General features: G+C 56.2%; 90 protein-coding genes and 1 tRNA gene. 37 read left to right on the top strand and 54 right to left on the bottom strand.

The genetic code is table 11. The features are described 5' to 3' along the window. Positions 1 to 248 precede the first annotated feature (248 nt). The gene (locus tag BN3659_RS12305; protein ID WP_091537275.1) at positions 249 to 1,442 is read left to right on the top strand and encodes an AGE family epimerase/isomerase; all 1,194 of its coding nucleotides are present in this window, start codon (positions 249 to 251) and stop codon (positions 1,440 to 1,442) included. Positions 1,443 to 1,631: 189 nt separating this feature from the next. On the opposite strand, the gene BN3659_RS12300 is transcribed toward BN3659_RS12305, so the two are convergent. After that, the gene (locus tag BN3659_RS12300; protein WP_091537274.1) at positions 1,632 to 2,720 is read right to left on the bottom strand and encodes an alkaline phosphatase; all 1,089 of its coding nucleotides are present in this window, start codon (positions 2,718 to 2,720) and stop codon (positions 1,632 to 1,634) included. Positions 2,721 to 2,860: 140 nt separating this feature from the next. Between BN3659_RS12300 and ung the strand changes: the two genes are divergently transcribed. Genes ung through BN3659_RS12285 form a run of 3 tightly spaced genes read left to right on the top strand, consistent with a single transcriptional unit; the run spans position 2,861 to position 5,346 of the window. After that, positions 2,861 to 3,523, top strand: a complete 663-nt coding sequence (gene ung / locus BN3659_RS12295) for a uracil-DNA glycosylase (protein ID WP_091537272.1) — start codon at positions 2,861 to 2,863, stop codon at positions 3,521 to 3,523. A 27-nt stretch (positions 3,524 to 3,550) separates the two neighbouring features. Further along, the gene (locus tag BN3659_RS12290; RefSeq protein WP_091537270.1) at positions 3,551 to 4,333 is read left to right on the top strand and encodes a restriction endonuclease; all 783 of its coding nucleotides are present in this window, start codon (positions 3,551 to 3,553) and stop codon (positions 4,331 to 4,333) included. Then, positions 4,330 to 5,346 carry a site-specific DNA-methyltransferase gene (locus BN3659_RS12285; RefSeq protein WP_091537268.1) on the top strand — a complete coding sequence of 339 codons (1,017 nt, stop codon included), beginning with the start codon at positions 4,330 to 4,332 and terminating at the stop codon, positions 5,344 to 5,346. Before BN3659_RS12290 ends, BN3659_RS12285 begins: the two co-directional genes overlap by 4 nt. Before the next feature lie 137 nt (positions 5,347 to 5,483). Here the strand turns inward: BN3659_RS12285 and BN3659_RS12280 are convergent, their stop codons facing one another. Both BN3659_RS12280 and BN3659_RS12275 read right to left on the bottom strand, forming a co-directional pair. Further along, entirely contained in the window at positions 5,484 to 6,344 is an 861-nt protein-coding gene (locus BN3659_RS12280; RefSeq protein WP_091537267.1) for a sigma-70 family RNA polymerase sigma factor, read from the bottom strand. A 115-nt stretch (positions 6,345 to 6,459) separates the two neighbouring features. After that, a complete protein-coding gene (locus tag BN3659_RS12275; protein WP_091537265.1) occupies positions 6,460 to 7,932 on the bottom strand; it encodes a Do family serine endopeptidase in 1,473 nt (490 codons plus the stop codon). A gap of 760 nt (positions 7,933 to 8,692) precedes the next feature. On the opposite strand from BN3659_RS12275, the gene metK reads away from it, so the two are divergent. Both metK and BN3659_RS12260 read left to right on the top strand, forming a co-directional pair. Next, positions 8,693 to 9,988 (top strand): methionine adenosyltransferase, encoded by a 1,296-nt coding sequence (gene metK, locus BN3659_RS12265; RefSeq protein WP_091537262.1) that lies wholly within the window; start codon positions 8,693 to 8,695, stop codon positions 9,986 to 9,988. Between the two features lie 202 nt (positions 9,989 to 10,190). Then, positions 10,191 to 10,538, top strand: coding sequence for a DUF3795 domain-containing protein (locus BN3659_RS12260; RefSeq protein ID WP_091537261.1), 348 nt, complete (start codon positions 10,191 to 10,193; stop codon positions 10,536 to 10,538). 289 nt (positions 10,539 to 10,827) lie between these two features. Here the strand turns inward: BN3659_RS12260 and BN3659_RS12255 are convergent, their stop codons facing one another. The 5 genes from BN3659_RS12255 to BN3659_RS12235 all read right to left on the bottom strand — a co-directional run bounded on the left by BN3659_RS12255 (position 10,828) and on the right by BN3659_RS12235 (position 17,857). Then, the gene (locus BN3659_RS12255) at positions 10,828 to 12,858 is read right to left on the bottom strand and encodes a transketolase family protein (protein ID WP_091537259.1); all 2,031 of its coding nucleotides are present in this window, start codon (positions 12,856 to 12,858) and stop codon (positions 10,828 to 10,830) included. 52 nt (positions 12,859 to 12,910) lie between these two features. Then, positions 12,911 to 14,203, bottom strand: coding sequence for an ATP-dependent Clp protease ATP-binding subunit ClpX (clpX, locus tag BN3659_RS12250; protein ID WP_091537258.1), 1,293 nt, complete (start codon positions 14,201 to 14,203; stop codon positions 12,911 to 12,913). Beyond that, complete coding sequence (gene clpP / locus BN3659_RS12245; protein ID WP_091537256.1) at positions 14,203 to 14,880, bottom strand: ATP-dependent Clp endopeptidase proteolytic subunit ClpP; 678 nt, start codon at positions 14,878 to 14,880, stop codon at positions 14,203 to 14,205. Before clpP ends, clpX begins: the two co-directional genes overlap by 1 nt. A gap of 101 nt (positions 14,881 to 14,981) precedes the next feature. Further along, positions 14,982 to 16,307, bottom strand: a complete 1,326-nt coding sequence (locus BN3659_RS12240; protein ID WP_091537255.1) for a trigger factor — start codon at positions 16,305 to 16,307, stop codon at positions 14,982 to 14,984. Between the two features lie 251 nt (positions 16,308 to 16,558). Beyond that, on the bottom strand, positions 16,559 to 17,857 hold the full coding sequence (locus BN3659_RS12235; RefSeq protein ID WP_091537253.1) for a S28 family serine protease: 1,299 nt from the start codon (positions 17,855 to 17,857) through the stop codon (positions 16,559 to 16,561). Positions 17,858 to 18,675: 818 nt separating this feature from the next. Between BN3659_RS12235 and BN3659_RS12230 the strand changes: the two genes are divergently transcribed. The 5 genes from BN3659_RS12230 to rnr all read left to right on the top strand — a co-directional run bounded on the left by BN3659_RS12230 (position 18,676) and on the right by rnr (position 27,858). Further along, complete coding sequence (locus BN3659_RS12230; protein ID WP_091537252.1) at positions 18,676 to 19,485, top strand: glutaminyl-peptide cyclotransferase; 810 nt, start codon at positions 18,676 to 18,678, stop codon at positions 19,483 to 19,485. A 4-nt stretch (positions 19,486 to 19,489) separates the two neighbouring features. Then, positions 19,490 to 23,113, top strand: coding sequence for a methionine synthase (metH, locus tag BN3659_RS12225; protein WP_091537250.1), 3,624 nt, complete (start codon positions 19,490 to 19,492; stop codon positions 23,111 to 23,113). Positions 23,114 to 23,215: 102 nt separating this feature from the next. Beyond that, positions 23,216 to 24,172 carry a methylenetetrahydrofolate reductase gene (locus BN3659_RS12220; protein WP_091537249.1) on the top strand — a complete coding sequence of 319 codons (957 nt, stop codon included), beginning with the start codon at positions 23,216 to 23,218 and terminating at the stop codon, positions 24,170 to 24,172. Positions 24,173 to 24,349: 177 nt separating this feature from the next. After that, positions 24,350 to 25,453, top strand: coding sequence for a M20 family metallopeptidase (locus tag BN3659_RS12215; RefSeq protein WP_091537281.1), 1,104 nt, complete (start codon positions 24,350 to 24,352; stop codon positions 25,451 to 25,453). Then, positions 25,450 to 27,858: a ribonuclease R gene (gene rnr / locus BN3659_RS12210; RefSeq protein ID WP_091537247.1), complete on the top strand. Its 2,409-nt coding sequence runs from the start codon at positions 25,450 to 25,452 to the stop codon at positions 27,856 to 27,858. Before BN3659_RS12215 ends, rnr begins: the two co-directional genes overlap by 4 nt. Positions 27,859 to 28,821: 963 nt before the next feature. Here rnr and BN3659_RS12205 read toward each other — a convergent pair. The 10 genes from BN3659_RS12205 to BN3659_RS13705 all read right to left on the bottom strand — a co-directional run bounded on the left by BN3659_RS12205 (position 28,822) and on the right by BN3659_RS13705 (position 39,155). Continuing rightward, positions 28,822 to 29,253 (bottom strand): ATPase, encoded by a 432-nt coding sequence (locus BN3659_RS12205; protein ID WP_091537246.1) that lies wholly within the window; start codon positions 29,251 to 29,253, stop codon positions 28,822 to 28,824. A 61-nt stretch (positions 29,254 to 29,314) separates the two neighbouring features. After that, on the bottom strand, positions 29,315 to 31,171 hold the full coding sequence (locus tag BN3659_RS12200; RefSeq protein ID WP_171847768.1) for a V-type ATP synthase subunit I: 1,857 nt from the start codon (positions 31,169 to 31,171) through the stop codon (positions 29,315 to 29,317). Beyond that, positions 31,168 to 31,776, bottom strand: coding sequence for a V-type ATP synthase subunit D (locus BN3659_RS12195; protein ID WP_091537244.1), 609 nt, complete (start codon positions 31,774 to 31,776; stop codon positions 31,168 to 31,170). Before BN3659_RS12195 ends, BN3659_RS12200 begins: the two co-directional genes overlap by 4 nt. Before the next feature lie 6 nt (positions 31,777 to 31,782). Then, positions 31,783 to 33,105: a V-type ATP synthase subunit B gene (locus BN3659_RS12190; protein WP_091537242.1), complete on the bottom strand. Its 1,323-nt coding sequence runs from the start codon at positions 33,103 to 33,105 to the stop codon at positions 31,783 to 31,785. A 9-nt stretch (positions 33,106 to 33,114) separates the two neighbouring features. After that, positions 33,115 to 34,872, bottom strand: a complete 1,758-nt coding sequence (locus BN3659_RS12185; RefSeq protein ID WP_091537278.1) for a V-type ATP synthase subunit A — start codon at positions 34,870 to 34,872, stop codon at positions 33,115 to 33,117. An 8-nt stretch (positions 34,873 to 34,880) separates the two neighbouring features. Continuing rightward, complete coding sequence (locus BN3659_RS12180; protein WP_091537240.1) at positions 34,881 to 35,714, bottom strand: DUF2764 family protein; 834 nt, start codon at positions 35,712 to 35,714, stop codon at positions 34,881 to 34,883. Between the two features lie 3 nt (positions 35,715 to 35,717). After that, a complete protein-coding gene (locus tag BN3659_RS12175) occupies positions 35,718 to 36,332 on the bottom strand; it encodes a hypothetical protein (RefSeq protein ID WP_091537239.1) in 615 nt (204 codons plus the stop codon). A 179-nt stretch (positions 36,333 to 36,511) separates the two neighbouring features. Next, complete coding sequence (locus BN3659_RS12170; protein WP_091537237.1) at positions 36,512 to 37,948, bottom strand: DUF4301 family protein; 1,437 nt, start codon at positions 37,946 to 37,948, stop codon at positions 36,512 to 36,514. A 528-nt stretch (positions 37,949 to 38,476) separates the two neighbouring features. Beyond that, positions 38,477 to 38,740: a hypothetical protein gene (locus tag BN3659_RS13710; protein ID WP_005653600.1), complete on the bottom strand. Its 264-nt coding sequence runs from the start codon at positions 38,738 to 38,740 to the stop codon at positions 38,477 to 38,479. A 7-nt stretch (positions 38,741 to 38,747) separates the two neighbouring features. Next, entirely contained in the window at positions 38,748 to 39,155 is a 408-nt protein-coding gene (locus BN3659_RS13705; RefSeq protein WP_412228176.1) for a hypothetical protein, read from the bottom strand. On the opposite strand from BN3659_RS13705, the gene BN3659_RS12150 reads away from it, so the two are divergent. The 8 genes from BN3659_RS12150 to BN3659_RS12115 are packed head-to-tail and all read left to right on the top strand — an operon-like array spanning position 39,064 to position 42,382. After that, positions 39,064 to 39,252 (top strand): hypothetical protein, encoded by a 189-nt coding sequence (locus BN3659_RS12150; protein WP_240144958.1) that lies wholly within the window; start codon positions 39,064 to 39,066, stop codon positions 39,250 to 39,252. The genes BN3659_RS13705 and BN3659_RS12150 overlap by 92 nt on opposite strands. An 11-nt stretch (positions 39,253 to 39,263) precedes the next feature. Then, positions 39,264 to 39,485 carry a hypothetical protein gene (locus BN3659_RS12145; protein ID WP_004291534.1) on the top strand — a complete coding sequence of 74 codons (222 nt, stop codon included), beginning with the start codon at positions 39,264 to 39,266 and terminating at the stop codon, positions 39,483 to 39,485. Positions 39,486 to 39,498: 13 nt separating this feature from the next. Continuing rightward, positions 39,499 to 39,915 (top strand): PcfK-like family protein, encoded by a 417-nt coding sequence (locus BN3659_RS12140; protein ID WP_004291533.1) that lies wholly within the window; start codon positions 39,499 to 39,501, stop codon positions 39,913 to 39,915. After that, entirely contained in the window at positions 39,912 to 41,243 is a 1,332-nt protein-coding gene (locus BN3659_RS12135; protein WP_004291532.1) for a PcfJ domain-containing protein, read from the top strand. The genes BN3659_RS12140 and BN3659_RS12135 overlap by 4 nt, the downstream gene beginning before the upstream one ends. A gap of 24 nt (positions 41,244 to 41,267) precedes the next feature. Beyond that, positions 41,268 to 41,525, top strand: a complete 258-nt coding sequence (locus tag BN3659_RS12130; protein WP_004291531.1) for a hypothetical protein — start codon at positions 41,268 to 41,270, stop codon at positions 41,523 to 41,525. 19 nt (positions 41,526 to 41,544) lie between these two features. Then, a complete protein-coding gene (locus BN3659_RS12125; protein ID WP_004304291.1) occupies positions 41,545 to 41,778 on the top strand; it encodes a DUF3873 domain-containing protein in 234 nt (77 codons plus the stop codon). After that, positions 41,775 to 42,020, top strand: a complete 246-nt coding sequence (locus BN3659_RS12120; protein ID WP_004291529.1) for a DUF6956 domain-containing protein — start codon at positions 41,775 to 41,777, stop codon at positions 42,018 to 42,020. The genes BN3659_RS12125 and BN3659_RS12120 overlap by 4 nt, the downstream gene beginning before the upstream one ends. Positions 42,021 to 42,073: 53 nt before the next feature. Next, positions 42,074 to 42,382 (top strand): hypothetical protein, encoded by a 309-nt coding sequence (locus tag BN3659_RS12115; protein WP_004304290.1) that lies wholly within the window; start codon positions 42,074 to 42,076, stop codon positions 42,380 to 42,382. A 33-nt stretch (positions 42,383 to 42,415) separates the two neighbouring features. Here the strand turns inward: BN3659_RS12115 and BN3659_RS13620 are convergent, their stop codons facing one another. The 19 genes from BN3659_RS13620 to BN3659_RS12020 form a co-directional block, all read right to left on the bottom strand. Further along, positions 42,416 to 42,805 carry a hypothetical protein gene (locus tag BN3659_RS13620; RefSeq protein WP_004291527.1) on the bottom strand — a complete coding sequence of 130 codons (390 nt, stop codon included), beginning with the start codon at positions 42,803 to 42,805 and terminating at the stop codon, positions 42,416 to 42,418. A 64-nt stretch (positions 42,806 to 42,869) separates the two neighbouring features. Then, positions 42,870 to 43,397 carry a glycoside hydrolase family protein gene (locus BN3659_RS12105; protein ID WP_004291526.1) on the bottom strand — a complete coding sequence of 176 codons (528 nt, stop codon included), beginning with the start codon at positions 43,395 to 43,397 and terminating at the stop codon, positions 42,870 to 42,872. After that, positions 43,394 to 43,897: a DUF3872 domain-containing protein gene (locus BN3659_RS12100; protein ID WP_004291525.1), complete on the bottom strand. Its 504-nt coding sequence runs from the start codon at positions 43,895 to 43,897 to the stop codon at positions 43,394 to 43,396. Before BN3659_RS12100 ends, BN3659_RS12105 begins: the two co-directional genes overlap by 4 nt. Further along, positions 43,894 to 44,796 carry a toprim domain-containing protein gene (locus tag BN3659_RS12095; protein ID WP_004291524.1) on the bottom strand — a complete coding sequence of 301 codons (903 nt, stop codon included), beginning with the start codon at positions 44,794 to 44,796 and terminating at the stop codon, positions 43,894 to 43,896. Before BN3659_RS12095 ends, BN3659_RS12100 begins: the two co-directional genes overlap by 4 nt. Positions 44,797 to 44,803: 7 nt before the next feature. After that, complete coding sequence (locus BN3659_RS12090) at positions 44,804 to 45,379, bottom strand: conjugal transfer protein TraO (protein ID WP_004291523.1); 576 nt, start codon at positions 45,377 to 45,379, stop codon at positions 44,804 to 44,806. Between the two features lie 2 nt (positions 45,380 to 45,381). After that, positions 45,382 to 46,368 carry a conjugative transposon protein TraN gene (traN, locus tag BN3659_RS12085; RefSeq protein ID WP_004291522.1) on the bottom strand — a complete coding sequence of 329 codons (987 nt, stop codon included), beginning with the start codon at positions 46,366 to 46,368 and terminating at the stop codon, positions 45,382 to 45,384. 34 nt (positions 46,369 to 46,402) lie between these two features. Further along, complete coding sequence (gene traM / locus BN3659_RS12080; RefSeq protein WP_004291521.1) at positions 46,403 to 47,755, bottom strand: conjugative transposon protein TraM; 1,353 nt, start codon at positions 47,753 to 47,755, stop codon at positions 46,403 to 46,405. Next, complete coding sequence (locus tag BN3659_RS12075; protein WP_091537236.1) at positions 47,736 to 48,023, bottom strand: TraL conjugative transposon family protein; 288 nt, start codon at positions 48,021 to 48,023, stop codon at positions 47,736 to 47,738. Before BN3659_RS12075 ends, traM begins: the two co-directional genes overlap by 20 nt. Before the next feature lie 39 nt (positions 48,024 to 48,062). Further along, positions 48,063 to 48,686 carry a conjugative transposon protein TraK gene (gene traK, locus BN3659_RS12070; RefSeq protein ID WP_004293887.1) on the bottom strand — a complete coding sequence of 208 codons (624 nt, stop codon included), beginning with the start codon at positions 48,684 to 48,686 and terminating at the stop codon, positions 48,063 to 48,065. A gap of 30 nt (positions 48,687 to 48,716) precedes the next feature. Beyond that, positions 48,717 to 49,721, bottom strand: coding sequence for a conjugative transposon protein TraJ (traJ, locus tag BN3659_RS12065; RefSeq protein ID WP_091537233.1), 1,005 nt, complete (start codon positions 49,719 to 49,721; stop codon positions 48,717 to 48,719). A gap of 4 nt (positions 49,722 to 49,725) precedes the next feature. After that, positions 49,726 to 50,355 (bottom strand): DUF4141 domain-containing protein, encoded by a 630-nt coding sequence (locus BN3659_RS12060; RefSeq protein WP_005680595.1) that lies wholly within the window; start codon positions 50,353 to 50,355, stop codon positions 49,726 to 49,728. Positions 50,356 to 50,378: 23 nt separating this feature from the next. Further along, a complete protein-coding gene (locus BN3659_RS12055) occupies positions 50,379 to 50,759 on the bottom strand; it encodes a DUF3876 domain-containing protein (protein ID WP_004291516.1) in 381 nt (126 codons plus the stop codon). A 34-nt stretch (positions 50,760 to 50,793) separates the two neighbouring features. Continuing rightward, positions 50,794 to 53,310, bottom strand: coding sequence for a TraG family conjugative transposon ATPase (locus BN3659_RS12050; protein WP_091537231.1), 2,517 nt, complete (start codon positions 53,308 to 53,310; stop codon positions 50,794 to 50,796). Beyond that, entirely contained in the window at positions 53,307 to 53,639 is a 333-nt protein-coding gene (locus BN3659_RS12045) for a DUF4133 domain-containing protein (RefSeq protein ID WP_004291514.1), read from the bottom strand. Before BN3659_RS12045 ends, BN3659_RS12050 begins: the two co-directional genes overlap by 4 nt. A 10-nt stretch (positions 53,640 to 53,649) precedes the next feature. Then, positions 53,650 to 53,967, bottom strand: coding sequence for a DUF4134 domain-containing protein (locus BN3659_RS12040; protein ID WP_002560983.1), 318 nt, complete (start codon positions 53,965 to 53,967; stop codon positions 53,650 to 53,652). A 201-nt stretch (positions 53,968 to 54,168) separates the two neighbouring features. Continuing rightward, positions 54,169 to 54,897, bottom strand: a complete 729-nt coding sequence (locus BN3659_RS12035; RefSeq protein WP_004304280.1) for a hypothetical protein — start codon at positions 54,895 to 54,897, stop codon at positions 54,169 to 54,171. Positions 54,898 to 54,913: 16 nt separating this feature from the next. After that, positions 54,914 to 55,267 (bottom strand): DUF3408 domain-containing protein, encoded by a 354-nt coding sequence (locus BN3659_RS12030; protein WP_004291505.1) that lies wholly within the window; start codon positions 55,265 to 55,267, stop codon positions 54,914 to 54,916. A 2-nt stretch (positions 55,268 to 55,269) separates the two neighbouring features. Continuing rightward, positions 55,270 to 55,710, bottom strand: a complete 441-nt coding sequence (locus tag BN3659_RS12025; RefSeq protein ID WP_004291503.1) for a DUF3408 domain-containing protein — start codon at positions 55,708 to 55,710, stop codon at positions 55,270 to 55,272. A 2-nt stretch (positions 55,711 to 55,712) separates the two neighbouring features. After that, entirely contained in the window at positions 55,713 to 56,762 is a 1,050-nt protein-coding gene (locus BN3659_RS12020; RefSeq protein ID WP_004291492.1) for a ParA family protein, read from the bottom strand. A 421-nt stretch (positions 56,763 to 57,183) separates the two neighbouring features. Here BN3659_RS12020 and mobA point away from each other — a divergent pair, with 421 nt between their 5' ends. The 3 genes from mobA to mobC are packed head-to-tail and all read left to right on the top strand — an operon-like array spanning position 57,184 to position 60,887. Further along, positions 57,184 to 57,612 carry a conjugal transfer protein MobA gene (mobA, locus tag BN3659_RS12005; protein WP_004291488.1) on the top strand — a complete coding sequence of 143 codons (429 nt, stop codon included), beginning with the start codon at positions 57,184 to 57,186 and terminating at the stop codon, positions 57,610 to 57,612. Beyond that, entirely contained in the window at positions 57,591 to 58,838 is a 1,248-nt protein-coding gene (gene mobB, locus BN3659_RS12000) for a conjugal transfer protein MobB (protein ID WP_004291483.1), read from the top strand. Before mobA ends, mobB begins: the two co-directional genes overlap by 22 nt. A 30-nt stretch (positions 58,839 to 58,868) precedes the next feature. Further along, on the top strand, positions 58,869 to 60,887 hold the full coding sequence (gene mobC, locus BN3659_RS11995; RefSeq protein ID WP_004291482.1) for a conjugal transfer protein MobC: 2,019 nt from the start codon (positions 58,869 to 58,871) through the stop codon (positions 60,885 to 60,887). 131 nt (positions 60,888 to 61,018) lie between these two features. On the opposite strand, the gene BN3659_RS11990 is transcribed toward mobC, so the two are convergent. From BN3659_RS11990 to BN3659_RS11955, 8 genes are all read right to left on the bottom strand, one after another. After that, positions 61,019 to 64,273 carry a P-loop NTPase fold protein gene (locus BN3659_RS11990; protein WP_004291481.1) on the bottom strand — a complete coding sequence of 1,085 codons (3,255 nt, stop codon included), beginning with the start codon at positions 64,271 to 64,273 and terminating at the stop codon, positions 61,019 to 61,021. Positions 64,274 to 64,289: 16 nt separating this feature from the next. Next, a complete protein-coding gene (locus BN3659_RS11985) occupies positions 64,290 to 65,420 on the bottom strand; it encodes an ATP-binding protein (RefSeq protein WP_004291480.1) in 1,131 nt (376 codons plus the stop codon). Positions 65,421 to 65,721: 301 nt separating this feature from the next. Next, positions 65,722 to 66,327, bottom strand: a complete 606-nt coding sequence (locus BN3659_RS11980; protein WP_004304269.1) for an RteC domain-containing protein — start codon at positions 66,325 to 66,327, stop codon at positions 65,722 to 65,724. A 238-nt stretch (positions 66,328 to 66,565) separates the two neighbouring features. Beyond that, positions 66,566 to 66,988 carry a dihydrofolate reductase family protein gene (locus BN3659_RS11975; RefSeq protein WP_004291474.1) on the bottom strand — a complete coding sequence of 141 codons (423 nt, stop codon included), beginning with the start codon at positions 66,986 to 66,988 and terminating at the stop codon, positions 66,566 to 66,568. A 279-nt stretch (positions 66,989 to 67,267) separates the two neighbouring features. Further along, positions 67,268 to 68,590 carry a sigma-54-dependent transcriptional regulator gene (locus BN3659_RS11970; protein WP_004291471.1) on the bottom strand — a complete coding sequence of 441 codons (1,323 nt, stop codon included), beginning with the start codon at positions 68,588 to 68,590 and terminating at the stop codon, positions 67,268 to 67,270. After that, entirely contained in the window at positions 68,583 to 70,892 is a 2,310-nt protein-coding gene (locus tag BN3659_RS11965; protein WP_091537229.1) for a hybrid sensor histidine kinase/response regulator, read from the bottom strand. The genes BN3659_RS11970 and BN3659_RS11965 overlap by 8 nt, the downstream gene beginning before the upstream one ends. Beyond that, positions 70,892 to 72,817: a tetracycline resistance ribosomal protection protein Tet(Q) gene (gene tet(Q) / locus BN3659_RS11960; protein WP_004291466.1), complete on the bottom strand. Its 1,926-nt coding sequence runs from the start codon at positions 72,815 to 72,817 to the stop codon at positions 70,892 to 70,894. The genes BN3659_RS11965 and tet(Q) overlap by 1 nt, the downstream gene beginning before the upstream one ends. 645 nt (positions 72,818 to 73,462) lie before the next feature. Further along, positions 73,463 to 74,443, bottom strand: a complete 981-nt coding sequence (locus BN3659_RS11955) for an IS30-like element IS4351 family transposase (RefSeq protein WP_005794072.1) — start codon at positions 74,441 to 74,443, stop codon at positions 73,463 to 73,465. Positions 74,444 to 74,634: 191 nt separating this feature from the next. Here BN3659_RS11955 and erm(F) point away from each other — a divergent pair, with 191 nt between their 5' ends. Further along, the gene (erm(F), locus tag BN3659_RS11950) at positions 74,635 to 75,435 is read left to right on the top strand and encodes a 23S rRNA (adenine(2058)-N(6))-methyltransferase Erm(F) (RefSeq protein ID WP_002682030.1); all 801 of its coding nucleotides are present in this window, start codon (positions 74,635 to 74,637) and stop codon (positions 75,433 to 75,435) included. A gap of 212 nt (positions 75,436 to 75,647) precedes the next feature. Here the strand turns inward: erm(F) and tet(X) are convergent, their stop codons facing one another. The 7 genes from tet(X) to BN3659_RS11915 all read right to left on the bottom strand — a co-directional run bounded on the left by tet(X) (position 75,648) and on the right by BN3659_RS11915 (position 88,360). After that, complete coding sequence (gene tet(X), locus BN3659_RS11945) at positions 75,648 to 76,814, bottom strand: tetracycline-inactivating monooxygenase Tet(X) (protein WP_005783159.1); 1,167 nt, start codon at positions 76,812 to 76,814, stop codon at positions 75,648 to 75,650. A gap of 607 nt (positions 76,815 to 77,421) precedes the next feature. After that, a complete protein-coding gene (locus BN3659_RS11940; RefSeq protein ID WP_091537228.1) occupies positions 77,422 to 83,238 on the bottom strand; it encodes an N-6 DNA methylase in 5,817 nt (1,938 codons plus the stop codon). Then, positions 83,228 to 83,680: a DUF1896 domain-containing protein gene (locus BN3659_RS11935; protein WP_091537226.1), complete on the bottom strand. Its 453-nt coding sequence runs from the start codon at positions 83,678 to 83,680 to the stop codon at positions 83,228 to 83,230. Before BN3659_RS11935 ends, BN3659_RS11940 begins: the two co-directional genes overlap by 11 nt. A 163-nt stretch (positions 83,681 to 83,843) precedes the next feature. Next, on the bottom strand, positions 83,844 to 85,931 hold the full coding sequence (locus BN3659_RS11930; RefSeq protein WP_091537225.1) for a type IA DNA topoisomerase: 2,088 nt from the start codon (positions 85,929 to 85,931) through the stop codon (positions 83,844 to 83,846). Between the two features lie 60 nt (positions 85,932 to 85,991). Continuing rightward, positions 85,992 to 87,560 (bottom strand): DUF3945 domain-containing protein, encoded by a 1,569-nt coding sequence (locus tag BN3659_RS11925; protein WP_091537223.1) that lies wholly within the window; start codon positions 87,558 to 87,560, stop codon positions 85,992 to 85,994. A 20-nt stretch (positions 87,561 to 87,580) separates the two neighbouring features. Continuing rightward, positions 87,581 to 87,931: a helix-turn-helix domain-containing protein gene (locus BN3659_RS11920; RefSeq protein WP_004291454.1), complete on the bottom strand. Its 351-nt coding sequence runs from the start codon at positions 87,929 to 87,931 to the stop codon at positions 87,581 to 87,583. A gap of 3 nt (positions 87,932 to 87,934) precedes the next feature. Then, positions 87,935 to 88,360: a helix-turn-helix domain-containing protein gene (locus BN3659_RS11915; RefSeq protein WP_004291432.1), complete on the bottom strand. Its 426-nt coding sequence runs from the start codon at positions 88,358 to 88,360 to the stop codon at positions 87,935 to 87,937. Positions 88,361 to 88,498: 138 nt separating this feature from the next. On the opposite strand from BN3659_RS11915, the gene BN3659_RS11905 reads away from it, so the two are divergent. Further along, the gene (locus BN3659_RS11905; protein ID WP_091537221.1) at positions 88,499 to 88,798 is read left to right on the top strand and encodes a helix-turn-helix domain-containing protein; all 300 of its coding nucleotides are present in this window, start codon (positions 88,499 to 88,501) and stop codon (positions 88,796 to 88,798) included. A 31-nt stretch (positions 88,799 to 88,829) separates the two neighbouring features. Then, on the top strand, positions 88,830 to 89,135 hold the full coding sequence (locus BN3659_RS11900) for a helix-turn-helix domain-containing protein (RefSeq protein ID WP_004291424.1): 306 nt from the start codon (positions 88,830 to 88,832) through the stop codon (positions 89,133 to 89,135). A 77-nt stretch (positions 89,136 to 89,212) separates the two neighbouring features. On the opposite strand, the gene BN3659_RS11895 is transcribed toward BN3659_RS11900, so the two are convergent. Both BN3659_RS11895 and BN3659_RS11890 read right to left on the bottom strand, forming a co-directional pair. Then, on the bottom strand, positions 89,213 to 89,575 hold the full coding sequence (locus BN3659_RS11895) for a hypothetical protein (RefSeq protein WP_004291423.1): 363 nt from the start codon (positions 89,573 to 89,575) through the stop codon (positions 89,213 to 89,215). A gap of 11 nt (positions 89,576 to 89,586) precedes the next feature. After that, positions 89,587 to 90,822, bottom strand: coding sequence for a site-specific integrase (locus BN3659_RS11890; protein WP_004291422.1), 1,236 nt, complete (start codon positions 90,820 to 90,822; stop codon positions 89,587 to 89,589). Positions 90,823 to 91,154: 332 nt separating this feature from the next. Here BN3659_RS11890 and murB point away from each other — a divergent pair, with 332 nt between their 5' ends. The 12 genes from murB (at position 91,155) to BN3659_RS11825 (ending at position 101,671) form a co-directional block, all read left to right on the top strand. After that, the gene (murB, locus tag BN3659_RS11880; RefSeq protein WP_091537218.1) at positions 91,155 to 92,165 is read left to right on the top strand and encodes a UDP-N-acetylmuramate dehydrogenase; all 1,011 of its coding nucleotides are present in this window, start codon (positions 91,155 to 91,157) and stop codon (positions 92,163 to 92,165) included. A 4-nt stretch (positions 92,166 to 92,169) separates the two neighbouring features. Next, positions 92,170 to 93,516 (top strand): tRNA lysidine(34) synthetase TilS, encoded by a 1,347-nt coding sequence (gene tilS, locus BN3659_RS11875; RefSeq protein ID WP_091537217.1) that lies wholly within the window; start codon positions 92,170 to 92,172, stop codon positions 93,514 to 93,516. Between the two features lie 3 nt (positions 93,517 to 93,519). Beyond that, positions 93,520 to 94,590 carry a DNA polymerase III subunit delta gene (holA, locus tag BN3659_RS11870; RefSeq protein ID WP_091537215.1) on the top strand — a complete coding sequence of 357 codons (1,071 nt, stop codon included), beginning with the start codon at positions 93,520 to 93,522 and terminating at the stop codon, positions 94,588 to 94,590. After that, positions 94,587 to 95,315: an aminotransferase class IV gene (locus tag BN3659_RS11865; RefSeq protein ID WP_091537213.1), complete on the top strand. Its 729-nt coding sequence runs from the start codon at positions 94,587 to 94,589 to the stop codon at positions 95,313 to 95,315. The genes holA and BN3659_RS11865 overlap by 4 nt, the downstream gene beginning before the upstream one ends. A gap of 52 nt (positions 95,316 to 95,367) precedes the next feature. Further along, positions 95,368 to 96,039: a DUF6549 family protein gene (locus BN3659_RS13360; protein ID WP_216092807.1), complete on the top strand. Its 672-nt coding sequence runs from the start codon at positions 95,368 to 95,370 to the stop codon at positions 96,037 to 96,039. A gap of 11 nt (positions 96,040 to 96,050) precedes the next feature. Then, on the top strand, positions 96,051 to 96,218 hold the full coding sequence (locus tag BN3659_RS11855; protein WP_410488805.1) for a DUF6549 family protein: 168 nt from the start codon (positions 96,051 to 96,053) through the stop codon (positions 96,216 to 96,218). A 180-nt stretch (positions 96,219 to 96,398) separates the two neighbouring features. Then, a complete protein-coding gene (gene coaD, locus BN3659_RS11850; RefSeq protein WP_091537212.1) occupies positions 96,399 to 96,869 on the top strand; it encodes a pantetheine-phosphate adenylyltransferase in 471 nt (156 codons plus the stop codon). Positions 96,870 to 96,887: 18 nt separating this feature from the next. Continuing rightward, the gene (gene lpxD, locus BN3659_RS11845) at positions 96,888 to 97,922 is read left to right on the top strand and encodes a UDP-3-O-(3-hydroxymyristoyl)glucosamine N-acyltransferase (protein ID WP_091537210.1); all 1,035 of its coding nucleotides are present in this window, start codon (positions 96,888 to 96,890) and stop codon (positions 97,920 to 97,922) included. A 3-nt stretch (positions 97,923 to 97,925) separates the two neighbouring features. Continuing rightward, on the top strand, positions 97,926 to 98,993 hold the full coding sequence (locus BN3659_RS11840) for a TlpA disulfide reductase family protein (RefSeq protein WP_091537209.1): 1,068 nt from the start codon (positions 97,926 to 97,928) through the stop codon (positions 98,991 to 98,993). A 70-nt stretch (positions 98,994 to 99,063) separates the two neighbouring features. Next, entirely contained in the window at positions 99,064 to 99,681 is a 618-nt protein-coding gene (ruvC, locus tag BN3659_RS11835; RefSeq protein WP_410488803.1) for a crossover junction endodeoxyribonuclease RuvC, read from the top strand. Between the two features lie 524 nt (positions 99,682 to 100,205). Beyond that, complete coding sequence (locus tag BN3659_RS11830; RefSeq protein WP_091537207.1) at positions 100,206 to 101,252, top strand: TlpA disulfide reductase family protein; 1,047 nt, start codon at positions 100,206 to 100,208, stop codon at positions 101,250 to 101,252. A 345-nt stretch (positions 101,253 to 101,597) separates the two neighbouring features. Then, positions 101,598 to 101,671 (top strand) — tRNA-Arg (locus tag BN3659_RS11825). Positions 101,672 to 102,311 lie beyond the last annotated feature (640 nt).

Raw genomic sequence — 102,311 nt, 5'->3', positions numbered from 1 at the left:
CCCCGGACGGGTACGGCCCTCCGCGCAGACCGGCAGCGAAGCCACGGCACGGTCCGTCCGTGCCGGGACGATCCGGAACCGCACCGGAGCATACCTGCTCCACTCCGCAATCCGGCACCGAATGCGGCGGCACCGAAGATGCGGGAGAGAGGAACGGCAAACGGCTTCGGACGACCCCCGGAGCCGGCCCCGGAAGCCGCGGAAACGCCTCCGATAAAATTCAGAAAAAAACACCCGACAGAAACGACATGCACTCTACGATCGACACGCAACGATTCCGCGCAGAGGCCGAAGCCGTCCTGCACGAGAACATCCTTCCGTTCTGGATCCGTCTGGCCGACGAAACGCGCGGCGGATGGTACGGAGCGGTGCGGGGCGACGGCACGCTCCTGCGCGACGCCCCGAAAGGGGCCGTGCTCCACGCACGCATCCTGTGGGCCTTCTCGGCCGCTTACCGTACGACGGGTCGTCCGGCCTACCTCGCACAGGCCGCACGCGCCGAAGAGTATTTGCTCTCGCGCTTCTACGACCGCACCTACGGCGGCCTCTACTGGTCGCTCGCGGCCGACGGCACGCCGCTCGACACCAAGAAACAGTTCTACGCCCTCGGATTCGCCGTCTACGGCCTCTCGGAATACGCCCGCGCCACGGGCGATGCCGAAGCGCTGGAGTATGCCGTGCGGCTCTACCGCCAGATCGAAGCCCACAGCTTCGACCCCGTCCGCGACGGCTACATCGAAGCGGCCGCCCGCGACTGGAGCGAACTGGACGACGTGCGCCTCTCGGCCAAAGACGCCAACGAGCGCAAAACGATGAACACCCATCTGCACATTCTCGAACCCTACACGAACCTCTACCGCGTCCACCGGACCGAGGAGCTGCGGGCACGGCTCGTGCATCTGATCGAGCTCTTCCTCGGACGCATCTGGTCCCCCTCGACGGGACATCTGGGGCTCTTTTTCGACGACGACTGGCACAGCCGCGACGCCGGGGTCTCCTACGGCCACGACATCGAGGCTTCGTGGCTGCTGCTCGAAGCGGCCCTCGAAGCGGGCGATGCGGCGCTCACGGCCCGCGTGCTCGATGCCGCGGCCCGCATCGCCGCAGCCGCCGGCGAAGGGCTGCAATCCGACGGCAGCCTGATCTGCGAACGACGTGCGGACGGCACCTGCGACCTCGAACGCCACTGGTGGGTGCAGGCCGAGAACGTCGTGGGGCAGCTCTGGCTGTGGCGTCATCACGGCGACGACACGGCCCTCGCACGGGCCGCCGCCTGCTGGTCGTATATCCGCGACCGTCTGGTCGACTCCGCGGGCGGCGAATGGTGGTGGGGCATTCTGAGCGACGGTACGCCCGACCGCGCCAACGACAAGGCCGGATTCTGGAAATGCCCCTACCACAACACGCGCATGTGCCTCGAAGCGATGGAACTGCTCGAATAGTCCGCCCTGCCCGATTCGGCAGACAGGCGCAGCATTCGGCTCCTCCCCGAACAGTAAAATAGAAAAAGGGCTGTCTGAGACTTGTCAGACAGCCCTTTTTCGAAGAGAAGAGGACGGGATCCGCCCACAGCCCCCGCACGACTGCTCCCCCAGCCCTTGCGGGCTTCCATCACGGGAACACTCCGCGACCTACTCCAGTCCGAGCAGCTGCATGAGCCGCTGCGCGAGTTCCGTATTGTCGAGGATGCCGTTGATCCGCTCGGCACCCGTGCCGTAGAGGTAAACCGGCACGAGCGTGCCCGAATGGCCCCCGGTGCTGAAATCGTACTGCACGCCGCTGTCCGAGAGGTGGAAATCCTCCTCGTTGCTCGGGATCGAGAGTCCGCCCGTCTCGTGGTCGGCCGTTACGACGACCAGCGTTCCGGGATGTTCGTCGGCGAAGTCCATCGCGGCGGACACCGCACGGTCGAAATCGGTCATCTCCGCGAGCAGCAGTTCGGCATCGTTGTCGTGTCCGGCCCAGTCGATCTGCGAACCTTCGACCATCAGCAGGAATCCCCGCCCCGTCTCGCGCGCATCGGCATCGAGGATTTCGAGCGCTTTCTGCGTGGCGCGCGGCAGGTAGTCGCCGCGTCCCTTCCGTGCCGAAGCGAGATGCCCGTCGGCGAACAGCCCCAGCACCTTGCCCGAGGAGACGGCGTCCAGCTGGTCCGGGTCGCGGACGATCCGGTAGCCTTTGTCCCGCAATACGGCGAGCTGCTCGTCCGAGAACGAACCGCCTCCGCCGCCGAACAGGACGTCCACGCCGCTCCGCACGAGCCACTCGGTGATGGTCCGGTCGTCGTCGCGGTCCGCTGCATGCGCATAGAAAGCCGCCGGCGTGGCGTGCTGGAGCGTACTCGTTACGACCTCGCCCGTCGGACGGCCCTCACGGACGGCCCGAGCGATCATCGACTCCACGGGCGCTCCGTCGGGCGTCTGCCCCAGCATGCCGTTGTCGGTCTTCCGGCCCGTTGCGAGCGCCGTGCCCGCGGCTGCGGAGTCGGTTACGCGATTGTTGGCCGAGTAGGTCGAGACGAGGGCGACGTTCTGCGCGCGGTCGAACGCCACGGGCTCGTACCCGCGTTCGATCATCAGCAGCGACACCTGCGCCAGTCCCATACCGTCGCCGATCATGTAGATCAGATTTTTCACCTCGCCGCCGGACGGAGCCGTCCGGGCATGCACCGCCCCGAACGGCAGTGCGAACGCGCAAAGAAGAAATAGAAGTCTTCTCATAATGTTAAAATATAAAATTGACTTTTCATGATTACAAATATACCCAAACACGCCTCCGATTCCAAACAAATCGCTATATTTACACTGTTTTAACCGAAATGTCATACGCCGAACGGCCGGACACGACACACAAAATGCCTATGGATGTAAAAATAGCCCCCGACTGGAAGGAACTGCTGGCTCCCGAATTCGAGAAGCCCTATTTCGCACGACTGGTCGATTTCGTGCGCAGCGAATATGCCGCGCACCGCATTTTTCCGCGCGGCAGCAACATCTTCCGCGCATTCGACAAATGCCCGTTCGACCGCCTGAAGGTGGTCATCATCGGGCAGGACCCCTACCACGGACCCGGACAGGCCAACGGCCTCTGTTTCTCCGTGGCCGACGGCGTACCCTTTCCGCCTTCGCTCCAGAACATTTTCAAGGAGGTCTCCGACGATACGGGCGTACCCGTGCCGCTCACGGGCAACCTCGACCGCTGGGCCGAGCAGGGCGTACTGCTGCTCAACTCGGTGCTCACCGTGCGGGCCCACGAAGCGGCCTCGCACGCCGGACAGGGCTGGGAGACCTTCACCGACGCCGTCGTCCGCGCCATCGCCATGCGCCGGCAGGGCATCGTCTACATGCTCTGGGGCAGTTACGCCCAAAAGAAAGGCGCCATCGCCAACCCGCAGCAGAATCTCATTCTGAAGGCCGTCCATCCCTCGCCCCTCTCGGTCTACCGGGGCTTCTTCGGCTGCCGCCACTTCTCACGCGCCAACGAATACCTGCGTTCGGTCGGCAAAGAACCGATCGTGTGGTGACAACCAATAACCGACAACCCGACCATTATGCACAGAAGTCTGCAACAGAGCATCGAATATGCCAACCAACGTTCCTACTTGGACGATTTGTTCAAGATCTATCCAACCATCCCTGAAGGATTGCGAGAGATCGACGGAAAGTTATGGATAAAGGTGGAGGAATCATTCGACAAGAAAGACAATGTAAACCTGATAAGGAATCTGCTCAAATTAAAACTGTTTCCGATCAAGGACAGCTATATCGCTTATCTGAGACGAAACCCGAGCGCCATCGAACGGAATCCGAATACGGTGAACCGCATCGCCGGACGCATCTATGAATTGGGTATCGACAAACTCTACCAGAGATGTTCGGAACCCAAGGAGACCAACCGACAGATCGGTCCGATGTTCAAATCATGGATAAATTCAGGTGTCCTCGGAATGAATCCCGTGCCCATGGACGAATTTCTGGCAAGCGATGCAAATGCCGTGCTGAGAGCTTCGGACGATAAAATGAAAGCGTTCGCAGCCCAGTACCTCAATTACCGCCACAACAAAGGGTTGGATTTCGTCGCCCGCTTCAACGGGAAATACGTTATCGGCGAAGCCAAATTTCTCAGCGATTTCGGAGGCCACCAGAATGCCCAGTTCAACGATGCGATCGGCACCGTAACGGCTGAAGGCGTCGATGCAGTCAAAATCGCCATTCTGGACGGAGTTTTGTATATTCGCGGCAATAACAAAATGTACACGGCAATCACCGGAAAATACCGGGATCTCAACATCATGAGTGCTCTCGTTTTGCGCGAATTTCTCTATCAGTTATGAAAGAAAATATCCTGATAAAAGCAGATAACATCGACGGATTGACCTATCTCGGAGACGAACTGAAACTGAAAGGAGCGATCGATCTGGTGTATATCGACCCTCCTTTCGCCACGAACTGCGATTTCACGATTACCGAAAACAGAGCGTCGACGATAAGCAACAGTAAAAAGGGCGAGGTCGCATATACGGATCGTATATTGGGCAGCGAATTCATCCGCTTCATACGAAAAAGGCTCGAACTCATCAAAATCCTACTGTCCGACAAGGGTTCCATATACCTGCATACGGATTATAAAATCGGTCATTACATGAAAGTAATGATGGACGAAGTTTTCGGCATCGAAAATTTTCGCAACGACATAACCCGCGTGAAATGCAATCCCAAAAACTTCAAAAGGACCGGATACGGAAACATCAAAGACATGATTCTGTTCTACTCCAAAGGACCGCGTCCCATCTGGCACGAACCTTTGGAAAAATACAGCGACGCGGACCTCGCAAGACTGTTTCCCAAAACGGATAAATCCGGCCGCAGATATACGACCGTCCCCATCCATGCCCCCGGAGAGACCAATAATCCCAAGAAGTTCAAAGGTCTCACCCCTCCCTCGGGCAGACATTGGAGAACCGACGTCGAGACACTGGAGCAATGGGACAGGGAGGGGCTGATCGAATGGTCCCCCTCCGGGAACCCGCGAAAAATCGTATATGCCTCCGAAAGGGCAGGTAAACGAGTGCAGGATATTTGGTATCAGTTCAAAGACCCGCAGTATCCGGTCTATCCCACTGAAAAAAATATGGATCTCATAGACCGGATCGTCAAAACCTCGTCGAATCGAGACAGTACGGTTCTGGATTGTTTCTGCGGAAGCGGAACCACATTGAAAGCCGCAGCGCTGAACGGAAGGAACTGGATCGGGATCGATCAGTCCGATTTTGCCGTCGAAGCGACCCTCAAGAAACTGGCATCCGCAGGTATTGCCCCGACTGATTTCAAAATGATTGAATTATAACACGGGCTCCAATCCAATCCAAAAAGGGGCTGTCTAACAAGTCCCGAAAATCGGAAATCACCCCTGCCGGAATTCATTCCGGCAGGGGTGAAATCGTTGGAATCAGACTTGTTAGACAGCTCCTTTTGAGATCATCCTCATCCCAGATAGGATTTCAGCAGCTTGCTGCGCGAGGAGTGGCGCAGGCGGCGGATCGCCTTCTCCTTGATCTGGCGCACCCGCTCGCGCGTGAGGTCGAACTTCTCGCCGATCTCTTCGAGCGTCATCTCCGAGCAGCCGATGCCGAAGAAATATTTGATGATGTCGCGTTCGCGCTCGGTCAGCGTCTCCAGCGCACGGTCCACCTCCGTGGCGAGCGACTCGTTGATCAGGCCGCGGTCCGCATTGGGCGAATCGGGGTTGATCAGCACATCCAGCAGGCTGTTGTCCTCGCCGTCGGCGAACGGAGCGTCCACCGAGACGTGCCGCCCCGCCACGCGGAGCGTGTCCGTAACCTTCTCCTTCGGAAGCTCCAGCTCCGACGCCAGCTCTTCGGGCGACGGCGTGCGCTCGTGCTCCTGCTCGAAGCGGGCGAACGCCTTGTTGATCTTATTGAGCGATCCCACCTGATTGAGCGGCAGACGCACGATGCGCGACTGCTCGGCCAATGCCTGAAGAATCGACTGACGGATCCACCACACGGCGTAGGAGATGAACTTGAAACCGCGGGTCTCGTCGAATTTCTCGGCCGCCTTGATCAGTCCGAGGTTGCCCTCGTTGATCAGGTCGGGCAGGCTCAAGCCCTGATTCTGATACTGTTTGGCCACCGAGACCACGAAACGCAGGTTGGCTTTCGTGAGTTTTTCGAGGGCCTCCTGATCGCCTTTCTTGATTCGTTGGGCCAGTTCCACCTCCTCCTCCACCGTGATGAGCTCCTCCTTGCCGATCTCCTGAAGGTATTTGTCGAGCGAAGCGCTCTCGCGGTTGGTGATGGATTTGGTAATTTTCAGTTGACGCATTTTCTATTTCTCCAAATAATTTATAATAAACAATCGGCAATCACAGGTTCCACGGCTTCGGACCGAGCGGCAGCGATCGCCGATCGTTCATTATCGGTCGGCCCCGTCCGGCAGTCTATTCGACGAGCATGTAGCTCGCCGAGCGGCCGTTCGGATAGATGCCGTCGATCGAACGCACCTTTTCGGTCATGCGCTGCATATCCTGCAACGAACGCACCGGCCGGTCGTTGATGTGCGTGATGACGAATCCTTCGCGCACCCGTGCGCGGGCCAGAATGCCGCCGCTCTTCACGCGCACGACCTGTACGCCGCCCTCTATATCGAGCTCACGGCACAATTTCGTACCGGCGTCCGCGAACTTGCCGCCCAGCACTTCGACCACATCTACGTCCTCTTTGGTGATTAGATCCGTTTTACCTGCCTTATTACGCAAAGTAACGTCAATTTGTTTCACCGAACCGCCTCTTTTTACCGACAATTTCACCCGATCGTTGGGGCGGTGCTTGGCGATCTGCTCCTGCAGGGTCGAGGCGCCGTCGAGTTTCACGCCGTCCACCGCGAGAATCACATCTCCCTTGCGCACGCCCGCTTCGGAAGCCGCGCCGCCCTCCTGCACGCTGGCGACATAGACGCCGCCCAGCTCGTCGATCCCCAGCTCCTCGCCTTCGGCATCGAGGAACGACTGGTCGATGAACCTGTACTGTATGCCCAGCATGGCCCGCTGTACGACGCCGTACTCCCGCAGGTCCATCACCACCTTGCGGACGATCGACTCGGGAATGGCGAACGAATAACCGATATAGCTGCCCGTCTGGGACTTGATGAGCGTATTGATGCCCACCAGCTCGCCGTGCGTGTTGACCAGCGCGCCGCCCGAATTGCCCGGGTTCACCGCGGCGTCGGTCTGGATGAACGACTCGATGCTGAACTGGTCGGGAATGGCGCCGAGCTGCCGCGCCTTGGCACTCACGATGCCGGCGGTGATGGTCGATTGCAGATCGAAGGGCGAACCGATCGCCAGCACCCACTCGCCCAGCCGCAGCGCGTCGGACGATCCGAAGGGCAGCGTCGGCAGTTTCTCGGCCTCGATCTTGATGAGCGCCACGTCCGTCGCGGGATCGGTGCCGATCACCTTGGCGTCGAACTTGCGGCCGTCGTTGAGCTTCACGCGCAGCTTGGTCGCCTGATCGACTACATGGTTGTTGGTAACGATATAACCGTCCTCCGAAATGACGACGCCCGAACCGCCGCCGCGGCGCTCCTGCTTGAAGGGCTGCCCGCCGCCGTACCCCTGCGGAATCCCGAAAAATTCGAGGAACGGATCGTAACTGCGCCGGCGCATCTCGACCTCCTGCACCACCTCTATATTCACCACGGCCTTCACGGCGTTTTCGGCGGCATAGGTCAGGTCGGGATATTTGTCCGCCTCATAGGAGGTGAACTGCGTCCCCAGTCCCGGGGTGCGGACCACCTCGCGTTCGACGTATTCTATCTCGTGCGACGACGCACGCGCCGTCAGCCAAGCCGCCGTACCGCCCGCTGCCGCGGCGACGGCGACGACACCCAAAAATAAAAATGCCTTTTTCATAATACAAATTACATGAACCGTTTTAGTTTGCGTCATTCAGAGGCAACATCCGTCATAGGCAACCGTACATTCGTCTTGAAAGTTCGTTTCGAAGGACAAACGAACCCTTCGGGCGGATTAGTATATCCCGTCCGTATTTTTTCGTCCGCGCAGGGACCTCCTCGCGGCGGGTGCAAAAGCATGGAACGGACGGGCTATCACGGACCGTCCGCTGCGACGCCCCCGGCCCTTCCCGGCGACGGAACAGCCGCAGACCGTCTCCCGCCGCCCCGCATATGCCGCGGAGACCCGTCCCTGCGACGGCTCCCGCCTCCGGCGCCCCACGCAGCACGAACGGGCGGGTGCGCACAGGACCGTCCGCCGAAGGCGGCCCGCGGCGACGCGAAGGTTCCGGGTCGCCGCAGGCCAAGCGGTGCGATCGGACTGCGACTTCTGCGCATGCAAAGGGTCGCACACTCCGTCTCCGAAGCCGGCGACGAAGGTGCGGCCTCCGCTTCGACGGCCGCAGGCAGGCTTCGGAACCGCACCGCCGCCGGTCGGATGCCCCGCGGCGCGGAGCGTCCGGAAAAATTTTTCCCGCCGGAATTCGGATTTTTCCGCCGAAATGTCTTATATTTGTCGATCCGCAGCGGAAATGCGGAAAATGTGGAAAGATTTGACTGATTGCAAACCACAATAAAAAATCGCTAAAACAGCACATTTTTTATTTCCCAACAGCCAATCCTTTCCCAGTTGCGTTTAACCTTTCAATAAATGTAAAATGGGAAAATTTCTTTTTACGTCGGAATCGGTCTCGGAAGGCCACCCCGACAAAATCTCGGATCAGATCTCGGATGCGATCCTCGACGAATTCCTGCGCCGCGACAGCAACGCCAAGGTCGCGTGCGAGACGCTCTGCACGACGGGCCTCGTGGTCGTGGCGGGCGAAGTGCGCTCGGATGCCTATGTGGACGTGCAGGGCGTAGTGCGCCGCGTGGTCAACCGCATCGGCTACACGCAGGGCGACTACCGTTTCGACGGCAACTCGTGCGGCGTGCTGTCGGCCATCCACGAGCAGTCGCCCGACATCAACCGAGGCGTCTGCCGCGCAGCCGAGGAGGAGCAGGGCGCAGGCGATCAGGGCATCATGTTCGGCTATGCCTGCAACGAAACCCGCGAGTACATGCCCGCGACGCTCATCCTCTCGCATGTGATCCTCAAGGAGCTGGCCGTCATCCGCCGCGAAGGCGCCTCGATGCCCTATCTGCGGCCCGACGCCAAAAGTCAGGTAACGATCGAATACGACGACCGGACCCGCTGTCCGCTGCGCGTGCACACGATCGTAGTCTCGACCCAGCACGACGAGTTCATCGCAGCCGGCGACGGCCTCAGCGAAAAGGAGGCCGAACGGCTGATGCAGGAGCGCATCCGCGAGGACGTGCGCACGATCCTCATTCCGCGCGTCAAAGCGCGGCTGGAGCGCGCGGGCGACAAACTGGCCGCCTTGATCGGCGACGACTACATCCTGCACGTGAACCCCACGGGCAAGTTCGTCATCGGCGGGCCTCACGGCGACACGGGCGTTACGGGACGCAAGATCATCGTCGACACCTACGGCGGACGCGGCGCCCACGGCGGCGGCGCCTTCTCGGGCAAGGACCCGTCGAAAGTGGACCGTTCGGCGGCCTATGCCGCCCGCCACATCGCCAAGAACATGGTGGCGGCAGGCATCGCGGACGAAGTGCTGGTCCAATTGAGCTATGCCATCGGCATCGCCCGGCCCCTTTCGATCTACGTCGACACCTACGGCACCAACCGTCTTCCGATCGGCGAAGGCGAAATCGCCGAACGGATCGGACGGCTCTTCGACCTGCGGCCCGCGGCCATCGTGAAGCGTTTCGGACTGAAAAACCCGATCTTCGAAGCGACGGCCTCCTACGGCCACTTCGGCAACCGCCCCTACACCGCCACGGAGCGAGTCTGGGAACACGGCCGCGAAGTCGAACGCGAAATCGAATTCTTCGGCTGGGAGAAGCTCGACGCGGTGGAACCGTTGAAAAAAGAGTTCGGGATCTAATCCTGTCGGATTCGGCAAAAGGAAGCGCGGTATCCCGGCACGGATGCCGCGCTTTTCCGACCGAATCAGTCCCGAACGGGAAACGGAGAGGGAAGAGCCTCCGCACGGCCGAACAGTTCATGCACCGGGAATGAATGCAGTTTCCGGAATCGCAACGAATCGTATTTTTCTATATTTGCACGCAAAAAACCGAAAACAAACGATGAAACGACTGATCGCGTGCTGCGGACTGGATTGCGAAAGCTGCGACGCCCGCAGAGCCACGGTCTCGAACGACCGTGCGCTCCGGGAGAAAACCGCCCGGGCATGGAGTGCGATGAACCACGCACCGGAAATTACGGCGGACACCATCGCTTGCATGGGCTGCCGCACCGACGGAACGAAATTCGCATTTTGCCGCGACTGTTGCGAAATCCGCAAATGCGTGCGCCGTAAGGGATTCGACACCTGCGGCGAGTGCGAGGAGCTGGATGGCTGCCCCGCAGTCGGCTCGATTTTCCGCCATGCTCCCGGAGCCGAAGCGAATCTTTTAGCTTCGAAGGCCCGCTGAAGCCCGTTTCATTTCGAAACAGGGTAAAACACGTGTCGCAGGAGACATTCGTCAGCCCGGCCGGAAGCCGCTCGTCCCCGGAACCGGAACGGAGCGAACGCTCCGTCAGCCGGCTCGTCGCCGACCTCCCGGCCGCCCCGGTTTCAAAGCCGGGGTCATCGCACCGCAAACGCCGGTAAGCGGCCCCGGACACAGGCCGCCGCAAGGCCGGAACTCGTCCGTATAATATAAGGAGCGGCCGGGATCCCCGGGATCCGGCCGCTCCTTATATCTTATACATGCCGCGAAACTACTTTCCGAGCAATTTCTTCACTTCGTCGCAGACGGTCTGTCCGTTGTAACCGAACTTCTCGTCGAGCACCTTGTAGGGGGCCGAGTAACCGAAATGATCCAAACCGTGGATCGTACCGTTCTCGCCCACGAGCCCCTGCAACGTAACGGGCAGTCCGGAGGTCATGCCGTAGCGGACGATGCCCTGCGGCAGCACGCTCTCCTGATAGGATTTGGGTTGGTCGCGGAACAGCCCTTCGCTCGGCACGCTCACGATGCGGACGTTGATGCCCTCCTTCGAGAGCAGCTCGGCGCCCTCGACGAGCGTCGACACCTCCGAACCCGAGGCGAGCATCACCACGGCCGGTTTGGCCGAGTCGACGACCACATAAGCGCCCTTCGCAGCCTGCATGGCCTCCTCGCGGCGGCTGCGGCCGAGCGTCGGCAGGTTCCTGATGTTCTGGCGCGAGAGGATCAGCGCCACGGGACGGTGCTCTTCGAGCGCCATCTTCCATGCCACGACCGTCTCCTCGGCGTCGGCCGGCCGCAGCACGAGCATCGACCGCTCGCCCTTGTGGTTGCGCAGGTGCTCCATCAGACGGATCTGCGCCTCGTGCTCCACGGGCTGATGGGTCGGTCCGTCCTCGCCCACGCGGAACGAATCGTGCGACCAGATGTAGATCACGTGCAGGCGCATGAGCGCCGCCAGACGGACGGCCGGTTTCATGTAGTCTGAGAAGACGAAGAACGTACCCGCCGCGGGGATCACGCCCCCGTGCAGCGCCATGCCGTTCATCACGCAGGCCATCGTAAGCTCCGAAACGCCCGCCTGAAAGAAGCGGCCCGTGAAGTCGCCCTTCGCGAAAGCCTTGGTTTTCTTGAGGAACCCGTCCGTCTTGTCCGAATTTGCGAGATCGGCCGAAGCCACCACCATGTTCTCGACCTTGTCGGCGAACAGGCCCAGCATGGTCGCCGAAGCGGCCCGGGTCGCCGAGTCGGCCTTCATCTCGATGGCCTTGTAGTCGATTTCGGGCAACCGGCCCGAAAGGAACGTATCGAGTTTGCGGGCCAGATCGCGGTTGTCGGCACGCCATTTCTTCTCTTTTTCGTCCTGCTCCTTGCGCCACTCCCTCAGAGCCGTGCGGCGCTCGGCGAAGAGCTCTTCGGACTCGCCGAAGACGACGAACGGATTTTCGGGATCGCCGCCGAGGTTGCGGACCGTAGCCGCGAAGTCGGCGCCGGCGGCGCTGAGCGGCTGCCCGTGGGTCGAAACCTTGTCCTCGAAGCTCGTGCCGTCGGCGGCCACGGCCCCCTTGCCCATCGTCGTGCGGCCGATGATGAGCGTCGGGCGCTCCTTCTCGGCACCCGCAGCCGCAAGGGCTCCGCGGAGCGCGTCGAAATCATGTCCGTCCACCGAGAGGACGTTCCAACCCCACGCCTCGTACTTCATCGCCACGTTCTCCGTATCCACTTCGTCCACCTTGGTCGAAAGCTGGACGTTGTTGGCGTCGTAGTACATGATGAAATTCGAAAGCCCGAGGTGGCCGGCGATGCGACCCACGCCCTGCGAAATCTCCTCCTCCACGCCGCCGTCCGAAATGTAGGCATAGGTCTTGTGCGCCGTCCACTCGCCGAAACGGGCTGCAAGGAACCGCTCCGCAAGGGCGGCGCCGAGGCCCATGGCATGTCCCTGTCCGAGCGGACCCGAGGTATTCTCCACGCCGCGCAGCACGTCCGCCTCGGGATGGCCCGGAGTAACGCTGCCCCACTGGCGGAACCGACGGAGGTCTTCGAGCGTGTAGTTTCCCGCCAGAGCCAGCACCGAGTAGAGCATCGGCGACATATGGCCCGGATCGAGGAACAGCCGGTCGCGGAAGGGGTAGTCCGTCTGCTCCGGATCGTAGCGCAGGAACTCGGCATAGAGCAGTGCGATGAAATCGGCTCCGCCCATAGCTCCGCCCGGGTGGCCCGACTTGGCCTTTTCGACCATGGCGGCCGCCAGAATACGGATGTTGTCGGCAGCCCGCTTAAGTTTGGAATTTACAGACATATTGGTTTCGATAGGTTTTGATTTCCGCATACGAAGATAATCATTTCCGCGCTTATCCTACCTGTTTGAGCTCCGAAAAATGCGCTTTTTCGATTTTTTTACGGGCATAAGGGAGCGTAACGGTGAATTTGCGCGTGTCGGTCGAAGGGAGTTCGTACATCGTATCCATCATCACGGCCTCGCAGATCGAGCGCAGCCCCCGGGCGCCGAGTTTGAATTCGACGGCCTTTCCGACGATGTAATCCAGCACCTCGTCGTCGAAAGCGAGCGCCACGCCGTCCAGTTCGAAAAGCCGCTCGTACTGCTTGACGATGGCGTTCCGGGGCTCGGTGAGGATCGAACGCAGCGCCTCGGGCGTGAGGGGCTCCATCGACGCGAGCACCGGCAGACGCCCCACCAGCTCGGGGATCAGCCCGAACGCTTTGAGATCCTGCGGCGTGATGTAGCGCATCAGATTGCTGCGGTCGATCGCGCCCGCAGCGCCGATGCGGCCGTAGCCGACGGCGCGCGTGTTGAGTCGTTTGGCGATCTGGCGTTCGATGCCGTCGAACGCTCCGCCGCAGATGAAGAGGATGTTGCGCGTGTCGACCTGAATGAACTTCTGGTCGGGATGCTTGCGGCCTCCCTGCGGCGGCACGTTGACCGTCGTACCCTCCAGAATCTTCAGCAAAGCCTGCTGCACGCCTTCGCCCGAGACGTCGCGCGTGATCGACGGGTTGTCGCCCTTGCGGGCGATCTTGTCGATCTCGTCGATGAAAACGATGCCCCGCTCGGCCTGCTCGACGTCGTAGTCGGCCACCTGCAACAGACGCGAGAGGATGCTCTCCACGTCCTCGCCCACGTAACCGGCTTCGGTGAGCACCGTGGCGTCGACGATCGTGAAGGGCACCTTGAGCAGACGGGCGATCGTGCGGGCCATCAGCGTCTTGCCCGTACCCGTGGGCCCCACGAGCACGATATTCGACTTGTCGATCTCGATCCCGTCGTCCTGCGGGGCGTACATCAGCCGCTTGTAGTGGTTGTACACCGCGACCGCCATATAGCGTTTGGCCTCGTCCTGCCCGATCACGTACTGATCGAGGAACTCCTTGATCTGCATGGGCTTGAGCAGTTCGTCGCGTGTGAGCGGAGCGGCCTGACGACGACGGAACGTCAGACGGTCGTTGTCGACGATGATCTTATAGCCGTTCTCGATGCACTCGTTGCAGATGTTGGCGCCGGTTTGGTTGGAGGAGAACATCAGCTCCACGTCCGCCCGGCGCTTGCCGCAGAACGAGCAGCAGTCGCCGCCGCCCTTCTGACTGCCGCCGCCGTTGTTATTGTTGTTTTTGGTATTCTGAGCCATTACTTGTTGTTCCTTTTGGTGAGCACTTCGTCGATCAGACCGTAGTTCTTCGCTTCGGCCGCCGTCAGCCAGTAGTCGCGGTCGGCATCCTTTTCGAGTTTCTTCACGGGCACGCCCGAATGGTGCGAAAGGATCTCGTAGAGTTCGCGCCGCGTCTTCAGGATCTCGCGGGCCGTGATCTCGATGTCGGCGGCCTGACCCTGCGCACCGCCCAACGGCTGATGGATCATCACCCGCGAATGAGGCAGCGCCGAGCGTTTGCCCGCGGCGCCCGCCGTGAGCAGCACGGCACCCATCGAAGCGGCCAGCCCCGTACAGATGGTCGCAACGTCCGAGCACACGAGCTGCATCGTATCGTAGATGCCCAGCCCCGCCGAGACCGAACCGCCCGGTGAATTGATGTAGATCTGGATGTCCTTCTCGGGATCGACCGATTCGAGAAAGAGCAGCTGGGCTTGGATGATGTTGGCCGCATCGTCGTAGATCGGTGCGCCGAGGAAGATGATGCGGTCCATCATCAACCGCGAGAAGACGTCCATCGTCGCCACGTTCAGCTGCCGCTCCTCGATGATCGTGGGCGAGACATAGGCCGCCGACACCGATCGGAAATCGCGGAGCTTGAGCGAGCTGATGCCGCGATGCAGGCGGGCGTATTTTTCGAATTCTGATTCTGACATGGTATATTACGCTTTTTGTGATTCAACAAAACGAGAACTCTGTGGAGCGATTGCAAAAATCAAACCCACAGAGTTCATAGGCACGTCAATTCCGCCGAATCCTAAAGCTCTTTGGCCAACTTGGCGAAATCATCGGCAGAAACGGCTTTTTCCGTTACCTTGATCTTCGATTTGAGGTCTTCGACGACCTTCGTCTCATAGAGTTTCTCGTAGATCTTCTGGGCCTGCTCCTTGTTTTCGAGAATCTGCTTGGCGTATCCGGCCAGCATGTCGTCGGGCGCCGACGGCATTCCGTACTGCGCGAACTGCGACTGGGCCAGCGCCTTGGCTTCGGCCTCGGCCTCCTCCTTCGCAACGGCGAGCTTGTCCTCGGCGATGAAGTGCTTCTGGAGGTAGTTCCACGTGAACATCTTGAGGAACTGCGCGAAGTCGCGCTCGATCTCCTCCATCGTGAACTTGCCTTCGTTGATGGTGTAGAGCCAGCGCTTGAGGAACGCTTCGGGCATCGGCAGGTCCGCCTTTTTCAGAAGATAGTCGCGCAGCTGGAGCGTAAAGAGGTAGTCGCTCTCGCGGCCGAGCTCCTTCGAAATCCGGTCGTCCACATAGGCGTCGAACTCCGCCGCGGACTTCACGTCGCCTGCGGGGAAGGCCATCTTGAAGAACTCTTCGTTCAGCTCCGGCTCGGCGAACCTGCGGATCTTGGTGATTTCGAGCGTGAACTCGGGTTTGATGCCCTCCAGCTCGCTCTCCTTGACATGCAGCACGGCCGCACGTTGCGAGGGCGTCTTGTAGAGTTCGTTGACGTCGACCGTGGTTTTGTAGCCCGTCCTTTTGCCGATGAAGGGCTTGCGCTCCTCCTCCGACATCGAGATCAGACCGACGTACGCATCCTCGACGCGCATATCGCCGTTGTCGAGCGTTACGTTCAGCGCCTCGTCCGACGTTACCTCCTCGGCGTCGACCAGACGGCCGAAGCGGCGCAGGAAATTCGCACGGTAGTCGTCGCGCATCTTCTTGTCGACCTTGATCTTGTAGTAGGTCAGTTTATCCTTGTCCGACAACGCGAGGTCGATCTTCGGAGCTTCGCCGATCTCGAACACGAACTCGAACTCGGTGCCGTTCTCGAAGTCGAAACCGCCCTGTTCGTCCGACGGGATCACGTCGCCGAGGTAGTCGATCTTCTCCTTCCGGAGGTATTCGAAAACGGCGTTCGAGGCCAGACGATAGGACTGCTCGGCCAGCACGCCCTTGCCGTACATCTTCTTCACGAGCCCCATCGGCACCATGCCCGGCCGGAATCCCGGAATGTTGGCTTTGCGTTTGTAGTCGCGGAGCGACTTCTCGACGGCTTCGCCGTAGTCCTGTTCGCCCACGGTTACTTTGACGAGCGATGTGTTCTGTTCGCGTTGTTCTCTAACGATATTCATACTGAATGGGTTCTATATTTTGTTGTTTCACTTCCGGAATCGGCCTGCAAAGATACGACATATTTCATGAAGAATGAAACTTGACCGCCGTAATTTTTTTCGCCGTCCCGGCGCATGCACGCCCCGCCCCGCGGGATTTTCCGCAGACCGCCGCGGGGGGGGGGGGGCGAATCCTCCGGCGCTGCGGCCGAAGCACGGCGCGACCGGTGTCGCGCGGCGTCTCGCCGGCGGGCGCCGCCGCCCCTGTCCCGCTACTCCGCCAGCCAGCCCTGCAGCGTGGCGATGGCTTCGCGGCGCATGGAGTCGGGCAGCGTGGAGATGCGCGTGCGGTGGCTGCCGCCGGGCTGGACGAAGACGCGCATGTTGCGTTTGTCGGGCGTTACGGTCCACGCCGCCCCGGGCGCCGTCCACGGATCGTCGCCGCCGTAGACGAAGATCATGCGCGGATCGTTCTTTTCGAGGTATCGGGCCACCTTGCGGTAGAGCTTCTTCGAGAATTTCGCACGCCGCAGCTCTTCGGGCAGGAAGATGCGCCGCAGATAATCCTTCGCGGTACGCACCGAGACGTACTCGCGGAACGGTTCGATGTCATAGGGATAGTAGCCCAGCTCCCGTGCGGCCTGCACGAAGAAGGGCGTGGTGGGGTTCTCGGCCGTGAAATACTCGGGCCCCACGGAGGCGAGCAGATAGTCGAGCAGCTCCTTGTCGGAGGCTTCGGCGGAGGGAATCTCCTCGACGGGCCTCCCCCACTGCCAGAACGAGAAGGCGTATTCGAGCACGCAATAGTCGAAAATCTCCTCCACGGGCAGGCGGAACTCATATCCCTTCTCTTCGCAGAAGGCACGGAACGCGGGCATCAGCCGCTCCTTGCGGCGGAACGCTTCGGTCTGGAACGCTTCGACGGCGGCACGGTTTTCGGGGGTCGACACCCCGGCCAGAAAGGGTGCGAAACGCTTGTCCTCGCGGGCTTTGCAGAGCGGTCCCACATAGGGTACGTACATGTCCATATCCTCCGGGAAATAGGCGGCGTAGAGCATCGTCGTGGTGCCGCCCTTGCTGATGCCCGAGGCGATCCACTTGTTGGGATAGACCGTGCGGAACGTCTCCGCGATGCGGTGCAGGTCGTAGGCCGAATTTTCGGCGGTCAGATACCGCCAGTCGTGCGACTCGGGCGTCGAACGGTCGAAATAGCGGTGTTCGACGAAGACGATGTTCGCGTCGAAGAATTTCGAAAGTTCGTCGCGGTAGGTCTCCTTCAGCGCGAGGTTGGCGTCGTAGCCCTGCGTGATGAGGAGCGTGGGGCGATCCCAGCCCACGTGCATCACCACGACGCGCTGGCGGAAGGTCCCCCGCTCGGGGCGGCGCCAGTCGACGGGCTGGGTGAGCATCACCTCGTATTTTCCGGCGAACTCGCCCGCGGGCATGGACTTGATTTCGCACACGCCGTCAAGCGCGGCGATCCGTTTCTCGATGTCGCCGTCGGGCGTTCCGGCGGCGACGGCCATCGACGCCAGCAGCGCGAGGCACAGAAGTGTCAGTCGTTTCAACATAGTCGGGTTATTCGTTTCGGAAGACAAAGATAACACATGCGATTCACAAAAACAAACGCCCCGGCAAACGGCCGGGCGGCCTCGTGGCGCATGCCGCGCGCCGGCCCGGCCAACGGCCCGATGCCGCGCTGCAACGCCCGGGGCCCCGAATCGGCCGCGCCGCGCCGTGCGGGCCGCAGCCTCCGGCGGTACGCGCCGCCCTTTCGGAGCCTGCATTGCAGGCTGCCACCCCGCGTCGCACCGTCAAAGGCCTTCCGGGATTGCCGCGCCGTCGGCCACCGAAAGATACCGAACCTCCGCCCGCGACACGGGCGCAGAGCCGCCCGCCGCTCTCTTCGCCGCACAAGAGGGAAGGAGGGAGGGCCCCGCCGCACGTGGGGAGGAGATCTGCGAACGCCACTACGGCCGTCCAGCACGGCCGGCGGATGGTCCGAACGACGCCGAATCGCAGGCATCCGCCTGTTATTCTCCGCTCCGTCCCGCCGCCCAATCCGACGAGGTCCTCCCGTCTTAGGCTTCGTCCAAGATACCCCGGCGAAAAACGAACGGCCCCGCCCGCACGCCCGGCTCTTCGTACCGGCCGCGTCTTCGGAGGCTCCCGTCCGGCACGACCGAATAAATTCGCTTTTGCCCGCCTCATTCCCACCCCTGACTGCATTTCGGACACTGGCGGGTAGAAAACGAACGGAATTGGCTTTTGTACCCGACTTTTCGTATCTTTGGCTCCGTCTTAGATACTCCCGACCGGCAAAATCAAATTTATTTGCTTTTGCGCCCGACTTATTCGTATCTTTGTGCGATTATATGCCTTTCGAAAAATGAGAATCGTTACCACCCTTCTGCTCGCAGCCCTGCTTTCCGCATCGTGCGGACCCCGCACCGCCCGGACGCAAGAGAGCGCAGCGGCGGCCTCCGCCCGGCAATCCGCGTCTGCCGAGCGTTACACCTATGTCGTACGCAACGTCTACCCCCACCTCACGACCAGCTATACGCAGGGTCTACAGTTCGCCGACGGCGAGCTGTGGGAGGGTACGGGCGAATACGGCCGTTCGGTGCTCCAGCGGCTCGACCTCGCGACGGGCAGGGCCGATGTGAAGGTCCGCCTTCCGCGCACGGAGTTCGGCGAGGGAATCACCCTGCTGGGCGACCGCATCTACCAGCTCACATGGACCAGCAACACCGTGCACGTCTACGACCGCCGCAGCTTCGAAAAGGTGGCCGACTTCCGCTACACGGGCGAAGGCTGGGGCCTCACCACGGACGGCACGAAACTCTACATGAGCGACGGCACGTCGACCATCCGCGTCGTGGACCCCGCCACGTTCCGGCGCGAACGGGACATTCCCGTAACCTACGAAGGACAGGCGGTGGAGCTGCTCAACGAACTGGAATGGATCGACGGCCGGATCTGGGCCAACGTCTACACCACGGACCAGATCGCGGTGATCGACCCTGCGACGGGCGTCGTCGAAGGGGTCGTCGACCTCACGGGACTGCTGCCCGACGCGGACCGCACCCCCCGGACCGACGTGCTGAACGGCATCGCCTACGACGAGGCGACGGGCCGCATCTTCGTAACGGGCAAACGATGGAACAAACTTTTCGAAATCGAGATCGTGAAACAGTAGACCGATGAACGGAAAAAATCTCGCGCAGGCTCTCGGCGAACGCATCCTGCTGCTCGACGGCGGATTCGGGACCATGATCCAGCAATACGGTCTCGGCGAAGAGGACTACCGCGGCGAGCGGTTCGCCGGGTGGCACACGCAGCTCAAGGGCTGCAACGACCTGCTCTGCCTCACGCGGCCCGACCTCGTGCGCGAAATACACGCCGAATACCTGCAAGCCGGATCGGACATCGTAACGACCGACAGCTTCAACGCCAACGCCCTCTCGCTGGCCGGCTACGGACTGTCCGAGCACGTCTACGAAATCAACCGCGCGGCGGCGGCGCTGGCCCGCGCGGCGGCCGACGAATTCACGGCCCGCAACCCGTTCAAGCCCCGCTTCGCCGGCGGCTCGATGGGCCCCACGAGCCACACGCTCTCGCTGTCGGCCGACGTGGATTCACCCGCGGCGCGCGAGGTCTCGTTCGCGCAGATGGCCGAGGCCTACCGCGAGCAGGCACGCGGTCTTCTGGACGGCGGCGCCGACCTTCTGATGCTCGAAACCTTCTTCGACACGCTCAACGCCAAAGCGGCCATCTATGCCGTCGAAACGCTCTTCGCCGAGCGCGGCATGCGGCTGCCCGTCGTCGTTTCGGGCACGCTGACCCCCTCGGGGCGCACCCTCTCGGGGCAGACGGTCGAAGCCTTCTATGCCTCCGTGGCCCACGCCGCGCCGCTGGCCGTGAGCCTCAACTGCTCGTTCGGCGCCCGGGCGCTGCTGCCCTACCTCGAACGGCTGGCCGCCGTGGCCGAATGCCGCGTGGCGGTCTACCCCAATGCGGGGCTGCCCAACGTGATGGGCGGCTACGACGAGACGCCCGCGATGTTCGCCGAGGATGTCGGCGAGTACATGCGCCGCGGGCTGGTGAACCTCGCGGGGGGCTGCTGCGGCACCACGCCGGCCCACATCTTCGAACTCTCGAAAATCGTCGGACGATACGCGCCCCGCCCGCTGCCCGCACCGTCGCACACGACCGTACTCGCCGGCCTCGAACCGCTGCGGATCGTCCCCGAAGCCAACTTCGTCAATGTCGGCGAGCGGACCAACGTCGCCGGCTCGGCCAAGTTCGCCCGCCTGATCCGCGCACACGACTACGAAGCGGCCGTCTCGGTCGCCCGCGCGCAGGTCGAAGCGGGGGCGCAGATCGTGGACGTCTGCATGGACGACGGTCTCATCGACGGCCCCGAAGCGATGCGCACCTTCCTCGACCTCGCGGCCGCGGAACCCGAAGTGGCCCGCGTGCCGGTGATGATCGACTCGTCGGACTGGGAGGTGCTCGAAACGGGCCTCCGATGCGTGCAGGGCAAAAGCGTCGTCAACTCCATCTCGCTCAAGGAGGGCGAGGCGGAGTTCCTGCGGCGCGCGGAGCTGATCCGCCGCTACGGAGCCGCCGCCGTGGTGATGCTCTTCGACGAGGCGGGGCAGGCCGACACCTATGCCCGCAAGATCGCCGTGGCGCAGCGGGCCTACGACCTGCTGACGGCCCGCGGATTTCCGGCCGAGAACATCATCTTCGACCCCAACGTACTGGCCGTGGCCACGGGCATCGAGGCCCACGACGCCTATGCCCGCGACTTCATCGAAGCCGTGCGCTGGATCAAGCGCCATCTGCCCCGCGCCAAGGTCTCGGGCGGCGTGTCGAACCTCTCGTTCGCCTTCCGCGGCAACAACGCCGTGCGCGAGGCGATGCACTCGGCCTTCCTCTACCACGCGATCCGCGCCGGCATGGACATGGGCATCGTCAATCCGCAATTGCTGAAGGTGTACAGCCAGATCGAACCCGAACTGCTCGAACGGGTGGAGGACGTGATCCTCTGCCGCCGCGCCGACGCTTCGGAACGCCTCGCGGCCTATGCCCAGCAGGTCGGGACGACCGGCACGCCTTCCGAGAAGGCCGGCGACACATGGCGCTCCGGCACGCTCGAAGAGCGCATCGACCGCGCCATGCTCAAGGGCGTGGCCGACTACGTCGCCGACGACGCCCTCGAAGCCTGCCGCACGCTCGGTTCGCCGATGGCGGTGATCGACCGGCTGCTGATGCCCGCAATGGAGCGGGTGGGCGAACTGTTCGGCGCCGGCAAGATGTTCCTGCCGCAGGTCGTCAAGAGCGCCCGCGTGATGAAACGCGCCGTGGCGGCCCTCACGCCCTTCATCGAGCAGGGTGCGGCCGGCGGCGGCAGCGAGCGGCGCAGCGCCGGCAAAATACTGATCGCCACCGTGAAGGGCGACGTCCACGACATCGGCAAGAACATCGTCTCGGTCGTCATGGCCTGCAACGGCTACGAGATCCGCGACCTCGGCGTGATGGTCGAATCGTCCCGCATCGCGGACGAAGCGGTCGCATGGGGTGCCGACGCCGTCTGCCTGAGCGGTCTGATCACCCCGTCGCTCGACGAGATGATCCGCGTCTGCGAGGAGTTGCAGCGCCGCGCGCTGCGCATACCGGTCGTCATCGGCGGCGCCACCACGTCGGACGTGCACACGGCCGTGAAGATCGCCCCCGTCTACGAGGGCCCCGTGATCCACTCGGCGAATGCCAGCCGCAACAGTTCGATCCTCGCGCAGCTGCTCGGACCGGACGGCGACCTTTATGTCGCAAAGGTCCGCGCCGACCAGCAGGCCCTACGGGCCGACTACCGCCGGCGGCAGCTCGAACGGACGCTCGTGCCGATCGTCGAGGTGCGCAGGGAGCACAGGCCTCAGGTCGCATCGAGACCGGCCGAACCGGCGCATACGGGCAGGCTCGTCTTCCCCGACTTCGACATCGCGGATGTCGAGCGGTTCATCGACTGGAACTTCTTTTTCCCCGCATGGGGCCTCAAGGGACGCTACCCCGCGATCCTCGACCACCCCGAGAAGGGCGCCGAAGCGCGCAAGCTCTTCGACGACGCACAGGCGTTGCTGCGGCGGATCGCCGACGAGCGGCTGCTCAAACTGCAAGGCGTCGTCGGCATCTTCCCCGCCCGCAGCAAGGGCGACGACATCTTCGTTACGGACGCCCGCGGGCGCGAGGTCCGTCTGCCGATGCTCCGCAACCAGACACGCGGCGAGGAGCACCTTTCGCTCGCGGACTTCATCGCCCCCGCGGGCGACTGGATCGGAGCCTTCGCGGCCACGGCCGGCGTGGGACTGCACGAGCTGACCGCCCGGTTCCGCGACGAGGGCGACGACTACGACGCCATTCTCTCCAAACTGCTGGCCGACCGCCTCACCGAGGCCTTCGCCGAGACGCTCCACCGCTTCGTGCGGCGCGAAATGTGGGGGTACGAAACGGGCCCCGACCTCGCGCCTGACGAGATCGTCCGCGGCCGGTACCGCGGCCTCAGGATGGCCTTCGGCTACCCCGCGACTCCGGACCACTCGCTCAAACGCGAGGTCTTCGACCTGCTGGGCGTGGAGCGCACCACGCAAATGAAGCTGACGGAGAACTGGATGATCGACCCGGGCGAGGCGCTCTGCGGGCTTTTCCTCGCCGACGCCCGCTATTTCTCCGTGGGGACGATCGACACCGAGCAGATGCTCGACTACGCGGCGCGGCGCGGCATGGAACCCGAAACCCTCAAAAGACTGATACCGAACAATCTCTGACGCGGCCGAAGGCCGCCGGATCATCCGCCGGAACGGGATGCCGGCGCTCCGGGCCGCAAAAAACGAACAGAAAACCGAACGGGCAGACCGGATACGAAAGCCATGAATGTCGTAAAAATCATCCACGACGCACTCGCCGAGGGCCGCACGCGCTTCGCCTTCGAGCTGCTCCCGCCCCTCAAGGGCGAGGGCAAGCACGGCGTGTACGACGCCATCGACCCCCTCGCGGAGTTCGATCCCGCCTACATCAACGTTACGTTCCACCGCGAGGGAATCAAGCAGACGGTGCGCCCCGACGGCAGCGTCGAACGCCACGTGGTGCGCCGCCGCCCCGGCACGGTGGGCATCTCGGCCGCCATCCGCCGCAAATACGGCGTCGAGACGGTGCCGCACCTCATCTGCGGCGGCCTGTCGCGTTACGACATCGAGGACGCCCTGATCGACATGGACTTCCTCGGGCTGCACAACGTGCTGGCCCTGCGCGGCGACAAATCGAAGAACGAGGAGCGCTTCACGCCCCACCCGCAGGGCCACGCCCACGCCGCGGATCTCGTGCGGCAGATCGCGGCCATGAACCGCGGCGAATTCGTCGACGGCGAAGCGGAGGCGTGCCACCACTCGAAGTTCTCGATCGGCGTGGCGGGCTACCCCGAAGCCCACTTCGAATCGCCCGACGCCGCCGCGGATCTCATGCGGCTCCGCGAGAAGGTGGAGGCCGGCGCGGAGTACGTCGTAACGCAGATGTGCTTCGACAACGGCCGGTTCTTCGACTTCGTGCGCCGCTGCCGCGAAGCGGGCATCACGGTGCCGATCATCCCGGGGCTCAAGCCCCTCTCGACCCTTCGGCACCTCACGGTCCTGCCCGACGTATTCGGCGTCTCGATCCCCGATGCGCTGCGCCGCGAAGCGGAGGCGCATCCCGCAGGCGTGCGCGAAGTGGGCATCGAATGGGCCGCGGCTCAGGCTCGCGAGCTCAAGGCGGCCGGCGTGCCGGTGATCCATTTCTACACGATGGGACGCACGGACAACATCCGCCGCATCGCACAAACCGTATTCTGAACCCATGAAAACCGCACACATCCTCCCCTTCGCTCCCGCCGCAGGCCGTCCGCACACGGCAGACGCACACGGAAGCAGACACGGCATTCCGCATGCAGGGTCCGCCCCGACGAACGGCATCCCCGCCGCGCGGCCCGGACGGAGCGCCGCAAACCCCGTTACAAGATCCGTATGCCGATGACACCGCTCGAATTCCGCCGCCGCCTGCACCGCCGCCCCGAACTCTCGTTCGAGGAGCACGAAACCGCAGCCTTCATCGAACGGCAGCTCGCCGAAGCGGGCATCCCCTGCCGCCGCATCGCCCGCACGGGCGTGCTGGCCGCGCTCGAAGGCCGGGGCGATCCGCGGCGCGCCGTCGTACTGCGCGCCGACATCGACGCCCTGCCCATCCGCGAGCGGGCCGACGTGCCGTGGCGCTCGGAACGCGAGGGGGCGATGCACGCCTGCGGCCACGACGTGCATGCCGCCGTGCTCTACGGCACGCTCGTGAGGCTGGCGGCGCGCCGCGACTTCGAGGGGACGATCTTCGGGCTCTTCCAGCCCGGCGAGGAGTGCAACCCGGGCGGCGCGTCGCTCGTGCTGGCCGAGGAACCTTTCGCGGGCTACGACGTGCGGGCCGTCGTCGGCGAACACGTCGAACCGGCGCTGGAGGTCGGCACGCTCGGCTTCCGCGCGGGCAAATACATGGCCGCGAACGACGAACTGCGTTTCACGGTCCGCGGCCGCGGAGGCCACGGAGCTCTGCGCGGACAACTCACGGACCCCGTGGCGGCGGCGGCGGAGCTCGTTACGGCGCTGCTGGCGCTCAACACGCCCGAATGCGTGCTCTCGATCGGGCGGATCGAAGCCGCGGGCGCCACGAACGTCATTCCGGACGAGGTGCGCATGGAGGGCACGCTCCGCGTCTTCGGCGACGCGGAGCGCGCAGCCGCCGAGAAACGCATCGGAGAACTCGCACGCGGCACGGACAGCCGCCACGGCACGGCCACCGACACGGAGATCAGCCGCGGCTATCCCTGCGTCGTGAACGATCCCGCGCTCACCGCACTGGCCGCCGCACTGGCCCGCTCGGCGGGATTCCGCGTCGAAATGCTCCCGCTGCGCACCACGGCGGAGGATTTCGGCTACTACACCACGCGCTATCCGGCGCTCTTCTATCGGCTGGGCGTGGGCGCAGCGGCCGGCCGCACCCACACGGCACTATTCAACCCCGACGAGGGGGCTATCGACAAGGGCATCGGGTTCATGACGGACCTCGCCCTGCAAATTTCAAAATCATGACACGAAAAAACGACACGAAACCCAAACGGCCGGACGCTTCGGAAAAGGAGCGCCAGATCGACCGCAAAACCCGAATCATAAAACTCTTCCGCGAGTTCCCCGACAGCAAGTTCTCGCTCAAGCACCTCGCCTCGGCCTCGGGCGGCGCCACCAAGGAGGGGCGCCGCGAAACGGGCCGGATCGTCGAAGAACTGCTCTCGGAGGGGATCGCCGAAGCGGCGGGGCGCGAGAAGTTCCGCCTCTCGGCGCGGCACCTTCCCCGCTACACGGGCACGGCCGACATGGCTCCGAGCGGATCGATCTACGTGCGGGTGGCGGAGCTGGAGGAGGACGTCTTCGTCAACCAGCGCGATTCGATCCACGCCCTCAACGGCGACACGGTGGAGGTGGTCATCACCCGCACGGGACGGGGCGGCTCGCCCGAAGGGGAGATCGTCCGCATCGTCGAACGCAGCCGCCGACCCTATGTGGGCGTGGCCGAGGTGGGCGAGCATCAGATCTTCGTGCGGTGCGACTCGCGCAAGATGCCGATGGACGTCTACCTCTCCAAGCGGGAGAACCCCGACGTGCAGGACGGCCAGAAGGTCGCCATACGCATCGCGGATTGGGCTGCGGGCAGCAAAAGCCCGACGGGCGAGCTGATCGAAATCCTCGGCACGGCGGGCGAGAACGACACGGAGATGCACTCGATACTGGCCGAATACGACCTTCCCTACCGCTTCGAGCCCGAAGTGGAGCAGGCCGCCGCCGCGATCGACGGCCGCATCACGGAGCGGGACTACGCCGAACGGCGCGACTTCCGCGCCATCACGACCTTCACGGTGGACCCGGCGGATGCGAAGGACTTCGACGACGCCCTGTCGGTGCGCCGGCTGAGAGACGGCGTCTGGGAGATCGGCGTCCACATCGCCGACGTTACGCACTACGTGCGCCCCCGCTCGGCGATCGACACCGAAGCCGAAGAGCGCGGCACGTCGGTCTACCTCGTGGACCGCACCGTCCCGATGCTGCCCGAACGGCTCTCGAACGAGCTTTGCTCGCTGCGGCCCCACGAGGAAAGCCTCTGCTTCTCGGCGGTCTTCACCCTCGACGAGGAGCTCGAAATTCTCGACGAGTGGTTCGGCCGCACGGTGATCTACTCCGACCGGCGCTTCACCTATGCCGAAGCGCAGGAGGTGATCGAAACCGGCAAGGGCGACTACGCCGAGGAGATCGCGACCCTCAACCGGCTGGCACAGGCCATGCGCCGCCGGCGCTTCCGCAACGGAGCGATCGCGTTCGACCGCGAGGAGGCCAAATTCATCCTCGACGAAAAGGGCAAGCCGCTGGGCGTCTACTTCAAGGAGCAGAAGGAGGCCAACATGATGATCGAAGAGTTCATGCTGCTGGCCAACCGCCGCGTGGCCGAATTCTGCGCCCACCGCAAGAGCGACAAGGGACGTTCGGTGCCCCGCACGATGGTCTACCGCGTGCACGACGCCCCGAGCGAGGAGAAGCTCGACCGCTTCCGGACCTTCATCCTGCGCTTCGGCCACATCTTCAAGGCATCGAAGGGACGCGCCGTGGCCAAGGAGCTGAACAAGCTGCTGGCCGAAGTGAAAGGCACCCCGCAGGAGAACGTCGTCTCGACGCTCGCCGTGCGCTCGATGGCCAAGGCATTCTACACCACGGACAACATCGGCCACTACGGGCTGGCCTTCCCCTGCTACACCCACTTCACCTCCCCCATCCGCCGCTATCCGGACATGATGGTCCACCGGCTTCTGGCCCGCTACCTCGCCGGCCAGAAGTCGGCCGACAAGCAGACGCTCGAAAACCTCTGCGCCCATGCCTCCGACCGCGAGCTCGTCGCCGCCGAGGCCGAGCGCGCCTCGATCAAATACAAGATGGTCGAATTCATGAAGGAGCGGATCGGCGAGGCATTCGACGGACGCATCTCGGGCCTCACCGAGTGGGGCGTCTACGTCGAGCTGGACGAGACACACATCGAGGGCATGTCGTTCCTGCGCGACATCGAAGGCGACTTCTTCCAGTTCGACGAACAACGCTACGAGATCTTCGGCCACCGCACCGGCATGCGGCTCACGCTGGGCGACCCCGTGCGCATCCGCGTGAAACGCTCCGACCTCCAGAAACGGCAGCTCGACTTCGAACTGCTGCTGGACGAGCGTCCCGAGACGCTCGCCGAGAAACTCGCCCGTTCGCAGCAAAAAAGCCGCAAACCGGCCGCAGCCGCCAAGGCGAAAAAAACGGGCAAAGGCGAGAAAAAAGCCAACGGCCGAACGGCCGACGGAAAGCGTAAAACGGTGAAGAAAAGCACGGAAGCCGCAGCAGGCTCCAAGACGGGAAAAGTCAGCAGGGAAAAGGAGGCCGCCCCCGCCCGAGGGCGCGGCAAAAATCGGTAGTCCCGCGCAGCCGAAGGGATGGCGGCAATCCGCGGACGAACGTTACAACGGTCCGAACCGCAGGGCCCGAATGCCGTCCGGATCCGGGCCGAAGACGGAAAACGAAGGCGGGAAACGAAGGCGGGAAAGCCGGTCTCTTCACACGGCTGTTCCGGGATCAGTTATCCGTGCGGTTCGGCACCGGCGGCCGAACCGGAAACGAACCCTCGGACGAAGCGCGTCCGCCGCATCGGACGGCGGAGAAGAGGGAGCGAGCGAGACGGAACGAAAAGATTTTCCGAACGCCTCGGATTTCGTCCCTCAACCCCTGAAAGCAGCCCTCGTCCCGCGGGAGCGGCAGCCCCCCCCCGAAGGACGAGCTTCCGGCGTCAGAGACAGCGGCCGGCACGGTTCGGAAGAGCCGCAACCCGCAAACGCTTTCGACCGATCGGGGATCCCCCCCCGGTTCGCACCGAGGCGAAAACGAAAGCGGAAAGCCGGCCGTTTCCGCCCGCCGAGTACAGCACCGGCGTCCGTCCCAAACCTGTCGAGACTGACGCCCGGAAGGCAAGGCCGGCATGCGGCTCCTTCCCGCTGTCTCAGGCGAACCGACCCGATCGGACGGACGAGCGGCGGACGACCCGAAGACGACAATCGGAAAGGGGCTGTCTAACAAGTCCCGAAAATCGGAAATCACCCCTGCCGGAATGAATTCCGGCAGGGGTGAAATCGTTGAAATCAGACTTGTTAGACAACTCCTTTTTCATTCGTACTGCTCATCGGGAACTTTTCCCAATACGCAATTCTCTGAGGGAGGGGGGGGAGGACTTGTTAGTCAGCCCCTTTTTTATCCGTACTGCTCTTGCCGGACAGTCCCGTTTCAACACGTACCGCGATTCGGGAGGAGGTCCCGAACAGGCAATTCCCGAAGGGTTGAAAATATTGTCAGACAGCCCCTTCGCATGCGGTGCGATCCCGCAGCGCCTACTTCACGATCGCGGAGATCAGGAACGTCGCAGCTACCGTAAGGATGGCGTAAAGCTCGGGGAACGCCGCCAGAATCAGCGTCTTGCCCATCACATCATGGCCGTTGCCCACAGCGACGATACCGTTGGCGCAGACCTTCGCCTGCCAGATGGCGGCCGCGAGGTTCACGATACCGACCAGAATACCGGCGCCGAGGATGGCGGCACCCTGCAACATGGTGGGCTGCGCCAGCATACCCTGCACCATGAAGAAGCAGACGAAGCCGTAGAGGCCCTGCGAACCCGGCAGCGCCGAGAGGATCATATAACTGCCGAAGGCGCCTCCGTTCTTCTTCATCGCGCCCACGGCGGCCTGACCGCAGATCGACGTACCCACTGCAGATGCGATACCTGCGAGGCCCACCATCAGCGCTACGCCGACGTAAGCCATTACTAATGCTGTTGTTTCCATAAATGATTTGAGTTGTTTTTGATTTGCTTATGATTATACGTTATTTTTCCATCTTGCGTATCGGTTCGAACGCCCGCGTGGTCATTTCGAAACCCGCATTCTTGAAGAACTCCACGAACGTCAGACGCATCGGGTGTACGAACGACGAGATCGACGACATGAAGAGGTTGATGCCGTGGCCGATCAGCAGGATCACCGACGCACCGACGACTTCGAGCGCGACGACCCACCACGCAGTCCCCGACAGATCGCCGTCGAGCCCCGTCAGTCCGAGTGCCAGCCGGTTGAAGACCAGAGCCAGCACACCGCCCGAAAGGCCGATGGCGAACAGACGGATGTACGAGAGCACGTCGCCCAGCAGCCCCGTTACATTATTATAGGTGTTCCACAGCCCCGAACCGAAGTTGACGAAGAGGTTCTTGCCCGGCGAATTGAAGAAGAGCATCAGCACCGCACCCGCACCGAGCGCCGCATAGAAAGCGGGCGACGAAGTGGTGAAGCCGGGAATGACCCAACTCTCGTCGAGCAGCCCGAGCCCGCCCGCCAGACACGCCGCGAGCAGGATGACGAACCAGCCGAGCAGCCCGAGCGCATGGCGGAAGCCGAACACGCGCGACGTATGGACGATGTTGATGAGCATTCCGAAGAGGATCTGCACCACACCGAGCGCCAGCGCGATCGAGAAAAATTCGTTCTGAAAGTCGAGGAAGCGGAACCCGCGGAAGAGCGGCACCGAGGAGATCGGCATGCCGAAGAACGAATTGGAGAAGAAACCGAACACGACCGTCGCGCCGCCGCACAGCATCGTGAGGTTCGCGGCCTGCGCCAGCGACTTTCCGCCCTTGGCCCGCAGCAGAAGGCCGGCGGCCAGCAGCACGAGCCCATAGCCCGCATCGTTCAGGCAGATGGCGAAGAAAAGCATGTAGAAGGGCGCGAAATAGGGGGTCATGTCGACCGTACCGTACTTGGGCAGCGCATACATGCCGCCGATGAGCTCGAACAGCCTTGCGAAGCGGTTGTTCCGCAGCTTCACGGGCGTATTGTCCTCCGGCGTGGGATCGCTCTTCAGATAGACCACGTTGGGATACTCCGCCAGCAGCGCATCGACCTTGTCCGAGGTCTCTTTCTCGGCCCATCCCTCCATCACCGCGAGCGCACCATCGGCCGCGGACTGCGCCGTAGCCTTGACGCGCACGCCTTGCAGCCGCTCCCTGAGCGCCGAAGCGTGGGACGCGAGCAGCTTTTCCGACACGGCGACCCGCGAAAAATCGGCGTCGAGCGCCGCGAGCTGCGCCTTGTTTTCGGCGATCCGGCGTTCGGCCTCGCGGATGTCCATCGCGGGGCTCTTCATCTCCTGTGCGTCGATGGCCACCTCCGCATCGGGTGCGGCGACCACGACGAAGTAGACCGTCGACCCCTCCCCGGCGATCGGTTCGAGCGTATAACGCTCCGACCAATCGGCGCGATTCTTCTCGTAGACGCTCCGGTTGACCGAGAAGTAACGCAGCACGATGCCCCGTGCGGCGAGCGCTTTGACATCCTCCACGGAAAACGCCCCCCACGGACGCAGTTCGTCGGCCGCCTTTTCCAGTCGGGCGATCTCCCCGCGGAGCGCCGCGGCGGACTGCTGCGCCGCCACATAGCGTTCGTAAGCCTCGGCACCCGTGGCATACGGGGCGGCTGCGCCGTCGAAGCGGTCCGTTTCGCGGAAGGCGCGCAGGAACTCCGCGGCTTTGGCGTGGCCCTCGATGTCGAGCAACAGCTGGCGGTCCTCCTCGGAAGGCTCCCAGCCGACGGTGGTGATGTCCACGAGTCCGAGTTCGCGCAGCCGCTCGACGAAGTCCTCGCCTTGCGCCGCATAGAGCACAAAATCGTATTTCGACATTCTGGCTATCATAACGTCATGCCCTCCCCGGCTTGCTGTTGTTTGGTTTTCACGATCTTCTGGGCCGATTTGGAGAGGTTCTCCTCATCTTCCATGAAGCGTTTGATCTTGCGTATGGCGTCCTCGTATCCGGGAATCTGCACCTTTTCGTACAGATTCACCTTCTGCGTGGTCTTGCGGCGCGCGTAGTCCAGCAGCTCCGTCTTGCGGTTGTACACCTCGTATTCGATGCCCAGCCGTGCGAGCCGCTTGAGGATGTCGATCCCGTCGGCATACCATGCGGGCGAGGAGAACAGATCGTAGGGCTTCTCGTCGAAACGGATCCCTTCGAGCACGGGCGTGCGCACGCCCGCGATCTTGCGGACCGAGAGTTCGACGTCGCCGACGCGCACGAGCGCCGGATCGAACTCGCCCCACAGCGACACCATGTAGTCGTACTCGGACTCGAGGAGTTCGAGACGGCGGCGGCAGTCGCTCGCGGAATCCCTCGCCTTCTTCACCTCGGAGCGGAGCGCCGACTCCTTACTTTTGATCGTAGGGAGCGCTTTCTGGCGCATCTTGAGCTGCTTGCCGAGTTCGCCGAGCGAAGTCTTGTTGTATTGGAATTTGATGGCCATAGGGCATTACGCTTCTTTCCAGTATTTTTTGATGAGCTCCTCCTTGATGGCGACCTCCTCCTTCGAGAAGTATTCGGCGAAAAGGCCCCAAGCCGTGTCGAGCATCTCGTCGATGCTGATGTTCACGTCGATGGAGAGCAGCTTCACCGAGTAGTCGTAGGCGAACTTCAGCGTGCGCTCGTCGTAGTCCGACAGGTCGAAACCGTTTTCGAGCTTGGTCTTGGCATTGGCCGCGTCGGCATACAGGCGCACGCAGGCGTTCATCACCTGCGGATGGTCCTCGCGGGTCTTCTTGCCGATCACGAGCTGTTTCAGACGCGACAGCGAACGGAACGGGTCAACGATGACCTTGCCCGTGTCGGAGTCGTTGCGCAGGAACAGCTGTCCCTCGGTGATGTACCCCGTGTTGTCGGGAATGGCGTGCGTGATGTCGCCGCCCGAGAGGGTCGTAACGGCGATGATCGTGATCGACCCCCCGTTGGGGAGCTGCACGGCTTTCTCGTAGATCTTCGCAAGGTCCGAGTAGAGCGAGCCGGGCATCGAATCCTTCGAGGGAATCTGGTCCATGCGGTTCGACACGATGGCCAGCGCATCGGCATAGAGGGTCATATCCGTCAGCAGCACGAGCACCTTCTCGCCCTTGTCCACGGCGAAGTACTCGGCGGCCGTGAGGGCCATGTCCGGCACCAGCAGACGCTCGACGGGCGGATTCTCGGTCGTGTTGACGAACGAGACGATGCGGTCGAGCGCTCCGGCGTTCTCGAAGACCGACTTGAAATAGAGGAAGTCGTCGTTCGTGAGGCCCATGCCGCCGAGGATGATCTTGTCGGCCTTGGCACGCAGCGCCACGTTGGCCATCACGGCATTGTAGGGCTGGTCGGGGTCGGCGAAGAAGGGGATCTTCTGGCCCGTTACGATCGTGTTGTTCAGGTCGATGCCGGCGATGCCCGTGGCGATCAGCTCCGAAGGCTGCAAGCGCCGGAAGGGGTTCACCGTCGGGCCGCCGATCTCGCGGGCCTCGCCTTCGAGCGGTTCGCCCCCTTCGAGCGGCTCGCCGTAGGCGTTGAAGAAGCGGCCTGCGAGGTTGTCCGACACGCGGAGCTTGGGAGGCTCGCCCTGAAAGACGACCTCCGAGTCGGTCGAGATGCCCTCCGTGCCGGCGAATACCTGCAACGTTACGTTCCCGTCCATGATCTTCACCACCTGCGCGAGTTTGCCGCCCACGGTGGCCAGTTCGTCGTTGCCCACGCCCGACGCACGGAGCGTTACCGTGGCCTTGGTGATGTTGTCGATTTTGGTATATATTTTCTGAAATGCACGTGTTGTCATGGCTCGCTCTTATTTTGTCGTTTGTTGGTTCAGATACGCTTCGATCTGACGCTTGTAGTCCTCGAATTTTTCCGACCCCCACTCCGAGTAGTTCATCTGGCGGAAGAGGTTGATCAGTCCCTTGAAGAACTGCGAGCACTCCTCGAAGTCGGCGAACCCGAAGTCGCGGCGGCAGATGCCGATCACCATTTCGTACATCATCTTCTGCCGCTCCATGGGGCAGTTGGCGTCGATGGCGTCGAAGGCGTCCTGCTGCAGGATCACGAAGTCGATGAGCTCCGACTTCCAGAACCGCTCGTGGTACTCCACCGGCACGCCGTCGTCGCCGAGGATGTTGATCTGGTCGTTGGCCTCCTTGCCGCGCTGCACGACGGTCTTGCCTTCGTATACGAGGTCCACCCAATCCTTCTCGATCCGTTCGTCGAGGTATTCGCGGATTTCGGGGTATTCGAGGTACTTCGAATAGGATTCCAGCGGGTCGATGGCCGGATAGCGCTTCGAGTCGGCGCGGCCCTGCGAAAGCGCATAGAAACAGCGCGCGGCCTTCTTCGTCGACTCGGTTACGGGCTCTTTGAGGTTGCCGCCCGCGGGCGACACCGTACCGAGGAACGTTACCGATCCGGTCGCTCCGTTGGTCAGCCGCACCAGTCCGGCGCGCGAATAGAAGTTCGAGATGATCGCCGAGAGGTCCATCGGGAAGGCATCCTGCCCGGGAAGCTCCTCCAGACGGTTCGACATCTCGCGCAGCGCCTGCGCCCAGCGCGAGGTCGAGTCGGCCATCACGAGCACCTTCAGGCCCATCGAGCGGTAGTACTCGCCGATGGTCATGCCCGTATAGACCGACGCCTCGCGCGCGGCGACGGGCATGTTCGACGTGTTGCAGACGATGATCGTGCGCTCCATCAGTTTGTGGCCCGTGCGGGGGTCCACCAGTTCGGGGAACTCCTTGAAGATCTCGACCACCTCGTTGGCGCGCTCGCCGCAGGCCACCATGACGATCACGTCGGCGTCGGCCTGCTTCGAAATAGCGTGCTGGAGCACCGTCTTGCCGGCCCCGAACGGCCCCGGAATGAAGCCCGTGCCGCCCTCGGCCATCGGATTGAAGGTGTCGATGGCGCGCACGCCCGTAGCCATCACGCGCGACGGGCGGGGTTTCTCCGCATAACAGCGCACGGCCTGCTTCACGGGCCACTTCTGCACCATCGTGATCGCGTGGTCGCGCCCCTCGGCATCGGTAACCACGGCCACCGTATCCGTAACTTTGTATTTGCCCTCCGCCGCCACGCTCTTCACCGTATAGGTACCGGTCATCGTGAAGGGCACCATGATCTTGTGGTCGACCCACTGCTCCTTCACTTCGCCGAGCCACGACGCGGCCGACACCTTGTCGCCCGCTCCGGCCAGCGGCTTGAAGTCCCATTCGGCGTCGTAGTCGATCGGATCGGTGATCGAACCGCGCGCGATGAACAGCCCCTCCATCTTTTCGAGGTCGTTCTGCAAACCGTCGTAGTTGCGCGAAAGCAGGCCCGGCGCGAGCGTCGCTTCGAGCATGTGTCCCTCGAACTCGACCTTGTCGCCGACCTTCAGCCCGCGCGTGCTGTCGAAAACCTGCACATAGGCGCTGTCGCCTACGACCTTGATGACCTCGGCCATCATTTTGGTACCGCCCGTCCGCACGTAGCAGATCTCGTTCTGGCCGACGGGTCCGTCGGCCTTGACGATCACGATATTGGAGATGATACCATTTACACGTCCTGTTGTTTTCATTATCTGATTCATTGTTTATTGATCAACTCTTTGCCGTCGAGCTCCGCCAGCAGACGGCCGAACATCTCGCGGCCGCGGCGGTCGTCGAGCCGCGTCCAGCGCGCCACGATGTTCACGCGCACGAGGTAGGAAAGGATGGCGTCGATGTCGAAGTAGTCGAACGCGGCCAGCTCGGTCGATTCGTTCCAGCGCACGAGGTCGATCTTATGCTCCTTCTCGACCAGATTCGCTTCGTCGTTCACCGCAGCGATCACGGCGTCGATCCACGGCAGTTCGCCGCGCAGGCCGAAATCGGCCGCGGAGCTGCGGCGCAGCTGCCCGCTCACGTCGCCCCCGCCCACGACGACCTCCTCGGGCGTCCGGCCCGCGGCGCGTGCGGCCACGGCGGCGATGATGTTGCGCAGGTTGCGGTCGAAGAGCGACCATTCGCGCAGAAAGCGGCTCGACGACCGCGCGCACTCGGCATAGTAGGCATCGAAGAGCGCCGTCTCGAAACGCCGGTCCATGTCCAGCTCCCCGGCCTGTTCGCTTTCGGGATCGGCATAGGCGCGCACCGCATCCGCCACCCGCCGGGGCAGCCGGCCGGGGTTCTTCATCTGCTCGGCCAGCTCCTCGCGCGAGAAGTTGCCCAGCGGATTGTGCGCCGAGCGCCCTGCGCGGAGGGCGGCGATATTTTCGCAGTCGTAGTAGCCGTAGAGGAGGCGCACCGCCGCGGCATCGCGCCGCGAAACGCCGTCGAGCACCTCCGCGACGACGGCCTGCGCATCGAACCCCTTGGCATCGGTGTCGAGCGTGTACTCCCTCAGTCCGGCGACCAGACAGTAATATTCGGACCCGAACATGGTCTAAGCCTCGTAAAGCAGTTTGGAAACCTTACCGCGCAGATACTCGCCCAGCAGCGCATCGAAATCGGCATCGGAGAACGAGATGTAGTAGCCGCCCCCCCGGGCGCCCACCTTGAAGCCCGTGCGGACCTCCTTCGAGTAGCCGACCTCGATACCGGCGGCGAGCAGCCTGCGGGCCGACTCCCCGAATGCGGCGTCGAGTTTCTCCCGCTCCGCCTCGGGCAGCATGGCCTGCAACTCGACCTTCGGCGAATCGGCTCCGTTCCAGTTCTTCGCCACCGCGAGGAGCATCTCCTCGATGAAGGCGGGATCCATCGCCGCGCTCTTCACGGCCGGAGCGACGCTCTCGGCCACGATCATCGAAGCGATCTCGGACTTGATCTTCGCCACGGCCTGTTTGCCGGCGAGCGCGATCTCGGTCATGGCGTTCTTCTCGGCATCCGCGGCGCGAGCCTCGGCCTTCTTCACGATGCTCTCGGCTTCGGCGCGGGCCTCGGCGACGATCTTCGCGGCCTCGGCTTTCGCTTCGTTCACGAGGCGTTCGGCCTCGGCGCGGCCCTTCTCCAAGCCCTCGTCGTAGAGCTTCCGAGTCAACTGTTGCAGTTTGTCTTCCATAATGTGCTATTGTTTGATATTTACGTTCGGAACTTTGACTTACAAATATAGGAAAGATTCTTAAACTTGTTCCTCCGGCCCTCCGTTTTTTCCGTCTTTCCGATCAAAAAAAACACCAAAAAGCGAAAGACGAGACGCCGGAAAGCCGCCTCGTCTTTCGGATCGGAAGACCGGAATTCCTACCGGTGCTGGGGCCGCAGCAGGTCGAGCACCGTCTTCACGGGCGAAAAGGTCGAAACGGGCACTTCGACGAAGAGCGTGTTCCAGCGGGCCATCGCACCGTTCCAGAGGCCGGGAAGCTCCTGTGCGAGCAGCTCGCGGCCCCCGCTCGATTTGGCCGTGATGAAACCCGCCGAAGGATCGACGTACCTCCTCAGATCGAACTTCCGTCCGCGGAAGTCGCGGACGCCGCAGACCAGATCGACCGGATTGAAGTACGCCGCCGACCGCATCAGCTCCCGGTCGGCGGGCGCGATCTGGCTCGATTCGACGATCTGCAACGACTCGGTACCGTCCTGCCCGGCCACCCAGAAGGGGCCGCCGCCCGGCTCGCCTTCGTTGCGGACCATGCCGCAGACGCGGATCGGACGGTCGAGGATCGACCGCAGCAGCGCCTCGTCGCTGCGGGCCGGCAGTTTCACGCACAGCCTCTTTTCCACGAACTCGGCCGCGGAGGCCGGGTCCGCGCGGCCCGCGTCGAGCGCACGGAGCCATTCGAACGCCTCGGCCTGCAATTCGAGCAGCAGGCCGGCCAGCGCCTTTTTCCAGAGGATCGTATCGCCGCGCCGGGCGTCGGTGGTAACGTTGTCGATGTTCTTGACGAAGACGAGGTCGGCGTCGATCCCGTTCAGATTCTCGATCAGCGCGCCGTGGCCCGCCGGACGGAACAACAGACGCCCCTCGCCGGTGCGGAAGGGCGTGAGATCGGGATTCACGGCCACGGTGTCGGTCGACGGCTTCTGCACCGAAAACGAAATATCGTAACGCACGCCGTAACGCGCCTCGAAACAGGGCACCCTCTGCGAAAGCAGCGCCTCGAATCCGCCCCGGTGCTCGGGCGAAACGGTGAAGTGGATCCGCACCGTCCCGTCCGACGCGGCATACTGCGCTCCTTCGGCCAGATGCTCCTCGACCGCCTTGCGCGCCCCCTCCGGATAGGCGTGGAACGTAACGAGCCCCTTGGGTTTCGAGCCGTAGCCCAATCCGTCGTCCCGCACCACGGCGCGCACCACGGCGCAGTCGTCCGCATCGGGCGGCAGCACCCGTTCCAACTCGGGCCAGAAGGCGAAGCGGCGGATATTCTCCAGCAGCGTGTCGATCCCTCTGCCGCGCTTTCCCTCGTCGACGAATTCGAACAGCTCGCGGAACATGCGCGTCGCGGCGCCCGAGGCGGGCACGAACTTCACGATGCGAAGCCCCCCGGCCCGGGCGTCGTAGCGTGCGGCGGCTGCGGCCGTCTCGGCGGCCGTCAGCACGCGCACGCCGTCGCCGGCGGTCGCCGCGCGCACGACGGGGAGCGGCGGAAAGCCGCGTCTGAAATTTTCGATCTGGCGCCGTACGGTCTCCTCCGTGAGGCCGTGCTGCGCAATCTGGGACAAATCGGTAGCTGAAAACATCGAATACAAGGTTTTGATTTCGGTCGGTCTGCAAATATCTTCGAAATATAATGAAAATAATTCGTAACTTTGCATTTGGAAGTTACGAAAAGAGTGTAATTTATTGGAAATGAGCGTAGGTTAATTGCTCTTGATAGTAATAGGTTACGATTTAGTTAGTTATCTACTGCATTATCCTTCTGCGCGTTGCGTAACCTTCAAAGAACTCTTCGTATGCAAAAGTAGCTATTTAATTCGAGATTTTGATATAAACTCCCGTTTTTTATCCCCTCATTCATAAGAATTTTCCGTAAAAGCGGTATTGTCCGTCGGCACACCATTGCCCAAAACGAGTTTGGAACAAACGTGTGCCGACTACCGCATAGCTGGAGAAAAGGGCATTGCCTCACGCCTAAACGATGTTTAGACAGATGAAGCAATGCCCCTTTCTTTTGCGCCTATGCCAAGAGATGCTTTTACGGGTTTTCAAATGATTTTTCTTTTTTCGCTGTCTCTTTTGCCGGAAGCGGAAAGTGAATGCAGAGTGTGTCAGCCTGCCCCATGAATGAAACAGGCGCCCACACACAGCCGGACAAACCGGGAAGAATGATTGTTGCCACCCGGCTGAACAAGTTCCGTCGGATCGGAAACAATCATACTTCCTTTGTTGTGGTTTGCCCTTTTCACGCTTCCGGTGATGTCTTTTTCCTTTTGGTGATTCTTTTTTTTACGGATTTTCCCCTGAAGTTTTTTTCTACACAATCTGCCTCTGTTTTCGTTTACCTCCATTTTGCGCCTTTCAGTAAGCCGCATCAGTCAGTCATTTTCGTTCTGGGCGCAAAGGTAATTCCGGGATTGGACGGGAAAGCAAGGTCAAGCCTCCTGTTTTCGGTAAAAATCTCCAGCCCTGCGGGTAGTATTTTGACCGAAAAACCTTGCATTCCCTAATCCCTACCTTTTCAAGCACCCGAAACGAAAACGACCGATGCGACAGAAAGACGCATAAAAAAAATGTCGGATAAACGAGAGGCAGATAAGATAGTTTGAAACTCAACTCCCTCAGCTCTTGAATCCGCATTAAAAACAAAAAAATCAAAAACAGCGAAGATATGACGGCAACGGCAAATTTCAGACAAATGGCGCAACACATCGGGTTGGCGATATGCGGCTTGATGATGCGCACCGCCTTCGGGGTGTTCGGCATCCTTTGGGGCATCATCAGAGAGATTGTAAACGGAGTGTTCCGAGTGGCGATAGGTGTAATCGTGGCTATCCTTTCCACCATTGCCTTCTTTGGCTTCATCCTTTGGTTATTCACCCTTTAACCCTTACCGACATGGCAAAAAGAAACAGCAAGACGGCAGCGCAGCAGTGCAGATATTACGAGGTGGACAACATCTTCGTGTATATGGTGGAAACGTACATCAACGGCAATTTTGAAACTTTCCGAAGATTGTACCACGAACTGAACAAGGACGCACGGAGGGATTTCATGGACTTCCTTCTCAGCGAGGTAGAGCCGACCTATTGGAGAGAGATACTGAAACAGATAATCTAAAAATGACAGCGATATGAAAGGAACAGACCATTTCAAGAGAACGATATATATGTACTTGGAACAGCGTGCGGAGGAAGATGCGCTATTTGCAAAGAAGTACCGCAACCCTGCCAAGAACATGGACGAGTGCGTGACCCACATTCTGAACTATGTGCAGAAAAGCGGTTGCAACGGTTTCACGGACGGAGAGATATTCGGGCAAGCCATCCACTACTATGAGGAAAACGAGATAGAGGTGGGCAAACCGATGGACTGCCAAGTGGTTGTGAACCACGTTGTGAAACTCACGGCAGAGGAAAAGGCGGAGGCACGTCAGAACGCTGTCCGCAAATACCAAGAGGAGGAACTCCGCAAGTTGCAGAACCGCCACAGACCGTCAGCGAGAAAAGAAAACCAACCCCAACCCTCATTATTTGATTTAGGCTTATGAAACCGAAGACCAAGATACAGAAAGAGGTGGCAAGACTTTCCGCCAACCTTCGCCCCATATCAGCGACACAAATAGATTGGGCATACCGCCACTGCGTTGAGCATATCGGCTACCGCACCAAGAAAGGGAACATCACCTGTTCCGACTGCGGTCACGAGTGGCACAGCGACAGCGGACTATGCGACACCCTTGAAGGCTGCACCTGCCCCAAATGCCATGCCGAACTCAAAGTGCAGGACACACGCAGACGCATCTACAAGGAAACGCAGAATTTCAGCGTGATAACCACCTGCAAAGGGTATCAGGTAATCCGCGTGGCGCAGGTCAGATGCGAGAGCAGGAAAGGCGAACCGATGCGTTTCTACTGCCACGAGGTCGTGCAGCGTTGGATTTCACCCGACGGCAAGGTTACGGACATGGCGTTGCTCCGTGGCTTCCTTTTCTGCTATTGCGATGTGTGGGCATTAGGCAGCGATATGGAGGTAAGACCGCACAACAGCCTATACGATGATGTGGTGGCAAGAAGCTGTGCATATCCAAAGATGAGGATATTGCCCCAACTCAGACGTAACGGCTTCAAGGGCGATTTCCACGGCATCTCCCCCGTGCGTCTTTTCAAAGCCTTGCTTTCAGACCCAAGAATTGAAACCCTTATGAAAGGCGGTGAGATTGAGGTCATGAAACACTTTCTTTTCAATACCCGTACTGCCGATGAATGTTGGGCATCATATCTGATTGCCAAGCGTCACAAGTATCAGATAGACAACCTCTCAATGTGGTGCGACTATCTGCGTATGCTCAAAAAACTCGGTCAAGACCTCCGTAACCCGAAGAACATCTGTCCCGAAGATTTCATGGCGGCACACGACAACGCAACCCGAAAAATTGAAGCCATACACGAGAAGGAAAGAGCCGCAGAGCAACGCCGTTGGGAGATTGAAAGGCGTGAGCGTGAGCAACAGCGACAACTCCAACGAAAGAAAGATGCGGAGGATTTCATCGCCAACAAATCCAAATTCTTCGGCTTGGTAATCACGGACGAGGAAATAATCGTCAAGGTGCTTGAAAGCATAGACGAGTATTACAACGAGGGCAAGACGCAGGGCATCTGCGTGTTTGGCAGTGGATACTACAAGAAAGCCGACACCCTCATACTATCGGCAAGGATTGGCGATGAGATTATTGAAACCGTAGAGGTGGACTTGCGAACCCTCGAAGTGGTGCAGTGCCACGGCAAGCACAACCAGGACACCGAATATCACGAGCGCATCATAGACCTTGTGAACAAGAACGCCAACCTTATCCGTGAGCGGATGAAAGCGGCATAGCATAACCCCTAAAACAACATTGATATGGAAGTAAGAATTGAAAGTATGATTTGTGTGTGGGATGATGCAATCCCCACGATGTTCCTTGAATTTGTGAACCTCCTCACTCTCACAACGAGTGAGGGGGAATTGAGAAAGAGCGTAAAGGAGTTTGCCGAGAAGCACGAACTTGACAAGTTTTTCCTTTACGGCTTCGGCTCACACCATTTCTACCTGCACCAACGCTACACAAGCAACCCCGAAATGGTGATGAAGAACAGAGTTCTGTCAGTACATTTTTAACCATCTAAAAAGCAACATTATGACAACACGAATGACCATCAACGGAGTAAGCACCTGCGCGGAAGCAGGTACGGAGAAATACGAGCGTTTCCAATCGGGTATCGGAAGACGCAGGCGGACACTTGTGCAGTACGACTACCGCCACCCCATAGACAGAGAATTGTTCTCTTGTGTCAAACCCACGTTGGACGAGTGCCGAGCCGCACGGGACAAGTGGCTGAACGCAAAGAAGGGAAAGGAGGACAGACTATGAACACGACCTATCAAACGCTGATAGTCAAGTTCAGCGAACCTATCACGGCATTGGACGGTATCTTTGACGATACCGGAGCGTGGGGAACGGACACCCTCAAGGGGTGGATAGATGATTACGAAAGCACACGTTTCACCGCCACCGACAGCCATACGGCAGTCATCACGAGCGAGTACAATATGGAATGTGTGAAAGAGTGGCTACAACGGCAGACCCCCATTTCCGAAATGCGAGAATTTTGAACGGGATGGCGGTGTCCGCACCGCCAATACTTAAAACCCTAAAAACAAAAGATATGATAGCCAAGACGATATTACAGCAGATAGGCGGAAAACGCTTCACCGCCATGACAGGTAGCCGTGATTTCATAGATATGGGCAACGGCTTACGGATGAGCCTTGCAAGGAACAAAACAAGTGCCAACCGCCTTGACATCATCTATGACGAAGGGGCAGACCTCTACAATATGCGCTTCTACCGCAGGACGTTCAGCAAAAAGACCTTTGAGTGCAAGACAAAGGACATTGCCGTACACGAGGGTATCTATTTTGATATGCTGGAGGAAATGTTCACGATGGTGACGGGACTTTACACACGCTTTTGAGTGGCGGGGCGGCGAGAGCCGCCCTACTTTCTTTCAGTGAGCATGATGGCGGACAAAGAAAGTAGCAAAGAAACCTTTGTCCAATCTGCGATAACTAAAAAATCCGCAAGTAAAACTTGCGGAGGCTATATATTGGGTCGTTATTTTTTGGTGGAGGGGAATGATAATCTCGAACCGTTGAACTACACATTTCTGCTTCGTCTCCATTTCCCCCAACGATTTGATACGTTCAATCATTTTTGTTGTTCCTTTCTGAATTTTCCTAAATACTTTCTTCATAATTTCGCTATACTTTTTATGGTTAATAACTATGTTTTGTATTGCTCTCACAACACTTACAACTTGAAGTGTTATTTGGAAACCGATAGGCAAAAATGGCTCAACGATGTCAATTAACGAGAAAATCCTACGATAATCTATCAAGTGATAGAGCAAAAGACGTGCCAAGTTAAATATGGCACGTCTTTTGCCAGTTTTGTCAGTCCTTTTATGGGATATACAACAGCGCAAACTCCGCCTTTCTCCGTTTGAGCAGCATGGCGTGGCGTTTTCCTTTGTAGTTGCAGAAGGCTATATACTCACGGTAGATGTTCCTGTCACCAGCTTCCAGCTTCTTGATTAAGGTGCTTTTGGGGATTGTTTTGCTGCCTAACAGCTTCGCCGGTCCCACATTGTAAGCTAACGTGCCAAGCAAAATCGAATCAACCCCGAATTTACGGAACATGGCGACAAATTTGCGCAGGTCTTTCCGCAAAAGTTCATCCGCATCCCGTTTTGTCATGGTTCGTGCCGAATACTTCTCGTTTGGCAAAAGTTTGTGACCCCAACCGACGTATGGGTAGTGTTTTTCTGAGTGCCAGCCTTCAAAGTAGCGGCAGCATAAAAAAGCACGTTCCATAAGCGGCAGTCGGTAGATTGCCGCCTGCCCGTCCGTTCCCTCTTGGCGGCTGATCTGCGCGGACACAGAACAGACCGTCAGAAGTGAACAGAGCATTGTCATGAATACACGCATCATTTCAACAAGGGGCTGAAGTTGCCGATGGGAACGATGGTAAGATCGTCGTCCTTTACATTCCTGTTGTTGAAGTCAAATTCCAGTTCGTAGGAGTTGCTAAAGTTATCCTCCACCACCACGATGAAATTATGCGCCTCATCACCCGCCGCCGTGTAGTACAGGCGGAATTTTTCGTTCTCCAGCAGGTAGCGGTCGTTAGGCAGGAAGGTGATGCCGTTATCCATTTTGAGCGAGCCTTCCCCCTCGAACTGGAAATAGCGGATGGTATAGAGCGTACCCGAAAAGTCGCCCTCCTTTTTCAGTTCACAGCGGATTTCCACTGTCTGCCCCTTTACTACCTTGTTCGGCACGGGCATGACCTCCACCGTGAAGGGATAGGACTGCTGGATGTCCATGTCATCGTCACATGACACGAGGGTGAATGACATGGCGGCTATCAGGCATAACGCCACTGCCTTGAATATTGATGTTCTCTTGTTTCTGTTGTTCAGTATGTTCATTGTTCTTCGATTTTTAGATGGTTGTTTTTCTGTTTTTTCGTTGTCAGTTGCAGGTACTCGTTCAAGTCCTTGCAACCGTCATAGAGGGAGGAACGGTCGGTGACACGTTCCCCGTATCGCATGGTAAGTGCGGCAAGCGTCCGCCGTCCGGCTTCGTCACGGTCGAGGAAGCAGCCGATGCGCCCGTATCCGTCCAGCAATCCCGCCGCCTTCTCCACGTTGGCGACTGAGTTCAGCACAAGACAGTCAGCGTTACCGGTTACACCAAGCGTCACGGCAGAGAGAAAGTCCATGAAGCCCTCGAACACGAGGCACTCGTCAGCCGGGATGTCATTCGCCTTTACCAGTGATACAGACTTCGGAGGTATGCAACCCTTGAAATATCGGCTTCTGACTTCATAGCCACCTGCCATGTTCGGAAAGCCAACGGCAAAATACCGTTTCCCACGCACACCGTAGTTCAAGCGGCAGCAGTGACGGGATGCGATGGCGTAAGGGATGCCCCGTTCCTCTAAATACTCCGTCAGCAGTGAGCGGAGCAGCGGAGCGACCTCCACATCCTCAAAAACGGATTCGGTCGGCTTCGAGAGATAGACGGGCTTTTCCCATCCGGCAACCGTCATATTGGCGGCTTCCGCTATGAACTTCGCTTGCTTCATGAAGTCATCGCTTTGCAGAAACTCCCCGGCAAGCGTGAAGATGTCGCCGCCCTTGCCCAAACCGAAGTCGTACCAGAGCTGTTTCGCCACGTTCACACGGAAAGAGGATGTGCGCTCGCCCCTGTACGGGGCAAGATACCACAGCTCGTTACCGCTCCTTCTGACAGGCTCATGCCCCAGCCGTGCGAGAAAATCCGCAAGCGGCATCCTTCTGACAGCATCTATTTCCGTCCTTTCCATGCCCGTGTCAGTTGATGATGAACTTGATACCGACCCCGAACTGCGTGTGGAACTTCCGTGTGTCGCCACCCCAAAGGCAACGCTCCCGCAGGTTGGCAAGCAGGGCGATACGGTCTGCCACGTAACACTCCACATCGAGCGTCAGCGCACCGCCGTAGATGAAGGCGTCCCGGTCGTGCAGCGTGGAGCCGTCATGCAGCACCTTCTTCCCCCAATTTACCGCCTCATATCCGGCGAGAGCCGAAGCCCCGGCATAGACGAAAACAATCTTTCGGGCGTCCGACAGTATCTTGAAGTAATAGCCGCCCTCCGCCGTGAACTGCGCCACGGGTATCTTGGTGTCCTTGTAGGGATTGTTCTTCAACAGGTATTCGCCACCGAACACCCACTTGTTCCCCTTCTTCGTGTAGGTGGAGAGAGCCGCCCCGAAGCTGTACCCGCCGTCCTTGCCGCCGAGATTGAAGCCGTCCGCCATGTCCGCCCTCACCTCGATGCCCTGCATCTTCGGCAGACACCGCTGGGCGTGCGCCTGCCCTGTAAAAAGGGCAAGCGACGCGATGATTATTGCGATGTACTTTCTCATGGTCAGCGTACTTGAAGTTCGTTGATGGTACCCGCGCGTACCAAATCCTCGTTCTCAATCACGAAGGACTGGTGACGGCCGCCGTTCTTCTCGTTCAATTCCACCACGAGGCACTTGTCATCGGGGATGGTGAACTTCGCCATCGTGAAGACCGTGCGCTCGCTCTTTTTGCCCGGCACGAGGGTGGCGTAGTTCTGCGCGCGGAGCGGCAGAATAATCTGCTCCTGCACGGCAGTACGCTTCGCAACCTTCTTGTCCACGATTTTCCAAGTGATGTAGTCCACATCGAAAGGCACGTTGCTCTGGTTCTTTATCTCCGTGTGGAAATAAAGCAAGCCGTTGTGCGTGTAGATGCCTTTCAACAGGTATTGGATGCCGAAACGCTTGCAGCCGATATGCTTCACCTCGCGCTTGTTCTGTTTGTGGATGGACTTCATGATAAGGCGCACCAGCATCGGGCTTTCGCTGCCCAGCTCTTTCAGATAGATTTCCTGCGCGTTGTTCGGGCGGTTCACCGTGCTGCCGTCATGGATGAAGTCGCACATCTCCACGTTGAGCAACAGCGGTTCGGCGGCGTACTTCACGTTGAAGGTGTAGAAACTGCCGTCCTCCGTGATGACGGACATATTCGTTTCGTTGGGAAAATTCCTTACGGTAGCCTTCACACGGATGATGTTCTCCGCTCCGTCGGCTTTCCCGGCAATCAGGTCGGGCGAGCCTAAATCGACATAGCGCACCTCCGCCGGAAAAATGACGTGGACGGTCTTGTCGTAGGTCACTTCCAGACCGTGCGGCGGTATCATGCGGTCGAAGGTCAGCTTGCGTGACAGCCCGTGATATAGGTCGCCGTCCGCCTCCTTCTGCGGATAGACCTCCTTCGTCAAGGTCGGTTGTTCACTTCCGTTGGTCGTTTCAACGGTTACATTCTCCTGCGCGTTGGCAGTTATGATGCCCATAGCGAGGGCAAACATGATGATTACTTTTCTCATTACTTTTGGATTTTAGTGGTAATTTTTATTGTTTTCAATATTTTTCTTGGTAAAGCATGACCCTGTACCCGGCTTTCAGATGCACCTTGACGGTTCGCATCTTTTTGGCGATGTACTGGCTCGTGCCTTGTATCAGCCCCTTGCCCAAGTCGGAGGCGAGCTGCGCCCCGGCATTGGTGGAGATGTTGATGCTGCTTCCCAGCGAGCCGCCCATGTTGGCGGCGACCTCCCGGACGGCGTTCATCTCCATCGAGTTCGGGATGAAGATGCCGGGCTGTCCGTCCGTGTCATAGACCGCAAGCTCCACGGGGATAATCGTGCCGTCGTATTCCAGCGAGGTAATCTCGATGTCGAGCCGCTCACCCTGTATCTTGCCCGTGCCGACCACCACCGCACCCCGGGGTATTGTCCTGCCTGCCACCGCCATAGGCTCCAGCAGGCGCAGCCTTACCGTCTGCCCGTCCGTCACGCTCTGCGCCCCATGCACGCACGCCGGTATGGTGTTCCTGTCCAATACCTCCGCCGTGCCGACAGCCGTGTTGAAACCCCGGTTGCGTTCCTGCGATAAGGCGGCGACAAACTCCGCGTTACTCATAGGCTGTGAGAGTGAAGAAACTACTTGATGCTCCACCTGTCTGATAGGCATTGCCTTGTTCTTCTTCCCTTTCTGCACGGTAGTTGGCTCTGCCCTCTGTTCCGCCGATGGCTGTCCTCCGTTCTGACCGCCCATGTACTTTGCCGCCAGCTCGTAGGACTTCTCCATAAGAGCCACCTGCTCGTCCATAGAGGAAGCCTTGCCCCTCTCGCTTTCCAGTTCCGACTCCAGCGATGCGATGCGCTCCAACAATTCGTCCATCTCCGCATTGTCGTTTTTCGGCTGGTCGTAGAAGTTTCCGAGCGTGGCGTTCAGGTCACGGTAGGCGGCTGCGGAGGACTGGATGGTCTGCGGCGTGGCTGGCTTTGCCCTTTCTTCCTTGCCGCCCGGATTGGCGAGGTCGAAGTCCACTCCGTTCTCCGTTCCCGCTATCTCGCGGTCGAACATGTCGCCCAGCTGCCCGATGGCACGGTTGCGGCTCTCCTGACGCTCTTCCATCTCCCCATGCTCGTAGGCTTTCAGCTTGTCGCCGATAATCTGCCGGTTCGCCTTGTCAGCGTCGGGCATCTCGGTGTTGTATCCGTCCGTTCCCGGCGGTTGCTCCTTGCCGGAGGACGGGGCGAATATCAGCCACATCGCCCCGATGAACACCAACACCATAGCGGGCAGCACGATCATCTTCTGCCGTTTCAGCCGTTGCGCCTCTGTCAGCGGTTCGCGCTCCTTTTTCGGTTTCCCCGTTTCGGGAGCAGCTTTGTTCTCTTTCGTCGGTTCATTCTTTGTCTGTTCCATATAAATAAGGTGTTAAGTGATTGCCTGTTTCCGCCGGGGTCGGCAGTTCCACCCGTCCGGCGTGTCCCGTTTCCATGCGTGAGCCGTCGTTTCTGCCGATGTCATAGACGGCTCTGCCGAAGGTATAGAGGGCAAGCACCGCGAAGGCGGCGAGCATCCCCAGCACGATGCGGCGGCGTGTTTCCGGTGGCAAACCGTCCAGATACCCTTTGAGCCTTGCCACCAGCCGTTTCCGTTTGTCGTGGAGCTTCCAGTATGCGCCCCACATTGTTTTTCTGATACTTTTTACTTTCCGTTTCATAATCCGTTACCGTTTGATTGTCTGTAAATCCTTGTTCTCGATGATGGTGAAGCCCTCGATGGTGAAGCCATTGGGGTTGTCGTCCGACCGTGATGCGTTCAGCAGGCGGCAGGTGGTCACGAGACTGCGCTCGGTGACATTGCTTTGCCGGATGATTTTCTGCGTGGCGTAGGTCACGGCTCGGTAGGGATAGGCGTTGAAGTCACACACCACGCTGTCCACCTTCAACACTTGGTTGATGTTTCCGGCGATGATGCGGTTGTAGTACCCCTTCTCGGCGAAGTCCGAATAATAGTGGTACACGCTCTTGTCTGCCAGCAGCAAGGCACGTTTTACGTTGTGTTCAATCGCGCTTTTTTCAGGTGACAGCGTGAAGAAAAGCTCGTGGAAGCGGCGCACATGCTCCCGTGCTTCCGCCGGGCGGTTCTGCGATAAATCCTGAGAGAGAGCCAGCATCAGCGACTTGCCGTTGTCCAGCACATAGATTTTCTCCCGTTGCTTCTCCGCGAAACGGTAGGAGTTCCACACGCTCCACACCGTCACCACGGCGCACAGCGAGAGGAAGACGATACCGAACAGGCGTATCTGCCTGAACGACGATTCGATGTTTCTAAGTGATTTGAATTCCATTTATATTTTTAATTTATGATTGCACATTGATTATTTCAGCAATTTGCCGACACGTCCGACTGCGTTTCCTGCGGTCGCTCCTGCAATTCCGCCAGCCATGCTTCCGGCGCGTCCCGCCATCTGGTTCACGTTGCGACCGTAACCGCCCATGCCTCCGGCTTGGATAATCCAGCCGGCAACGGTGGGAATGGTGAAGTATCCGATGATGCCGATGCAGAGGAACACGATATACACCCCGTCGCTCGAATCCAGCGAGAAGTTCGGGTCTGTCTGCATCCGCTCGATGTCGCTTTGCAGCATCAGCACCTGTATCTTCGCCAGTATGGTGCTGAACATGTCCGACACCGGAAGCCACAAATAGACCTGTATGTAGCGGCATATCCACTGCGTGAGCGTGCTTTGGAAACCGTCCCATACCGACAGGGCGAAGGCTATCGGACCGAGTATCGCCAGCACCACGAGAAAGAAGGTGCGGACGGTGTCTATCACGAGGGCGGCGGCTTGGAACAGCAGTTCGAGTATCTCGCGGAAGAAGTCGCGGATGCTCTTCTTCATGTTGTACATTCCCCGGTCGATATACATTCCCGCCATCGTCACCATGTCGGAGGGCGACCAGCCGAGTTCCTCCAGTTGCTTGTCAAATTCCTCGTTGGACACGAGGTAGGCGGTTTCGGGGTTGCGTACCATCGCCTCGTATTCCAGTTTGTCCTTCTGCTCCCGGTATCGGTTCATGTCCAGCGTTTCCGCCTCCAGCATCTTTGCCGTGCCCTGTACGACGGGTGAGAGGATGCTGTTTATCGTGCCCAGCACCACAGTCGGGAAGAACATGATGCACAGACCGATGGCAAAAGGACGGAGCATCGGGAATACGTCTATCGGTTCAGCTCTCGCCAGCGACTGCCATACCCGGTAGGCGACGTAGAACAGCGCACCCAGCCCGGCGATGCCTTTCGCCACACCCGCCATGTCCCCACATAGCGGCATCATCTGCTCATAAAGTGAGCGTAAAATCTGATGAAGGTTATCGAACTCCATAGGCTTACCAGTATCTTTCGTTCATGTTCCCGTACAGCCCCATGATGCGGTCGAGGTCGTTCTTTTTCTTCGCACGCAGATAACTCACGGAGATGTTCTTGTTGGTGTAATAGCTCACAAGGTTGCGGTAACGCTTCATTTTGGAGTAGCAGCGTTCCACCACGTCCATGCGCTCCTTGTCGGTCATGGAGAGCGTGGTGATGTTCACCACATTCCTGAGTTCCGTCAACACTTCGTTGCTCTCTTCCAGCAGTTTCGTGTAACCGAAAGCGATTGCCGACAGCTCTTCTGGTCTGAAATTTCCATCACGGAGCATCCTTTGGAAACTGTTTACATAAATGTCGGTGATGTCGCCTACCATCAGGATGGTCTGCTGCACCTTGCGGGCGTCCTTGACCAGATTGTTCACCGATTTGAGGGCATCGTAATACTTCTTGCCCTGCTGATAGATTTTCACCGTCTCCTGAAAGTTGCTCACCATGTTCGTGGCGGTCTTGGAGGTATGGATGATGTTTTTGGAGGCATTGATGATGCCCTGCGCTAGATTGCCCGGATCGCTTACGACCCACTGTGCGCTTGCCCTGCCTGCGAAAAGCAGGCACAGGCAGATAATCATTGTTATTCTTGTTCTCATGTTACTTTGGATTTTAGTGGTTGTTATTCTTCGGTCGGATGTCCCGGCTGCGGCTTCACCCGCACATAGTCCCCGTTTGGCGAGAAAGTCAGCACATCCGTGGCCTCGTTGTAGGACACGTCGATGCGGAAGCCGGTGTTCATGAACAGGTTGCCGTTCTCCTCCTGCAAGAGATAGGTTTCCGGCTTGAGCTTGCGGCGCAGACCGCTACGACGGAACACCGTCACTTTGTAGGCTTCGCCCTCCTTGTAGATAAGCACGTCAGGTTTTCCCTCCACGCTCTCCCAGTTCCCGCACAGCATGTCGCGGCGGTTGTCGGCCACGTCGCAGGATTGCAGCATCATGACCGCCAATCCGATAAGGCACTTGCTGACTTGCAGCATTTTCACTTTTGGTAAATTCATACGCATTTTTCTTTTTTCGTTGATAAATTCATTTTTAATTGTTGGTTGTTTCCTTGTTTCTCCGCTTCTCGGCAAGTTGCCGGATGGCGGCTTCGATGTCGCCGCCCAACTTCTCCGCCAGATGGTAAACCTCCACTTTCTCCGTTTCCTCGGTGGTGTACGCCAGATACTCTTCTGCACTGACCTCGGTGGCATAGACCGCCGATTGTGTGCCACCCAAGCCTATCCACACCTCCTTGTAGAGCCGTGAAGGGTTGTTCGCCATGTTGATGGAGAGTATCTGCCCCTTCTCCTTTTCCGTCAGTCCGAGCAACGCCTGTATCTGGTCGAACTTGTTCATGTACTTGCGCTGGTCGAGAAGTATCTTGCAGTCGGAGTTGTTGATGATGCTTTCCTTGACCACGGGAGAGGAAATGATGTCGTCCACCTCCTGCGTCACCACGATTGCCTCACCATAATACTTTCGCACGGTCTTATACATATAGCGCAGATATTCAGCCATGTTCGCCGAAGAGAGAGCCTTCCAAGCCTCTTCCACGATAAGCTGTTTCCGCACCCCTTTCAGACGCCGCATCTTGTTGATGAAGGCTTCCATGATGATGATGGTCACGACGGGGAACAGTTCGCGGTTTTCTTTAATCGAATCTATCTCGAAGACGATGAACCGCTTGCCGAGCAGGTCGATGTTCTCCGTGGAGTTGAGCAGGAAATCGTAACGCCCGCCCCGGTAATACTGCCGCATGGTGGTGAGCATGTTGTCGATGTTGAAGTCGGACTTCTCCACCTTGATGTCACGCTGTGCCAGTTCCTTGCGGTAGTCGTCACGCATATACTCGTAGAAGGTGTTGAACGACGGCACGATGCTACGGTCGGATTGGATGCGCTCAATATAGGCACTCACGGCACTGCCCAGCTCGCCGCTCTCCGTCTTTGTCACCTTGTCGTCCTCCGACTTCCAGAGCGTCAGCAACAGGGTCTTGATGCTGTCCTTCTTCTCCACGTCGAAGATGTAATCGTCGGTGTAGAACGGGTTGAAGCTGATGGGCTTATCTTCCGTGTAGGTGAAGTACACGCCGTCCGCTCCGCCTGTCTTGCGCCGGATCATGCCGCACAAACCCTGATAGGAGTTTCCTGTGTCCACCAATACCACATGTGCGCCTTGCTCATAATATTGGCGCACGAGGTGGTTCATGAAGAACGACTTGCCGCTGCCCGAAGGACCCAGCACGAACTTGTTGCGGTTCGTGGTGATACCCCGCTTCATCGGAAGGTCGCTGATGTCGAGGTGCAGCGGTTTCCCCGTGAGCCTGTCCACCATCTTGATGCCGAAGGGCGAGAGCGAGCTGCGGTAGTTGGTTTCCTCTGTGAACAGGCACACCGCCTGTTCGATGAAAGTGTGGAAACTCTCTTCCGCCGGGAAGTCCGCCGCATTGCCGGGTATCGCCGCCCAGTAGAGTGTCGGGCAGTCGATGGTGTTGTGGCGCGGCACGCATTCCATGCTTGCCAACTGGCTGCCCACGTCGTTCTTGATATGCTTCAGTTCCTCCGCATCGTCGCTCCACGCCATGACGTTGAAGTGTGCCCGTACCGAGGTCAGTCCGTAGGAATGGGCTTCGTTCAGGTATTGGTCTATCCACTCGCGGTTGATGCTGTTGCTCCTTGAATAGCGAGATAGCGACTGCATGTTACGGGCGGACTTCTCGAACTTCTGCAAGGTTTCCTCACTGTTGTCTATCAGCACATACTGGTTGTAGATATGGTTGCAGGAGAGCAGAAGCCCCACCGGGGAGGCGAATGACAGTCGGCAGTCACTCCGGTCGGTGGAGAGCTTCTCGTAACGGGTGTCGGTAGCCACCTTGCCCGGCAGGTCTTCCGCGTCGGAGAGGGTGTGCAGACACAGGCGGTTGTCGCCGATGCGCATCTCCCTTGCCGAAAGCTCGATGTCCTGCAAGGTGGTGTCACCTTCCGGCATGAGCGAGAAGTAGCGTTCAATAAGTCCCGTCTTTCCCTCAGTACCCACAATCTCATCGGTGGAGAGGCGGCGCAGCCTGACAAGCCCGCTGTCGTTCATGATGCGCTCGAACTGTTCGCAGGCTTCCAAGAACTTGGTCGTGGTTTCCCTGTCCAGCTCCTTCGGGATGATATGTCCCCGGCACAGCGTGCTGAAATTGCTCTGCATCCGGTTACGCTCCTTTGTTGTCTTGGTCAGGTAGAGGTAGCAGGTGTGTTTCAGGTACGGACGCTCGTTGAAGTGACGCTCGAAAGAGCGGCTTAAAAAGCTCATGTCGTCCTTCTGAAGCTCCGGTTTGTAGCGTTCCTTGATGAACCAGTCCTGTTTGTGGACGACGGAGTAGTCCGGCAGCACCTTGATAGCCTTGCACCAGCAACTGTGTATCGCCTCGTACTCCGCACCCGTCACGGTGTAAAGTTCCGGTAGTTCCACCTCGAAAGCCACCGTGATGTCGGCGTCCTTTGAGATGATGCAGCCATGCTCCACCGCTAAAAGTGGGAACCTGTTTTCCAGTGTTGTCATTTTCGATGTATTCCTCATTGTCTTTCTTCCTTTCGTTGTCGTTTGAACAGACGGGTTATCCGCCGCCGGTTGATAAGGTATCGGGGATGGCTCCGTGCCGCTCCTAATTTCATCAGCCCGTGTTCACCGTACCGGGCGTTCAGCGCGAAGGTCTGCCATACAAGGAGGGAGGACGATGCCGCGCCGAAGCCGATACATATCCACTGGTCGATACCGACCATGTAGAGGATGACGAACAGGACGAAGAGAGCCAGCAGACCTCCGCAGAAGATGAAGAGGTACTGTGCCTTCAAGCCCTTGAACTCTACCGGACGGCCGATACCCTTGTTGATTGGGTATTCAGCCATACATTATTTATTAAAGGAAGAATGAGCGCAGGATGGTGGCGGCAACAATCAGGAAGATGCACGCGCCGAACCACGAGGCGGCTGTCTTGCTGGTGTCGGGGTCGCCCGATGAAAACTTGCCGTACACTTTTACGCCCCCGATAAGCCCGACGACTGCACCGATGGCGTATATCAGTTTAGTTCCGGGGTCGAAATAAGAACTCACCATAGAGGTGGCTTCGTTGATGCCCGCGATGCCGTTTCCCTGCGCGAAAGCGGAGGCGGTTGCGGCGATGACAAGTGCCGCGGAGAGGATTGCTTTTCTGTTTTTCAAGATGTTCTTGTTCATAAACTGTTCTTGTTTTTTGCCGTCAAAAGGGTGGATGGTCCTTTGTCGGGCGGTTGATACTTTGTTTCTTTACTTTGGTTTTAGTGGATGCCCGTTTGTTTCCACGGACGTGGGCGTGTCCGTTGCGGATGGGGATGCGCCTTGCGTTTCCTCGCCGCGTGGGTTGATGTCATTCTTTCATGTTCATTTCTTTTATTGTTGTCATACATAGTTGCGAATGTCGAACTCCTCGATGTTGTCCGGCACGACGAACTCCTTTTCAGATTTCTTCAGCCGAATCTCGATAAGCCCCTTGATGCGGATGCCTATCTCCGAAGAGCCTTCCATCATTTTCTCGTACAACTCCGTGCCCTCCATGTCGGTGAACACCTTAGCCGCCTTTTCACGTTCCGCCTGTGTCGCGTCCGGGTTTTTGGCGGTCTTGCAGGCGTCGTCAATCTCGTCAAAGCTGCTGCCCGAAGCCCGTGGCGTGTCCGAGGCGTCCTCTTCCGGTTCGTCGTCCCCGTATCCCAGTTCCTCCGGCGGTATGCTCGTGAAGGTCTCATCGAGTTTTTCCTCCGGGACTTGTGCCGGGCGGGATGCGTTTCCCGTTTTTCCGTCGTCAAAAGTAGCCTCTTCCTCCGACAGCTCAATGCCTTTTTCAATAGTGGCGGCTTCTTGCGTCGGTATGGCAGCGGTTGTCCGGGTGGATGCCATCCTGAAACGGCTCTTGCCGATGATGTCCGCCTTTTCCGCAGGGACTTCCTCGTGTGCCGCTATGCGTTTAGCCTCATTCCCGTCCAGTGACCGCCATAATCCGACAATGCCCTTGAAGAAGCGGACAATCCGCGTGTCCATGATGCGCTCGTAAAGGAGCAGGAACAGGAACCAGAGGTTGCAGCCGACCGATACCGCCAGCAGAATGTCTGTCATGCTGATTGTGTAATTCATATCCTTCCGTTTTTGGTTAGAATACTGAATTGTAATTTCGGGCATAAAGGCTCTTTATCGCATCTTCGCACTGGTTGAAGTGGTGCGTCAGCACATGGTCGATGTAAGCGGACAGCGTAAGCCGGTCATGCCCGATTACACGGGTGATACGCATGATACGCTCGTGGTACTCCGGGCGCACATACGCCATCTTCCCCTCACGTGCCTTTACTTCCGGGTCGCGGATGAACAGGCGTTCATAGTCCTTCTCACTGCATTTGCCGCTTACCGGGACAGGCGACAGTATTTCCACACTCGCCTGCACTTGGGTAAACATACCTCCGCAGTCTTGCTGTGGTCTTTTTTCATTCGGTGTCATTTCTTTTTCCATTTTCAAATCAGATCTTCACGTTGTTTCTTGTACAGTTCGTTGATTCTCTCCTTGTGCTGTTCCAGATGCTGGCGCAGCACGGTATCCACATATCCGCCTACTGAGATTTCCCCTCCGGCGATGTCGTTCACGATTCTGAGGATCTTGCCGTGGACGTCACGGCTGATATAGACACATTGGCGGGTCTTTATCTCGTTGCGGCGCAGGAATAGCTCGTTGTAGTCCTCGTCCTGCCTTTTCCGGCGTCCACTTTCCCTCTGCGCTTTTTCCCGTGTTACGGGTTGCACAGGAGATGGTTCCGGTGCGGCGGTGTCCTCTTCGGTCGGTGCAGCTGCGGGTACTTCCTGTGCGGGGCGCAGTGTCCCGTCCTGTGTGCGCCGCCCGATGGAGGCTAACAGCAGTTCCTCGTCGATGCCTTCCGTGTTCACTTTCCTGCTGCCCATGTTCACTGCGGTCTGATGATGTCGCTTATCTCTTCGGAAAACTCCCGGATGCCACTCCCTTTCAGCAGTGCCGTGTCCATCGGGAAGATGGTGGAGCGGAAAACGCTCTTGCGCTCTTCCGAAAGGTCACGGCGGAACTTCTTGCTGTCGGGCAAGCGGGTGGAAAGTACCGGAAAGCCCATTTCGGCTATCACTTCCTCGTAGATGCCGTACAAGTCGTTCCTCTCCCTGCCGTCCACCATCGTCCAGAACAGATGCAGCCCCTTTGTTTTCGCCTGTCCGGTAGTCATCAGCCTGTCGCGGAACATCGTGACGAATTTCAGGGTACTCTCCACGACAAAGCGGTCGGCACTCAGCGGAGTGAAAATGTAGTCCATCTGCGAGAGCGTCTTTATCACGCCGTTGCTTCGGAGTGTGCCGGGCATGTCGAAGAACACCACGTCGGGTTTCACGTCCTCAGTGGCAATCATCCTCTCGGCATCGTCGAGGGCGTTCACCGCATTGCTTTTGACGATGGTGTAGGCGTTCTTTTTGATCCGGCGGAAATGGTCGCAAGCGAGAGCCTTGAAGTAGGTGCTGCTGTCGATAAGCCCCATTTCGTGTTCGCGCAGCCCGTGGATGCTGTGCTGCGGGTCGTCGCAGTCCACGACGGCGACATTGTAGCCTTTCACGTTGTGCAGGTAGCTGGCGGCAAGTGCCGTGACAGTGGATTTGCCGATGCCACCTTTCTGTGTTGCGAATGCAACGAAGATTTCCTTACTCATAGTTCCATTTATTTTAATTGTTGATGATTTGTTTTTCTGTTTCCATACGGATTTGGCTGTCGCACCATCCGCTTCCGTGACTACACACGCAGGCGGGTCGTCGCGTATCCGGTTCTGTGGTGAAGCGGTGCGTCGGACAAATGGTGATTGACGACATTGCGTCATGAAGTCATTGAATCCATACGTCACCGAATTGTCGGAGAACCGGGTTTCCGACGGTTCGGGTATCCGTTTCGGCAAGTATCCGAAGAAGCGGATTTCCGGGTATTTGAATGTTCCGTTTATCATATCTTCAAATCGTTCGTTTCTTGAATCATGCTGCAAATAAACAAGTATATTTTGGAACCTGTATCACTTCTCCGGCAAGTGGCGGCACGTTGCGCCGGTTGGCAGTCATTGACCGGGTCAAGCATCTGTCCGATACCGCTTTAAGGGCGTAACTTTGCACCCGGACAGCAGGGTTCGCCGATGACGCGCGGCCCGGAGTCCTGAAAGGTATTTTCCCAATCCGTCCCCTGACGGATTTTTATGTTCACCTGAACATAGCAAGATGTCTTTTCAGCCGCTCAAAATATTTTGAGCAGCCACGAAAAGCACTTGCCCTTGCAGGGGGCGGGCTTTCCCTCCGAAGTCGGGAAGCCTTTCAGAACTGCGGTGCTGTAATCCGAAGCGGCGGCTTATGCCGTCAATCCGCTAAATCCAAAGTAATATGAAAGAGAAAAGGAAAAGCAAATCAGGGAGAAATCCCAAACTTGATCCGGCGGTGTACCGGTACACCGTCCGTTTCAACGAGGAGGAACACAACCGTTTCCTCGCCATGTTCGGAAAATCGGGTGTCTATGCACGGTCTGTTTTCCTCAAAGCGCACTTCTTCGGGCAACCGTTCAAGGTGCTGAAGGTGGACAAGACGTTGGTGGACTATTACACCAAACTGTCGGATTTTCATGCACAATTCCGTGCCGTGGGTACGAATTACAACCAAGTCGTGAAGGAACTGAGGCTGCATTTTTCAGAGAAAAAGGCGATGGCGTTGCTCTACAAATTAGAGCAACACACCGTCGAACTCGTGAAACTGAGCCGCCGGATTGTGGAACTTTCAAGGGAAATGGAGGCAAAATGGTCGCAAAAATCAGTGTAGGAAGTTCGTTGTACGGCGCGATTGCCTACAACGGGGAGAAGATTAACGAGGCGCAGGGGCGGCTTCTCACCACCAACCGCATCTACAATGACGGTTCGGGAACGGTGGACATAGGCAAGGCGATGGAGGGTTTTCTCACCTTCCTGCCACCGCAGATGAAGATCGAGAAGCCGGTGGTGCATATCTCTCTCAACCCGCACCCGGAGGATGTGCTGACCGATATTGAGTTGCAGAATATCGCCCGCGAGTATCTGGAAAAACTCGGTTTCGGAAACCAGCCTTATCTTGTATTCAAGCACGAGGACATCGACCGCCACCACCTGCACATCGTGACGGTCAACGTGGACGAGAACGGGAAAAGGCTCAACCGGGATTTTCTCTACCGCCGCAGCGACCGTATCCGCAGGGAACTGGAACAGAAGTACGGATTGCATCCGGCAGAACGTAAAAATCAGAGATTGGATAATCCGTTGCGCAAGGTGGCCGCATCGGCAGGTGATGTGAAGAAGCAGGTAGGCAACACCGTGAAGGCTCTGAATGGGCAGTACCGTTTCCAGACGATGGGCGAATACCGTGCGCTCCTTTCCTTATATAATATGACGGTGGAGGAAGCGAGGGGCAACGTGCGCGGACGGGAGTATCACGGGCTGGTCTATTCCGTCACGGACGACAAGGGTAACAAGGTGGGCAACCCGTTCAAATCCTCGCTTTTCGGGAAGTCCGCAGGCTATGAAGCCGTACAGAAGAAGTTTGTCCGTTCCAAATCGGAAATCAAGGATAGGAAACTGGCAGACATGACGAAACGCACCGTCCTTTCCGTGCTGCAAGGCACTTATGACAAGGACAAATTTGTATCCCAACTCAAAGAGAAGGGCATCGACACCGTACTGCGCTACACAGAGGAAGGGCGCATCTATGGGGCTACCTTCATCGACCACCGCACGGGATGCGTGCTGAACGGTTCGCGCATGGGTAAGGAGCTTTCGGCGAATGCCTTGCAGGAACACTTCACCCTGCCATACGCCGGACAACCGCCGATACCGCTATCCATCCCTGTGGATGCTGCGGACAAGGCACACGGGCAGACCGCCTACGACAGTGAAGATATATCGGGCGGTATGGGCTTGCTCACTCCCGAAGGTCCGGCGGTAGATGCCGAGGAAGAGGCTTTCATCCGGGCGATGAAGCGCAAAAAGAAGAAAAAACGCAAGGGCTTGGGTATGTAATCAGAGTATCAACAATTAAAAAATCAATGTATGTCACAACAAGAAGACGATTTGAGGGCATTGGCGAAAATCATGGATTTTCTGCGTGCCGTGAGTATCATTTTAGTGGTCATGAACGTGTACTGGTTCTGCTACGAAGCCATCCGGCTGTGGGGCGTGAACATCGGCGTGGTGGACAAAATCCTTCTGAACTTCGACCGCACGGCGGGGCTGTTCCATTCCATTCTCTACACGAAGCTGTTTTCCGTCCTTTTGCTTGCCTTGTCCTGTCTGGGTACGAAGGGTGTCAAGGGTGAGAAAATCACTTGGGGGAGAATCTGGACAGCATTTGCCGTCGGGTTCGTGCTGTTTTTCCTGAACTGGTGGTTGCTGCCCCTGCCGCTGCCGCTTGAAGCGGTGACGGGACTGTATGTCCTTACCATTGGAACGGGCTATGTCTGCCTGTTGATGGGTGGTCTGTGGATGAGCCGCCTGTTGAAACACAATTTGATGGAGGATGTTTTCAACAACGAGAACGAGAGTTTCATGCAGGAAACGAGGCTTATCGAAAGCGAGTATTCGGTCAATCTGCCGACACGTTTCTATTACAGGAAACGCTGGAACAACGGTTGGATCAATGTAGTTAATCCCTTCCGTGCGTCCATCGTGTTGGGTACGCCGGGCAGCGGCAAGTCCTATGCCGTGGTAAACAATTTTATCAAGCAACAGATTGAAAAGGGCTTTAGTCAATACATCTACGATTTCAAGTATCCCGACCTATCTACTATTGCCTACAACCATTTGCTGAACCACCCGGACGGCTACAAGGTAAAGCCGAAGTTCTATGTGATCAACTTCGACGACCCGCGACGCTCTCATCGGTGCAATCCCATTCACCCGGATTTTATGGAAGATATTACGGATGCCTATGAGAGTGCCTACACAATAATGCTCAACCTCAATAAAACGTGGGTGCAAAAGCAGGGCGACTTCTTCGTGGAGTCACCTATCATTCTGTTTGCCAGTATTATCTGGTATCTCAAAATCTATCAGAACGGGAAGTTTTGCACGTTTCCCCATGCTATCGAGTTTCTGAACCGCCGTTACGAGGATATATTTCCGATACTGACCTCTTATCCGGAGCTGGAGAACTACCTTTCGCCGTTCATGGATGCGTGGCTTGGAGGGGCTGCGGAGCAGCTCATGGGTCAGATAGCGTCGGCAAAAATCCCGCTTTCGAGGATGATTTCACCGCAGCTCTACTGGGTGATGTCAGACAGCGAGTTTACGCTGGACATCAACAATCCCGAAGAGCCGAAAATCCTCTGCGTGGGTAACAATCCCGACCGTCAGAATATCTACGGTGCGGCACTCGGTCTGTATAATTCCCGTATCGTGAAGCTCATCAACAAGAAGGGGATGCTGAAGTCATCGGTCATCATCGACGAGTTGCCCACAATATACTTCAAAGGGTTGGACAATCTTATAGCTACCGCCCGAAGCAACAAGGTTGCCGTGTGTCTGGGCTTTCAGGATTTCAGCCAGTTAGTGCGTGACTACGGGGACAAAGAGGCGAAAGTGGTGATGAACACTGTCGGCAATATTTTCTCCGGTCAGGTGGTGGGGGAAACAGCCAAGACGCTCTCCGAGCGGTTCGGTAAGGTGTTGCAGAAACGGCAGTCCATCTCCATCAACCGGCAGGATGTTTCCACCTCCATCAACACGCAGATGGACGCGCTCATTCCACCGAGTAAGATTTCCGGGCTTACGCAGGGAATGTTTGTCGGTTCTGTATCCGACAACTTCAACGAGCGTATCGAGCAGAAGATTTTTCATTGCGAGATTGTGGTGGATGCCGAAAAGGTGAAACGGGAAGAAAGTGCCTACAAGAAAATTCCCGTCATTACAAACTTCACGGACGAGGACGGCAACGACCGCATGAAGGAAACGGTGCAGGCGAACTACCGGCGCATCAAGGAAGAGGTGAAGCAGATTGTGCAGGAGGAACTGGAGCGTATCAAAAACGATCCGGTGCTGTGTAAACTGCTACCAGATAATGAGACTGTCTAACAAGTCCCCAAAATTGAAAATTATCCCTATCGAAGTTTGAAGTGACCCCCAAAAGTTGGATACAATTTTTTTGGGGGGCACTTCAGTTCTGACGGGTAAAATCGTAAAATTCGGACTTGTTAGACAAATACTTACGCGGTTTCAACCTCAGGTACTGAATCTATCGAATTGACAAATTTAACCAATTGCGGATCTGAATCTTTTTGTATGAGGTTTCGGAGACTCTTTTTCAATTCATAAGCATCATCCCCTGCTGTATTTATTAAATCCATATAAAAATCTTTGTTTTGCAGAATCAATGAACGGCATGCCCCATCGGAAATTACAGGTTTCACTATTTTATCAATAACGTCTCCAGCTTGACTTTTCAAATTACCATGCGATCTAAGCCATGTTTCGAAAAATTGAAACTTTATTGCATTGATAGTCTTTTTACCGATGCAGAAATCATTTCTTATATCGGTAACTGTCGATTTAATTTTTCGTTTATCCAATCTTTCAACTATATTCTTGAAACAATTAGGGAAAGGATTCAAACTTTGAGTTCCAGAAGCAATATCCATCAGAATCTTTTTGCCAAATTCAGTCAAGTTATCTGGCAAGGATTTGATTTTAGCCAGTAAATGTTTTATTGCGACAAACCAATAATATGATGTATGTGCTGTTCTTTGGGCGTATAATGTATCAACACTTATTTCAGACAACGCTTCGAACGCTATTTTATTGATATGATCGGTCAGGACATTGCTTATTTTAGTGGTCAAATCGTAAAAAGATGCGTCAGGAATTACATCTTTAATATTGTTCTTAGTGATATACTTATCCAAATCGGTATTCCACTCTGCTAAATGCTCGATAAATACCTCATCCGTTACACCTATTCTGTTCTTAATATCTTCAAATTGGGGCAATATGTCTGAGAGCAATAATTTATAGCCAAGTTTATGATTTACCATGTATTGTAGTGTTTCATTTAATAGCGGTATATTCCATCCCACACTATTTACTAATAAGTCTCCATGATCCACATAATAGTCCATGAGTTCTGCAACATATTTTATATCTCCACCCTCTATTAAGGAAACGGAATGACCATGTGCCAATTGCATGGCGACTAAATCGTAATATCCAGACTCTTTAATGTTTCGGCCATCAGTTTCTAATTCAGAATGCAACTGATTTATGTAGGTTGAATCTAACGTTACAGGTAAAGGTCTTTCTTCGTCAGATGCCAATAAACGATAGGTTGTAAATATAGCCCCTATATTATCTTTATTTACATTCTGTTCATCAATGCAATTCGTGATCGCTTGCAAAAGCGTTGGAAACGTATAGGTAGAATTATCTTTTAACGTTTTTACAATATCTGCATGGTCGAAATTATCGGGTAGTAAGTTTGCCAAATAATTATCGAGCGCCTCCGAATTTGTTGCTACTTGATAATATTTATATGCTTTAGTTGTCGCGTTATCCCGATAGGCAGCATCTGTTGCATTTGCAGCTTGAATATAATCGATAAATGTATTTGGCTTGACTGTTTTTGCTTCAATCAATGACGTAAAATCGCACGCCAACTTATTTTGCGCAATAAACCTGTCTATTGCATCTAACGTTTTGAAATAGTCGCCGCCATTGAAGTCATTGAACCGAACTATCTTCTTATATAATTGAGCAATCACATGGTTTTGGCTTTCCGTGTCTAAATGCAACAGCAGTTCTTGGTATTCGACAGGGAACACCTGCTTCTCTATGGATTCTTTTAATTTCAATTGTGCTATTCTTTGCCATACACGCAGAATAACATCGCTCTTTCGAGTTAATTTATGCAAACAATGTATAATCTTATCGATAAGCGCATTGTCCATACATTGTATAACTTCTTCTAATACAGTGTCAAATTGTTTATTAGTCTCTGCATATTGATTTATGTCGTGGTCTTCTTCTCCGTTGATGCAGCCTTCAATATATTTTTTCAATGGAATTTGTCGAGCATCTTCAACATCGACACCATATACCAAAGCTGCAATTTCGCGTTGTGTTTGCAGATCATTGTTAATTATTGTTTGAATGCCATTCAGATAGTCGCCGGACAATATTTGTTCTACTGGATTTGCCAGAATATCCGTCTTCTTCAAACAGAACAATGCTATGTTTATCATCAAAATTTCGTTACACCACTCTTGTTTAAGAGCGACCATCTCATTGATATATGATATAATTTCCCTAACATTGGCATTAGGATTTACCAATCTGAATATCCGATTTATAGTTTCTTTCGCTTCATTTTCTGTTTCTCCAAATGCTTCAACAAACAGTTTGTTGAATATACTTCGATAGTCGGTAATAACAGGAGGAGCAACACGATAAACAATAGGGAAAGTTTTATTGATAAAATACTTGGTCAGTTGTTTCGTTTGTTCGTCGGTCTCATCTCCGAATGCACAAGCTAAATGTGTTTCATCGAAAGGAATAACAGCCCAAACATTTTCAAAACCGCTATCGGCGAAGAACGTATGGATAGAAGACCATAATTCTTTTACTTTTTCAGCGGGGAGACGATCCATGTTGTCAAAAACAAGGACTAATTTACGTTGTCCTTTTTCCTTGATAAAATCAGAAATGTCTTGCATCCATGTTTTGAACTCGTAAACCGTTGGTTCGTCTTCGCTCAAAGTCTCATAGCAAACGTCCTTTTCGACTTTATCTTGATAAATAGCTAACATATAACTCCATCCATATTTATGATCTTTGCTATATGCCCATTTCCAAACGCACAATGCAATAAGAACTGGCAGTGCAGCTATGATAATAGACAATAAAGAAAACCACCATGTTGTGGGTGTAGGTTTTACTGCATACGCAATAAATGTAAATATCGGAGTTAAAACTGCAACCAAAAATGCCGCAACCATACCATTACTGATAAGGGGATATTTTTCGGTTACGGTCTCCGTTTTACGGGCTAATAAATATTTCAGCTTTTCAGACCATGATACGGTTTTCGTACCTCCACCTTTGACTTTTATTGTTGCATTTCCAGATAGGATACCATCATCAATAAGTTTGCTTGTAAGCAATTCCAATATAGAGCGGCGTTGCAAGTCCTCTTGATGTCCCCATGCGTCATACTCAAAAAAGTAATAGTCGTCTGATAATTCACGTTCCAACATTTTAACCACGTTGGATTTTCCAGATCCCCAAATACCTTCGATGCCGATAATTCGAGGTAAAGTACATTCCTCATCCAATGAATCATTCTGACAAAAATGGCGAGCAATAGTTTTTGCCAACCTTTCTTGCGAACCTCCATCGAATTTGTCAATACCACACGGTTTATTTTGGATAAACCGCGGATATTGCTGTTTGGATTGTAGTTTTGTTTCCATATACGTAATTTATTGATTATACGAACTCCAAATAATTCTCCCGATTTACCACATGAAACTCGGCATAGGGATAGGCTTCTTGGAAGGCTTTCGGTGCGGCCGGCATTTTATTTCCCCACTTGAACTCCAAGGCGGTAAGACTGTCGGCACTCTCCTCAATCAGGTCGATTTCCTGTTTGTCGTAGGTGCGCCAGAAATAGAACTCCCTGTGCAGTCCCTCATTGAAGTTCGCTTTGCGCCGCTCTCCGATGATGTAGTTCTCCCACAGCGCACCGACATCCTGCCGAATGGCCAGCGGTGAGAAAGCCCCGATAATGGCATTGCGAATGCCGTTGTCGTAGAAGTACCACTTGCCAGCTTTTGTAACCTCCTTGCGTAGGTTACGCGAATAAGCCCCCAGACGATAGATAACGAAGACCTTTTCCAATAGGTCGAGGTATTTTTCAACGGTCGTCTTGCTCATGCCGAGTTGTTTACCTAACTCTTCGTAAGAAACTTCGCTGCCCAACTGAAAAGCTATCAATCGCAGTAGATCGCGCATCTTGCTCGAATTTTTTAAGCCGTCAATTGCTAAGATATCTTTAAGCAGGTATGCACCGACAATATCACGTAGGTAGTCTGTTTTACGTTCATAGTTCTCCATCATTACTACTTCGGGATAGGAACCGTAAATCAAGCGCGCTTCGAGGTTCTGGCGGGTTTCAAGTGCCGTTTCCGTCTGTGCGATTTCCCGTTGCGAGAATGGTGTAAGGAGAAATTGCGTACTGCGGCCGACCAACGGTTCACCAGTCTTATTCAGCAAATCGAATGACGAAGAACCACTTGCCAAGACACTTATTCCCGGTATTTCATCAACTATCAACTTCAGAATACTACCGATTTGTGGTATGTTCTGTGCCTCATCAATAGCCAGCAAATCAATACCATCCAATAAATGCCGATAATTGGCTATTGAGCGATTCTCCAATAGTGCTAATGTGTCGTAGTCTTCGCCGTTGAGCATCATCGTCCTACCTGAATAGTTGTCCACAATTTTACGCATCATTACCGTTTTACCAACACGGCGAGCACCAAAAATCAGTACTGCTTTATTGGGCGCGATTCGTGCTGTAATCTTCTCTTGAAGTATTCTATTTACTGTTTCCATACCTTATAAAATATAATGCAAAGATAATCATATTTTTTTAATTGGCGAATTTTACAAAAAAAACGGGCTATTAAATGGCGATTTTTACAACCACAATCTTATGGAAGTTGTTTCATTGTTTTTAGTAATGATATATGTTCATACTATGATGACTCAATAATTTACCAGACATACGTTTCTGAAATTTGTCCTTATAGGAATGAAAAACTCACATATATTGTGCTAATTAATATATAATTAAATGAAAATAAAAAGACAGGATACGAGTATTCCTGTCTTCTCATATGTAATGGATATTTTTTTATTTTCTCATCCGCTCCAACTCCTCATCACGCAACATTCTCTCGTTCAGTTTTTCCTGCATCCTGTCAATGAAATAGGTGCGGCTTTCGTTCTTCCGGCGTTTGATATCAGTGTAGAAGCGGTAGCAGTCTTTAGAATCAACCCCGAATATCTTATAGAGAAGTGGGGCGAGCTGTTTGAGCGGCATATTGCCGTTGTTGATGCAGCCCATCACGTCTATGCCGTAGATAAGTTCCACGAGGTCGATGGCATTGCCCGTCCATTGAAGAAGGCTGGCGGTGGTTTCTGTTGCGTTGTTGGCGGATATTAGTGGTGGCACTTGGGGCGTGGCAAGGAATTTCTGCATCTTTCTTACGAAAGACAGAGCCTTGCTGACGTAGGCGGCAATCTCTCTTTTTTCTTCTGACAGATTACGTACGGGATGGTGCTGCAACTCGATTTCGATGTAGGCAAGCGCGATGACGGTAAGGTTCATGTCCATGCCGCCGTTGCACAGTTCGATCACTTGGGTGGCGAAAGCCGTGTATGCCGTTTCCATATTGCAGTCGCCGGCTTCGTTTATCAGGCGGAAAAAGTCGGTTTCCGCCAGCAAGAAATAATTCATGGTTCTGTCAATTTTGAAAATTACACTTTGTTTTCTGCGTGCGCACATGAATATAATTGGCAAAAAACGCGGCAGAAAATAAAAAATCCAACACTCAATTTTACAAAGTGCTGGATTTCAGAGGTATAAAATTCAGTATTTTTTCACAAGGACAAATTATCTCCGACTTAAATTGTTTGTAATCGGAACATTTATTCTATTCCTGAAAATAGAAATGTATGCTTGCCGCACATTTTGGCTATCTTGCTTTTTTATCAAGGATATAGATAATGCGACATACACCGTTGGGATAGCTTTTCAAAGAGGAAAGCGTCCAGTGTTGCTCTGGCAGAGCCGACTTAAAAAAATGTCGTCCGCTTCCGGATATGAAAGGAACGGTGTATAGTATGATTTCATCCACAGCGTGCATCCGCAGCAGTCCGTTTATATAGTCTGCCGTGTCCGGTGTGGCTTCCGCGAGGTAACGGATGTTTGTGCAGTCTTTTCTCCATTCGTGCAGCATTGAAATGGAATAGTCCGGTGTCACACGGTAAAAGGCTTTCTTCCTGATTTCATCAAGACCGCAACGGTCAAGGCACAAATCCTGATGTGCTTTATCATATAACTCTGAAGAAAGACATCCGTCCATCGTCAGTACGGCGAGAATCTGAACTTTACCCATAATCGTTTCCTTTCGTTAGGCAAGGGTAAAAAAGTAGCGTGCAATTCACACTACCTTCAAGCGATGGCTCTGGTAAAGCCTTTACGGAGAGTACGTGAATGCACGCTATGCGTAAGCATAGCATAAGCATCACGCAATCGTCTCCGTAGTTCCAATTTACCAGATTTTCGCTTGAAACGCCTTGCGGTCTTATCCTATATGTTGGCGGCGAAAAGCTCCTGCCAATCGCCGTTTTTCTCAAATGTTATGCAAAGATAGCCAAATTCAGTGAATTACGGGCTATGATTGCTTGAATTTATATTTAAGTCCATACTCTTCAAGTTTGCTGTATAGTGTTGTCCTGCCTATGCCGAGCAGTTCTGCGGCGACACTCCGGTTGCCGTTTGCCTGTTTCAACGCACGCAATATCCGCTCCTTATCCTCCGCGTCATTGCGCAAGGCGAAGCTGACAGTAGAGGTCGGTTTCGTCACGGCAAGTTCCAGATGCTCTTTCATGACAACACCTTCCTGCGCCTGCAATACAGCACCCATAACTTTCTGCCGAAGTTCCCGCACGTTGCCCGGCCATGCGTGTGTCAGCAACGCTTTACGTGCTTCGGAACTGAACCCGCTCACGCTACACTCCAGCTCTCTGTTTGCCATATCACGGAAGAACTCTGCCAGCGGCATAATGTCTTCTTGACAGTCACGCAACGGAGGAACGGTTATCCCGAAGTCGTGCAGGCGGTACAGAAGATCCTGCCGAAAACGCTTTTCATTCACCGATACCTCCAAATCTTCATTGGTAGCAGCGATGATGCGGACATTGAAATTCCGGTCTGCCTTGTCTCCGACCGGGCGATACCGCCTCTCCTGTATGGCACGGAGCAACATCTGTTGGGTTTCCAACGCGAGGTTTCCTACCTCGTCCAGAAACAACGTGCCGCCTTCCGCCTCATGGAAATATCCTTTCTTGGCATTGTCCGCACCTGTAAATGCACCTTTGACGTGTCCGAAGAAAGCCGACGGTGCAAGCTCTTTGGAGAGTGAACCGCAGTCCACCGCCACAAATGGCTTGCCTGCACGTTTGCTCTTGTCATGCAACAGGTGGGCAATATGCTCCTTGCCCGTGCCGTTCTCACCAAATATCATCACGCTCATATCGGTGGCGGCTACCAGCCTTATGCGGTGCATGATTTTCTGAAAGGCGGAACCTTCACGGGCGAATATAGGCATACGGCGTTGTCCTGCCTGACGTTCTTTCAGTATGGAACGGATCAGGGGGACAAGTTTATCCTCCACAAGCTGTTTGGGAATATAGTCTATCGAGCCGAGTTTCATGCTTTCCACGGCGGTATTAACTTCGGCGTAGTCGGTCATAATGATGAAGGGCTGCATCTTTCCCTCCTTTCGCATCCAGCACAAAAGGTCTATGCCACTGCCGTCAGGCAGACGCAGGTCGGCAACCACGATATCATTATCTGTTGCCTGTTGCAGATGTTTCTTCGCGGTTGAGAGGTGGTAAGCCTTCATATTGCGGTAGCCCTCCCGTGACAGCATATTGCAGACATATTCGCAATACACGATGTTGTCTTCCACCACAATTATTTTTGTCTTATTCATCTTCGTATTTTCTCCTTTCCTCTTCTGCCAACCGTATTATTTCCACTCCCTTATCCAGCACGGCAGTCACGGCATGGCTTAACGCTTCACCATCCGGGAGAGCATCGCCACGAAGCAATCCGTAAAGTACATTCAGCGGTTGGTCGGCACGGAGCACCTCCCACGAACTGCGCAGGTGGTGGATCAGGGAATCCAGCTTTTGCAGGTCTTTTTCTTTTGCTGCATCCCGTACCGCCTGCATTTCCTTTTCTGTTTCAGTTATCAACTTTTCCAGCATGACGGCTTCATTGCCATAGGACAATAAGGCGGAAAAGTCCGGTTTCCCGTCCGGTGTCGCTTTTATGGCACACCTGTCGGAAACCTCCATCAGTTCCGATATGGAGAACGGTTTGAACAGGCATCCGGCAAAGCCTTTTGCCAATAGTTCCCCTTTGTTACAACTGCCCGAAGCGGTTGCCACAACCACCGGGATTGTTGGTGAATTGCCCACGTTGGACGAACGCAACAGTTCCAGCAATTCGAAACCGTTTATATCGGGCATATTCAAGTCTGTCAGCAACAGGCTGTATTCTTTCTGGCGTATCATTTCCATCAGTGCCGCAGCATCGGTGCAGTGTATTCCTTCTTGGGAATACATCTCTTTCAGCATCAGAAGTAATACCTCATCATTGTCAATGGCGACAACATCATGGAATTTATTGTTATGATAAACAGGTGTATTGCTTGTATATCCAAGCTGTTCTTCAGCTTCCTGCATAGAAATTTCAACTGTGAAACGACTGCCTTTCCCTTTCTTGCTGTCTAAACGGATTGTTCCGCCAAGCATCGACACAATATTACGCATTATGGCAAGCCCAAGCCCGAAACCCTCCTTTGCGGCGGCATTTGATAGACGTTCAAACGCACCGAACGCTTGTTTCTGTTCCTCTTCTGTCATGCCTGTACCTGTATCTTCAACGACCAGTGTCAGAACTCCATTATCATATTCAGTAATCAAAGAAACACCGCCTTCTTCTGTGAACTTGACAGCGTTTGACAGCAGGTTATTCCCGATTTGTATTATTCGCTCTTTGTCGGTCAATACAATGGCATCGTGTCCAGTCTTCACGGACAAGGACAGCCCTTTGTTCACGGCAACAGGCATGAACTCCGTTTCAAGTGTGTGCGTGATTGCTGAAATCCGGCAGGGTGACAGACGGGGCTGTTCCTTGCCGTTGTCCAGGCGGAAGAAGTCAAGCAAAGTGTTAAGCATATCCCGCATACGGTCGGAGGATTGCAGTATGTTTTGGATATACTGCCCGGACTTATCCTCACACTGTTCTTTCCGTATCAGTCCGGCATAGCCTGTTATTGCTGTCAGCGGTGTGCGCAGTTCATGGGTGATAGTATGTACCGCCTTCTTCCTTGACGTTATCAGTGCCTCGTTCCGTTGTACGGATTGTTCCAGTTGCCTTATCAAATCAGTTGTCTTGTGCTTGTATTGTTTAATGCTTTTTGCATCACGATGTATGATGATGTAGGAAATTAACAACAATAGAAGAACGAATCCCATTAAACCGCCTACTTGCATAAATGACTTTTCACGCATGGCAACTATTTCGTTTTCCCGGCTTTGCAGTTCGGTTTGTACCTTTTCTTCTATTTGGCAAATCAATTCTTGCAGTTGTCTGTTAAGTTCTGCATTACGAGCTGCAAGGCTGTCGGCTTGTTCCGACAATTGGCGATCCTGCACTTTCTGTTCGCTGATTACGTTTCTATTGACCGAATGAAGGATAGTGGTTGATACTGCTGGAGTTACTTCCTTTTTTTTGCCGAATATGCCTAAGAAACCTTTTCGTTTTGGCTTTTTGGACTGTTCCTGCACACTTTTCTGTACAATAACCGGAATTTGATTGGCTATCTTCTTGTTAATAGATTGTTGTTCATCCATTAACCGGACTATCTGGAACATCTGTCGTTCCTTATCCTCTAAAAGACTGCGCACACTATCGATGCGCTCTGCTGGATAGGTGGCCTTGAAACGGCAGAGCATACTGTCCATTGCCATACGCCGTGCATGGTAATGCTCGATATCTTTATCGTTCCATTCCAGTATTGTTTCACCCAATAGAGAAAATTTTATCATTTGAATATTGATATTGTTTATTTCTTTTCGGAGCTCGTCTATTTTTTTATTGCCAAGTTCTAATGCTTCTATCTCCTGCCATTCATAGAGGCTATTATATGCCATACATCCGATAAGAATGGAGATAAGTATATATCCCAACCGTATTGCCTTATAGAAATTTCCTGACCGCTCCATTATTTTAATGACATTGATTTTTGGAACATGAATAAAAGTTTATCTTTTTCGTTCATGCGGATATTATCAGAATAACCGTCTTTTGTTATTTGATACCCACATGGCTTAACCATAAAAATGCCTAAGCCCTTAGTGTACGAACTTACTTCTGAGGCATAGTCTTTACTTGTATTTAATGGAACTTTCCCTTTAATATGACACCACTCATTATTACAACTGATGTCTTCAATCTCAGACATCAGTTTTTGCAAATCTGTAATAGCTTTGGAACTCGCTACTTGGGGTATCTGCAACTCAAAACAGAGCATCGGTTCGAGAATGTCCACACCTGACTGTTGCAAAGCCAGCCTGAAGACATAAGGGGTCAGCTGTCTGAAATCAGCAGGTGTACTTACCGGGCTATAATACTCGGCTTGAGTAAAAGTTACTTTCAGATCTGTCACTTCCCATCCATGTAAACCAGATTGGCAAGACATACGAATCCCTTCAAAAACGGCATTTTGAAAAGAATGGTTCAGATAACCATAGGAGATGTCACTTTCGATTTGCAACCCTGCCCCTAACGGTAAGGGTTCAAGAGTCAGCCCTATTGTGGCCCAGTAAGGGTTGGGTGGTACTTCGATCTGAATAATCTTATTGACCTTTTTTATAGGTCGTTCTTTGTAGATAGTCTTGATCTCATCAAAATGGACCTTTACGGAAAATCGTTCTTCCAGCAATGTCTGTATGATTTCCTTTTGGGTCAAACCATATAACGAGATTTCCAATTCATCACTATATGAGTTTATGGAAAAGGACAAAGACGGGTCTTCAATCCACAATGTATTCAGAGCGGATATCACCTTGCTTCTCTCTTCGGGCTTATTTGGCCGGACGGAGGATTTGAGAGCGGGATGCTGATGAGATAATCCTTGAATCAAACAAGGTTTAGCACCTAAATAATCTCCGATTCGAAAATCTTCTATATCTTCTACAATCGCGATATCATTGGCACCCACTTCATCAACATTTATCTCTCTGCCCTGATAAATAGTCTTTAGATTTTTAATCTTGATGAATTTTTCCGAATCGTTGATTCTTACAACGTCTCGAAGTCTCAGACTTCCGTCAATTATTTTAAGAAAACTTCTTTTATGCCCTTTGGGGTCATGCTCTATCTTATAGAGATAAGCTGAAAGTCTGTTTGAGACTGATGCCGGAGGAAGTATAAAAGAAGAAATGGCGTCCAACAACTCATTGATACCGATATTGAACATTGCTGATCCATGTAGCACCGGATAGACTTTGGCTTTTGCCACAAGAGCGATTATCGTATTCCAATAATCAGCCGGTGAAATTTCGCTATCCGCCAAATATCGTTCTAATATATCGTCGTCATGGTTGCATACAAATTCTTTGTATTCTTCCTTTATATATGTTTGGGAGCAAACCGGATAAACCGATCCATCGACAACAGTTTGCATAAACAGGACATCTTGCGACAGATTTGTTTTTATATCCATATACAAACGCTCCAAATTCACACCGGCACGGTCAATCTTATTGATAAATATAATTGTCGGGATTTGCAGCTTTTGTAAAGTACTGAACAGCAACTTTGTCTGCGCTTGTATGCCTTCCTTTGCGGATAAGATGAGGACTGCTCCATCAAGCATTTTGAATGTCCGCTCCACTTCCGCAATAAAATCCATGTGTCCCGGAGTGTCAATGATATTGCATTTCACTCCATTCCAGATAATAGATGTCGTAGAAGCCCGGACAGTAATTCCTCTACGTTTCTCTATATCCATAGAGTCCGTTATGGTGTCACCATTATCCACACGGCCGCACTTTTCCGTTGCTCCACTGGCAAACAGCAGATTCTCGGTTACGGAAGTTTTTCCTGCATCAATGTGAGCAAGAATTCCTAAATTTATAATATTCATTTGGATTAAGCAATAATATACTACAGTAGATGCATTGTCGAAACGCACCTTTTAATACCTCCTCGTAGCATATGAGAACTACAGGATTACTAACTCGTATTAATATGTATATTATTACTGCCGCATAACGATTACAAAATTACACAAAAAAATATATCTAACAAAAGTGGGAGGATTTTTTAACTTTTTACCATAGACATTTTATTAGGGAAGCGTAGGTTCAACTGGCAAGTACAAATAAGTAGAAATGTTTGAACAACACCGTTTTAGGAAGTTGAAAAATCAAGTTTCTCTCTCGGTATAGCGTTTATTTTGGCCAATATCTTCTTTAGTTTAGCATTTGTGTATTTCCCATTCGTGTTCTATTTAGCTCCTTATTATGAGTATGTAGCAAGTTACTTATCAAATTCAGCCTCTTTGAGGGTCAAATATGGTTTTGCAAATGGTGACTGACAAGACATAAACAAGGTCAGCAGGAATTTTTTACATAAATGGACATGAATGTATATAACCTAAAATAAGAATAAATTTTAATAAGGGCTGCCCAAAAAGAAAAAAATGCAGTTGCCATCCTATAGATACTTGCAGAAAGGATAAAATTTACTTTTAGACCTTTTGGGATAGCCCTTATTAATACTGCTGAATTCAACTTGCAAATGCAACAGAATTCTGATTAATAATTTGTTTAAATTTTTCGTTTGGCGTGAGGTATCCAAGTCTTTTACGAGGTCGATTATTGAGTTTATTTTCAATCCACTTAATCTGTTTGTTGGTTACTTCACTAAAGTCCTTACCCTTTGGGATATACTGCCTGATAAGCCCGTTGGTGTTTTCATTGGCACCACGTTCCCATGAGTGGTATGGTTTGCAAAAATAGAATTTTATTTCCAATTTTTGCGCAATTTCCTCGTGCTTTGCAAACTCCTTTCCATTGTCAGCCGTAATTGTGTGTATTAAGTTTTTCACTTTCCGCAGTGCCCATACTGCAATCTTAGCTACCGGGATGGCTTCTTTTCCCGACAACTTGCGTATCCAGACCCTGCTTGTTGCTCTGTCGTTAATGGTAAGAATGGCACCTTTGTGGTTCTTACCAATAATTGTATCTATCTCTAAATCACCAAATCTCTCCTTCAGTTCCACTATCTCGGGACGCTCATCAATATCCACCCTGCCTGGGATAAATCCTCGCCCTGCATTTTTAGAACCACGTTTGGCATACCTGCGACCTTGTCTGCGAAGATATTTGTGCAGTTTGCCACCCCGCCGCTTATCCTCCCAAATCCAGCGATATATCGTTTCGTGAGATACCATCGCAATTCCCTCCAAGCGGCTCCTGCCGACAATCTGCTCCGGGCTGAATCCTTTCTTCAACAGCTTTATTATCCGTTTTCTCATTGCCGGTGTAAGCACTTCCTTGCGATGTTTTTGCTGCTTGCGCCTGTCTGCTTTTCGCTGGGCAAGCTCCATGCTATAGCTACCACTTCGGGCGTCGCAATTGCGCTTTATCTCCCTGTAAACAGTGCTTTTATCTACTCCGATAGCTTCCGCTATTGCTTTTTTGCTCATCGGTATTTGCAACATCATAGAAATTGCATACCTTTGTTCCTCGGTTATATGTTTGCTCATCTGCAACTTTTTTTTCTTTGGACGGACAATTAAAGCAAAGATAGCAAACTTTATCCATTCAGAGTGAGAGAAAGGGGGACATTGTCTCTCTTTCCTCTCTGAAAAATAAATGTTTTTATTGCTTATTATCCGCACCCAAAAAGTTGCATATAAGTTGAACTCAAGAAGTATTCACCTGTAAGAAGTTACTAATGACAAAAAAGAAATTGCCCGTTCGTTTTACGGGTCAGCACTTTACTATTGATAAAGTGCTAATAAAAGATGCAATAAGACAAGCAAATATAAGTAATCAGGATACGGTTTTAGATATTGGGGCAGGCAAGGGGTTTCTTACTGTTCATTTATTAAAAATCGCCAACAATGTTGTTGCTATTGAAAACGACACAGCTTTGGTTGAACATTTACGAAAATTATTTTCTGATGCCCGAAATGTTCAAGTTGTCGGTTGTGATTTTAGGAATTTTGCAGTTCCGAAATTTCCTTTCAAAGTGGTGTCAAATATTCCTTATGGCATTACTTCCGATATTTTCAAAATCCTGATGTTTGAGAGTCTTGGAAATTTTCTGGGAGGTTCCATTGTCCTTCAATTAGAACCTACACAAAAGTTATTTTCGAGGAAGCTTTACAATCCATATACCGTTTTCTATCATACTTTTTTTGATTTGAAACTTGTCTATGAGGTAGGTCCTGAAAGTTTCTTGCCACCGCCAACTGTCAAATCAGCCCTGTTAAACATTAAAAGAAAACACTTATTTTTTGATTTTAAGTTTAAAGCCAAATACTTAGCATTTATTTCCTGTCTGTTAGAGAAACCTGATTTATCTGTAAAAACAGCTTTAAAGTCGATTTTCAGGAAAAGTCAGGTCAGGTCAATTTCGGAAAAATTCGGTTTAAACCTTAATGCTCAAATTGTTTGTTTGTCTCCAAGTCAATGGTTAAACTGTTTTTTGGAAATGCTGGAAGTTGTCCCTGAAAAATTTCATCCTTCGTAGTTCAAAGTCGGGTGGTTGTCAAGATGATTTTTTTGGTTTGGTGTCGTCTTTTTTTAAGCTGCCGCATAACGGCTGGCAAATTGGCGATGGAGCCGACTTTTAGCACAAATGTTGAATAGAATTACTAATCTTCAACATTGCACAAAAGTTCAATAGAAGTACTTCACCGGCTCTATTGCCAATTTGTTTGTTATGTGCCGTTTTATTCCATTTTATACATTTAACAATTGCTGAAACGTAAAGTCGGGTTTAAACATTTCAATTTCGTTTTGAGTTGATTCTTCTTGTGCTTCTTTGCCATAGATAAACATTTGCTGTTCATAATTTTTAACAGCCTCTTCAATGCTATTAAATTTTCCATCGGCTAGATTATCAGACAATATCAAGGCATCCACCAACCCACTATTTACTCCCTGCCCTGCAAAAGGCGGCATCAAATGTGCGGCATCCCCAATCATTGTTATGGGTAATGGGCGCTTGCTTTTCCAAGGCTTTTCTAAAGGAAATATCCGTGTAGCCAATCCTACAAATGACAACGTCGTATGAATCAATTCTTTGTAGCGTTCGTCCCAATCGGAAAATTCTTTCAGAAGAAAATCAACGACACTATTTCTGTTTTGAAAATCTACCTGCGTTTGGTTTTTCCATTCATCAGGTGTTTTAAAACTTATTCCAAAATGCAATGCACCATTATTATTGGGGTTAGCAAATAATAAATTACCTTGGTGAGATGCCATTAGCCGGTTTCCATTGCATAGCTGAAAAAATCCAGGACAGTTTATCTCTGGTTGATGAATATCGGCTTGTATATTGAAAGTACCTGTTTCTTCAACTTCCGTGTCGGTAACAAATTTTCTTACCTTGGACATCCCGCCATTGGCAAGAATAACCAAATCTGCTGTTTCACTCGGTTTATTCTCAAAAGTTAGTGTCCACTTCTTCTTACCAGGTTCAAGCATAACAAGTTTTCTATCCCAAATAACCGTGTCGTTTTCTAAACTATTCAACAAGATAGCCCTTAAGTCATTTCTGTTTATTTCAGGATTGTCAAATCGATTTTCGGGCTTTACATTTTTTGTGGATAAAATATTGCCTTTTTTATCAGCAATATTTACACCCATTGGTAAGGCTAAGTCATAATAAGTTTGTAACAATCCCGCTTTTTTCATTGCTTCCTGACCTGAACCTTTGTGTAGGTCAAGGGTTCCACCAAAAATTCTTGCCTCTCGGTCGTTGTCTCTTTCGTAAACTGAAACGTCTATGCCGTTTTGCTGTAATAATTTTGCCATAGTCAGTCCAACGGGTCCACCACCAATTATTGCAACGTTCTTATCACTAAGTAAATTCATTTGTTTGTCTGTATCTATTCGCATTGTCATTCAAAAATGGCCCATAACAATGGCTCGGCGAATTGGCGAAGTAGCGAAGCTGTATCGAAGATACAAAAGCGGAGCTATTTAGCCAAGTCGCTTGTTGTAAGCAGTCCGCGAAGCGGCGGCTTACGGCAAGCGACGTAAGTCGCCGAGCCATTGTTAGCAAGGAGCGCAGCGGATTGCTAACAACGGTTTGCAGCTATACGCAGGCAGGGATTTTTACCACTAAGCTACCTACGATGAACTGAACTTTAAATTTACCACTTTCCTGTCTTACGAAGCACGAACCCCCTGCTTGCGTATAGGTGATGTTATGCGGTCGGCTTTCATTTTCTCTTCTTTCTCGTTAATTTGTCAAGCAAAGTTACTAAATTTGCAGTCAAGCAATTTCAATTTTTGAATTATGTATTTCAGCAGACCTTGGACTTCTATCTAAGTGATAGGCAGTCCTGAATAAATTCCAATCAATCTTTTAGGGCAAGACAATCAGTCTATGCTTTGTGTGTGCTGTCATTTTTTTTGATGGCATTGCTTTGTCGTAGTTGCTCTGTCGGGTAATACTGTCTATTCACTTCTCTGTGATTTGAATTCAATTCAGATAAAATTCCTTAGGTTATATTTTCAATCCTTTGGACCGGGTTTCCTCCTTGGCATACAGTCCCGGACGCCCGATTATGACATGGTTGGCAACGATACTATCCGCCGGACTGCGTATCTGCGGCGGTGCATTTTCGGGATATTGCGCCTGCCTGTTCCTCACATCTTCCGCTTCCGGCTTGAGCTGTTGCCCTTCATTCTCCTTTTCTGCGACTTCGGGCGTGGGTGGCGCAAGCTCCAGCTGAATTTTTCGGTCAAGGGCGGCAAGTTCGGACTTCAACTGCTTCAGCTCGTCCTCCTTCTTCCACACCTTACCCGCTATCTCCTGTAACTGCGGTATCTCCATCTCCAGCACCTCGTTCTTCGCCTTGTACTGGTCGATGATGGAGGGTATCCTCTCCATCGCGTTGAGGAAGTTGCGGGCGGCGGCCAACGGGTCAGCCATCGCCAGATGCCCGTTGTTGTAGGTGTACTTGTAGTTCCCCTCGACCACGAAGCGGTTGTCGGTGAACTCCAATCCCTCTTTGAGTATCCTTTCGCTCACCACCTTTATCGGAAAACCGTAAAGTTCACCGACCTGCGTGTACAACCCTCCGGTCGTGGCATTCTTGGCTATCTCCTGCAAACGCTTTCCGATGACCTTCTCATCGGCGGAATCCACTCCGTCCACCTTTATTATATTAAGGCGGTTGCCCTCCTTGTCGGTCTGCACCACCGACAGGAAGCGGTTCCAGTCCTCCGTCATGGCATCTATGAAAGCCGTGTTGTTGCGCAACTCGCCGGTCTTTGACTCCAGCTTGAACTCCGAATCACGCTTGCCCTTGTTGAACGACTTGCGTTCCCCTTCGAGCGATGCGATCCGCTTTTCCAGTTTCGCCTTGTCCAACAGGTCGGTATTGCCGGAGAGCAACGCCATGTATTCCGAGAAATTCATGCCCGATTTTTCGTCCATTGCCCCCTCGTCGATGGTACGCGCACCCATCGCACCGCTTTTGAGCTGGCTTATGAAAGTCTGCTTGCAGTGCAGGAGGTTGAACTTGTAGCTGTCCAGTGACTTCTCCACCGCGTAGATGATTACATCCACGTTGTTCCCGGCGAAATGTTTGGCAATCTCATTACCTGCCCTAACTCCGCGTCCGTCACGCTGTTGCAAGTCGGACGGTCGCCACGGCGTATCGAGATGATGGATAGCCACACACCGTTTCTGGGCGTTCACACCCGTTCCGAGCATAGAGGTAGAGCCGAACAGCACACGCACCGTCCCGGCGTTCATGGCGTCTATCACCGCCTTCCGCGCCTTGTCGGTCTTGCACTCCTGAATGAAGCGCACCTCGCTTGGCGGTATACCGTAGTCCTCCGTCAGTTTGCGCTTGATTTCCGAATAGACGTTCCACCCGTCGCCCGGCTGGTATGTCCCCAAATCAGAGAAAACGAACTGCGTGCCTTTCTGGGCGTCGTATTTTTGATAATACTCCGCGATCATCTTGGCACAGTGACTCGCTTTGTTGTCGGGATGATCTTCGTAATTCGGGTCTATCATGCGCATGTCGAGTGCCATTTTCCGGGCATAGTCCGTGGCGATGAGCATCTTCGCCTTTTCTTCCGTTTCCGAAAGCGGCAGCCTGCCCAACAAGGTGGCATCGCCCGTCTTGGCGAACTGCATCAGTTTCTGTATGAAGTCCTCCTGTTCCGGCGTGGGCGGTATATGGTGCAGTATCTCGTTCTTGTGCGGACGATCCACACCCACATCCTCTGCCGTGCGGTAGTCGGTTATCTCGTTGTAGAAGGCGGCAAGCTCCGGCACTTTGATGAAGTAGCGGAAACGCTCCTTCTGCACCACGTTGTTCGTCACGTTAAATTCAAAATCCGTCGTCTTCTTGGCAAATATCGCCGCCCAAGCGTCGAAACACCTTATGTCCTGCCGTTCCAGCTCCTTCGGGCGCAGGTACTTGAACAGCAGGTACAATTCAGTCAGTGAGTTGCTGATAGTCGTGCCGGAGAGGAAGGTCGCACCCAAGTCTTTTCCTGTGCGCTCCTGTATGGTGCGTATGGCAAAGAGCATGTTAAGTGCCTTCTGGCTTCCCTCGCTGTTTCCCAATCCCGCCACACGGTCGTGGCGCGTGTTGAAAGTCAGATTCTTGAACTGGTGGCTCTCATCTATGAAGATGTGGTCGATGCCCATCTGCTTGAAATCCACCACGTCGTCCGTGCGTGACTTTATGGCGTGTTCCACCTTCTCCAGCTTCGCTTCAAGGTTGTGCTTGCGCTTCTCCAATCCTTTCAGCATCGCCCGCGACACGTTCTTTCCCTGCTGCCGTAGCACTTCGAGGTTTTCCTCCACCGTGTCAAGCTCTGCTTGCAGGATGCGCTGCTGCAATTCCGGCGACTGCGGTATCTTGCCGAACTGGTCGTGCGACATGATGACGCAATCGTAGTCGTTGTTCTTTATATTATTGAAGAAGCGCACACGGTTGGCGGTCGAAAAGTCCTTCTCCGAAGCGTACAGAATACGTGCGTTGGGATATGCCGCCTGATAGGTGGCTGCAATCTCCGCAACGTTGGCTTTCAGCCCGATAATCATCGGCTTGTGTGCCAAATTCAGACGCTTCATCTCATGCGCGGCGATGCACATTATCAGCGTCTTACCGGTTCCCACCTCGTGGTCGCAAATTCCGCCGCCGTTCTGTTTCAACATCCAGACGCAATCCATCTGTGAGGGATAGACGCTCTTGATACCCCGGCTTGCCAGCCCTTTCAGGTTGAGGTCGGGAAAGGTCTGATGGGAGCCGTCGTAGCGCGGGCGCACGAAACAGTTGAACTTGCGGTTATACATCGTCACAAGCCGCTCCTTGAACTGCGGCGACTGCTCTTCGAGCCATTCGGAGAAGCCGTTTCGTATCTCGTCAATCTTGGCGTTGGCGAGTTGTATTCCCTCGCTGTCGCGCATCTTGATGTCGTTGCCATGCTCGTCCTTGCCGATGGACTTCATCATGTCAGGGCAGGTGTTGTGCAGGGCGTGTTTTAGGAGGTGCATACCGTCATAGTTCCGGTAATACCCCTTCACCAGAAACTCGTCCGTGATTTTCATGGTGCGGTAGCCGCACACCACCGAAAACTCGTCCATGCTTGCGGAATAGGCGATTTTCACCTCCGTGTCGAACAGCCGGCTCATGTAGGCGGCATAGACACCCGTCGGAATCCAGCGTTCCCCGAAATTGAAGTCCAGATCCTCGAAGGCGATGCGCTGCGGCTCGGCATCTTTCAGAGCCTCCAACGCCTGCTTCACCTCCGGCATACGCTCATTTTCGGGATTGTCACCCATCCATGCCTCTATGCGTTCCGCTTTCTCTATGACATTTCCGGCGATGAAACGGTCTTTGATTTCGTAACCGGTCACGAGCGGATTGTAGTAGATGCGCCCTTGCAGGGCAGTGAGCAAATCCTCCGCCGTGCTGTCGGTTATCTCCCGCATATAGTCGAGATTGACCGTACCATATTTGTTGAGCGACGCAGACAGGGCTTCTTCGGGAGAGCCTACGTTGGCATGGCTCTCCACCGCGAAGGAAACAGGATGCTCGAAGATGTCCGCCTTGACGAACTTTCCGTTTTCCATCCGTTCCAGCGAAAGGATGTCGCGCCCGCCCGCATCCATCATCACTAACTTCACGTTCTGCTTGGCGTTGAGGTTGCCGTAGCGCATGACAAACTCATCGTAACAGGTATTCAGATGCTCTCGCCACGGAACATTTGCCTCGCGCCGGAGCGATTCATAACGGTACAGACGCTCGTAGGCGTCACGCAGCGACACATACAACAACGCCTTTTCCTTCTGGTATCCTTTCAGGTCGAGCGGCTGGAATGTCGCCCCGTATGGCGTGATGTCTTTCAGGTAGCCGATGTTATGACGCCCCCGGTCAGCCACCAGCGACCCTTCGCGCAGGTGCATCTCCGGCGTGCGGTGGTAGGCACGCGGAGAAAGGTCCACGACTTCCTCCTTCGGCTTTTCCGCTTCGATGTCGGGGAAAAGGAAAGTCCCCACCGCTTCCGATGGGGTATCTGTAACGGCAGGTGCGGCGACTGCCTCCGGCTGTGTTTCCTCCTGTCGTGGCTGCTCACGGGAAGTTTCCGGCACGGCTTTCACTTCCGTCTTTTCCGCCACTTGTTTCTCGTTATGCTGCCTTGCCAGTTCCCGAAGTTCTTTCCTACGCTCCGGCGTCAAACCCATCATCATTTCATAGAAACCGTTGATGGGAGGATTGGTATCCCAGTCCAGTGTGGCATAGATGTCGTCCGGGTCGGCAGGCTTGGCGGTGTTCTCCGCTTTCACCTCCTTATTCTCCATTGCGGGTTTTGCAGTTGGAGCTGTCGGTGTAACCGTGACTTTCGGTTTGGGCGGAGTGGACTTTGCCGTAACTGCCTTTTTCACCGTCTTTTTCTTTTTGGAGGTTTTCGGTTGGCTGACCTCTTCCGTCATCCCCCAGAGGTCAAGCAGGGTGAGCTGCACGCCTGCGGAATATTGCGGGCGCGGTTCTATCTCCGGCTTTTCATCTGCGGGTTGCGGCTTTTCTGTCGGAGTTTCCACCGTCTGCGCCGAGGATACTGTTTCCAATTTTATGGCAGGACGCTCTACTTTATTTTGAACGGCAACTTTTTCTTCCGTTCCTGCCTGCCGGATTGAACCCGAATACAAGCGCATGGCAAGCCTGTAATGGAAATCCTCGTCGAGCATACGGCGCAAATCCCCGGCGATGCCTGCTGCCTTGCCCTCGTGCAGATAAACCATAGCGGGCTTCCCGTAGGGGTCTGTGTCAAGTTTCGCCATCGTATGCACGATGCGTTCCGGGTGGTGGATGAAATAGGCGTTGTCGGTCAGGGCGGTTTTCGTGTCCGTCTGTATCACGGTCATCAGCCGCTCGTCCTGCGACATTTCCTTCTTGCTGAGGTTCTTTTGCAGGACAATCAGGTCACTGCCCACCTCCGTGCCCGCGTTGTCCGTGAACAGGTTGTTGGGCAGGCGTATCGCGGATACCAGATTGGCCTGACTGAACAGCTCGTTACGCACGGAGGTCTTGGTGCTATTCAATACCCCTTGCGAGGTGATGAACGCCACGATACCGCCGTCACGCACGGCATCCAGTCCTTTGAGAAAGAAATAGTTGTGGATGGTTTTCTGGGCGGAGCGTCTGCCGAAAGAGTCGCTCCGCTGAAACTCCGCGTCGAACACGGCAATGTCACCGAACGGAATGTTGGACACCGCCAAGTCGAAATAATTGTTGAACGGTCTTTCGATTTTCTCAAAACCGCAGGTGCGCATTTTCTGGTCGGGATAGAGATGCCTCAAGATTGTACCCGTGAGCAGATCCTTCTCGAAAGCCATCACATCCGCATTGGGGCTGTGCCGCAGCATGGAATCCACGAACACGCCGACACCTGCCGACGGTTCGAGCATACGGGCGGGGCGGACGCTGTAATCTGCCAGCACGTCCGCGATGGTGTCGGTTATCTCTTTGGGGGTGTAGAAAGCGGTCAGCACGGACGCTTTCAGCGAATCCACAAACCGCTTGTACTCTGTTTCGTCCTTGCTGTTCTCACGGATAAGCCTGTGCAGCTCCACCGTCGGGGCGAACAGTTCGAGGTCGGATTTCGCCCACCGGACGGCATCCGTCAGTTCCTTTGCAGGGTTGAGGATACATTTCAGACCGCCGAAACCGCAGTACCTTTGAAGTATGGCACGCTCTTCGGTTGTCGCTGTCCTATTTTCCCTGTCAAGGATGAATGCCGTCCGTATCGCCTCGATGTTGTCCCGCAGTTTCTGTTTGCGGTTAAACGCCATATTCGTCTAAGTAAAGGACGGTTGCTCCCGTCAGCTCCGTGTAGAGCAGGTCGTAATCGGAAGACAGGGCGAAATTGTCATCCGAGAGGTCATAGACGGAGAACACGTTGCCGACAAGCGGCAGCAGTTTCAGGACAAAGGCTTCACGCTTCTCTTCCGGCACTTCATCGGCAAACTCGTTTTCCACGACTTCGCGGAGGATGGCGTAACGGGAATAATGCAGCCCGCGCAGTAGCGTGTCCATAGCCAGCTCCTGCGCACCGTCGGCGGGATAGCCTTCAAGCCGTGCCTTCTCATACGTTTCGGCGGCACGGTCGGCCCGTTCCCGTATGAACGCGGTGTCGTCAGCCTGTTCAAACTTGTTCGTGCGGAGGTAGTCCAGCAGGTACAGACCGTAATAGGAAAAGTCGGTCTGACCCTCGTTTTTCTTCTTGTTGTTCATTACTTTGGAGTTTAGCGGATTGATATTTAACGGGATAATCGGTTGAGAAAAGGAAGAAAAAGGCACTCGGTATCCCTCCGAGTGCCACCACTAAATCCAAAGTATGAGTGTAATCCGGTATCGAAGAACAATTCATTACTCTGAACAAGTGGCAAAGTTAATACTATTTCTTCCGTCCTGAAAATTTCTTGCCCTTTTTAGCCTCCGGGAACACGAAAGTCGTGTTATATTCCCCGTCAAAGGCTACGACGGCATCGAAACTCTTGCCTTGTTTGCTCTTGAAGCCTTTGAGCAACTTGGTATGTCCTTCGGTGAGCAGGTCTTTGATTTCGTCGTCGGACAGGGTGCGTCCCGCTTTCAGCCGGAACACGGGCAGACCGCACTCGGCGTTGTCGCATCTGACGACCTTCCCGTAGAACCGCATCCTGCCCGTGCCACACTTGGGACAGGCACAGCCGGAATCACGGCTGCCGAAGAGCTTGTCGCACGAGAGCAGTTCGGAAGTGATTTCCCGTGTGTACGCCTCTATCTCCCTGTGGAAAGCGTCGGCGGACACCTCGCCGCGCTCGATGCGGGCAAGCTCCCGTTCCCATTCGCCCGTCATGGCTACGTCGGCTATGCGCATCGTCTTGACGACGGAGTTGAGGGCAAGACCTTTTTCGGTAGGCACAAGCGATTTCTTGCAGCGTTCCATGTAACCGCGCTTGAAAAGCGTTTCGATGATGGAGGCGCGTGTGGCGGGAGTACCGATGCCACAGTCCTTCATCGCCTGCCGCAGTGCGTCGTCCTCAATTTCCTTGCCCGCCGTTTCCATTGCCGAGAGCAGGGTGGCTTCGGTATGCAGCGGCTTGGGTTTGGTCTTTCCTTCGGTAATGGACGAGCCTTTCGGTGTCAGCGTGTCGCCTTCCTGCCAGCCGGGGATGGTAATTTCCTCTTTTTCCTCGCCATAGACGGCACGCCATCCGGTTTGCTTCACGACGCTGCCTTTTACGGTAAACTCCACTCCGGCACATTCCGCCGTGACAGTGGTCACATCCTTGACGCATTTCTCAGAGAATGCCTCGACCATGCGCCCGGCAATCATCTGATAGATGGTATTGTCCTCTTTGGAGAGGAAGAGCGGTTTCTCACCCGTGACGAGCAGGGCATGGTGGTCTGTCACCTTGCCGTCGTCCACGCTGCGGCGTGTCGGGGCGGCTTTTGCCCGCACCTTGTCTTTCCATTCGGGCTGTGTGCCGATGAAAGCGAGCAGTTTGGGAATTTCGGCAAACACGTCTTCGGGGATGTAGCGGCTTCCCGTTCTCGGATAGGTTATCAACTTCTTTTCGTAGAGTTTCTGCGCGATTTCAAGCGTCTGTTCCGCCGTGAAGCCGTGCTTGGCGTTGGCTTCTTTCTGGAGCGTGGTCAGGTCGTAGAGCAAGGGAGTTTCCTCCGTCTTCTCCTTGCGCTCGGCTTTCGTGACAGTGGCGCAACCTGCCGCCTTTACCTTATTATATAGTTCCATCGCCGGTTCTTTCTCTTTCCATTTCTCGGAGGATGAGAATTTCACGACTTCGCCGTCGCAACCGTCCGTTGCGATATGGAGCTGCCAGAATGCTTCGGACGTAAAGCGGCGGTTCTCCCAGTAGCGTTCACATACCATAGCCAACGTTGGTGTCTGCACCCGCCCCACGGAATACGTGCCGTGTCCGGCGGCGATGGATAACGCCTGTGTGCCGTTGATGCCCACGAGCCAGTCGGATTCGCTCCGCGCTTTGGCGGCGAGGTAGAGGTTGTCGTATTTGCTGCCGTCTTCGAGTTTCCGCAGTCCCTCGCGGATAGCTTTGTCGGTGAGAGAGCTGATCCACAGGCGCACGAAAGGAGTGGTGCAACCCGTATAGTGGTAGAGGTAGCGGAAGATAAGCTCTCCCTCGCGTCCGGCATCGGTCGCCACGATGATATGTTCGCTTGTGTCGAACAGTCTTTTGATGACTTTTATCTGCGACACCACGCCGCTGTCGGGCTTGTAACCTTTCTCCGTCCTGACCTGACGGGGGACGAGCGTGAATGTGTCGGGAATAATCGGGAGGTTGTCACGGACAAATCCGCGCACGCCGTAGCCATCGGGCATGGCGAGCTGGACAAGGTGTCCGAATGCCCATGTCACGGCATAGCCGCCTCCCTCGAAATATCCTTCCTCTCTCTTTGTCGCGCCCACGATGCGGGCGATTTCACGTGCCACGGAGGGCTTTTCTGCAATGATTGTCTTCATGTTTTCTTGCTTTTTTGTTGATCTTTGGATTTTATTTTGGATTCAGTGGCGGACACGGGATTACATTTTCATGCCTTTGTTGTTCTTCTTTTTCGGCTTCTCCTGCTGCTGTTGCTGGCGGTCGTCCTTCGGGGCGGTCTGACCTTTCTGCAAAGGCTCTTTCAGGTTCTTTGTCGCCTCGTTGGTTTTGCCCTCGTTGTTCACCGCCACCTGTGTGCGGCTCTCGTTGGACGGGGCGACCTGCTGGGCGTTGTCGGGGTTCGTTTCGTAGCGGTACGGGCGGCCCTTCTCCGGGTTGAACTTGATATACATCGTGGCATGGAAGCCCTGCTTGTCGGTCACGTTCTCCAGTTTCACGGCTTTACCCGCCACGTAGTCGGCTTTCTGCTTGTCGGTGAAGTTCACGCCGCTCCATTTGCTGATGGGGCGGATGCTGCCGTCCTCGTTCATCCACGTGTTGCGGCGTTGCTCCTTCTTGGTCTGTGCGGCATTTTCCCCGCCTTGCGCCTGACTTTTCGAGGTGTCACCTTTGGCTTCCTGCGTCTGTGCGGTACGGGGCGACCTTCCGGTTCCCGGCACGAACTCCACGCCGCGCTGCTCCACGTTCACTTGAAGGGTGGTGACGAACTTCCTGCCGTCGTTGCGCTCGATGAGCTTGTCGCGCACGGGCAGTCCGGCGCGGAGCATGTCCTGCTCCTGTTTGGTGATTTCCGTCTTGCCGATGCGCTCCGGGATGCGCACCTTGTTTGCCGGAATGTCCGTGATTTCATTCGTCTTGCGGTCGATGCTGATGTAGGAGGGGATGATTTCGCCCGTTTCCCTGTCCACAATGTCCACGACCCTGCCGAGGTTGCCCGTTTCGCGCAGGTTCTTCCGGTCATCGTCGGAGAATTTGTGTTCCTTGTACTCATCTAACTTCTGCTCCTTGCGGATGAAGTGCGGCACGAGGCTGACATTTCCCTCACCGTCCTTCTTGAAGGAGAGGCGGGCGTCCAGCTCGAATGATTCGCCGCCGAAGGTGGGCTTGACCTTTACCAAGTCGGACTTGCCGTAGTGGAGCATCTTCGTAAGGTCTCCGGACTTTTCAAGGTCGTCACGCTTCACGCCCCATCTGTCCTCCAGCTCCTGCCAGTTGATTTTGCTCTCGTTGATGGGTTGGTAGCCCTGTCTGCCCTGCGTCTGTTGCGGGCTTTCCTGCTGTTCTTTCTGTTGTTCCATGTTTTCCTGTTTTTGAGGTTCTTGTTTCTCTGTCTTTTGTGCCGCCATCTCTTCCTGCACCTGCTGTTGATAAGGGAAGGTGTCGATTTTGTGCGGTGCAAGGATTTGTTTGTTCTGGTACGGATGCTGAAGCAGGTCTTTCATCACGCCCAGCATGGAATCCACTTGGTCTGCCGCGATGCGGTAGAAACCGAAGCGGCTGGGTTCCTTGCACTGCCGGAAGAAGTTCTTGAAGAAGTTGTCCAGCACGTCGCCGTGTCGGTCGAATTGCAGGAAACTCTGCGCGTTCTCAGCTTTCGCAGGGGTACGCTTGGGTGTGCCGTCTGCATTCAGCCCGGCTACCACGCTGATCTCGCCCGTCTTCTCGTCACGGACTACCAGCACGTCCTTTTCGTCTTTTTTCTTTGCCATTTGAAAAATGTTTTAATGGGTTATTTATGAAAGAAATTATGGATACGAGCCTTGTAGAAGGCTATATCTTCTTTTTTGAAGTCCTTGATATGGTTGGAAAGGAATGTCAGCACATCCTCCTCGCTGTAATAGGTTTTCTTGCCCAGTGTCTTGTAGGGCAATGCGCCGACGCTGCGGTAGCGTTGAAGCGTGCGCTTGCTTATCTGGAGCAGCATACACAAGTCCTGATTGTCGAAAAGGCGGATGCTTTCCGTGATAGTGGGCTGTTTCCCCTCAGCCTTCATCGCCAGCAGCAGTTCGTCCTGACGGTCGAGCCGTTCCATCAGCTTCTGCATCCAGCCCTCGAAGTTGTTTCGTGTGAGCAGTTCCATGACCTATGTCCTCCTTCCTTTTGGTTTGCCGCCCGTGCGCAGCGTGTGGTTGTGGAACAGGGTGTCTATTGTCCCTTCCTCGTTCCTTACTGTGTTGTCCTCCAATAGCCGCAGTATCTCGGAAAGGCGGTAGCGGCAGCTTCCGCGTACCACCACATACTCGATACGGTGGTCGGTGCGCATACGCTGCATGGTGCGCTTGCTCACGTTGAGCATCTTCGCCGCCTGTGCCGTGTCAAGCAGCTTGTCTTCGGTTTCCCGCTTCCGTTTCTTCTCGTCCCTTGCCTCGCGGATGTACCCTGCGATGTTCGCAATCTGCGCCATCATCTCCTTGTAGGCGGAACTTTCCATTGTTATCACTTTCATGTTCAGTCCTTTCTTTTTGTTTCTGCGACAAAATTCGGCAATAAACAAAAGGGGCTTTAACAACTCACTACGTGACTCACGTAAGATTTTTGCGGAAGATGGCTCCGTAACCCGGTCAAACGGCGCAACAGGCAGCCTTTCAGCGGAAAACGATACGTCTTGTATGCCGTTTCGTTACCTTTGCGGCAAACTCTAAATGACATGAATATGGAAATAGTATCTATCGAGAAAAAGACTTTCGAGATGATGGTGGCGGCATTCGGCGCACTCTCGGAGAAGGTCGCCGCCCTGAGGCGCAAAAGCGACACGGGGCGCATGGAAAGATGGCTCACGGGCGAGGAGGTCTGCGGGCAGTTGAGAATAAGCCCGCGCACGTTGCAGATGCTGCGTGACAGGCGGCTTATCGGCTACTCGCAGATAAACCGCAGGTTCTATTACAAGCCAGAGGAGGTGAAGCGGCTGATACCGCTTGTCGGCACGCTCTATCCGCACGGCAGATGATTTGATTTATTCACCCACTGAATCCGAAGTTATGATGAACGAGAACAACGATGTTTTTACGATGGAAGACGAGCCGATAGCCTCTGTGGTGCAGGATATGCGCAAAGGCTCGAAATGGCTGTCCGCATTTCTGGAAAGCTACCGTCCTCCGCTGGACGGGGAACGTTACCTGACGGACGGCGAGGTGTCGGAACTGCTCCGTGTGAGCCGGCGCACCTTGCAGGAATACCGCAACAACCGCGTGTTGCCCTTCATACTTTTGGGAGGGAAGGTGCTTTACCCGGAAACGGGGCTGCGCGGGGTACTGGAAGCGAACTACCGCAAGCCGCTGGAGTGAGGCGGTTTCATGAAAAAGTAAACGGGTGACACCTTTTGTGGTGCTACCCGTTTACTTGTCTTATGGGGTATGTGCAATCAGCAATACCCGGCTTTTCCGTTCTGTATGAACATCACGTATGTCTGCCGTTTCTCTTGTGAGAGTGCCTTTCCCACCAGCCATGTGCGGAACAGGTGGGTGTTGTAGGTATTCACCCTGAAAGCGACCGGGATGATGATTTCAAGGGCGTACACGTCCGCGTGCAGCCCGTTTTCAAGCTGCATGTAGCGGCACACCTCGTAGTCGTTCAGCACGTCCGACTTGCGGACGGCTCTGATGGCGGCGTTCACTGCCGGGACGGTCGTATGGAACAATCCGGCTATTTCGGTGGCGGTCATCCACACGTCGTTACCGGTTACGCTGACTGCCTTGTCCTCGATGATGATTGTGTCACGTTTCATGGCTTTTCTTTTTAGATGGTGCAACCTGCAAATTCCTCGACGCCGTTCAATCTTGCGGCAAGGTTCTCCATGTCCTGATTGAGCTTCTCTTTGGTTATCTTTGCGTAAATCTGCGTCGTCTTTATGCTCTTGTGTCCGAGCATGGAGCTGACCGTTTCGATGGGAACACCGTTGGAGAGGAATATCGTCGTGGCTGCCGTGTGGCGGCTCTGATGCCACGTGATATGCTTGGTGATGCCGCAACGCTTGGCGACGGCACGGATACCGGCAAGGCACGTGTTATAATGCGGAACGGGAAATATCCTGCCGTCCCCGCACAGTCCCCGGTATTTGCCGATTATGCGGTTGGCGATGTCGAGCAGGCGGATGTTGGACACCACGCCCGTTTTCTGGCGGTTGATGTTTATCCACTCGTGTTCGTCGAAGTAGGTGCGGATATTCTCTTCCGTAAGGTTGCGCATATCCGCGAACGACAGCCCCGTGAAGGCGCAGAACAGGTAGAGGTCGCGGTACAATTCCTGTTTGGCGTTTTTCAGTTTCCCCTCCATCAGCAGGCGGATCTCATCTTTGGTCAGGAAACTGCGTGTTGTTTCCTCCTTCTTGATTTCATACTCGCGGAACGGGTCGCGCGTCAGCCACTCGTTGTTGATGGCGATGAATACCATCGTCCGTAACGGGCAGACGTACAGCCACACGGTATTGGTGCAGCAGTGCTTGTCCGTGCGCAGGAACATCTCGAAGTCGGAGATGAAAGCCGGGGTAAGCTCTTTTAGGGCGATGTCCTTCACATGGTAGCGGATGTCGAGGAACTCTTGCATGTGCTTGTAAACGGTGCGGTACTTCAGCAGCGTGCCTTTGGCTTTCATGCCTGCCTCCACCTGCTTCTCGTAGTCCTCGTTGTGCTGGCGGAACACCTGCATCAGCGTGTGGTAGCGGTGTTCCAGTCCGAGAAAGGCGTTCTTCACCTTCTCCGCCGTGACGAAGTTGTCACGCTCCATGATTTCCTGATAATGCCTGTTGATGCGTACCCGCATCTTGTCAAGCATACGGTTCGTTTCGAGTGCCGCCGTGCTTCTGCCCGTGACACGTCCACCTTTGGTGTCCCACAGTTTCGGATCGACAGTCAGTTTGCAGCTGAACTGTGTCTGGCTGCCGTCCACCGTGATGCGTCCCATGACGGGAACTGTCCCGTCCTTTTTCACTACCTGACGCTTGAGGTAGTAGATTACTGAAAATGTACTCTTCATTGTCCTTAATTTTTGGGTTTCAAAATTAGTTGGTGAAGAGTCCGGTGTTGGTACGCAAAACGGGGAGGAACGGCGCAATCTTTTTCCGTAACCTGATTTTTCGCATGAGTTATGGATAACTCACTATTCCTTAGAGCCTTGTTTCGCTATTCGTACCCGTTTGTCGCATTTTCGGGCATGGTTACGAACAAGTAACGTAGCGGCGTCAGGATTTGGCTTCGGCAGGGATTGTAATGGCTTCACGGATTATCGCCACTTCAACCAAAACCCTTGTAACTCAATTCTATCACTATATCTTTCCGCATTTCACTTTTTTGTAGTAACTTTGCAATATGATACGGGAATTTAACAACGTGTCGCTCCTCGGCCGCAACAGCTTCGGGGTCGATCAACGGGCGGCGCGGCTCGTCGAATTCGAGACCGAAGACGACCTCGGGGAACTCTTTGCAAACGGCGGGCCGGGACGATGGACCGTGCTCTCGGGCGGCAACAACATCCTCTTCACGCGCGACTACGACGGCACACTGCTCACGCCGGCGTCCCGGGGCATCCGCCCGTTGGGCGAGCAGAGCGACGGCGTGCGAATAGCGGTCGACGCCGGCGTCGAGTGGGACGATCTGGTGGAATGGAGCGTCGAAAGGGGGCTGTGGGGCCTCGAAAATCTCTCGCTCATTCCGGGCAAGGCGGGCGCCGCCCCCGTGCAGAACATCGGCGCCTACGGCTGCGAGGTCCGGGAGACGATCGAATCGGTGCGGATGTTCTGCCCCGAAACGCGCAACGTCCTCACCCTCTCGGCCGGGCACTGCGGCTTCGGCTACCGCGACAGCGTTTTCAAGCACGCATTGCGGGGCAAGGCGATCATCACGGGCCTGACGCTCCGCCTGAGCCGCACGCCCCGCCCGGCACTGGGCTACGGCGATCTGGCCCGCGAGGTCGAGGCGCGCGGCGGCGCCACGCTGCGCAACATCCGCGAGGCGGTGTGCGCCATCCGCCGCTCGAAACTGCCCGATCCGGCCGTACAGGGCAACGCGGGCAGCTTCTTCAAGAATCCCACGGTCGGCCGCGCCGAGGCCGAAAAGCTGCGGGAGCGCTATCCCGACATGCCGCTCTACCCCGCCGCCGACCCCGCCGAAGCGAAGCTCGCGGCCGGGTGGCTCATCGACCGGGCCGGCTTCAGAGGCTACCGCGAAGGGCGCGTGGGCGTCCACGACCGGCAGGCGCTCGTACTGGTCAACTTGGGCGGCGCCGCCGGCAGCGAGGTGCTCGCCCTCGCCCGCCGGGTGCAGGCCGCCGTGCGGGACCGATTCGGGGTTGCGATCGACCCCGAAGTCAATATATTGTAAAAGCATGACGACACTGACAGAAGGCTTCCGGCGCTATGTGGCCGAGAACGGACTTTTCACGCACGACGACCGCATCCTGCTGACCGTCTCGGGCGGCGTCGACTCGATGGTGATGCTCTCGCTCTTCACCGCTGCGGGCTACGACGTGGGGGTCGCCCACTGCAACTTCCAGCTGCGGGGCGCCGAAAGCGAGGAGGACGAGGTACTCGTCGAACGCGAAGCCGCGAAGTACGGCGTGCCGTTCTACAACCGCCGCTTCGACACCGCCGCCGAGATGGAGCGCACGGGCGAATCTATGGAGATGACGGCCCGCCGGCTCCGCTACGCATGGTTCGACTCGCTGAGCCGCGAGCACGGCTACACGACGGTCGCCGTCGCCCACCACGCCGACGATTCGATCGAGACCTTCTTCATCAACCTGCTGCGCGGCACGGGACTGCGCGGACTGACGGGCATCTCGGCCCAGCGCGAAGGGGTGGTCCGGCCGCTGATGTTCGCCTCGCGCAAGGAGATTCTCGAATACGCCGTGGCGCACCGCATCCCGTTCCGCGAAGATTCGTCGAACCGCTCGACCAAATACCTGCGCAACAAGATCCGTCTCGGGCTGATTCCTCGCATCCGCGAGATCAACCCCAAGTTCACCGAGCTCATGCGCCGCAACCTGAGCCGCCTCGCGGATGCCCAGCGCTTCATCGACCGCGGCATCGAGCGCATCCGGCAGGATGCGGTTACGACCCGCGACGGCATCGACACGATCCGCATCGACCGCATCGGAGCCGACTTTCCGCTCGGATTCGTGATCTACGAACTGCTCAGCACGGCCTACGGCTTCAAGGGCGACGTCATCGACGCGCTCTGCCGCGCGCTCGCGAAGGAGTCCGCGGGACGCCGCTTCTATTCGCGCGAATACACCGCCACGGTCGACCGCGGCACGATCCTCGTCGCCCGCACCTCTGCGGACGACCTCTGCCAGACCGCAGTGCCCGAAGGGGCCCTGCGCACCTACTGCGGCAATTCGGTCCTCTACTTCGAACGGCGCGACATCGACACGATCCGGGACTTCGGCGTGCCCGAACACATCGCGCAGGTCGACGCCGACAAGCTCCGCTGGCCGCTCACGCTCCGCCGCTGGCGCGAGGGAGACTGGTTCGTCCCCTACGGCATGACGGGCCGCAAGAAGGTGAGCGACTATCTGACCGACCGCAAAATCCCGCTGCCGGAGAAGCAGCGGCAGTTCGTGCTCCTGTCGGGCGAGGAGATCGTGTGGCTCGTGGGCCGCAGGATCGACGACCGCTACCGCCTCACGTCCGAGACGGAGAACGTCCTGCGAATCACCAAGGAAATCATCTGACGCATGGCCAAGGGAGGCATCAAATTCAAGGACTCGGCGGCCGCCTACGAACGTCTCGCGGCGGATGTCGCGGCGCGGCGCTTCGCGCCCGTCTATCTGCTCATGGGCGAGGAGAGCTACTTCATCGACGCACTGTGCGACCGGCTGGCGGCGACGATTCTCGACGAATCGCAGCGCGCCTTCGGGCAGATCACCGTCTACGGACGCGACACGGAGGCGGGACAGGTCATCAACCTCTGCCGCCAGATGCCGATGTCGGGCGACCGGCAGGTGGTCATCGTCAAGGAGGCGCAGCAGATGCGCGGTCTCGACAAACTCTCGCTCTACACGCAGCAGCCTTCGCCCACGACCGTCCTCGTCCTCTGCCACAAGGAGAAGAGCGCCGACAAGCGCTCGGCCTTCTACAAGGGCGCGGCGGCCCACGGCGCCGTACTCGAATCGGTGCGGCCGCGCGACTACGAGATCGCGGGATGGCTCGCAGAGCACCTCCGCCGTCAGGGGCTCGCCGCCGACGGCAAAGCCCTCTCGATGCTCACCGACCACCTCGGCACCGACCTCTCGAAGATCGCCAACGAGCTCCGCAAGCTCCTCGTCTCGCTGCCCGAGGGCACGAAACGGATCACCGACGCCGACATCGAGGCCAACATCGGCATCTCCAAGGATTTCAACAACTTCGAACTGTGCAAGGCGGTCCTCGCACGCGACATGGAACGCTCGCTCCGGATCGCCGCCCACTTCGCCCGCAACCCCAAGGACAACCCGCTGCTGCTGACCGTGATGGCCCTCTTCGGGCAGTTCCGGCAGCTCTTCCTGCTCAACTACCTCCGGTGGCAGTCGCGCCACAAGGGGCTACCCTTTCCGCCGGACGGCGAGCTGATGCGCATCCTGCGGCTCAACAACCCCTATGCCCTCGGCGAACTGAAGCAGGCCGCGGGAGAGTGGCCCAACAGAAAGGTCTTCGCCATCCTCGGCCTGCTGCGCGAATACGACGCCAAGAGCAAGGGCCTCAATGCCGGCGGCATGTCCGACGGCGAACTGCTGCGCGAACTGCTGCTCAAGATCTTCCTGCTATGAGCGAAGTCTACGTCTACCAGACCGTCCACACGCTCGGCGGCACGCCCCTCTTCCCCGAAGCGCACGCCGCCGCGCTCGACGCCGCATCGCGGGCGCTCTTCGGGCGGCCGTTCCGCACCGACCCGCGGCAGCTCGCAGCACGCATCGGAGCGCTCGCAAAGGCCGAAAAGGCGCCGGACGACCTCTCGGCCTTCGTCCGCATGGAGCTCTCGCCGGAAGGGACGCTGACGCTCCGCTACACCGGACTCTCGCTCTATCGCGGCTACGAACTCCGCAGCCTCCGGCCCGAAGCGCTGACCTTCGTCTACGACCTCCCGTTCGGCGAATACCCCAACTCGGCGGGCGAAGCGCTCGGTGCGCTGGCCCGTGTTCAGGCCGCACGCGGCGGGGCCCGCTGCGTCGTCCGCTGCGGCACCGACGGCGCAGTCCGCACGGCGGACGACGCCCCTCTGTTCGCCGTCGCGGGGCGAACGGTCCTGACCTGTCCGGCGGCCGGGAGCGTCGAGCGTTCGGCCGCCGCCGCCTGCATCGAAGCGGCCGGACTGCAACTGACCGAGGAGCCTTTTTCGCGCGACGAGCTTCCGCAGTTCGACGAGCTTTTCGCATTCGACCACCGCGGCGTAACCTCCCTTGCGAAATGCGACGGAAATCCCTACATATCGCTCGCGGCGGAGCGGGTCGCACGCGCGGCGAAACGTCTGTCGCTGAAAATTCTCGGAATGTAGAAACCGGACAGCCCCCTTCGCGCTTATCTTCGCGGGAAAATCCTTTTTCCCAATGAAACGTTACCTGTTCCTCTATGCCGTCTGCGCGACGGCACTGCTCGTTTACGGCTATCGCCGCCACCGCGCCGAGGTCAGCCGCCTCGGCCAAAACCAGACGGCCCTCGCCGCCGAGGTCGAACGCTACCGCAACCGCCTCGGCGAAGCGGCCGCCTCGGCTCAGGCATTGCGCCTGCGATGCGCCGAATACGAAGAGCTGCGGGCGGCCGACGCCGAACGCATCCGCCGTCTCGGCATCCGGCTCCGAAGGCTCGAAGCCACAGCGACGGCGGTAGCGGCTACCGAAGTCGGATTTCGGGCGCCGCTCGCCGCCTTCGCCGCCCCGCACGACAGAGCCCCCGAACCGCATACGGCCCGCAAAGCGATCCGACCCCGCACGCAGCACCCCCTTCGGCCGCCCGTCCCGCCGCAGCTCCGTCCGCAGCGCCGCAAACCGAGCCGCACGCCGCCCCTTCCGTTCCGCTGCGGCCGCTGCCGCACCGCACGACGCCCCTCATGCCCGACGGCTCGCTTCCCCGCCGCATCCGGCAAACCCTTTCCGGCGGCACACCGCCGCTCAGCCGCTCCCGGCGCACCGACACCGCACACGCCCCGTGCGCCGTCTCCGGCGCCGCACCCCGGACTTTCCGCTGGAGCGACGCATGGGTTACGGTCGAAGGGGTCGTAACGGGCGACTCGGTGCGCTGCCGCGTGCAGAGCGTCGACACCCTCCGCCAGATCGTGCACCGCGTCCCGCGCCGCTTCCTCTTCTTCCGCTGGGGCACCAAGGCGATCCGGCAGGAGATCTCGTCGTCGAACCCCCACACGCGGATCGTCTGGACGGAATACATCCGGCTCGAACGGTGAACGCCTCCGACGGCGCCTTCCAGCCCCGCGGCCGCCCGCAACGCGACCTCGCGCCGCGGCGGACGCATCCCGCCTCCGCACGGCATGCCGGTGGCGAAACTCCGGCAAACGCACGGGGCGACCGAAGAATGCCCAAGAAAAAAATTGCCTTTTCCATATTGTTGCGTATCTTTGTCCGACATGGAAAGAACTGCGATATTCCCCGGGTCGTTCGACCCCTTCACGCGGGGACACGAAGCGCTCGTCGCCGAAGCGCTCAACCTCTTCGACAGGGTGGTGATCGGCATCGGCAACAACAGCGCTAAATCGGGACTGCTGACCGTCGAGAACCGGCACCGCCTGATCGAGGACCTCTATGCCGGCAATGACCGCGTCGAGGCACGCATCTACTCGGGTCTGACGGGCGACTTCGCCACCGCCGAAGGGGCCTGCGCCATCATCCGCGGCGTGAGGAACACCACCGACTTCGAATACGAACGCACGATGGAAGCCACCAACCACCGCCTCTACCGCGGGATCACCACCGTGATGCTCTTCACCCCCTCGCCCGTGGCCGACATTTCGTCGTCCACCGTGCGCGAGATCCTCTCGTTCGGCCGCTCGGTGGCGGAGTTCATGCCGCGAGGCATAATAATTGAGAACTATTTGTAACCCTAAACCCAGAATAAGATGGAATTTACCGCCGAAATGATCGCCGGCCTGCTCGGGGGCGAAATCGTGGGCCGCAAAGAGACCAAAGTACATACCGTCTCTTCGATCGAGGAGGGGCGCGAAGGGTCGCTGGCCTACCTGACGAATCTCAAATACGAACCCTGTCTCTACACCACGGGCGCCTCGATCGTGCTCGTCGACCGCACGTTCACCCCTTCGCAGCCCGTGGCGGCGACCCTCATCCGCGTGGACGATGCGGCAGCCTGCGTGCTCCGGCTGCTGGAGATGTACAATGCGGCCAAGCCCCGCCGCACGGGCCTCAGCCGGCTCGCCTCCGTCGCCGAACAGGCCCGGGTGGGCCGCGACTGCTACATCGGCGACTTCACCGTGGTCGAGGAGGGCGTCGAGATCGGCGACGGCTGCCAGATCTACCCGCAGGTCTACCTCGGCCGCGGTGTCTCGGTGGGCGAGGGCACGATCCTCTATGCGGGCGTGAAGATCTACGAAGGCTGCCGCATCGGCCGCAACTGCATCGTCCACGCCGGCGCCGTGATCGGCGCCGACGGCTTCGGCTTCGCCCCCAACGCCGCAGGCGGCTTCGACAAGATCCCGCAGCTGGGCAACGTGGTGATCGAGGACGACGTGGAGATCGGCGCCAATACCTGCATCGACCGCGCGAAGACCGACTCGACGATCATCCGCCGCGGGGTGAAGCTCGACAACCTGATCCAGATCGGGCACAACGTGCAGGTGGGCGAGAACACCGTCTCGTCGGCCCAGACGGGCATCGCCGGCACCTCGAAGGTCGGAAGCAACTGCTTCATCGCGGGGCAGGTGGGCATCGCCGACCACGTGAACGTCGGCAACCGCGTCGTCATCGGTTCGAAAGCCGGCGTGGACAAGAACATCCCCGACGGGGAGACCCGCATGGGCTATCCCGCGCTGCCGGGCCTGAGGTTCCACCGCGCATCGGCCGTATACAAGTATCTGCCCGAGCTGTCGAAGCGGGTGGATGCGCTGGAAAACGAAATCAAAACCTTAAAAAACGAATAAGTTATGAAAAAAACGATCCTTTTCGCCGCGGCCGCCGCGTGCATGTGCAGTTGTTCGTCGGACCGTTACGTCATCGACGGCGACATCGAAGGGCTCACGGGCACCGTCTACATGACGGACGAAGCGGGCATGGAGAACGGCATTCCGACCGATTCGGCCGCAGTGCAGAACGGCAAGTTCCGCTTCAAGGGCACGGCGGCCCCGGGCGTGGTATTCATCGGCAACAGCGACGAAAACGCCGCCCCCTTCTACACGGCGGTGTTCATCGAACCGGGCAAGATCAGCGTGAAGGGTTCGGCATCGAAGCCGCAGGAGATCGCCGCAACGGGTACGCCGGCCAACGATGCCAACAACGCCTATCAGACCGAATTCCGCCGGCTGATCGAGCGTTACCGCAACCCCGAGACGACCGACGAAGAGCGCGAAGCCATCGAAGAGCAGTCGGAGGAGATGACCCGCAAGGCGGTCGAAAACAACAAAGACAACTACTTCGGCGCCATGCTCTTCGCCCAGCAGCTCGCCTACGGGATGAGCGGACAGGAGATCCTCGACGCCATCGACGAGTTCCCCGCAGCCCTGCAACAGACCGCCCTGATGACCCGAACCCGCGAGAACGCCGAAGCCAAGATGCGCACCGAAGCGGGACAGCCCTACATCGACATCGTGCAGAAGGATGCCGACGGCAAAGAGGTGTCGCTCCGGTCGGTCGTCGGGACCGAAGGCAACAAATACGTGCTCGTCGACTTCTGGGCTTCGTGGTGCGGCCCCTGCATGGGCGAAGTGCCCTATCTGGTGGAGACTTACGGGAAATACCACGACAAAGGCTTCGAAATCTACGGCGTGTCGTTCGACAGCAGCCGCGACAACTGGCTTGCGGCCGTCGCCAACAAGAAGATGAACTGGATTCAGGTCAGCGACCTGAACCGCTTCGACAACGCCGCGGCCCGCGACTACGCCGTGCAGGGCATCCCGTCCAATTTCCTCATCGACTGCGCGACAGGCACGATCGTCGCCGCCAACCTCCGCGGCGAAGCGCTGGAAGAGAAGGTGGCGGAACTTCTGAACCGATAGCTCCCCGAAACAGGAGCCGCAGAACGGCCCGTGCCGGCCGGCACGGGCCGTTCCGGTTCCGCACACCGCGATGACCGCACTCGAAAAATACCGCATCATGGGCATCGACCCGGGCACGAACTACATGGGCTACGGCGTTCTGGAGGTCGACGGGCGCGAGGTACGCCCGGTCGTCTTGGGCGACATCGACCTGCACAAGATGGACGATCCGTATGCCAAACTGCGCTACATCTTCGAACGGGTCGGCGCTCTCGTAGACGAATACGCCCCGCGCGAGGTGGCGCTCGAATCGCCCTTTTTCGGCGAGAACGTGCAGTCGATGCTCAAGCTCGGACGCGCGCAGGGCGTGGCGATGGCCGCCGCCCTCAGCCGCGGACTTCCGGTCCACGAATACGCCCCCTCGCGCATCAAACAGAGTATCGCAGGCAGCGGCTCGGCTGCCAAAGAGCAGGTCGCCGCAGTACTCGAGCGCATGCTGCGCATCGACCGTCCGCCCCGCCGGCTCGACGCGACGGACGGCATGGCCGTGGCCGTGTGCCACTACTTCACGACGGCGAGTCCGCTGGCCGCAGCGCTGGGCGGCGACCGCGTCAAAGGGTTGGGCGGAGGAGCGAAAGCCGCATCGAAAAAGGGCAGCTCGACGTGGGAAAAATTCCTGCGCGAACATCCCGACCGCGAAATCAAATAGCACGCACGCGCACCGGGCGGCGGCCGTTCCGGATACCTTAGATAATATATCTAACCGCACGGAGCACTCGGCAGCCTGCCCGGAACTGCGACGGCACTCCGGCCGTTCCATCCCCTCCCGCGGAGAGAAGAGAGGCCGGACGTCGAAAAGAGCCGAAGTTCCGGACGACGAGGACGGGGAAGTCAACCGTTCGCACCTGTACCGTCGCTCCTCCCGTCTGCGACGCACGTCATTTCGTGCAGACGAAAAGTGCCTGCCGGCGGCAACGCACGGAAAAGGGGCGGCCCGCGACCTGCAGCGGACGACGGAGGCGGCCCGCAAGCGGGAAACACCCTCCGAACCGGCCGACACACGACGAACGGCATGCGCCCCGCAGCGGACGACCGGGAACGGACGCGGCACGCGCCAGCCCCCGAACCGCGGCCATCGCCTCCCGGTGCCCGGAAGCTCCCGGCAACCGAAAATCCCGGCAACCGTATGCCGCTCTTCGGAACCGAAAGACAACGCAGAATCACCCGAATAAAATGAAAACGAGAAAACTCCTCTGGATGCTCGCAGCAGCCGCCGGCCTGTGGAGCTGCGCAGACGAAAACTACACGGTAACAGGCACCTTGGAAGGCCATGCGGCCGATTCGGTCTACCTGTTCACCCTCGACCGGACGCCGATCGCCTCGGCAGCGGTGGCCGCGGACGGCACGTTCGTCCTCGAAGGCAGAACCGACGGAACCGACATCGCGTCGCTCACGGACGGCAGCCGCACGCTGGCCCTGCTCTTTCCCGAAAAGGGCGAGATCCGGATCGCATACGACGACCTGCACGGGTTCGCCGCAGAAGGTACACCCCTCAACGACCGGTACGGAGCGCTGAACGAGCAGCTCGCAACGATCCGCGACCGCTATCTGTCCATGCCTCCCGATGCGACCGCCGAAGAGCGCGACTCGCTGCGCAGCGAGTTCCGCCGCACGGTCTCGGATGCCGTGAGCGCCAACCTCGACAACATGCTGGGCGTCTATCTCTTCTCCCAGACCGAGTACGGCACCCTCGCCTCCGGCGAGGCGAGACGCCGGCTGGAGCGGTTTCCCGAGAAATTGCAGCGGACGACGCTCCTCCGAAAGATCCGCGCTTCGCTCGAAGCGGCGGAGCGGACCGAAATCGGACAGCCCTACACGCAACTCGACCTCGCGGACACGAACGGCAGGCGCATCGCACTGTCGGACTTCGTGGGCGGCGGCCGGTGGGTGCTCGTCGACTTCTGGGCCACGTGGTGCGGCCCCTGCCGCGAGGAGCTTCCGCTCTTGCAGGAGTTGCACGGGCAATACGCCGGACGCGGATTGACCATCTACGGCGTATCGCTCGACAACGATGCCGAAGCATGGAAAAATTACGTGGCCCGACACGGTTTGCCGTGGCCCAACGTACTCGCCGTGGAGCACGGCCGCTGTCCCGCTGCGGAGAGCTACGACGTCCGGTCGATTCCGGCCAACTTCCTCATCGGCCCCGACGGACGGATCGCTGCGAAGAATCTCCACGGCAAGGAGCTGAAAGACAAACTCGGCGAACTGCTGCGATAGCGCGGCCCACGGCGGGACACATGCGGCCGGAGCCCCCCCCGCGGGGTAGTGCGTACGGCCGTCGTCCCGCCCGGAGCGGCCGCACACCCGCTCCGGTCCGAGCCGCTGCCCGCACGGCGAAGTCGCGGAGCAGGCTCCGGCCCTTCGGCGCACTCCGCGCGGCAGCGTGCGATCCGGCGGCGGACGGGGCGGAGTGCAATTCGGCGAGGTCCGCGGAGCTGCCGTCTCGGGCTACGAACAACCGCAACGGCGCGGGGGAAAGGATATTTCCATCAGGAAAAATAATTTTTTTGCGAAATTATTTGCGGAATCCGGAAATTTGCCGTACATTTGCATTCGCAATTCGGCACCATAGCTTAATTGAATAGAGCATCTGACTACGGATCAGAAGGTTATAGGTTTGAGTCCTATTGGTGTCACTTTTTTTCGAAACGCCGGAGGTTTTCGCCTCCGGCGTTTTACTTTTCCGCCCATCGCACTATTTCCCACCCCCGGCGATTCATCGGCCGCAACGGCTTGCGGGCAAGGTCCGGACCGCGCCCCGGCACGTTTTCCGGCATCCGCTCCCTCTCGCTCGTCCGACATTATCTCTCCCGTATCGAGAGAGACGGTCCGTCCTCTTCGGCCGCGGGTCCCGCCGAAGGCAGCGGCCCGGCCCGAAAGGGCCGCAACATGCAGCGCGTTTTCGACCTGTCGAATGCGATCCGCACTTTCGTCCGAAGCCTGCCGGAACGAGAAAACCTCCAGCAAGGACCCCTGCCGCCGAAGCGTAAAGAGAGGAAGCAGTGCCGCCCGCCGCCCGCCCCCCCTGCCGAGGTGCGGAACGAACGAAGTCCGGCCATCGTCCGTGGTCGGAAGAAGGCCGGGCGGCGAAGAACCGGCACGAGCCGCGAACCGAAATGCGCAGCGCACGGGAAGAGGAAGCCCGCGCCGATCCCCCCCCCGCCGCGAAACCGATGCCGGGAAGGCGCGCGAAACAGGTCGAAAGAAGTTTCTCGGAGCCCCGACGCAAAAGGCCCACGGCGAAGAGCCGGCACGAGCCGAAATGCGCAGCACAGC

It is taken from the genome of Alistipes sp. CHKCI003, assembly GCF_900021155.1.
Taxonomy (GTDB): domain Bacteria; phylum Bacteroidota; class Bacteroidia; order Bacteroidales; family Rikenellaceae; genus Alistipes; species Alistipes excrementavium.
This window is presented reverse-complemented; position numbering and strand designations above follow the sequence as displayed.

Coding starts and splice junctions, on each gene's coding strand:
- BN3659_RS12305 (WP_091537275.1), top strand. CDS start 249: ATGCACTCTACGATCGACACGCAACGATTCCGCGCAGAGGCCGAAGCC.
- BN3659_RS12300 (WP_091537274.1), bottom strand. CDS start 2,720: ATGAGAAGACTTCTATTTCTTCTTTGCGCGTTCGCACTGCCGTTCGGG.
- ung (WP_091537272.1), top strand. CDS start 2,861: ATGGATGTAAAAATAGCCCCCGACTGGAAGGAACTGCTGGCTCCCGAA.
- BN3659_RS12290 (WP_091537270.1), top strand. CDS start 3,551: ATGCACAGAAGTCTGCAACAGAGCATCGAATATGCCAACCAACGTTCC.
- BN3659_RS12285 (WP_091537268.1), top strand. CDS start 4,330: ATGAAAGAAAATATCCTGATAAAAGCAGATAACATCGACGGATTGACC.
- BN3659_RS12280 (WP_091537267.1), bottom strand. CDS start 6,344: ATGCGTCAACTGAAAATTACCAAATCCATCACCAACCGCGAGAGCGCT.
- BN3659_RS12275 (WP_091537265.1), bottom strand. CDS start 7,932: ATGAAAAAGGCATTTTTATTTTTGGGTGTCGTCGCCGTCGCCGCGGCA.
- metK (WP_091537262.1), top strand. CDS start 8,693: ATGGGAAAATTTCTTTTTACGTCGGAATCGGTCTCGGAAGGCCACCCC.
- BN3659_RS12260 (WP_091537261.1), top strand. CDS start 10,191: ATGAAACGACTGATCGCGTGCTGCGGACTGGATTGCGAAAGCTGCGAC.
- BN3659_RS12255 (WP_091537259.1), bottom strand. CDS start 12,858: ATGTCTGTAAATTCCAAACTTAAGCGGGCTGCCGACAACATCCGTATT.
- clpX (WP_091537258.1), bottom strand. CDS start 14,203: ATGGCTCAGAATACCAAAAACAACAATAACAACGGCGGCGGCAGTCAG.
- clpP (WP_091537256.1), bottom strand. CDS start 14,880: ATGTCAGAATCAGAATTCGAAAAATACGCCCGCCTGCATCGCGGCATC.
- BN3659_RS12240 (WP_091537255.1), bottom strand. CDS start 16,307: ATGAATATCGTTAGAGAACAACGCGAACAGAACACATCGCTCGTCAAA.
- BN3659_RS12235 (WP_091537253.1), bottom strand. CDS start 17,857: ATGTTGAAACGACTGACACTTCTGTGCCTCGCGCTGCTGGCGTCGATG.
- BN3659_RS12230 (WP_091537252.1), top strand. CDS start 18,676: ATGAGAATCGTTACCACCCTTCTGCTCGCAGCCCTGCTTTCCGCATCG.
- metH (WP_091537250.1), top strand. CDS start 19,490: ATGAACGGAAAAAATCTCGCGCAGGCTCTCGGCGAACGCATCCTGCTG.
- BN3659_RS12220 (WP_091537249.1), top strand. CDS start 23,216: ATGAATGTCGTAAAAATCATCCACGACGCACTCGCCGAGGGCCGCACG.
- BN3659_RS12215 (WP_091537281.1), top strand. CDS start 24,350: ATGACACCGCTCGAATTCCGCCGCCGCCTGCACCGCCGCCCCGAACTC.
- rnr (WP_091537247.1), top strand. CDS start 25,450: ATGACACGAAAAAACGACACGAAACCCAAACGGCCGGACGCTTCGGAA.
- BN3659_RS12205 (WP_091537246.1), bottom strand. CDS start 29,253: ATGGCTTACGTCGGCGTAGCGCTGATGGTGGGCCTCGCAGGTATCGCA.
- BN3659_RS12200 (WP_171847768.1), bottom strand. CDS start 31,171: ATGATAGCCAGAATGTCGAAATACGATTTTGTGCTCTATGCGGCGCAA.
- BN3659_RS12195 (WP_091537244.1), bottom strand. CDS start 31,776: ATGGCCATCAAATTCCAATACAACAAGACTTCGCTCGGCGAACTCGGC.
- BN3659_RS12190 (WP_091537242.1), bottom strand. CDS start 33,105: ATGACAACACGTGCATTTCAGAAAATATATACCAAAATCGACAACATC.
- BN3659_RS12185 (WP_091537278.1), bottom strand. CDS start 34,872: ATGAAAACAACAGGACGTGTAAATGGTATCATCTCCAATATCGTGATC.
- BN3659_RS12180 (WP_091537240.1), bottom strand. CDS start 35,714: ATGTTCGGGTCCGAATATTACTGTCTGGTCGCCGGACTGAGGGAGTAC.
- BN3659_RS12175 (WP_091537239.1), bottom strand. CDS start 36,332: ATGGAAGACAAACTGCAACAGTTGACTCGGAAGCTCTACGACGAGGGC.
- BN3659_RS12170 (WP_091537237.1), bottom strand. CDS start 37,948: ATGTTTTCAGCTACCGATTTGTCCCAGATTGCGCAGCACGGCCTCACG.
- BN3659_RS13710 (WP_005653600.1), bottom strand. CDS start 38,740: ATGCGGCTTACTGAAAGGCGCAAAATGGAGGTAAACGAAAACAGAGGC.
- BN3659_RS12150 (WP_240144958.1), top strand. CDS start 39,064: ATGGCGCAACACATCGGGTTGGCGATATGCGGCTTGATGATGCGCACC.
- BN3659_RS12145 (WP_004291534.1), top strand. CDS start 39,264: ATGGCAAAAAGAAACAGCAAGACGGCAGCGCAGCAGTGCAGATATTAC.
- BN3659_RS12140 (WP_004291533.1), top strand. CDS start 39,499: ATGAAAGGAACAGACCATTTCAAGAGAACGATATATATGTACTTGGAA.
- BN3659_RS12135 (WP_004291532.1), top strand. CDS start 39,912: ATGAAACCGAAGACCAAGATACAGAAAGAGGTGGCAAGACTTTCCGCC.
- BN3659_RS12130 (WP_004291531.1), top strand. CDS start 41,268: ATGGAAGTAAGAATTGAAAGTATGATTTGTGTGTGGGATGATGCAATC.
- BN3659_RS12125 (WP_004304291.1), top strand. CDS start 41,545: ATGACAACACGAATGACCATCAACGGAGTAAGCACCTGCGCGGAAGCA.
- BN3659_RS12120 (WP_004291529.1), top strand. CDS start 41,775: ATGAACACGACCTATCAAACGCTGATAGTCAAGTTCAGCGAACCTATC.
- BN3659_RS12115 (WP_004304290.1), top strand. CDS start 42,074: ATGATAGCCAAGACGATATTACAGCAGATAGGCGGAAAACGCTTCACC.
- BN3659_RS12105 (WP_004291526.1), bottom strand. CDS start 43,397: ATGATGCGTGTATTCATGACAATGCTCTGTTCACTTCTGACGGTCTGT.
- BN3659_RS12100 (WP_004291525.1), bottom strand. CDS start 43,897: ATGAACATACTGAACAACAGAAACAAGAGAACATCAATATTCAAGGCA.
- BN3659_RS12095 (WP_004291524.1), bottom strand. CDS start 44,796: ATGGAAAGGACGGAAATAGATGCTGTCAGAAGGATGCCGCTTGCGGAT.
- BN3659_RS12090 (WP_004291523.1), bottom strand. CDS start 45,379: ATGAGAAAGTACATCGCAATAATCATCGCGTCGCTTGCCCTTTTTACA.
- traN (WP_004291522.1), bottom strand. CDS start 46,368: ATGAGAAAAGTAATCATCATGTTTGCCCTCGCTATGGGCATCATAACT.
- traM (WP_004291521.1), bottom strand. CDS start 47,755: ATGGAACAGACAAAGAATGAACCGACGAAAGAGAACAAAGCTGCTCCC.
- BN3659_RS12075 (WP_091537236.1), bottom strand. CDS start 48,023: ATGTGGGGCGCATACTGGAAGCTCCACGACAAACGGAAACGGCTGGTG.
- traK (WP_004293887.1), bottom strand. CDS start 48,686: ATGGAATTCAAATCACTTAGAAACATCGAATCGTCGTTCAGGCAGATA.
- traJ (WP_091537233.1), bottom strand. CDS start 49,721: ATGGAGTTCGATAACCTTCATCAGATTTTACGCTCACTTTATGAGCAG.
- BN3659_RS12060 (WP_005680595.1), bottom strand. CDS start 50,355: ATGAGAACAAGAATAACAATGATTATCTGCCTGTGCCTGCTTTTCGCA.
- BN3659_RS12055 (WP_004291516.1), bottom strand. CDS start 50,759: ATGAATTTACCAAAAGTGAAAATGCTGCAAGTCAGCAAGTGCCTTATC.
- BN3659_RS12050 (WP_091537231.1), bottom strand. CDS start 53,310: ATGAGGAATACATCGAAAATGACAACACTGGAAAACAGGTTCCCACTT.
- BN3659_RS12045 (WP_004291514.1), bottom strand. CDS start 53,639: ATGGCTGAATACCCAATCAACAAGGGTATCGGCCGTCCGGTAGAGTTC.
- BN3659_RS12040 (WP_002560983.1), bottom strand. CDS start 53,967: ATGAACAAGAACATCTTGAAAAACAGAAAAGCAATCCTCTCCGCGGCA.
- BN3659_RS12035 (WP_004304280.1), bottom strand. CDS start 54,897: ATGAATTACACAATCAGCATGACAGACATTCTGCTGGCGGTATCGGTC.
- BN3659_RS12030 (WP_004291505.1), bottom strand. CDS start 55,267: ATGGAAAAAGAAATGACACCGAATGAAAAAAGACCACAGCAAGACTGC.
- BN3659_RS12025 (WP_004291503.1), bottom strand. CDS start 55,710: ATGGGCAGCAGGAAAGTGAACACGGAAGGCATCGACGAGGAACTGCTG.
- BN3659_RS12020 (WP_004291492.1), bottom strand. CDS start 56,762: ATGATAAACGGAACATTCAAATACCCGGAAATCCGCTTCTTCGGATAC.
- mobA (WP_004291488.1), top strand. CDS start 57,184: ATGAAAGAGAAAAGGAAAAGCAAATCAGGGAGAAATCCCAAACTTGAT.
- mobB (WP_004291483.1), top strand. CDS start 57,591: ATGGTCGCAAAAATCAGTGTAGGAAGTTCGTTGTACGGCGCGATTGCC.
- mobC (WP_004291482.1), top strand. CDS start 58,869: ATGTCACAACAAGAAGACGATTTGAGGGCATTGGCGAAAATCATGGAT.
- BN3659_RS11990 (WP_004291481.1), bottom strand. CDS start 64,273: ATGGAAACAAAACTACAATCCAAACAGCAATATCCGCGGTTTATCCAA.
- BN3659_RS11985 (WP_004291480.1), bottom strand. CDS start 65,420: ATGGAAACAGTAAATAGAATACTTCAAGAGAAGATTACAGCACGAATC.
- BN3659_RS11980 (WP_004304269.1), bottom strand. CDS start 66,327: ATGAATTATTTCTTGCTGGCGGAAACCGACTTTTTCCGCCTGATAAAC.
- BN3659_RS11975 (WP_004291474.1), bottom strand. CDS start 66,988: ATGGGTAAAGTTCAGATTCTCGCCGTACTGACGATGGACGGATGTCTT.
- BN3659_RS11970 (WP_004291471.1), bottom strand. CDS start 68,590: ATGAATAAGACAAAAATAATTGTGGTGGAAGACAACATCGTGTATTGC.
- BN3659_RS11965 (WP_091537229.1), bottom strand. CDS start 70,892: ATGGAGCGGTCAGGAAATTTCTATAAGGCAATACGGTTGGGATATATA.
- BN3659_RS11955 (WP_005794072.1), bottom strand. CDS start 74,443: ATGAGCAAACATATAACCGAGGAACAAAGGTATGCAATTTCTATGATG.
- BN3659_RS11940 (WP_091537228.1), bottom strand. CDS start 83,238: ATGGCGTTTAACCGCAAACAGAAACTGCGGGACAACATCGAGGCGATA.
- BN3659_RS11935 (WP_091537226.1), bottom strand. CDS start 83,680: ATGAACAACAAGAAGAAAAACGAGGGTCAGACCGACTTTTCCTATTAC.
- BN3659_RS11930 (WP_091537225.1), bottom strand. CDS start 85,931: ATGAAGACAATCATTGCAGAAAAGCCCTCCGTGGCACGTGAAATCGCC.
- BN3659_RS11925 (WP_091537223.1), bottom strand. CDS start 87,560: ATGGCAAAGAAAAAAGACGAAAAGGACGTGCTGGTAGTCCGTGACGAG.
- BN3659_RS11920 (WP_004291454.1), bottom strand. CDS start 87,931: ATGGAACTGCTCACACGAAACAACTTCGAGGGCTGGATGCAGAAGCTG.
- BN3659_RS11905 (WP_091537221.1), top strand. CDS start 88,499: ATGAATATGGAAATAGTATCTATCGAGAAAAAGACTTTCGAGATGATG.
- BN3659_RS11900 (WP_004291424.1), top strand. CDS start 88,830: ATGATGAACGAGAACAACGATGTTTTTACGATGGAAGACGAGCCGATA.
- BN3659_RS11895 (WP_004291423.1), bottom strand. CDS start 89,575: ATGAAACGTGACACAATCATCATCGAGGACAAGGCAGTCAGCGTAACC.
- BN3659_RS11890 (WP_004291422.1), bottom strand. CDS start 90,822: ATGAAGAGTACATTTTCAGTAATCTACTACCTCAAGCGTCAGGTAGTG.
- murB (WP_091537218.1), top strand. CDS start 91,155: ATGATACGGGAATTTAACAACGTGTCGCTCCTCGGCCGCAACAGCTTC.
- tilS (WP_091537217.1), top strand. CDS start 92,170: ATGACGACACTGACAGAAGGCTTCCGGCGCTATGTGGCCGAGAACGGA.
- holA (WP_091537215.1), top strand. CDS start 93,520: ATGGCCAAGGGAGGCATCAAATTCAAGGACTCGGCGGCCGCCTACGAA.
- BN3659_RS11865 (WP_091537213.1), top strand. CDS start 94,587: ATGAGCGAAGTCTACGTCTACCAGACCGTCCACACGCTCGGCGGCACG.
- BN3659_RS13360 (WP_216092807.1), top strand. CDS start 95,368: ATGAAACGTTACCTGTTCCTCTATGCCGTCTGCGCGACGGCACTGCTC.
- coaD (WP_091537212.1), top strand. CDS start 96,399: ATGGAAAGAACTGCGATATTCCCCGGGTCGTTCGACCCCTTCACGCGG.
- lpxD (WP_091537210.1), top strand. CDS start 96,888: ATGGAATTTACCGCCGAAATGATCGCCGGCCTGCTCGGGGGCGAAATC.
- BN3659_RS11840 (WP_091537209.1), top strand. CDS start 97,926: ATGAAAAAAACGATCCTTTTCGCCGCGGCCGCCGCGTGCATGTGCAGT.
- ruvC (WP_410488803.1), top strand. CDS start 99,064: ATGACCGCACTCGAAAAATACCGCATCATGGGCATCGACCCGGGCACG.
- BN3659_RS11830 (WP_091537207.1), top strand. CDS start 100,206: ATGAAAACGAGAAAACTCCTCTGGATGCTCGCAGCAGCCGCCGGCCTG.